A 115,343-nucleotide genomic window follows, 5' to 3' on the forward strand; every position below is an offset into this window, starting at 1 on the left:
AGTAAAAACCGAGCAACAAAGAGGTAATAGTCCCTAGAAAGAACCCAACGGGCAGCGCATGTTTGGTATTTATGCTACGTTATCGCCTATTTATGGGGAGTAACCACACTTCATAGGCTCTGCCTCGCCTAAAAACCAAACATACTGCTGCAAATTCAGCCACCAAAGTGCAACACGCCCTAATATTTTAGGTATTTTGTACTTTAGCCCCGCAAGTATACCCAAACCAAGTTAAAATGCGAGTTTGACACAGTTTAAAAAACGATAAAGCACCCCATATATGTAAGTAAGCAAAAAATTTAATATCTTGTTTTCAGTGCTGATCCTATCGCTAAAACACGGTATGCTAAAACGAACCAGATAACCCTTTCAGTACACAGTACCCATCAACAGGTGCTAATTTTCAGGAGCTATTATGACAGAGCATAAAAAACCACTGGTATTAATGATTTTAGACGGTTGGGGATACCGCGAAGATGAGCAAAGTAACGCTATTCTCGCAGCTAACACACCGGTATTAGACGAATTATGGGCAACCCGCCCACACACATTAATATCAGCTTCGGGTTTAGATGTTGGTCTTCCTGACGGGCAAATGGGTAATTCAGAGGTTGGCCACGTTAACTTAGGCGCCGGGCGAATCGTTTATCAAGATTTCACTCGCATTACCAAAGCAATTAACGATGGTGAGTTTGACTCAACCCCCGCATTAGTTGAAAACATAGATAAAGCAGTAAACGCAGGTAAAGCGGTTCATATTATGGGCTTATTGAGCCCAGGTGGCGTACATAGCCATGAAGATCACATTGTTGCCAGTATCAAACTTGCAGCAAAACGTGGCGCTAAAGAAGTTTACTTCCACGGCTTTTTAGATGGTCGTGATACACCACCGCGCAGCGCTAAAGCATCAATCGAACGTATTGAAGCATTGTTTAGCGAACTTAAATGCGGTCGTTTAGCCTCACTTGTTGGTCGTTACTACGCAATGGACAGAGACAACCGCTGGAACCGAGTAGAAAAAGCTTATAACGTAATTGCATTAGCTGAAGGTGACTTTAATTTTGATAACGGTGTAGACGCACTTAATGCTGCATACGAGCGCGACGAAAACGATGAGTTTGTAGCTGCTACAACAATTACTCCAGCGGGTTTAGAGCCAGCCGCAATTAACGATGGCGACACTCTAATTTTTGCTAACTTTAGAGCCGACAGAGCCCGTGAAATAACTCGCGCATTTGTAGAGCCTGAGTTTGACGGTTTCACCAAGAAAAAATCTCCAAAGCTTAGCGCATTTGTAATGATGACAGAATACGCAGCCGATATAGATGCCCCTGTTGCGTTTGGCTCGTCAGCACTTGTAAATGTGTTAGGTGAATGGCTAGAAAAAAATGACAAAACGCAGCTACGTATTTCTGAAACAGAAAAATATGCACACGTTACGTTTTTCTTTAGTGGCGGGCGCGAAAGCGAATTCAAAGGTGAAACACGCGAGTTAATTCCTTCACCACAGGTAGCAACTTACGATCTACAACCTGAAATGAATTCAGAAATGCTTACAGATAAACTCGTAGAAGCAATTAAAAGTGGAAAATACGACGCTATTATTTGTAACTACCCTAATGGCGACATGGTAGGTCACTCTGGCGTGTTTGAAGCTGCTGTTAAAGCCTGCGAAGCTGTAGATACGTGTATTGGTCGTGTTGTTGATGCATTAGAGGAGTTTGGTGGTGAAGCATTAATTACTGCCGATCATGGTAATGCTGAGCAAATGGCTAACCTTAAAACAGGTCAAGCCCATACAGCTCATACTAGCGAGCCAGTTCCATTTATTTACGTAGGTCGCGACGCTGAGCCTATGCAAGGTAAAGCACTAAGCGATGTAGCACCAACAATGCTTCATTTAATGGGTATGGAGCAGCCTAACGAAATGACTGGCACACCTATCATGATGTTGAAATAACATATGAATAGATGTATTAGCCGATTAATACAGTGCGGATTAATACTTACTTCATTAGTAACTGCTTATGCAGTTGCTAATGAAGATCGCACTAAAAAAGACCTATCAGAAGTACAAAATGCACTTCAGCAAAGCCAAGCTGAATATAACGCACAAAGAAAAAAAATAGCTTCATTACAAAAAAAACTGAAAAGCCATGAACTTGATATAGCTAAAAACGCAAAAGCACTCAACATGGCTGAACAATCTGTAAAAGAGACCAAAACACAACAAAAGCAATTACAAAATAAAGCTGATGAACTCGACGAACAACATGCAGAATTTCAAAAGGTATTAGCCGCACAACTAAAAAGTGCTTATATGGCCGGTGGCGATGACTACTCTAAAATGCTGCTAAACCAAGAAGACACTGCTAAATTTGAGCGTACACTTAGTTATTATAATTATTTAAATAAAGCCCGTATTGAACAAATTGAAGAGCTAAAGCAGCTTCAACAGCAAATAGCACAAAACCAACAAGAGCTTGTTAAAACACAACAAAGATTAGAGCTTTTATATGAAGAACAAAAAAGACGTCAAACCGCATTAGTAAATGCTCAAAATGAGCGTCAAACCAATCTAAAAAGCTTACAAGCACAGCTCAATGGTACAAAAAACTCAATTAACTATTTAAAAGAGAACCAGCAAACGCTGATCACTACAATTGAAGAGTTAGAGCAAGAAAAAAATCAAAAAATAGAGCTTATCGGGCTTAACAAAAGCAAAGGTAAATTACCTTGGCCAAGTAAGGGTAAATTAGAGCACACATTTGGTCAGCGAAAACATGGCGGTATTGATTGGAAAGGCGTACTAATTGGCGCAAAAGAAGGCACAAACGTAAATAGCATTCAAAACGGTCAAGTTGTGTTTGCCGATTGGTTAAAAGGTTTTGGCTGGGTGATTGTGGTTGACCATGGAGAAGGCTTTATGAGCCTATACGGCCATGCTCAAACGCTATTACGAGATGTTGGCGACATGGTTCGCGAAGGCGAAACACTTGCATTAGTGGGCCAAAGCGGCGGACAAGCAAGTTCTGGTCTATACTTTGAAATACGCCACAAAGGACGCGCAGTAAATCCTGTAAAATGGTGCAGACGCATTTAATTGAATAAACCGCTGCACCGCATTAGGAGCAGCTGATGACAACCAAAAAAAACGCATCAAATACAGTCATTAAAAAAAACACAGGCTTTTTTATAAGCCTGTGTTTGGTCATATTACTTACCTTATTAGCTTTTAATACACACGTATATGCAAGCTCTGTAAAAGAGCTTAAAAGCCAACAAATAGATGAAATCCTCTTTAATATTCATGCCTACTACGTAGAAGATTTAGCACTGCAAAATAGCGACCATATCAACTATAACAACAAACAATTTGAGCGTTTGTATTCAAAGCTCGACCCCTACTCTAAATATTTAGACGAGCATGAGCTTACGTCGTTATTTGATAATACAAATGGGCGTTACACAGGTATTGGGATTGAAGTTAAAAACGTTGATGAAAAAATGACTATCATTGACGTAGTAAATAACTCGCCGGCTAAAATAGCGGGAGTTTTACCTGGCGATAAAATAATAAGCGTAAATAATAACAGCGCGAATAATCGTACAATCGACGAAGTGGCAACACTCATACGCGAAAGTAAATTTGCAAATATAGATCTAACTGTAAAGCGCGATAACACTAAAGAGTTAATCACTTTTCATGTTGTTCGCCGTCAAATAAACCTTGAAAGCGCAACCAGCGAGCTTTTAGACTCTGGTACTGGCTATTTAGCTATTAATAACTTTTCTAATCATACTTTACATGAAGTGGCCTTGCAGGTTGCAGCTTTACAAAGCCATTTTGGCTACCCGCTTAAAGGTTTAGTAATTGATTTACGCGATAATCCAGGCGGTACATTACAAAGCGCGGTAGCAGTATCTGACCTATTTTTACAAAGCGGGACTATTGTTACTACCAAAGGGCGCTATTATGACGCTAACCAAGCCTTTTACGCTAAACGCGGTGATATTTTAAAAGGTGCGCCTATTGTTGTACTTATAAATGAAAACTCAGCCTCTGCCGCCGAAATACTAGCTGCTGCACTAAAAGACAATAAAAGAGCAACAATTGTAGGCAGCCAGTCATTTGGCAAAGGTTCTGTCCAATCGTTAATCCCCCTAGGTGATGGCAACACAGCACTTAAACTCACTACAGCTAAATACTATACTCCCCTTGGCCAATCTATTGATGGCATAGGAATAACTCCTGATGTGGCGATTAATCAAACAAGTCTTTCACAAACTAATAAAGCCGTTATAATAAAAAATGAGCAAACTAACAGTAACGCGCAATTACTCACGGGTAACTTAGCCGATCTACAATTAGTTAAAGCAAAACAACTACTCAGCATGCAATAAAACAGCTTTATTTAAAGCAACCTACTGAGATTTAAAAAAGATAATAAAAACTATAAACGTGAAAATAATAAAATGGCTAATACTGTTTATTTGCTTAGCCTGCACAAGTGTTAGCGCCAAGCAAATAGCAATAGTGATAGATGACATAGGTTATCATCAACGGGACTTAGAATTCCTTTCCTTACCTGGGCAATTGACGTATTCAATTTTGCCTCACACACCTTATTCTCAAATTTTTGCAACGCTTGCGAGTCAGTCAAATAAAGAGCTGCTGTTACACGTTCCTATGCAGGCACTTAACGGCAAAGAGCTTGGCCCAGGCGCATTAACTTTAAATATGAATAAAGAACAATTACAACAAACTTTAGGAACTGCTCTAGCCAGCTTACCCCAAGTCAAAGGCGTTAATAATCACATGGGCTCAGCGCTCACACAAAAAAGCCAAGCCATGAAGTGGACTATGGAAGTACTTAAAAAGCGCCACTTATACTTTTTAGATAGTCGCACCACTGATTTAAGCCAAGCACAAAATGCTGCAAACTTTTTAGGTGTAGAGAATATTGGCCGCCACGTATTTTTAGACAACATAACTACGCCCGAGCAATTGCAATTTAGGCTCGATGAATTAAAACACAAAGCTGAAAAACATAACTTTGCAATTGCAATTGCCCACCCCTACCCAGAAACAATTAAGTTTTTACGCCAGGCATTACCGCAGTTAACAGAGCAAGGGTTTGAACTTGTGCCCGTCTCGCAGCTGGTTGAACGTAAATATATTCAGTTGGCGCAGGCTGAAGCGTTTGGTGCTAGATAAAGTGATGTGCATTCTATATATTCAGATAAAATAATGAGTTGGAGGGAGCATATGGAATACTATAAATTAATAAAAAGAACTGATAGTTGGAAAGCTCTAACTCCAAAGAAAAATCCTGATGCCTTTAGTGAACTCGATGAATCAATTGATGAGTATCACATGAGGCTTAAAGAACGGTTTTCTATTCCTTTTGATGTTCTCAAGCAATGGCTTTATTGTCTTTTTTACGACCGAAATACAGTAACTAACTATGGCTGGTTAAATTATGACAAAATCGAATTCACCTTAATTGACTTATCACTCAATGAGTTAAAAAATATTCGCATAATTAATAACTTTAAGTCATATGTAGAAGAAAGGACTAAAGCAGAGGGATACTGTCAACTAACCTGCACTGAAAAAGATAAAAAACATTGGCAGCAGTTCAACACCTGGCGAATTCCTCCAATTATCTTAGATGTAAACTCATTAAATATGAGTCATAAACCTGAACATGCTGACATTAAAGGCGAGTTGCAGCTTGTAGAGGGACATACTCGCTTGGGTTATTTGTATGCTATATCTAATTCTAAGCTTTATTTAAAAGATTACCACAAGGTTTACTTAATGCGAAAAAGGAACATGTAGATATTACTCAGCATAATAGTTTTTATTGCGTTTCACTTCTTCATGACAGCCCATTTTAAAACAAAAAAGCCCCACATTTTCATGCAGGGCTTCTAAATTTTACAGCTTGAGCAGTATTAGCTCATAGCGCTTTGCAGCTTTTTCATTGCTGTTTTTTCTAGCTGGCGAACACGCTCAGCCGATACGCTGTATTTTTCAGCAAGCTCTTGTAATGTTGCTTTGTCGTCAGATAACCAACGAGCACTTACAATGTCTTGCGAACGCTCATCTAGCGTTTTAAGTGCGCTAAATAAACGAGTATGAGACTGCTCTTGCCACTGCTGCTGCTCTACGTCATCAGCTAAATCGGCAGAACCATCTGTTAAATATTGTACTGGAGAGTAAGTACTTGTAGGCGCGTCATCATTATCGTCGCCTGTTAGGTCAAAGCCCATGTCTTGGCCGCTCATGCGCGATTCCATTTCACGTACTTCTTTCTCACTCACACCTAGCTCACTAGCAACAGTGCTAACCTCAGCTTGATTGAACCAACCTAAACGCTTTTTGTTTTTACGAAGATTAAAAAACAATTTACGTTGTGCCTTTGTGGTTGCAACTTTAACTATGCGCCAGTTTTTTAAAACAAACTCATGGATTTCGGCTTTAATCCAATGCACTGCGAACGACACTAAACGTACACCTACTGTAGGGTCAAAACGTTTAACTGCTTTCATCAGGCCTATATTACCTTCTTGAATAAGGTCAGCTTGTGGTAAGCCGTATCCCGAGTAGCTTTTAGCAATATGTGCTACAAAGCGTAAGTGCGACATAATGAGTTGCTTAGCAGCACCAAGATCGCCTTCTTCCTGAAGCTTTTTAGCAAGCTCTTGCTCTTGCTCAACTTTAAGCATAGGAATAGTGCTTACCGCTTGAAGGTAACCGTCCATGCTTGCGCTTTGTTGTCCGACTGTAAGTGCCATTGCGTATAAATCTTTACTCATTTTTCACCTCGGTGATAAACATTTGAAACCATCTTAGCACTCTTTCTCTAAGAGTGCTAACCCCAATTTAAAACTTTTTTAAAGTATAAATCAAGTAGTTTTTTGGTATGTATTTAGTCTACTACAAGCGACTGAATAAGTGATGAATTAAGGGTTTGCAAGCAATTAGCTCTGTCGCAACACGCTATTTACAACTCATTACTTTAAAGGAGGATAGTACACAAATATGACAGTTTTAATAAACTAAGGATGTATCCAACTTGATACTCTACGCGTATCAAGTTGAATTGGTTCACTTATACTTTATCGGGTTCTATTTCTTTAATATAGCGATTTACAGATAGGTACGAGCCAATAAAGCCCAAGCTAGTAGCAAGTAATACTAAAAAGCCGAGCTCGCTAAGCGATAACCCAATAAGCGAAAAACTTGTTTGATACACGCCTGCAACACTGCTTACTGCGCTCGAAAGCCACCACATCATTAACCCAACACATATAAAAGCAAATAAACCACCTATTACGCCGTACCATATACCTGTCCATAAAAATGGCGCATGTATAAATGTATTCGTTGCTCCTACAAGTTTCATGACTTGGATTTCTTCTTTTTTGTCCATAATAGACAAGCGAATAGTATTACCAATTATAAGTGTCACAGAGGTAAGTAATAATAGTGCGATAGTTATTACACTTTCTTTAAGTAAATCAAGTAGTGCATTTAAGCGCTCTAACCATGCTATATCAAGCTTCCCAAAGTCAACTTCACGTTCACTCTCAAGCTTTGTCAAAAGTACCTTAGCGGCATTTGGCTGCCTGTTACGTTTTGTTGGCGTAACCAGTACTACGTCTGGTAGTGGGTTCTTGTCTAGGTATTCTAAAGCCTGACCAAATCCAGATACGTCTTTAAACTCAGTAAGTGCTTTTTGCTTTGAAATAAACTCAACGCTTTCAACCTCTGGATATAACGCTAAGCGCTTTACTAAAGTTTGCGTTTCTTGGGCACTCATACTTTCTTTTACAAATAATGAGATTTCACTGGCTTCTTCAAAGCCGCTACTGACTTGCTGTACGTTTTTAACAACTAAGTAAAGTGTAGCTGGCAAAGTTAGGCTCAATCCAAGTACTGCAATGGTCATCATTGAAGCAAGTGGTGTACGCCACATTTCACCTAAACTATGTACGCCTTGGCGAAATATATTAAGTATAAAAAAATACCCACCCGCTAATATCGATTTTTGTTGCTTATCGTTACTATTTTGACGACCTTTAAAAAGTAAACTCATAATGCTCCCTCAGCAAGCGGATCTTCAAGCATACGACCATCTTTTAAAGTTAGGCTTCGGTACTTCATACGCGCCACTAAACCAAGATCATGTGTGGCAATAAGCACTGTTGTACCGTGCTTATTAAAGTCTTCAAACAACTTTAATATTTCCATTGAAAGTTCAGGGTCGAGGTTACCAGTAGGTTCATCAGCTAATAATATTGGCGGGGAGTTTACAATGGCTCTGGCAATACCTACTCGCTGCTGTTCACCACCAGAGAGCATAGAAGGATGACATTTTATTTTATCTATCAAGCCCACTTTATCAAGCGCGCCATGCACTCGTTTTGCTATTTGCTTATGGTGAGTGCCCTCAATAATTAAAGGCAATGCTACATTATCAAAAACGGTATAGCGCTCTAACAAACGGTGGTTTTGAAAAATAATACCAATATCACGACGAGCATAAGGAATTTGACGCGAGTTAACTTTATTTAAATCAACTCCATTAATAAACACGTTACCTGCAGATGGACGCTCCATTAAACTAATTAGCTTAAGTAACGTACTTTTACCGGCGCCACTGTGGCCCGTTAAAAAAGCGAGTTCGCCAGGCTTAATATGAAAATTAACCTTTTCAAGTGCACGATGCCCACCAGGGTAAGTTTTACTTACTTGCTGAAAATTTATCATCTTTTTATTATGCCAACGCCATTAGCTTATTAATAACGTTGGTAATCCTCGCAATTAAAAAGGGAGCAAGCTCCCTCTTTTGGTAAATTAAACGTCGTCCTCATCTTGGCTAAATAACGCATCAATAAAGTCATCGCTTTTAAAAGCGCGTAAATCATCAATACCTTCACCAACACCAATGTAACGAATTGGAATATTAAACTTATCGGCAACCGCAAAAATAACACCGCCTTTTGCAGTACCATCAAGTTTTGAAAGTGTAATACCAGTTAAACCAACACATTGATTAAATAAGTTTACTTGGCTAATAGCGTTTTGACCTGTACCAGCATCAATAGTAAGCATTACTTCGTGAGGTGCATCTGGGTCAATTTTTTTCATTACACGGGCTATTTTTTCAAGTTCTTGCATTAAATTATCTTTATTTTGCAAGCGCCCAGCTGTATCGGCAATTAATACATCAACATTACGTGCTTTCGCGGCTTGAAATGCATCAAATACTACCGACGCGCTATCTGCACCTGTGTGCTGTGCAATAACCGGAATACTGTTACGCTCACCCCAAACCTGTAATTGTTCTACAGCTGCGGCTCTAAACGTATCTCCCGCGGCAAGCATGACCGACTTACCTTCGTTTTGAAATTGCTTAGCTAACTTACCAATCGTGGTTGTTTTACCAACTCCGTTCACACCTACCATTAAAATAACAAACGGCTTTTTATCTTTATTAATAACCAAAGGCTGCTCAGCAGTTTTGAGCATCGCTGCCATTTCTTGCTTCATTAGCTCATATAGGGCATCACCATCTTTAAGCTGCTTTCGGTTTGCTGCATCAGTTAAGCTATCGATTAACTTCATGGTGGTATCAACACCTAGATCAGCGGTGAGCAGCTGTGTTTCAAGATCTTCAAATAACTCGTCATCAATTTTTTTACCACTAAAAATAGAAGCAAAGCCAGAACCTATATTTACACGAGTTTTTAATAAGCCTTTTTTAAGGCGAGAGAAAAACCCTTCTTTTTTTGGTTTTTCGGCTTGTTTTGCTTCATCTTTTGCAGGCTCAGCAGTAAGACGTTCTTGCTCTAAACGTTCATTTTCAGCCTCTTCAGCTGCAAGTCGTTCTTGCTCTAAACGTTCATTCTCAGCTTTTTCAGCAGCGATGCGCTCTTGCTCTAAACGCTCATTCTCGGCTTCTTCAGCTACAATGCGCTCTTGCTCTAAACGCTCATTCTCGGCTTCTTCAGCGGCAATGCGTTCTTGCTCTAAACGTTCACTCTCGGCTTTTTCAGCAGCAATGCGCTCTTGCTCTAAGCGTTCACTCTCAACTTTTTCAGCGGCAATGCGTTCTTGCTCTAAACGCATTTGAGCTTCTTGCTCAGCTAGGCGCTGCTCTCGTTCCTGTCGTTGTATCTCAGCATCAGCCTGCTCTTTTGCAAGCAATTGTGCATTTGCTTTATCTATTGCAAGCTTTTCTGCATTTGCAGCTTCTTGCTCTTGGAGACGAACTCGCTCTAATCGCTCCGACTCTGCTTTGTCAGCTGCAATGCGCTCCTGTTCTAAGCGCATTTGTGTTTCTTGCTCAGCTAGCCGTTTAGCTTGTTCTTGCTTTTGCGCTGCTGCATCTGCATCTTGCTTTGCTAATAATTCAGCATTAGCTTGCTCTATAGATCGTTTTTCGGCTTGTTCTGCTTCATATAGGCGTTCTTGCTCAAGCTTTTGTGCTTGCTCTTGAGCTAAACGTTCAGCTTCAGCCTGCTCACTAGCTATACGCTTTTGCTCTAAACGCTCAGTTTCTGCTTCTGCTTGTAAACGCTCAGCCTCAGCCTGCTCTGCAGCTATACGTTCTTGCTCAGCTTTTTCGGCTTGCTCTTGCGCTAATGCTTGTTGTTTATCAGCTTCTGCTTTTTGCTCTGCTTCTTTTTTATCTGACTTGCCAAAACCGAGCCACGACATGAATTTACTTTTTTTTGCCATACTTGCTAATAACCACTTATAAAAATCTGATAAACTAAAATTTGAAATAGCTTGGCGATGCCTAGCAATCGATGCTAGTAAAACAACCATTCAAAACGTAAGTGTTCAATAGTAACACTTTTAATACGGTTGAAAAATGAAGCTACACGTAATCTGCAGCAATATTATCTGAGCTAGATACCATATACCATTTTTTAGTGAGCTAAATGAGAAATAAAACGACACAAAATAAAGCTATTAGCAAATCCAGCGATGGTTTTATTAGAGTTATAAGCGGCCAATTTAGAGGCCGTAAATTGCCAGTAAAAAACGTAGAAGGTTTACGCCCGACCACCGATAGAATTAAAGAAACGGTGTTTAACTGGTTAATGCAAGATACCCGCGACGCGCATGTACTTGATTGTTTTGCGGGTTCTGGCGGGCTCGGTTTTGAAGCACTCTCTCGTTTTGCAAAAAGCACCACCTTTATTGAGCTAGATAAATTTGCGGCCAAACAATTAGAACAAAATATCAGCACCTTAAAGCTTGAAAATGCACAGGTAAAACACACTAATTCTTTGAGTTATTTAGAACAAAAAAATAAAAGTGAGGCATTTAATTTAGTATTTGTTGACCCGCCGTTTCGCAAAGGTTTAGCACAAACAACATGCGATTTATTAGAAAAAAACCAATGGCTAAGCAGCGAAGCACTCATTTATGTGGAAGTAGAAACCGAGTTAAGTACGTTTCAACAACCCGATAACTGGCTGTTAATAAAAGAAAAAAAGGCGGGGCAAGTGTTCTGCAGGCTATATCAACGTCAATCAAATTAATACTATTTAAGATGATGCGTTTCTGTTAATATTATCCTTTACATGTGGTGTTGCTTCGGATTACAATACCGCACCATTTTTGAACCACTTGATCAATGTTTGATCAACTTGAGCAACGCTCATAATTTAGGTAGGTGAATTTTTAATGCCAGTAATTAAAGTAAGAGAGAACGAACCGTTTGACGTAGCACTTCGTCGCTTCAAGCGTTCATGTGAAAAAGCAGGTATCCTTTCAGAAGTCCGTCGTCGCGAGCACTATGAAAAGCCAACAGCTGAGCGTAAGCGTAAAAAAGCTGCTGCAGTTAAACGTCACATGAAAAAACTTTCTCGTGATAACGCACGTCGCGTTAAATTATACTAATATATTAGGTCTTGTATAAATGAGCCTTTTAATAACGCTAAAAGATGCGCAAAAAGATGCGATGCGAGCTAAAGACAAACAACGTCTTAACCCTATTCGTATGGTACTTGCTGCAATCAAGCAACGTGAAATTGACGAGCAAATTACACTAGACGACGCGGGTATTACCTCAGTTATAGTGAAGCTTGTTAAACAACGTCGTGACTCTTACACTCAGTACAAAGATGCTGGGCGTGATGATTTAGCTGATATTGAAGCCAATGAAATAGTAGCTCTTGAAACTTTTTTACCTCAACAATTGAGTGAAGAAGAAATAATTGCTCTCATTGATGCGGCTATTGCTGATACTAACGCAGCAGGTATGCAAGACATGGGTAAAGTAATGGGTATAATCAAAAGCAAAGCTGAAGGTCGCGCCGATATGGGCAAAATCTCTGGTTTAATTAAGCAACGATTAACTGCCTAATATACGCCCACATACATTAAAGTATGATTGAAGCAAACCGAGCCTAGCGCTCGGTTTCTTTGTTTTTAGCTTTAATTAACCTAACAACAAGCTAATTAAATACGCTTACATGCTTCAATTTAACTATTGAAATTTATGTGTACTGCCCTATTTATTTACAGTATGTTTTGGTAAGTTAAATAGGCTTTATTTGGCACTAAACGTACATTTCGTTTTCGTTATTCTTCTTATTATCTCAGGACCTTATTTTACTAATGGCTGGAAAGATCCCACGTAATTTTATAGACGATTTACTTGCCAGAACCGACATTGTCGAACTCATCGACTCTAAAGTTGGCCTTAAAAAAGCCGGTAAAGATTATCAAGCCTGCTGTCCATTTCATAACGAAAAATCGCCCTCATTTACCGTATCGCAAGACAAACAGTTTTATCATTGTTTTGGCTGTGGTGCGAATGGCAATGCAATATCGTTTGTTATGGAATACGACAAACTAGAGTTTGTTGATGCCATTGAAGAACTTGCCAGCTTATTAAACTTAGATGTACCACGAGAACAAGGCAGCAACTCAGCTCCAGAGCGCACAGCAGCCCAAAAACGCTCAGACTACGATTTAATGCTGCACACTGCGCGCTTTTATCAACACCAATTAAAACACCATAGTAACTCAGCAGCTGTAATTGAGTATGTTAAAGGACGTGGTTTAAGCGGCGAAACTGTTAAAAAGTTTATGATTGGTTACGCCCCAAGTGAGTGGGATGGACTATGCTTACAGCTTGGCCGTAACAAAGAACAAAAAGAACAATTAGTAGAGCTAAAACTTGCCTCTGAAAAAACACCAGGTAGACAGTTTGACTTTTTCCGCGACCGCTTAATGTTCCCTATACGCGATAAACGTGGGCGCGTTATTGCCTTTGGCGGACGTGTAATGCAAGCCGACCAAGGCCCAAAATACCTAAACTCGCCAGAGACCCGAATTTTTCATAAAGGCTTTGAGCTATATGGGCTATATGAAGCAAAGCAAGCTCATAAAAAACTTGACCATGTAATGATTGTAGAAGGTTATATGGATGTAGTCGCGCTTGCCGAGCAAGGGATTGAATATGCTGTTGCCGCACTAGGCACCGCAACTACAAGCGAGCACATGCACACTTTGTTTAGAACCACAGACAAGGTAATTTGTTGTTACGATGGCGACAGAGCAGGCCGTGATGCTGCATGGCGAGCTCTTGAAAATGCACTCCCCTATTTAAACGACGGTAAAGCATTACAGTTTGCATTTTTACCTGACGGTGAAGACCCTGACTCGCTAGTACAAAAAGAGGGGAAAGAGCAATTTGAACAACGCCTTAGTCAAGCTGATGACTTTACCAAGGTACTGTTTAATAAACTTAGCCAAGAAGTTGATTTAACGCTCGACTCAGGTAAAGCTAAATTACTAAGTGCTGCGCTGCCTCTTATTGAAAAAATTCCGAGTGAATTTTATCAAGAAAATATTTTGGAACAATTAGGGCGCTTGATTGGTCGAACTCGAGAGCAACTTAATAGCCGCTTAAAAACACCAAAGCAGCAACACTCTATTGAACGAAAATTTAAAATAACGCCTATGCGCCAAGCAATCGGTATATTAATTCAGCACCCTGATTTAGCCAAAAGCGTGCCGTACTTACCCGAGCTTGCGCAAATGAATATTGCTGGCATTGGGTTGTTATTACGATTGCAAGAGCAAGCTTTACAAAAAGAAGAAGTAACTACAGCTCAGTTATTAGAGTTCTTTAGAGATACAGATGATTACGAGCCATTAATTAAGCTTGCAACATGGCAACATCAAATAAATGAAGAGCGTTTAGAGACTGTTTTTAAAAATACTTTTAAATTTATTGAAGATCAGTGTTTAAATTATCGACTCGAGACCCTATTAATAAAGGACAAGACACAAGGTCTTAATAGCGACGAAAGACTTGAATGTCATTTGCTAATGACAGCGTTAAAAGCCACTAACAGCTAGTCAGATTTGATTTAAACTGTTATACTGTGCTATTCACTGCGTCACATTATTCTAGTTGGCTTTAATGCAAACTACATGATGGCGCCTGTTGTATCAACTTATCAGAGTGGAAGAAACAATCTCTATGGATCCAACTCCTCAGTCACAATTAAAACTTCTGATTCAAAAAGGTAAAGAGCAAGGCTACTTAACTTTTGCAGAAGTAAATGATCACCTTCCACAAGACATTATAGACTCAGATCAAGTAGAAGATATCATTAGCATGATTAATGACATGGGTATCAAGGTTAGCGAAAACGCGCCTGATGCCGATGAATTAATGATGCAAGAAACAACGACAGACGAAGACGCAGCAGAAGCTGCCGCTGCAGCACTTGCAACTGTAGAAAAAGAAATCGGCCGCACAACGGATCCGGTTCGCATGTACATGCGTGAAATGGGTACTGTTGAACTTCTAACACGTGAAGGCGAAATCGTAATCGCTAAGCGTATTGAAGAAGGTATCAACCAGGTACAGATTTCTGTTGCAGAGTACCCTGAAGCAATTACTTACCTACTAGAACAGTGGGATAAGTTTGAAGCTGAAGAAATGCGCTTAAGCGATATTATCGTTGGATTTATTGATCCTAACGAAGATGATGCGCCAATATCAGCGACTAACATCGGTTCAGAGTTAAGTGAAAAACAACTTGATGACGACGATGAAGACGATGACAAAGACAGCGACGATGATGAAGACGAAGAAGAAGTAGATACTGGCCCAGATCCTGAAGAGGCACGTGTACACTTTGAAAATTTACGTGATTTATATAATAAAGCACGTGATACGTTTGACTCTAAAGGTCGTTCGCACCCTGAGTCTCAAGCCGCTATTTTTGAAATTGGCGAGTTGTTCAGAACATTCAAATTAGTACCTAAACAGTTCGATCGCATGGTTAATAACATGCGTGAAATGATGGACAGAGTTCGTATTCAAGAACGTCTTATCATGAAACAAGCGGTACAAATTGCTAAGTTACCTAAGAAGACCTTCATTAAGCATTTTGCTAATAATGAAACTGATGCTTCTTGGATTGACGTAGAGATCAGTGCTAACGAAAAGCATTCGGCTAAACTTGAAGAAGTTAAGCCAGAGATCATTCGTAGCATCAATAAACTATCTGTTATTGAACAAACAACAGGTTTAAGCATAGAGCGTATTAAAGACATTAACCGTCGAATGAGCATTGGTGAAGCGAAAGCCCGCCGTGCAAAAAAAGAAATGGTTGAAGCTAACTTACGTCTTGTAATCTCAATTGCTAAAAAATACACAAACCGTGGCTTACAGTTCTTGGATTTAATCCAAGAAGGTAACATTGGCTTAATGAAAGCGGTAGATAAGTTTGAATATCGCCGTGGTTATAAGTTCTCTACTTATGCTACGTGGTGGATACGCCAAGCAATTACTCGCTCAATTGCTGACCAAGCAAGAACAATCCGTATTCCGGTACATATGATAGAAACGATTAATAAACTTAACCGTATTTCTCGTCAAATGTTACAAGAAATGGGTCGTGAGCCAAATCCAGAAGAATTAGCAGAACGCATGATGATGCCTGAGGATAAAATCCGTAAGGTACTTAAAATTGCAAAAGAGCCAATTTCAATGGAAACACCAATCGGTGATGATGAAGATTCGCACTTAGGTGACTTTATCGAAGATACCACTATTGATTCGCCAATCGACTCGGCAACAATGGAATCTCTTCGTGGCGCAACTAACGATGTACTAGCAGGGCTTACAGCTCGTGAAGCTAAAGTACTACGTATGCGTTTTGGTATTGATATGAATACCGACCACACCTTAGAAGAAGTAGGTAAGCAATTTGACGTAACACGTGAGCGTATTCGTCAAATAGAAGCGAAAGCGCTGCGTAAATTACGCCACCCCTCTCGCTCAGATTTACTGAAAAGCTTTTTAGACGCTAAATAATTTAGCGCTTCATATAAACTAAAAAGGCCGCTGTAGCGGCCTTTTTTCTATTTCAAGGAAACAATCATGGCTTGGATCCAAATCCGTATCAATGCCAATGCTGCAACCGCAGATGCAGTAAGTGACTTACTAATGGAAGCAGGCAGTGCGTCTGTTACTTTTATAGACGCTAAAGACACCCCTATTTATGAGCCTAAAATTGGCACTGTTGTGTTTTGGGCTGATACTACCGTAATTGGTTTATTTGAAGCTAATCACGATATGAACGCTGTAATTGCCTTATTAAAGCGCCACGATGAAATTAAAGACTCGCTAGTATATAAAATCGAGCAGCTCGAAGATAAAGACTGGGAGCGTGAATGGATGGATAACTTCCACCCTATCCAGTTTGGTGAAAAGCTATGGATTTGTCCTAGCTGGCGCGACATTCCTGACCCTGGTGCTGTTAATGTATTACTTGATCCAGGCCTTGCGTTTGGTACAGGTACGCACGCAACAACAGCTTTATGCCTTAAATGGCTAGAAAGCCAAGACCTAACTGGTAAAACCGTAGTGGATTTTGGTTGTGGCTCAGGTATTTTAGGTATCGCTGCTATTAAACTTGGTGCAGAGCGCATGATTGGGATTGATATTGACCCTCAAGCACTTGAAGCAAGCTTAGATAATGCTAATCGTAACGGCGTTGCCGATAAGCTAGAAGTATACTTACCAGAAAACCAGCCAGAGTTTACGGCCGATATTGTAGTGGCTAATATTTTAGCGCAACCACTGAGAGAGCTACACAGTGTGATTTTAGGTTTGCTAAAGCCAGGTGGCAAAATTGCAATGTCGGGCATATTAGAAGAACAGACGCAATCAGTTGCTGATATTTATGCACCATTTGTTGAGCTAGATGATATTGCCATTGAAGGTGATTGGACACGAGTTAGCGGTACTAAAAAAGCCTAACAACTGACACGAGCAAATTTAGAGTATTAACTCAAAACTCGCATGTAAAGCCTGTATTTAACAGGCTTTACTATTTTTTTACATATTATTTTTTTTCTAATTATTGTGTAAAAAATAAAACCTGTATAAATTTCAAACAAATTAACCTACTTGTCATGCGGTTATCAAATGTCAATACGAAAAGGGCAAAAAAAAGTCACTTTTGTTCAATTTATAGCCTTTGATTTTTCCTAAAAAAACCGTAAACTTAGCGCCCCTTGAAAAGAGGCCTATTGAATACAGTGCGTATCGGTTCATACCAACTTGAGAATAATGTAATAGTCGCGCCAATGGCAGGTATTACAGACAGACCATTTAGACAACTTTGTCGCCGCTTAGGTGCGGGGCTAGCTGTGTCTGAAATGCTATCGTCAAACCCTAAGGTTTGGAAAACTGAAAAGTCGATGAACCGTATGGATCACAGCGGTGAATCGGGTATACGCGCGGTGCAAATTGCAGGAGCAGATCCTGAGCTTATGGCGCAGGCCGCACAATTCAATGTTGCAAACGGTGCACAGATCATAGATATCAATATGGGGTGCCCAGCAAAAAAAGTGAACAAGAAACTCGCAGGCTCTGCCTTATTACAGTTTCCTGAACTTGTGGAAGAGATAGTTGATGCAGTCGTTAATGCTGTTGATATCCCGGTCACACTTAAAATCCGAACTGGATGGGATCAGGACAACCGTAATGGTGTAGAGATTGCGAGAATAGCTGAGCGTTATGGCATAGCGTCACTTGCCGTACATGGGCGTACACGCGCATGTATGTATAAAGGTGAAGCAGAATATGACACGATTAGGGATATAAAACGCTCAGTGTCGATACCTGTTGTTGCAAATGGTGATATTACATCACCAGAAAAAGCAAAGCAGGTTTTGGACTATACGGGTGCAGATGCCATTATGATTGGCCGAGCCGCCCAAGGTCGCCCTTGGATATTTAGGGAGATAGACCACTATTTGCGAACTGGAGAACACTTACAGCCGCCTGCTATTTCAGAGGTACGCAGTATTTTAATGGAGCATTTAGAAAACCTCCATGCGTTTTACGGTGAGCCAATGGGAGCGCGAATTGCTCGCAAACATGTATCTTGGTATTTGCAAACCCATGACAGTGATGGTCAGTTTAGGCGAGTATTTAATGCGCTCGACAACCCACAGGCACAGGTTGACGCATTAAAGCAATACTTTAAAACACTAGCAGCTAACTAAGAAAGAAAGAGATTAAATAATGTTCGAACAAAACGTGACTTCTCCATTTATCACAAACCCTCATGTTCAGTCACACGAGAAACCGCAGCCATTGCGTGATGCAGTAAAAAAAGCTGTTCACCACTATTTAAAGCAGCTTAACGGTCAAGATGTGCAAGACGTTTACGACCTTGTTCTTTCAGAGCTAGAAGCGCCATTACTTGAAGAAGTAATGACATATACACGTGGCAACCAAACTCGTGCGGCAATTTTACTAGGTATCAACCGTGGTACTTTACGTAAAAAGCTTAAAAAATACGGCATGAACTAATATGCTGGCTGTGAGTTATCGCAGCTAATTATTAAAAAAGCACCTTAGGGTGCTTTTTTTATGCGTACAATTTAGTAGAGATGTTGCAAAATGCTCACGCTTATTGGCGCTTTATAAGTCGTTTTTTGAGTAGTAATCAGTTAAAATGCCCGCTTCTAAGCTAGCTCATTAACTGAGGAAATCAAACTACAATGGATACTCATCGTCCCATTCGTCGCGCACTTTTAAGTGTGTCTGATAAAACCGGTATTGTTGAATTTGCCCGCGCACTAGAAGCGCAAGGTGTAGATATTTTATCAACTGGCGGTACATGTAAACTCCTTGCTGATAACGGCATAAAAGTGACTGAAGTTTCAGATCACACAGGTCATCCTGAAATCATGGATGGTCGTGTTAAAACCCTTCACCCTAAAATTCACGGCGGCATTTTAGCTCGTCGCGGACAAGATGAAAGCGTAATGGCAGATAACAACATTTCTGCTATCGACATAGTTGTAGTTAACTTATACCCCTTTGCGAATACTGTCGCTCAAGAAAACTGCAGCCTTGAAGATGCCATTGAGAACATTGATATTGGCGGCCCTACAATGGTTCGCGCAGCCGCTAAAAACCACAAAGATGTAACGATTGTGGTAAACGCGAGCGACTACGAACGTGTTATTAGCGAAATGCAAAACAACAATGGCTCAACAACGTATAAAACACGTTTTAATTTAGCCATTGCCGCATATGAGCACACTGCTCAATACGATGGCATGATTGCTAATTACTTTGGCAAAATGGTTCCTGATTACACTGAAGAAGCCGCTACCGATACTAAATTCCCACGTACTATTAATATGCAGTTCACTAAAAAGCAAGATATGCGTTACGGTGAAAACTCACACCAAGATGCTGCTTTTTACGTTGAAAACGATGTAAGCGAAGCGTCAGTTGCAACAGCTACTCAGCTACAAGGTAAAGCGCTTTCGTTTAATAACATTGCAGATACCGATGCAGCACTTGAGTGTGTTAAAGAATTTGATGTACCTGCGTGTGTGATTGTTAAACACGCAAACCCGTGTGGCGTTTCAATTGGCGACGATATTCTTAGCGCTTATGAACGTGCATTTAAAACAGACCCAACATCAGCGTTTGGTGGCATTATTGCCTTTAACCGCGAGCTTGATGCAGCAACAGCACAAGCCATTGTTGACCGTCAATTTGTTGAAGTGATTATTGCCCCTAGCATCTCAAGCGAAGCAGCAAAAATTGTTGAAGCTAAAAAGAACGTACGTTTATTAGAGTGCGGACAATGGAGTGGCAAAGCAACTGGCCACGATATTAAACGCGTAAACGGCGGTGTTTTAGTACAAGATCGTGATCTAGGTATGGTTACCCAGGGCGACTTAAAAGTAGTGTCTAAGCGCCAGCCTTCTGAGCAAGAACTTAAAGACTTACTGTTTTGTTGGAAAGTTGCTAAGTTTGTTAAATCAAACGCAATTGTATATGCCCGCGACGGCATGACTATTGGCGTAGGCGCAGGCCAAATGAGCCGTGTTTACTCAGCTAAAATAGCGGGTATTAAAGCCGCCGATGAAAACCTAGAAGTACCGGGTTCAGTTATGGCGTCGGATGCGTTTTTCCCATTCCGTGATGGTATTGATGCAGCAGCAGAAGCTGGTATTACCGCTGTAATTCAACCTGGTGGCTCAATGCGCGATGAAGAAGTTATCGCCGCAGCTGACGAAGCAGGCATGGCTATGGTGTTTACTGGCATGCGCCATTTCCGCCACTAATCACACAAAGGGTTAAACACAGCGTTTAACCCTTTTTGTTTGCAATCAATTCACGTATTCTGGTTAATCTAACACCTAATTTTTATGTTAAGGAACAAACGATGAAATTTGCACTAAAGTCACTACTTGTTGCCTCGCTTACGCTTACATCAACTATGGCGCTTAGCCATAACCATGAGTCGAGTCTGAGCCATGCAGTTCAATCAAGCGAACGTAGCGCTAAAAATAGCGCCCGTGATGAATATCGTCACCCTGAGCAAACATTGGCATTTTTTGGTTTTAAACCAACAATGACCGTTGTTGAAATTGCGCCAGGTGGTGGTTGGTACAGTGAAATTTTAGCTCCTGCCCTTAAAGAGCAAGGCTTATATTACGCTGCGCACTTTCCTAGTGATTCATCTGTAGGTTACTACCAGCGCTCTCTAGCTAACTTTAAGAAAAAAGTAGCCGAAGACGAGCGTTTCAGTAAAGTAGAAATTTCTGAATTTGCCCCTTTAACACACACTGATATAGCCCCAGCGGGTACAGCCGATATGGTATTAACCTTTCGCAATGTACATAACTGGTACATGGGTAAAGACACTGAAGGCGCATTAAGTGCATTTAAGTCTTTTTACACAGCGCTAAAACCAGGTGGCACATTAGGTGTTGTTGAGCATCGCTTAGATGAAAGCCGTGCTGATGAGGATCAAAAATCAACCGGCTACATGAAGCAAAGCTACGTAGTCGACTTGGCTAAAAAAGCTGGGTTTGAACTGGTTGCAACAAGTGAGATTAACGCGAACCCAAAAGATACAGCTGATCACCCTAAGGGGGTGTGGACGCTACCACCTAGCTTACGTCTTGGCGAAAAAGACGCTGACAAATACAAAGCTATTGGTGAAAGCGACCGTATGACGCTGAAATTTAAAAAACCGCTTTAAATAGGAATAGTACGCCATGAATGTATTAGTCATTGGCAGCGGCGGCCGCGAACACGCACTTGCGTTTAAGGCCGCTCAAAACAGTAAAGTTAACACCGTGTTTGTAGCCCCAGGTAATGCAGGTACTGCACTTGAGCCAAAACTAGAAAACGTAGCAATTAACGTTGAAGACCTAGATGGCTTATTAAACTTTGCACAGCAAAACAATGTGGAACTCACCATTGTTGGTCCTGAAATACCGCTAGTATTAGGTGTTGTAGATAAATTTCGTGAAAATAACATGGCTATATTTGGCCCAACAGCGGGCGCAGCTCAGCTTGAGGGCTCTAAGTCGTTTACTAAAGACTTTTTAGCACGTCATGATATACCAACCGCCGATTACCAAACGTTTGAACAAATTGACCCTGCCCTTGCTTATTTAAAAGAAAAGGGCGCGCCAATTGTAATTAAAGCTGACGGTTTAGCCGCAGGTAAAGGCGTTATCGTCGCAATGACAGAGCGCGAAGCTGAAGATGCTATTCGCGATATGCTTGCCGGTAATGCCTTTGGTGATGCTGGCAGCCGCGTAGTAATTGAAGAGTTTTTAGATGGCGAAGAAGCATCTTTTATCGTTATGGTTGATGGCAAAAACGTTTTACCGTTTGCAACTAGCCAAGATCATAAACGTGCTTACAATGGCGATGCTGGTCCAAATACAGGTGGCATGGGTGCTTACTCTCCTGCGCCAGTTGTTACCGATGAAATCCACCAGCGCATTATGGACGAAGTGATCACCCCAACGGTAGAAGGCATGGCAAGCGAAGGCCACCCGTACACTGGCTTTTTATACGCAGGTTTAATGATTGACGAAACGGGTACGCCTAAAGTTATTGAATACAACTGTCGTTTTGGCGACCCTGAAACACAACCTATGATGTTACGCCTTCAATCTGATTTAGTAGAACTAATTGAAGCAGCTAACCGCGTAGAGCTTGATAAAACCAATATCGAGTTTGATCCACGTGCGGCAGTAGGTGTTGTACTTGCAGCAAAAGGCTACCCAGGTGATTACCCTAAAGGTGATACTATTTCGGGCCTTAAAGTTAACTACCCTACTGATGAAAAAGTATTTCATGCGGGTACTAAGCAAGATGGCGAAAACGTTGTTACCGCAGGCGGACGCGTATTATGTGCAACAGCACTTGGTAATACCGTAACTGAGGCTCAGCAGCGTGCATACGAGCTGGTAAAAAAAATTAGCTGGGAAGGTATGGAGTATCGTACTGATATTGCCTACCGAGCGATTGCTCGCGAGCAGTAACCTCGTACCAATTTATTGGTATAACCAGTTAATTTAACTACAAAAGCGCAGTTTATCTGCGCTTTTTTAGTGCTACACTATTTAAAAGGGTTTTTAAAAGTACGCAGCGTTGGAATTAAAAACATTACGTTATCATGCAGTTGCTGTCGCTATTCTGATTTTAATTTTTTATATTATCAGTACATTGGCGTCAAACCTTGTGGTGCCTACACGTTACACCATAGATAAAACTGCGCCTGTATACTTAGATTACGCTTATTACCTAGACGACACTAAATCGCTTACTTTTGACGATATTATTTCCCAGCCCGAATTACTCACCCATCAACCTCTAACTGATATACCGTGGAGCTTTACTCAACAAAACTATTGGCTGTTTGTTGATTTAGAGAATAAAAGCTTACACAAGCAAAATATAGTGGCCCATTTTGATAACCCAATGGTTGACCACCTGAGTATTTATCGCCTCACTAAAAATAATAAATTAATAGATACCTATAAATTAGGTGACAAAGAAGAAGCACTCACTTTATTTCAGTACAGCGTACCGCATATACGCTTTTCACTTGCTAGCAAATCATCTGAGCGCTTAGTGCTTAAAATAGATACCTTGGGAATAAGTAAAACCCCCGTAAGCCTCTACCGCGATAAAGAATTTATCGACCTAATGCGTTCGCAAACAGGAATTTGGGGAATATTTGCAGGCGTTTTGCTTATGGCTGCACTTTATAATTTAGTACTTTATTTTGGAATTAAAGACCGTGTTTACCTTATTTATATAGGTTACATACTCAGCGCACTTACCCTGATGGGTACGGTACTTGGATTTGGCTTTTATTTATGGCCAATGCAGTGGCAGTTGTATTTTCATGAGCAGGTCGTATTTAGTAACTACGCCATAGCATTTTTTACTCTTGCTTTTTGTACTATGTTTTTGCGTTACCATAAAGATAATTGCTGGCGATACAAAATGAGCGTTTGGCTACTTACGCTTATGTTTGTAATGGCTATAGCCAGCTTATTTATACCTGAATATATAGCCGCGCCAATGTTTTTTTGTGTCATGGCGCTTTTGTATATCGTTTGCGTTATTTTAATTTATAACAAATTACGCAGTGGTTTTAGATGGGCAAAATTTTACGTGTTCTCGTGGGTGCCACTGATATTTGGCGCAGCTATACAGCCAATGGAACTTACAGGCTTTTTACCGTATAGCTTTACTACACGCCACGCCCTGCTAATGGCCATATTATGTGAAGTTATTTTAATGGCTATGGCCCTTGCAGATAGAGTGCGCTTTCAGCGAGAACGCTCGCTTTATCATGCAACTCACACACAGCAAACCAAATTGCTCAACAGCGCTAAATTAAAACAAGCGTTTATGGCTTTACAAACTCAAGAGCGCTCAACTACTTTGTGCTTAATTAAAATTCGCCACTTTAACTCATTAAATACAATTATTACCCCCTCTCAAGGTTATGCGCTTATAAAGCACGTAGCTAAAGAGCTCGAGCTTGAATTAAGTCACGAGCGTGAGTTTGCTAACTTAGATGTAGATTTAAACACTAGCCCTCGAATTGCCGACTTAAGCAGTGGTGTATTTGCTTTTATATCTACAAAAACTCAGCCTCAAAACATGCTTGAAGAGCTTTTAAAAAATATAATTAGTAGCCTGCCAAAACAATACGAAATTAAAGGGTTAAACCTTCAGCTAAATTACAGTATAGGTATCAGCAACTCAGGACAAAGTAACGATTTTGAGTACTGGCTTAAGCGTGGTTATTTAGCACTTGAACAAGCTAAAAGTAGCCTTGATAACGTCAGCTCTGCCTCTAATGGTAATAAATTAATGATGGATGTCGCTTTAGCAGCTAAATTACAAAAAGCGATAAAAACAAATAGCATAGCTCTTTATTATCAACCTCAAATTAACTTATTAGACAATCAAGTCAGTGGCGCAGAGGCATTATTACGCTGGCCCGATCCTGAGTTTTGCCATTTGTCTATTGAGGAGCTGATCATACTTGCAGAGCACACCGGCATAATTAACGAGCTGACTCTATGGGTTGTTGAGCAAGCCTGTAAAGACATCATCGCATTTACGCAAAACGGGCACCCTAATCACACCATTAGCGTAAACCTCAGCGCTAAAAATTTAACGATTAATAACCTAGCCGAAAAAGTAGAAAACCTACTTATAAAATATCAGGTACCCGCTCACCTATTAAAATTTGAGTTAACCGAATCAGCATTTGTAGATAGCCAAGAAACACTAATACAGCTTGTTGATGAGTTAAGTGCACTGGGAATTAAAGTTGTATTAGATGACTTTGGTACAGGCTACGCATCTCTTAATTACTTAGTTAACTATCACTTTAGTGAGCTTAAAATAGACAAGTCTTTTGTGTTTGATTTACCTAATAACGCCACCCATCAAGTTATTGTGCAAACAGCCATTGATATGTCACATAACCTAGGCTTATCAATCACTATTGAAGGAGTAGAAACCCAAGAAATCCACCAGCTCCTTAAAACAATGAACGCAGATAGAGCTCAAGGCTATTTATACGCAAAAGCACTCCCATACACCGACTATTTACACTTCTTAAAAAGCCAATATAGCTTAAAAATGTTAGACTCCTCCTTTTAACATCTTTAGGGGCCAAGTAAAGATGCAAGGCACACTGCGTAAATTAAAATCGAGCTTAACAGAACCCGTTCAATATCACCTTCCGGTTGGCGATGAGCTAGTTGATTTAAATGCCTTTATAGGTAAAGAACTAACGCTTACTTTTAGTGGTACTATTTTGTGCTCTAACTGCGGTAAAAAAACCAAAAAGAGTTATTCACAAGGTCATTGCTTTGTATGTATGCGTAAGCTTGCTAGCTGCGACATGTGTATTATGAAGCCAGAAACCTGTCACTACGACCAAGGTACATGCCGAGAGCCACAGTGGGGCGAAGCAAACTGCATGATCCCACATTATGTTTACTTAGCTAACACCTCGGGATTAAAAGTAGGTATTACGCGCCATACACAAATACCTACACGTTGGGTTGACCAAGGTGCTACTCAGGCTTTACCTATTTTTAAAGTACAAACACGTTTGCAGTCGGGCTTGGTGGAGGTTGCATTAGCAGAGTTTATTGCCGACAAAACTAATTGGCGCAATATGCTAAAAGGTCAAAACGAAGCAATAGACTTAAAAGCTGCCGCCGCTGAGCTTATTCCACAAATTAGCGATAAACTAAACGAATTAAGTGAGTTATTTGGCGCAACAGCTATAGAGCAACTTGACGAAGACGTGGTTGACTTAAACTTTCCGGTTACAGAGTACCCAACTAAAATCAGCTCGTTTAACTTTGATAAAAACCCTGTTGTAAGTGGTGTTTTACAAGGCATTAAAGGCCAATATTTAATTTTTGATAACGGCGTTATTAATATTCGTAAATTTACCTCGTACGAAGTAACCGTAGGCTAACACGCTATGCTAAACAGCTACCCACAAATATTGGTTATTTATAACGAGCTTGAAATAGCCCATAACCAGCAAGAGCAGCAAGAGTGCTTGCACAGTGTTACGCAAAGTGAGCTAAACGACGTACGCGTACTTAATAAACAAGGCGACTTTGTTGATTTACAAGGTACTGCTTGCCCTGCCCCATCTGGGGAGCAACTAGCACAGCTGGTAACTACCTATTTATTAAATGAAGGGCAATGTTGCTTAGGAAAAATCAAAACGCTAAGCACAGCCCAGGCGTTTGATTTACTAGGGTTATAAATTTTCTCTTTATTTAAAGCTCAGTGAGTACTTTAATATGCGCTACAGCACTTCTTCCTAAAGCTGATAGCGCATAACCGCCTTCAAGGTATGATATAACGCCCCTGCAGCCACTGTCTTTAACAGCGTTACACAACTGCTGTGTTAGCCAAATATAGTCATCTTCTACAAACTTTAAACTTGCCATATCATCTTCTAAGTGTGCATCAAACCCTGCACTTATAAATAACAGCTCAGGTTTAAATACTTTCAATTTGGGTAACCACTGAGTATTAAATACCTCTTTTAAGTCGTCGCCATTACTGGCTATTGGTAAAGGCGAATTAACAATATGATTATTATTTTTTACCGCTGTATTTGGGTAAAACGGGTATTGAAATAACGAGCAAAGCAATACGTTTTCATCGTCAATAAAAATGTCTTGTGTGCCATTGCCATGGTGCACATCAAAATCGGCAATCGCAATACGTTTAATCCCTTTGCTTTGGGCGTACTTAACAGCAATGGCTAAGTTATTAAATACACAAAACCCAGATGATGAGTTTTTGTTTGCGTGATGACCAGGCGGGCGAACAGAACAAAAAGCAGCATCTAGCTTATCTGCAAGTATTTCATCTACAGCTAACAGCCCAGCGCCTACCGCGCGCTCAATTGCTTTTAATGAATCAGGGCATAGCCATGTGTCGCCATCGAGGTTATTTAATCCCTCTTGAGGAATTAAGCGCTCCACAAGGTTAACTAACGACTCATCATGCGCTAATAAATAATCTTCACGCTTTGCTTTAGGTGCTTGTAAATGAGTAAGCCCTACATCTACACCACTGGCGAGTAACCGGTCGGTAATAGCATCTAAGCGTTCTGGACACTCGGGATGGTCGTCAATCATTTTATGTTTACGGCAATGAGGGTGTGAAATAACTGCAGTACGCATAAAATGCTCCTAAGCAAACTAGTATGAGCGTTTAATATAACAAAGCCACCTAATGGTGGCTTTGCGACTTTGGTGTATAGCGAGGTTAAATTACTATTTAGCTTTTAAATTTAGGTTTCTAAAGTCAAAGCTAAAGTCGGTAACCGCTGTTGATACCGCGCGCATTTTGGCGCTATTTACACGATTTTGAGAGCTCATTTCAAAACGAATAAAAGCATCGGCTTCTAGTAGCTTTTCATCCCACTTAACAATAAATGTATTGCCCGTATAGTGCTCAAGTGTGCCTTTTAAGCGTTTGGTGTGTGTAAAATCAATCCGTAATTTGCCATCGAGCTGCTCAACAATTACATCACCGTACCAATCATCATGTAAGGTGCCGGTGTAATTAATATTAGGTAACTGTGGCTGATAATCTGCAGGTGCTTGTGGTTTTGCATTAGCGTATGCCGTTTGCTTGCCTTCAAAATGTTTTTTAGCTAAATCTTCTACCCAGTCTTTATCTTCAAGTTCTAGAGCATCTTCAAGCACTTCATGAGTAACCGCCGAAAGCGCACTAAATGCTTGCTGATTAGATAAAATAACAATACCAAGCTTCTTTTCTGGTAGTAACGTGACTTGCGATACCATACCTAAAATACCACCACCGTGACCTAGTTTTTTAAAGCCGTGGTAATCTTCAATGCTCCAACCTAGCCCATATCCTCTAAATTGCTGATGATACTCTTCAAATGCACTTTTAGACGCCATAGAGGTAATATGGGGATGCCACATTTGCGCTTGTTGCTTCTCGCTAAATAACTGCTCGCCGTTTGGCATTTTACCACCCGCTAATTGCGTGCGTAGCCATTGGCTCATGTCATTTACGCTAGATGCAATAGCACCTGCACCTCTAAAGTCTTCTAAGTAGTTAACAAAAAATGGGTTAAGCTTGCCATCCATAGGAATGTGCCCTGTTGCCCAGTTTTTATTACTTTTTGGAATACGTGAAAAACCCGCGCGAGAGTTATCCATATGCAGCGGCTTTAATATATTTTTTTCTATGTAATCGTTCCAGCTTATACCCGACACGCGCGCAACAACCTCGCCTGCGGTGACAAACATTAAGTTGTTATAAGCATATTGGCTACGAAAGCTGCTTGCCGGTTTTAAATACTTTAACCCAGCTAAAATATCTTCTATAGATTTATCGGTGCTTGGCCAAATCATTAAATCGCCTTGCCCAAGGCCTAACCCACTGCGGTGACTTAATAAATCACGAATACGCATTTCACGGGTTACGTATGAATCATATAATCTAAATTCAGGTAAGTGATCGATAACTCTGTCATCCCAACTCAATTTACCTTCATCAACTAATTTAGCAAGCGCTGCGCTGGTAAATGCCTTTGTGTTTGAAGCAATACCAAATAGCGTGTCTTTGTTTACTTGTGCGTTAGTATTTAAGTTACTAACACCAAAACCTTTAGCAAATACTACTTGATCATCTTGCACTACCGCCACAGCCATACCGGGTACGTCAAAGCGTGCCATTGAGGTTTTTATTACCTCTTCTAAATTATTGGTATTTATTTGTGCCCAACTGCTAAAGGTGGCACTTGCTAGCAAGGCAAAGCTGGCTAATTTAGTTAATGTCATGGTTATCCTTATTATTTTTGATGAACTGCAAATTCAATATCGGCACGCTCTTTATTAGTATCGCTTTTATGCGGCCGGTTAAGTATTGCATCACTGTATTCTTTTGGTACGCCCGCCTCAAGTGCTCCGCGATGAACGTGCTGAATATACCAGTCGTATGGCAGTACATCGTTATCGTGCGTATTGGCTATATAACAATGCGCCTCTATTTGCTCGCCATCTAAAAGTGTTGGCTTAATTGCAACGCAATCGTATCCTGGGCCTTCAATAGTATCTAAAACTGCTTTTTCTGCTTCATTAACTTCATAAACAACGCCATACACTAACGCGTTTTTATCATCGTTTTTTTGAATACTGCATTTACCCGACCCATCTTTAAATAACATATTAAAGGTAAGCTCGTAGCCTTTTAATACCGCTGTACCAACACGTTTAGCTTGCGGTAAACGTGCAAGTAAGCGATTAGATGACATGTTTGATCCAAACGAAAAATTATAAATAGGCATGTTTACTCCTGCTCTTATTAATTTAAATTACAACGCGAATAGCTAACGCTATTAAAATAACGCCAATACCGCGGTCAAACCAATAACCACTTTTTTGAAAAAAGCCGCGAACACCCGGCTTTGAAAGCACTAAAGAAAGCATTGAAAACCACACCCAGGTGGCCAATGCCATATAAACGCCATACGCTATTTGCACGCTGGTAGGTGTAGTTACACTAATTACTAAGGTAAATAACGACATAAAAAAGAGAGTTGCTTTAGGGTTTAGCGCATTAGTTAAAAAACCACGCCTAAAGGCAAGCCACACGCTTGCTTCAAGCACGGTTTTGTTTTCTATATCATCGCTTTTATCAACCGGCGGTTTTGCAGCTTTTAACGCTTGCACACCTAAGTATGCCAAATAAGCACCGGCGAGGTATTTAAGCGCCATAAATAAATTAGGTGATTGCGTTAAAATAAGTGCAACGCCTAATACGCAATAGCCAACGTGCAGCAAAATGGCGGCCCCAACGCCTGCACTGGTCCATAAAGCATTACGCCTGCCTTGCTGCACACTTTGTTTAAGCACCACAGCAAAGTCTGGGCCTGGGCTTGCTACTGCAAAAAAGTGTGCAATAGCAATAAGCAAAAATTCATCTAAGTAGTTCACAAGTATCCAATTTAATTTGGTGCGTAGGCGAGTAATAATGGGTTAGCAGAGTTATCTACTAAGGCTTTAATTTCTTTTTGAGCCTTTTTAAATTGGCTTCGTAAATGCGGCTTTAAATGTTTTTTAGACTCTTTATCGTTTTTAAAATAGCTAATTAACGCGTGCATAAATACGGTATGGGTTTCGCTTAATTTAGCCTCGCGGTTAGCATAAGGGTTATAGCACGAGCCACACCCACCTTTAAATTGATACACTGTATTGCTCATCATTACGCCAAAACCTAAAAAGCATGCCAGTGCATCAGCTGCTTGTGGCAGGTAGTCTTTACCACCTGGCGGTAGCACCGCAACATGGTGTATGAGTATGGTCGCTAACGTACCTGCAAAGCTTGCTACTAAATCTTGTGGCTGATTTATTTGATTAGGATTAAACGAGACATTAATCGCATGGCTTGGCGGTACTATAAGCTGGCTTGTATCACCTCGTAGTTGTTCACTAAATTCAAAATGAGGAAATACTTGTGGCTGCAATTGCTGTGGTGCTACTAGCTGTATTGGCCATGTGCTCATACCAGCGTAATCGCGCACACGGGTAAATACATTTGTAGCCATCTCTTCAATACTCGACACCGAGTCAGGGAAGTATTTAGCCGTTGGCAATATTATTTGAGTGTGCTTTGTAAAAAAACTGGCATCAAAGTTTTCTACCGCCCAAATAAAAGTATCAATTAACCACTGCTGCTCTGCCTGCTCAAGCAGTGGCTTTGTTTTAAATAACGCTAACATAATGTGCTCTTATTCTTGTTCAAGCGCCCAATCCCACGCTTGGGTATTGTAAAGCGGGACTGTTGATAGTGCATGATGATGACTACCACTGGATTCTTTTGTTGAGTACGATAAGTACAGCAACGTACGGTTTTGTGCATCGTAAATACGGCGTACTTTTAGTGATTTAAATAAAATGCTTTTAGATGATTTAAATACCACCTCACCCGACTTACTGCGATCTATAGCTTGTAATTGATCACCCGTAATCGGTCCTGTTTGACGACACGCTATAGACATATCAGAGGGGTCGGAAAAATCTAAATCTGCCTCAATATGGCTAATATGACATGTAACACCTTTTACTAGCGGGTCTTGCTGCGAATTTACCACCACATCTTTAGTAGTAAATAGGCCTAAGCTCACCGATGCAACATCATCAGAGCAAGCACTTAATGTAACAACTGCACTTAGTAGCACAGCTAAACGTTTAAAATTTTGCGGTAATTTCATATTAATCCTTAATTTTGCTTTATAAGCTAAGCAAAGGTTCACGTGTCTGTTTTTATACTACCATCAAAAATAATTACTTTAGAGTAAAGATTTTCAATACCTCAGGGGTTAGCGCACTACGCTGTATTTGCTACAATTGCGCCCACACCCATGCAGTAACTTACAATAGGAAATGCTTAATGCCGCATATTATTATTGAACACTCAGAAGACCTTCCTGTTCTCCCTCAAGTGCTTGTAGAAAAAGTACATAATGCGACTTTTCAAAGTGGCTTATTCGATTTAGAAACGATAAAAACCCGTGCCATTGCCTATCAGCAATATCAGCTAGGTGCAGGTAAAGAAGGGTTTATTCATATTGCGGCGCATATAATGTCAGGGCGCTCTATTGAGCAAAAGCAAATGCTTAGTGAAAGCCTGCTAGAGTGTTTAAAAACCTACTGTCGCGATTCAGACAGCCTAAGCGTTAATATTTACGATATTCAACACGAGATCTACCGTAAAAATTAAACGTTATAAAAAAACGCGTTGTAACTTAGTTGCACCGCGTTTTTTAGTTTAAAGTTATCACTTTTTAAAGCGTAAATTTACCAAGCAACTCTTTTAATATATTCGACTCTTTGTTCAAGCCATTACATAATTGCTCTGAATTTTTCATATTTTGCTTTGTTTGTTCTGCCGAGTCAGAAATCATCACCACATTTTGACTTATTTCAGACGTAGCTAGCGTTTGTTCACGCGTTGCTGTAGCCACTGAGCTGTTTAGCTCACTTAAAGTCACAATTTCCTGCGAAATACCAGTTAATGTCCTGCCTGTAACTTTTAATCGCTCTGCGTTTTCAAGGGTATTTTTACTACCAAGCTCAATGGCTGATACCGTGCTAGAAGCTTTAGTATTTAATGAATCAATCATTTCGTTTATTTGCTCTGTAGACTCAGCGGTTCGCATAGCAAGCGTTCTTACCTCATCGGCAACTACAGCAAAACCTCGACCATGCTCCCCTGCACGCGCAGCTTCTATGGCAGCATTAAGCGCTAATAAATTGGTTTGCTCAGATATAGCCTTAATTACATCAAGCACTTGCGTAATAGATTTTATTTCACTAGAGAGCTCAGTGACAGAAGCAACCGAAGTGGCCATGGCAGTTTCTAATTGCTCCATATGTTTTATAGTGCCATTAACAAACTCAACCCCTTTGTGAGTGGTTTCCTCAGTGGTAGTTGCTATATTCGATGCGTTACTGGCGCTGTTTGAAATATCTTGTACGGTTACTTCCATTTCATTAACTGCCGCAGCAACCGTTTGTGTGCTTGATGATTGCACTTCAGCTAAATTAGCAGCTCCTTGTACTTGTACTAGCACACTTTCAGAAATACTTTTTACATGATTCGCAGAGTCAGACACTTGCTTAAACATACTATGTAGCTGCTCTAAAAATAAATTAAAGTTTGCTGCCAATTCCGATATTTCATTGTTATCGTTTGTAGGTAATCTCGCTGTTAAATCACCATCTTTTTTAGTTAACGAATTAACCGCTGCAGTTATGTTTTCAATAGGTTTAAAAATTTGCGCAACTAACACCCTAGCCAGTACAAAGCCGATAATGGCAATAATAACGCCAAATAATAAATTACTATTAATGGCACTATTAATAGGCCCATAGAGTTGATTCTCTGGTATTTCGGCCACTAAATGCCAACCTAATGATTCTATAGGTGTGCTTGAAACAACATAATCTTCATCGCCAATTTGTTTATTTACAATGGCACCGTTTTTAATCTCATTAATATTAATTTTTTGACCCATTAGATCTCTATCACTGTGAAGCATTACCTCGCCATCATCAGAGACCAAATAAACTACACCGGCTTCACCAATGCGGTATTCATTAATTAAATTAATCATAGAGTCCAGCGAGCGGCCAACACCTGTAATTGCTGTACGTTCGCCGCCTATTTCTAATGCGTAATTAATAAATACCACCATAGTATTTGTGGTTTTATCAATATCCAGCGCTATCTCAAAGGGTTTATTTGAAGATAAAAATTGATCAAACCAAAGGTCTTCGCTTCTGTCTATTTTTCTCGTAATGCCAGTATCTGTGTAATAGTTATTGGTGTTTTTTGAAATAATATAAGCCATAACGGCTTTGTTATCTTTTTTAATACTTGCTAAATAGTTAATGTAATCGGCTTGTGTTTGCTCAGACTCGCCATTACTTAGCCACTGTTTAACAAACAAATTTTGTGCTATTTCTTTAGCAACAATAATGGGGGTGGACAGCTCAAGCTCAATTTTGTTTTTAACTTCACTAAGCGCCGTAGGTAAATCTACCTTGGCGAGTTTTTCATCGGTATGGTTTTGAATACTATTTGAAAATAAAAATGTAGAAACAGCTAAAGGAACAACAATAGCTAAAATAAGACTTATATAAACTTTTTGCTTAAGTAACATACCATACCTATAAAATGAACAAAGGATTGAACTCACACTCGCTTACAGTAAATATAGGATCAGCTGCGCAATAAGCCCAATAATTAGAAAAAATAGAATGTTAAAAGAGGAATGTGTATTTTAAATTAATAAAATACGAGGAGCGAATTAAACATTAAAATACGCGTATTAAAATTTATAGCGATTCTGGCCACTCTTTAGCATCAATAATACCCTTAGCTATTAGCTGATCTCTTAATTCATTAATTGTGTGTTTTAACTCATCCCGAATTAACCTAACAGCAGGGGTAATAAGCTGCCTACTAGGGAGTACTAGCCACATTTCGGTAAGCGGCACTTTGTAGTCACTCATTAGCCTTTGAAGCCTTCCGCTTAATAAATCTTGAGCGACATCAATTGCTGATTTTTTTGCAATACCGGTTCCATCAATACACCAACGCCTTACAATATCGCCATCGTTAACTGCGCGGTCGCTATTCATTTTAATTTTGAATTTTTGATCATCCCTATAAAGCTCCCAACCATCGTGAACTACTTCATATAACTTATATAAAAGAGCATTATGATTAAGTAAGTCATCTGGCGTTAACGGCTCACCGTGCTTGGCAATATAACTTGGCGATGCGCACAACACGTGAGGAATATCACAAATTTTAAAACCATATAAATTGAGCTCTTTTACTGCATCTTTCGTAATTGCCCTTAGAGCAACATCAACTCCATCACGGTAAAAGTCGGCACGGCTATCACTAGCTTGTAATCGCAAAGTTACTTCGCTGTATTTATCCATAATATTATTAAGTAAAACACGCATTAAGTTACGCCCCATTTCTGAGGAAACCGCCATGCGCACTTCACCGCTAATAGACTGCTGCTCTTCATGAATAAGCACTTGCCCTTGCTGCAGTAATTCGAGTGCTTGCTGGCATAACGGCAAATAACGTTCACCCTCAGGCGTAAGCCGTATCTGCCTTGTGGTACGCACAAAAATCTGAGCATTAAGTGCTTTTTCAATACGTTTTATAGATACGCTTGCAGCCGATGAACTCATATCTAATTGGTTTGCAGCTGCCGTAATAGATTGCAGTTCAGCCACTTTAAGCAATACTTGTAAATCAGCAATTTTCATCAAAACCTCTTATTGCACTATGCTGCGGGGTAAATGTTAACTATAACCCTATTATCCACGTTTTTGCGAAAGTGTATTATACATTTGCCCGTTTATTGGATGAATTTCATGCTCTAGAATACACTCATACCAACTTAATGGAGCACTTTAATGAAACTATTACTAAAAGCATCAACACTTGCACTTGTAGCCACACTTAGCTCATCGCCAGCTTTTGCACAGCAAAGTACATCAAAAGTAATTGCTGCTGACAATATTGACTGGGGCTACCTAAACCCACTTCGTGGCGATAAAAGCCCAGGCGCAGCCGATCTTTGGGGTAACCGTACAACAGATACAGCAACAGGTATGCTAGTTCGCTTTAAGAAAGGATTTGAATCTCCACCGCATATTCATAACATCACCTATCGTGGTATTGTTATTGAAGGTCAAATGCATAATGACGACCCAGCCGCTGAAAAAATGTGGATGCCAGCAGGTTCTTTTTGGACACAGCCAGCAGGTGAAAACCACACCACTGCTGCCAATGGTAAAACTAACTTAATATACCTCGAAATAGATTCAGGTCCTTATTTAGTAAAGCCAACAAAAGAGCAATTTGATAATGGCGAACGTCCATTAAACCTACATAAAGACAACATTGTATGGTTAAGCGATAGTGATTTAAACGACATAAACGTAGACGGTGTTAAATCTACTTTTGTATGGGGAAGCACAGCCGATATGAATGGCTCAATGATAAAATTACCTGCAGGCTTTAAAGGTGAAATAAGCACTGATGCTAGTGAGTTTCGCGCTGTGGTTATTACCGGTGCAGTTAATTACAACTCAAACGAGCAAAATAAAGCCCAAAACCTAAGCGCAGGCAGCTATGTAGAATCAAATGGTCGCTTTACTCACTCACTTGAAAATAACAGCGATAAACCTGCAACTATCTACATTCGTACTAACAGTAAGTACCAAGTTAATTAAATACTTGACGCCTCTAGCTTTATCTTTTCGTAAGAAAACTCAAAATAGAAAAGTAACGAATATAAAAAAGCGCACTGATTAGTGCGCTCAAATACAATTAATGTATTACTACTTAAAAGCTGTATCGAGCAGTTAAGCTAACCAAATCTAGCTCATCAATTGTCGTGTAATTAGCACCAATAGAAAAGTTCTTATTCATGTAATAACGCGCACCCAAAGTGATCGATGTTTCACTCTCATCTTCAATATCGATGTAGCCTAAACGGCCATCTAGTTCAATGCTATCACTCAGCATTGATCGAACGCCTATAGATAGGCCATAGCCATTTTCATCTTCTGAAGCACTATTTCCACGATACGATGCCTCAGCTTCTACGTTTTCGTATGTTAATAAACCATAAAAGTCAGTGCTCGCGCTAATAGCAGTTCGGTAACCTACTCCAGCACTAAGCCAGTTTAAGTCTACGTCTAAACCATCATCTGAATTACCAACAGTCTGATATTGGCCAGATAGGAAAAAATTCTCGCCTAGTAGCGTGCTACCATCAAGAGTCCAACCATCGGCATCATCGCCATCAATATCACCATTAAGGTAACCAGCAGAAACATAGTTAAAGTTTGGAGATTCTGCCAATACAGCGGGACTCGCAACAGCAGCAGTAAACAGTAAGATTGCAATTTTATTCGTTTTCATAATACTTCCTTATAAATTTATTTGAACAACCCTAAATTGTCCCCAGGAAAGTACACAACTATATTGTTGATTGCAAATAATAAATAATTTTAAAGTAGCGTTCTGACGGTTTCTATTAATTACAAGATTGAGAATAAAAAGCCAAATGGCCGAAACAAATAATTTAAGCGAGAAACTACATAGACAAGTGTGCTGTTAAACTAAAATAAGATGAGGTAATTTGTACTAAGATATATAAAAAACAGAACGCTTTGAAAAGTGGTGGCCCCTCCCAGACTCGAACTGGGGACCTAACGATTATGAGTCGTGTGCTCTAACCAACTGAGCTAAGGGGCCAACTTTATATAACTGCAAGGCAGTTAATTTTTGAAGCGTTTAGCCACAGAGCGACTAAAGCGGGTTGCAGTATAAAAACTTTTTAAGGGCTTGTCACTAGCAAAAACCTTTATTTTAACAATCAGTAAGCTAACTGCTTAAATAGTAATCTTTTAAGTGGGCAATAATATAAAAATAGGGGGATTTAAAGAAAGGAAGGTATGTAAGCCGTTTATAGGGTCGGCTTACATTACATAAAGTGTGGCATTACTTTTTGGCAATTATATAAATTGCGTGTATTAAACCCGGGAAGTAACCCAGTAGTGTTAGTAAAATATTTAGCCAAAAGTGCATACCTAAACCAACTTGTAAAAACACACCCAGTGGTGGTAATAAAATCGACAAAATAATACGAATAATATCCATGGTGTAACTCCTTTAAAATGACAAAGCAAAAAGCCCAGCAGTGCTAGGCTTTTAGTATAGTGTATTATTCAGCAACGATAGTTAATTCATCAACTACGTCACGAACATCTTCAGCGTTTTTAGCAATTTTGATTGCTAACTGCTTTTCAGCTTCAGATTCAACGGAACCTTTTAGCTTCACTACGCCGTTGTCGGTATCAACATCAATATCTGTACCGTCAACTTCTGAGTCAAATAAGAAGCGAGTTGTAATTACCGTGGTGATTTTAGCGTCAGTTAAGTCGTTGTCATCAGTGTCCATATCGGTATCTGTAGTTTTAGCATCCATATCTTTAACAACGGTTAAGTTGTTATCTACATCCATTACGCCATCTAGGCTAAGTACAAGTTCTTCAGCTAACTCTTTATCTAGGTCGCTGTTTACTTTACCTGTAAGTACTACCTTGCCATTTTTTACATCAGTGTTAATGTCAAAGTTGTTTAGATTAGTGTTCATAAGAAGCACTGTTTCTGCCTTACCATCAATCCAAGCATCTTTACTTTCGTTTTCCCAGCTGCTCGCCTGTGCACCCATTGCTGTAGTACCAAGAACTAACGCTGCAATCATAGATTTGTTGAATGTTTTCATAATCTTTCTCCTTTTGATTAAAGACGAATTAGTTAATGCGAGCTTTAGGCCAACTTTATTTTTAATTAAAAATCATCAACTTAAACCATAACCAACATTTGTGGCACACAAGCTTTGAGTAAAGTTTTACAGACTTATCGGTAAAACTTTCTTAAGTAGTGAAAATAGCTAGATAATTGCACTTTTGGTTAATCTATCGTTAATATAACAAACACCAAAGTACTATAATAAAATTAAACCACTGATAATTAAGGGTATTAATATTGGTACGTTGATTGCTCTTTAGTTTGTACTCGCTTAATAAAAGGATTGCTCCTAATGTCTGTAAAAATTGAAGACCGCCCAATAGAACACGTTCGTGAACAAGTGATTGACCAGCTGATTTATAATTACAGTCACGGAGTTATTTCTGTAGAGGCATTTGAACGACGTTTAGATGAAGCTATGGATGCAAACTCAAACGAAGTATTAATGAACTTAGTGGAAGATTTAACACTTAACACTGATCAGCAATATAAAGCAGAAAAACAGTCGCAATTTTCTCCAAACTATAGTGCACAACAAAATAGCGATGACGATTTTACACTGCGCAGTATATTAGGCTCAAATGAGCGAAGCGGTCAGTGGGTTGTGCCAAAAAATATTTACTTAAGCAACTATATGGGCTCAGTGGTACTTGATTTTACTGACGCTATATTTACACATCAAAATGTAACCATTCACGTTAATTGCATATTTGGTAGTGATGAAATATACGTACCAGATCATGTAAATGTAGTATCTAAGATGTTTTGTACATTAAGCAGCTTTGAAAACAAATCGGTATCGCTTAATAAACGCCAAGGCCCGACTATTTATATTGAGGGTAAAGCCATATTAGGCTCGGTAGAAGTAAAAGTTAAGCGCACAATTAAAGAGAAGTTTATGAGTTTTGCTAATGAGCTAAAAACTCAACTTGGTGCTGGTAGTAGTAATCGATCATAAAAGTTTATCTAAGCACCGCGCCTTACGGTGCTTAGAGGATGACTATAAATCGTTATTTCGCTCACTTGGTATATCACTTAAATATTCTACAAACTCTATTTCAAAGCCTGCGGGGTCAATAAAATACACATTTTTTCTAAATGGATTAGTGCTACCTTTTTTACTTACTTTAAAACCAGCTTTATTTAAACGCGTTATCACTGCATTTAAATTATTCGTAACATATGCAAAATGAGCAAAGCCAACTTGATGCCCCGATAAGTACCTATTTTCTCCCTCACCATGGTCGCTTATAGCAATGTAGTGGGTATCATCACCAAAATGGACCCAGCGCCTTGGTTTACCGTACCAATCGCCTTGCCCTTCACTTCTAATTGACCAATATGGAAATGCCGCTTGATAAAACGCTAGCATTGAATCGATATCACTTGCGACTAAGTTTACATGTTCTAAATACATAACTTTCCTTATTTGTTTAGGTTAAGGCCACGATAAAACCTCAAGTTAACTTTAGGTAAAGTATTATTTAAAATTAATTTATTTAAATGCAGATAATTATGTTTGAAAAAGGTATGCACTTTCAGGACTGTACAAAAAACACCCGCATTTATTTGGGGTTTATTGTTTACTTTATGTCAAAAGTCGCTAAAATACGCCGGCTGAAATATACAAACGTTCTTTTACAACCCAAAGGTAACACCATGCATCCAATGTTAAACATTGCGGTTCGCGCTGCGCGTAACGCAGGCAAAATTTTACTTCGCGCTGGCGAAGATTTATCAAAAGTTGAAGTGCAACAAAAAGGCGCTAACGACTTAGTAACTAACATTGATAAAGAAGCCGAAGCCGTAATTCGCGACACAATTTTACAGTCTTACCCTACTCACTCAATAGTTGGTGAAGAACTAGGTGAGCACAAAGGCAAGGATGCAGATTACCAATGGATTGTAGATCCTATCGATGGAACAACTAATTTCATCAAAGGTATCCCTCATTACGCAATCTCTATTGCACTTAAAGTTAAAGGTCGTTTAGACCAAGCCGTTATTTATGATCCAATTCGTGGTGAGCTTTTCACGGCTTCTAAAGGTCAAGGCGCACAACTTAACAGCAAACGTCTTCGTGTAAGCAAAACAACTGTACTTGCGGGTACTGTACTTGCTACTGGTTTCCCTTTCAAAAACAAACATCATATGGATGCATACACTGAAGCATTTAAAGCATTGTTTGTGCATACAGCTGATATTCGCCGTGCAGGTTGTTCTGCTTTAGATATGGCATACGTTGCTGCGGGTCGTGTTGATGGCTTTTTTGAAATTGGTTTAAAACCTTGGCACTCTGCTGCAGGCGAGCTTATGGTTAAAGAAGCTGGCGGCATGGTAGTAGATTTTGCTGGTGGTAATAACTATAACCACAGTGGCAATATCATTTGTGGCGCACCAAAATTGACTCAAGCTATTATTCGTGAAATTCGTCCAGTGTTATCTGAGTCGTTACTTCGCTAATCAACAGCTTATACCAATTACATTGGTATAACTAAAAAAGGAGCTTCGGCTCCTTTTTTTGCAGCTAGAAATAAGGATTATCGAGCTTAATTTCGACCGTTTTCCCTTTTGTATAAGGCAGCTTGTTTAAATCATCTGCAAAATATTCGTTAAATAAGGCATCAAACTCACCGTTTTCTTGCATCAGCTTTAAACCTTTCTCAATCGCTATAACTAACTCAGGCTTACTTTTTGTCACAAAATAATAAATACCCGTTGGGTAGCTTATGTATAGGTTGGGCACGACAACAAGGTTACTTTGCTTGTTTTCAATAAGTTCGGAATTAACCTCAATAAATGAGCGAGGAAAATAATCTATTCGCCCACGGCTTGTTAAAGTAAACATGGCTTGGTAGTTGGTGAGAGGCCTTACATGTAGCCCGTTGTACGACATTATTCTTGTATCTGGCCAGTTGTGACCTTGCACTGCTGAAAACTCTCCTAGCTGCTCAAGAGTTTTTACGTTTTTAAAACGTGCTACATTTTGTTTATTAGTGAGTAAAGCCCGCTTTCCTATGTAGCCTTTAAATAACGGTATTTTAATAGCTAGAGCAAGCGCTTCTCGTTCTGGGCTGCTCATACTCCAATACATGTCAAGGTCACTACTTTGCAGGTTTATGAGCTTACGCTTTTGCTGGTCTGATATTGGAGTCATCCTAATAACCCCGGGGTAATTTGCGTTTTCGAGTGCTCGAGCTAATAACTCACTTAAATACTCTTCTCGGGCATTTTGAGTATCTTGTTTTTGGGCAACACTTATTATCTGATCTTGCGCGATGAGCGCAAAACTCGTAAACAAACTTAATACGCAGACTAAAAACTTTATTGGCAACATAACAATTACCTATTTTTTTTAAATTACCTGCTTATTACTTGCCAGACGCACTACTGCCGGTGCAGGCCCTTTTCGTTTACAAATAAACAAATAACTATGACGATAACGTTTGGCTTCTTTTTTAGCATCAGTTGCAAGTGCTGCAACTTGGTGGCTGTTTTTACATTGCTGTAAATCAGGCTCAACTAAGCCAATCGATAACGTTAGTAAAGGCACAAATTGCTTTTCTCCTTCACGATTTGTAGCCCAATACCCTTTGCTCTTTATGTGCTCAGGTGTAAAAAATATACGAGATTGGTGTTCAAATTGTTCAATAATGGTATTGCATATATCAACCGCGTTGTGCTGATCAAACACCACCATAAAGTCATCGCCACCTATATGCCCTACAAAGTTAGCACTATTTTTACACGCTTGCACTGTTACATCAGCTAATAGTTTAATTACACTGTCGCCGCTAGCGTAACCGTATAAGTCATTAAATTGCTTAAAATGATTTAAGTCTATATACGCGAGTGAAAACGGATTACTACCTTTTAATCGCTGCTCTATAGCTTCATTAATTGCTACATTACCAGGGAGCATAGTCAGTGGATTCGCATGTTGTGCATGGCGTATTTTTTCTTCGGTTATGTGTTTTAAAATATCGCGAAGCGGCGCTAATCCTAAATATACGTTTTCTCTGGTGATTACTATATGGCGGCGAATATCAAAGTCTTGCTCAGTTATTTGCTTACTTACGGTATCGAGTAATTGGTTTTCATCAACGACTAAGGGCTGCTTATCCATAAGTGCAGTAACGGAGCGTTTATCATAAAGAGCATGTCCGTAGGGCGCTGCAAAAACCTCTGTTAATTGATCTCTGTGAAGTAACCCTACGGGCTTGTTCTCATTACTTAACACCGCAATGCTTATGAGTGACTTATCTTGCTCAAAGCGTTTATGCGCATCTTTACAGCGAGTGTCGCTGCTTATTGCAGGTTGTGTAATCGATAGGCGGCCTATGGCCATCGATTGATCAAATAATGTATTTGATTGCGTAAATGAAAGAGCTTGTAGTTGCTCTGAGCTAAAGTCTTCACTTGGCTTTATGCTTGGCTTTTCAAGTAAAAAACCTTGTACATTACTAATGCCTAAGTTTTCTACGAACGTGAGCTCTTCTGGGCGCTCTATCCCTTCGGCAATAACCTGAGTGTTAGTGGCTCTGGCCAAAATTGTAATAGATTTCAAAAACTCTTTTTTCACTTCGCTTTCATCACAATGATCAATAAAATAGCGGTCGATTTTTACAAAATCGGGGCATAGTTCAGACCATTGTTTTAAGCCCGAATACCCAGCGCCTAAATCATCTATTGCTATAGTAAAGCCAAGTTCTCGGTAATGGGCTATCGTTTTTAATAGCAAAAAACCATCATCTACTTTTTCTTGCTCAGTAACCTCTATAACTACACGATTAGCAGCTAAGCCAAATTGCTCTATTAGGTGCAATGTTTCCCCTTTAGGGTGGCAAGGATCAAGCAGTGTTTTAGGGCTTACATTTAAAAATAATTTACCTTGTAGGTTAAGCCTTACAAAATTTTCAATCGCTTTAGAGCGACATAGTAATTCAAGTTCCGAAATTAAACCCTGCTCATGAGCTACTTTAAATAATGTATTAGGCATTTCTAGCGGGCTATCTTTAGGTCCTCGACTAAGTGCTTCGTAACCTACAATAACTTGATTGCTAATATCAAAAATAGGCTGAAACAGCGTCGTTATTTCACCGCTTTTTAAAATGTACTCTAATACTTTGCGCTGAATCGTCACGTACCTGCCTTACAACTATTTTGATTGGAGCAATAAAGTACCAAGTGTGTATGACACTTTTATTGCGCCTAAAAAATGCACTCATAAAAAAACCGCTCATAAGAGCGGTTTTTATTAAGTACAAACCTAGTTACGGCATAGCGTCTTGGTCAGCACCTTCTTTTTCTATCACTTCAGGTATTAAATCTTCTTTGCTTACGCCCATTGCTATAGCAACCGAACTTGCAACATAAACAGAAGAGTAAGTACCAATAAACACACCAAATAGTAATGCAGTTGCAAAACCATGAATGGTTTGCCCGCCCCATGCAAACAAGGCAATCAATACTAAAATTGTAGTGATTGATGTTACAAGTGTACGGTTAAGTGTTTGTGTTAAAGACAAGTCAATAATTTCGATAGTGTCGTCAATGCGTACCTTACGGAAGTTTTCACGGATACGGTCAGATACAACAATAGTATCGTTGAGCGAGTAACCTATTACCGCAAGTATTGCCGCTAATATTGTTAAATCAAACTCTAACCCTAATACAGAAAACAAACCAACCGTAATAATTACGTCGTGTAATAACGCGCCTACAGCACCTACTGCAAAGCGCCACTCAAAACGAAATGCAACATAGATTAAGATACAAATAAGCGCAGTTAACATGGCAAGGCCACCCTGCTCTTTTAAGTCTTCACCTACGCTTGGACCAACAAACTCAATACGGCGCATTACTACGCTGTCGTCTGCTTGTTTTAATGCTGCAATTACTTGGTTACCAATTACTTCTGCTTTAACATCGCTTCCACGAGGCGCTAGGCGTACTAAAATTTCTTGGCTCGAACCAAATAACTGTACGGAAGCATCAGCAAAGCCATTTTCGGCTAGTACATTACGTACCTTTTTAAGATCTGCAGGCTGTGAAAAGCCCACCTCTACTGCGGTACCGCCAGTAAAGTCTAAGCCAAAGTTTAAGCCTTTAACAAAAATTGACGCAAGCGACGCTATTATCAATAACGTCGAAAAGCCCATAGCCACTTTACGAAGAGACATGAAACGAAGGGTTCTGCTACCCAAACTTAAAATTTGCATGTCTGCTCCTTAAATTGAAAGTTTATCAACACGTTTACCACCAATGATAAAGTTGATTACCGCACGGGTACCAACAATAGCTGTAAACATTGAAGTTAAAATACCAATTGCTAATGTAACCGCAAAACCTGCAATTGGGCCTGTGCCCACTGCAAATAATATAATGGCAGCAATTAATGTGGTGATATTGGCATCAAATATAGTGCTAAATGCGCTATCGTAACCAAAATGAACCGCTTGTTGAGGGCTACGGCCATCAGCCAGCTCTTCGCGAATACGTTCAAAAATCAGTACGTTAGCATCTACCGCCATACCTACGGTTAATACAATACCGGCAATACCTGGCAAGGTTAATGTAGCGCCAGGGATAAGCGACATTACACCCACAATTAGTACTAAGTTAGCCGCGAGCGCCAAGTTAGCTACTAAGCCAAAGCCTTTGTAGTAAATAAGCATAAAGGCAAGCACAAATGCAAAACCAAGTGCAACAGCCGTCATACCTGCTTCAATGTTTTCTTGTCCTAGGCTTGGCCCTACTGTGCGCTCTTCTACTATTTGAATTGGAGCAACAAGTGCACCCGCTCTAAGTAATAAGCTTAAGTTATGCGCTTCAGCTGGGTTATCAATACCTGTAATGCGGAATGAGCGATCAAGGCGAGCCTGAATAGTCGCAACGTTAATAACTTCTTCTACCTTAATTGGCGGAAGCGCCTTACCGTTTTCATCCTTTTTACCCGATGGCTTGTATTCAATAAATACTGTGGCCATACGTTTACCAATAGCACGTTTGGTAAAGGCATTCATTTTTGCCCCACCTTTGCTATCTAAGGTAATACTTACTTGTGGACGTTGGTATTCGTCACTACCCGATTGCGCGCCAGTAATATGGCTACCTTCAAGAATAATACGTTTTTTAAGTACTACAGGGTAACCGTCGCGGCTCATGATCATTTCAGTACCCGCTGGGATACGACCTTGAGCAGCTGCGCTTGGATCGGCGTTTTCGTCTACTTCACGAAACTCAAGTGTTGCTGTAGCGCCTAAAATTTCTTTAGCGCGAGCGGTATCTTGAACACCTGGTAATTGCACAATAATACGCTCAGCACCTTGGCGCTGTACGTTTGGCTCTGCAACACCAATTTGGTTGATACGGTTACGAATAATCGTTTCATTTTGCTTAATTGCGTAGTCACGAATTTCTTTAAGCTTTTGTTCACTCATGGTGGCAAAAAATGCTTTATCGTTGCTGCTATCATCAATGTAAACATTTAATGGATAACGAGATTCTAATAAACGCTCTGCAGCGTCTTTATCATCTTCGGTACGCATTTCTACACGCATACGCTCAGAGCCAGCTACACGGCGAACACTACGGTAACGTAGTTTTTCTTCGCGTAAATCGCTTCTAAAGTCTTGTTCCATTTGCTCAAGCTGGTTATCAACCGCAGTTGCCATGTCGATTTCCATGGTGAAATGTACGCCACCACTTAAATCAAGACCTAGCTTCATTGGGTTACCACCGAGTGATTTTAACCAAGTAGGTTGAGCCGGAGCCATATTAATAGCAGAAACGTAATCGTCACTTAATGAATCACGCAGTAAGTCTTGCGCTTTAAGTTGCTCTTCAACATTTTTGAAACGAACAAGTATTTGTCCATCTTCAAGCTTAGTCGATTTAACAGTTACGTTATGTTTTTTGAGGGTTGCGTTTACTTTGTCTACAACAGCGAGGTCTACATCGGCACCTTTAGCACCCGAAACTTGAATGGCCGGATCGCGACCATACAAGTTTGGAGAAGCATATAAAACGCCAATAGCTACCACAGCTAAAACAAGTAAATACTTCCAAACTGGAAACTTGTTTAACACGGGGTCGTCCTTATTATTTTTATAGCGACTTCATTGTGCCTTTTGGCAATACTGCAGATACTGCAGATTTTTGAACTGTTACTTCAGCTTGCTCGTTTAATGAGATAACGATGAAATCTTTATCTTCAGTAATCTTCACAATTTTACCTACTAAACCACCTTGGGTAAGTACTTCATCACCTTTAGCCATCGCGCTCATTAAGCTTTTGTGTTCTTTAACGCGCTTAGCTTGTGGGCGGTAGATTAAAAAGTAAAAAACTAAACCAAAAATTGCTAACATTATTAGCATTTCCCAGCCACCACCGGCTGCAGGTTGACCAGCTGCTGCGTGTGCATTTGAAATAAATAAACTCATGATACTTCCTCTTTAATTTTAAAGTTTAATTTGTTGTCTCTACAAGCTCTGGCACTTCTTGGCCTCGGCGAGCATAAAAATCTTGTACAAATTCTTCTAATTTACCTTCGCTAATTGCATTACGTAAACCTTCCATAACACGTTGATAGTAACGTAAGTTATGAATAGTGTTTAGTCGCGCACCTAAAATTTCGTTACATTTATCAAGGTGATGCAAGTATGCACGCGAGTAATTAGTACAGGTATGGCAATCACACTCAGGATCAAGTGGGCCTGTATCTGTTTTGTGCACTGCGTTACGGATTTTAACAATACCAGTGGTAATAAATAAGTGACCATTACGCGCATTACGCGTAGGCATTACACAGTCAAACATATCAATACCACGGCGAACCGACTCAACTAAGTCCTCTGGTTTGCCTACACCCATAAGGTAGCGTGGTTTGTCTTCAGGCATTTTGTACGCGCAATGATCAAGAATATTCATCATTTCGTTTTTAGGTTCACCTACGGATAAACCACCTAACGCGTAACCATCAAAACCAATTTCTTCTAAACCTGCTTGTGATTGTGCACGTAATTCTGGGTACATACCACCTTGAATAATACCAAATAACGCAGATGGATTATCACCATGACCTTCTTTTGAGCGCTTAGCCCAGCGAAGAGATAGCTCCATTGAGTCTTTTGCTTCTTTTTCAGTAGCAGGGTATGGCGTACATTCGTCAAAAATCATTACGATATCTGAGCCTAAGTCGCGCTGTACTTCCATCGATTTTTCTGGCGACATCATAATTTCATCACCATTTACAGGCGACTGAAATAAAACACCTTCTTCGGTAATTTTACGCATTGCGCCAAGGCTGAATACTTGGAAGCCGCCAGAGTCGGTTAGAATAGGGAAATCCCAGTTCATAAAATCATGTAAATCACCGTGTTGTTTGATGATTTCAGTACCTGGGCGAAGCATTAAATGAAAGGTATTACCTAAACAAATTTGCGCGCCAGTGGCTTTAACTTCATCCGGAGTCATACCTTTTACAGTACCGTATGTACCAACAGGCATAAATGCGGGTGTTTCTATTACACCACGGTCAAAAATCAAGCGGCCGCGGCGCGCTTTTCCGTCAGTACGGTCTAATTCAAATTTCATATCATCCTCAATGTCGGAAAAACAGTCCAACAAGCTATAATTTAACCGCTCGATTCTACCCTTTTTGCCTCGCTAATACTATTAGCTGCGGTAAATTCAGTTATGCCAATTGCCACAAACAAAAACCCCAGCAACTAAGCTGGGGTTTTTGATAGATTCGACTGAGTATTAAACAATAACTTGTTACTTGCGTGTTAAAAACATCGCATCACCATAACTAAAAAAGCGGTACTGCTGTTCTATTGCCGTATTGTAAGCACCCATAATATTGTCTTGGCCGCTAAATGCACTCACTAGCATTATTAGCGTTGACTCAGGCAAGTGAAAATTCGTAACCATGGCATCAACAACATTAAACTGATAACCCGGAAAAATGAAAATATCAGTATCACCAAAGTAACTATCTAATTTGCCACCATGAATTTTAGCCGCCGATTCTAATGAACGCACAGAGGTTGTACCAACTGCAATTACACGCCCGCCATTTGCCTTAGTTTGCGCAACAGCTTGTACTACGTCGTCAGGTACTTCTATGTACTCAGAGTGCATAACATGCTCATCCACACTATCTACACGTACTGGCTGAAATGTACCAGCACCTACGTGTAACGTAACAAAGGCCATATTTACGCCTTTATTTTTAAGCGCAGCCATAAGCTTATCGTCAAAGTGCAAACCCGCTGTGGGTGCAGCTACTGCGCCTGGCTTTTCGCCATATACGGTTTGGTAGCGTTCTCTATCGGCTTCGGTATCTGGGCGGTCAATGTATGGCGGTAATGGCATGTGACCAATGTCGTTTAATATATCCAGCACATTTTGATTGCGGTCAAATTCAAGCTCAAACAAGGTATCGTGACGTGCGATCATTGTTGCTTTTGCTTTGCCTTCTAAAATAACTTCGTTACCAGGCTTTAGTGATTTACTGGCACGCACATGGGCAAGTACTCGGTGCTCATCAACAACACGCTCTACAAGTACTTCTACTTTACCGCCTGACGCTTTTTGGCCAAACATACGCGCAGGAATAACTCGGGTATTATTAAATACCAGTAAGTCACCTTCGTTTACTAAATCAAGCACGTCACTAAATACTTTATGCTCAACCTCGCCTGTTGGGCCATCTAGAGTAAGTAAGCGGCTGCTAGTTCTATCCGCTTTTGGAAAACGTGCAATTAATTCATCGGGTAATTCAAAGCTAAAGTCAGCCACGCGCATAATTTAGTAATCCACATCATTTAAAATCGCGCCAAGTTTATATGTATCGGATGTTAAGCTCAAGAAATCAGCCAAACTTATAGTACCTTAGTCGCATTTTAGTGGTTAAATTTCCTTGTTCTTATGATTAAATATCATTATTCTTGTTTGGTTAAATTATTGTTATTTATATTTGAGGGTTCAAAACGTGGCAGACCAGCTAAAATTGCTTATATTAAACGCAAGTAGTGCTGAACGCCATGCGATTAGAGCCACCCTTGAAAGCTTACATGTATTTACTTTTATAGATGCACAAGACAGCCAACAAGCTTTAAGACTATTAAAACAACAACCTGTCGATATTATAATTACAGGTCTTAATGTTGGTAAAATTGATGGTTGGCGCTTTTCAAGAATGATCCGCTCAGGATTATTAAAAACCCCAAAAAATACTCCTATTTTACTTATTCCACCTATTTATTGTGAACGCATAGCAGAAACCACAGCAAGAAGTTACGGCATAGATGCGGTATTACCGTTTGAACATAAAGATATGCTACCGCAAGTACTTGCTAATGTGCTCTCTACTCATTTAGAAAAAAGTAGCAGGCTAAACTTATTACTTCTAGAGCCAATTCAAGAAACCGCAGACACTATTAGCGAGCAACTAAAGCTAAACTTTGCCATTACACATGTTACAACGGCCAAAGCCGCTCTTAATGCATACAATCAGCAGCAGTTTTCAATTGTGCTGCTTGATGCAACCTCTTCTAGCGCTCAAAGCTCAAGCTTATTAGTTGAAGAAATACTTCAACATAATTCTAAACAAGCCATTGTGACCATTATAGAAAGTGATGATGCCGATTACGCAGAACAGCTTTTACTCTCAGGCGTTACCGACTTTATTAGAGCACCATATGACCCTTCATTTTTAAATAAAGTGTGTGATCATGCTGCTCGCCGAGAAGACTTTATGGTCAGCTATGCAGAGTTTGCTCATAAAGTAGAGCAGTTAAGTGTTAGTGAAGTGCGTTATAAAGAGCTGTTTTCGGCGCATCAGCGTATTTTGTTACATCTAAACACCGTAGTGCTAGAGCTTGATCAGCAAGGGTTGATCCGCTTTATTAATCCCGCATGGGAAGCATTAAGTGGCTTTGGTGTAAAATCAACACTGCAACAGTCACTGAGTGATTACTGTTGTTTGGATGATCAGCAAAAGCTTACCCATACGATTAACGATATTTTAAATGGTGGCCAGCAGCAACAACAAATAGAAGTGAAGCTAAGCCATAAAAATGGCAACCTGATTTGGGTTGAGTGTCGACTTCAGTTAATTAAAAATAGCCGAAATAACGCAACGATAACGGCCACTATCGATAATATACATGAGCGAAAACAAGCAGAACTTCAGCTTCGTCATTTAGCACACCACGACCCACTAACAGGCTTACATAATCGCTATTACTTTGACCAGCAACTCAACAAAATATGCCAAGATAAGTACACTTACGAAGGTATAGAACATGCTGTTATATATATTGACCTTGACCACTTTAAAATAATTAATGACAGCAAAGGGCACCATCAGGGCGATATTGTACTAAAAGAAGTGGCGCAGCTATTTAAAGCGAATATTGGCGATGATCACCTAGTATGTCGAATTGGCGGGGACGAGTTTGCAGTGATCCTCACCGATATAAACTTACTTGACGCTCACCTTATTGCTGAAGGTGTGTGTAGCGCCATAGAAAAGCATTCATTTAAATCAGAAGATCAAATATACACAATTAGCTGCTCTATTGGTTTGACTCAAATAACGCCACAAAATTGCGACCCTAATGAATGCTTAAAACAAGCTGATATTGCGCTATATATTGCTAAAAACTTAGGGCGAAATTTAGTACATTGCTACTCAAAAGAGGATGCACAAAACAACACTTTGCAATCTGGGCTCGAGTGGGGGCACGAAATTAGACAAGCCCTAAAACAAGACCAAATAGAACTACACTACCAACCTATTTGGGACTTTAAAGAAAACAAAGTAGCCTACTTCGAAGCACTACTTCGTTTAAAACATAATGGTGAGCTGATTTACCCTAATCAATTTATCCCCTCATTAGAAATGCTAAACGATACATTTATGATGGACCAATGTGTTGTACGTAATGCTATTGCTTGCGTTGCAAAACACCCTGAGCTTAATCAAGTTGCAATTAACCTATCGGCACAATCATTTTTAGATGAGCGCTTATTACCTTTAATCGAATCAAACCTAGAGAAATACCAAGTACCACCAACGCGCATAATTTTTGAGATCACCGAGTCAGCGAGTATCAATAATTTAAAAGCAACGCGTAAAATGATAGAAAAGCTCAATAAACTTGGCTGTCACTTCTCTATTGATGACTTTGGTACAGGCTTTAGCACCTTTAACTATTTAAAACAGTTACCAGCTCAGCACGTAAAAATTGACGGCTCGTTTGTAAGCGACATGCTTAACGACCCTATAGATTTGGCACTCGTTAAGGCTATAAACGATATAAGCCGCTCCTTAGACAAACGCTCTGTTGCTGAATATGTTGAAAATAAAGAGATATTTTTTGCCCTAAAAGAGATAGGCGTAGATTATGGCCAGGGTTACTTTATTGCCCGCCCAATACCTGTTGAAAAAATTAAAGATGAGCTTGAAAAAATCTCAAAAAATAAAACGTTTTACCAACAATAAGCTAGCTACTAATAAACAAAATTGAACAATTTTAAGCATTTTATTACTATCAATTTTACCTTTCTTGCCTATACTTTCAGTATCACATAAATGATGTCGCGTTATTTTGTGTATTTCACTTTAAAAACATGACATTACCTTTTTGATGACGTAGTACTGTCGTTTATAGTGGCTTTTAAAGCGATTTAGCTTTTAAGGAGAAAGGTATGACACAGCTAGTTATATTATTACTGATTATACACTTTGCAATTGCGTATCAATGTTATCGATACGCACATATCAAAGGCTACCCCGTTAAAGTATTTACAACATTAGGCTGCGTGCCCTACTTTAACTTAGTGGTTTGGATTTATTTATTATTTTTACCAGAGCTTGAGCCCTTCGACAGCCATGTGCAAAATCAAAAGCAGCCATTATAGGCTGCTTTTTGCATTATTTTAGCTCTAAATAATCTAAGCTACATTGGCGCTTTAAAAACACCTCTAGCTGTTGGCTAAATAGCCTAAAGTCGCGAATTCGACCCGTGGTTTTGCGCCATAGAATACCAATATCTCGATAGGCATCGCTTGGCGATGGCGTTGCAACCATATCTTTATTCTCAAGTATTCCAGCATTAATTGCCATTTGAGGTAAAAATGTCACGCCGAGTTGATGCTCAACCATACTGAGTAATGTATGTAAGCTTGCAGCTTCAAAAGGGTTAATACAGCTTGCACGATTTAAATGGCATGCACTTAGCGCATGCCCCGTCATACAATGCTCTCGCTCTAATAAAAACACACTTGCATCAGGCAATAAATTAAAATCCTCAACGCCTTTTGCTTGCGTGTAATCTTTGTGGTGCACTAAGCTAAAATGGTCTTTCGCCAAAATTTGAGTATGGAATTTTTCAGTTTGATACGGCAATGCAAGTAATGCTAAATCAATATGTCCATGCTCTAGCTTATCAAGTAACTTGTCACTGGTATCTTCAACGAGTACTAGCTCTAAATCACAAAAGGTTTGCTTGCAAAAATGATACAAAGGCGCAGCTATAAAACTTGCGATAGTAGGTATAACCCCCACGGTTAACTTACCACTAAGTGGTGTTAAAAAGCTTTTTGTCAGCTCTTTTAAGCTAATCGTATCATTTATTATTTTACGAGAGCGCTCAACAACCTCTTCACCAATACTGGTAAACATTAAGCTTCGGTTTTCGCGCTCAATAAGCTGGCAACCCAAAGTTTCTTCAAGGTTTTGAATTGCACTACTTAATGTAGATTGGCCAATAAAACAGGCGCTGGCAGCTCTGCCAAAGTGTTGATGTTGATGAACAGCTAATAAATATTGCAGCTGCTTAATACTTGGAAGATTAGTCATTTTTTCTTTCCACAAATAAAAAGACCCCAACACCTAGGGCGTTGAGATCTTTTCAAGCTAAAAGTCTTTGAGTACTTTTTTATTAAACCCCAAACGCGGTTCTTAGTACGTAGAAAATAACAATAGCAAGGGCAGCGCCAACTGGCAACGTAATTACCCAAGAAACTACAATGTTTCTGATAACGCCCATGTTAAGTGCACCAATACCACGTGCCATACCTACACCTAACACCGCACCAACTAAGGTTTGTGTAGTAGAGATTGGCATACCAGTACCCGATGCAATAACAACGGTAGAGGCAGCAGCTAATTCAGCAGCAAAACCACGGCTCGGTGTTAAATGTGTAATACCTTCACCAATCGTTTTAATTACTTTTTTACCTAAAATAGCAAGACCCGCAACAATACCAAAACCACCAAGAGGTAGAATCCACCATGCAATAGCGGCTTTCTTAGCTATTTCACCGTTGTTTTCAACAATATTTACAACTGCAGCTAGTGGACCAATTGCATTCGCTACATCGTTAGAGCCATGTGCAAATGCCATACAACAAGCAGTTAGTACCATTAATACCGCAAATACTTTTTCTACGTTGTTAAACTGCATTTGCTTGTCAGCTTTAGGATCGATATTTAATCGAGAAATAGCGATTTTACCAATAATAGCCACAATTACTGCTACAGCAATTGCAAGAGCATAGCCCTCTACAGAGCCAATATTAATACCTACGTGCTTTAAACCTTTTTTAATGGTTACAAGCGCCATAATAAAGCCCGCTAAGCCCATATAAAGTGGTACATAGCGTTTAGCATTTTTAAGTGGCGCATCGGTATCAAAAATTAGTTTTTGTGCGCTCATAAATATTAAGTATGCAATAAAGCCCGATATAGCTGGCGTTATAATCCAACTACCAACAATACCACCTACTTTGTCCCACTGAATTGCCTCAGTGCCTACTGCCACTAGTGCAAAACCAATAATAGCACCAATGATTGAGTGAGTAGTTGAAACAGGCCAACCCAAAAATGAAGCAATTAATAGCCAAGTACCCGCTGCAAATAACGCAGAGATCATACCTAAAACCATTAAATCAGGGAGTGCAGCAAATGGAGCAGCATCAATAATTCCTTTACGAATCGTTGATGTAACCTCACCACCGGCTAAATAAGCGCCTGCAAATTCAAAAACCATTGCAATAAAAATTGCTTGTTTGATTGTAAGTGCTTTCGAACCTACTGAAGTACCCATCGCATTAGCAACGTCGTTCGCGCCAATACCATAAGCCATAAAAAAGCCGACTGCTGCGGCAATTAAAATTAATACCGTGCCGTAAGATGCAATGATATCCATTGTGTAACCTTAATCTTTCATGTTTGAACTGATTTTAAATTAACGAGCTAACATCAGCTCAAGACGTGATCCTACGCGCTCTGCAATATCTGCAAGCTCGCCAACCCATTCAATAATTTTGTATAAAAACATTACATCAATTGGGTTTAGCTCACCTTCTACATCACGTAGTTGGCGGCGTACTTTTATTTGCATATCATCCGTGTCTTGTTCTATTGCATCCAATTCTACGAGCATTTTTTCTACTAAGGTCACTTCACGACCCTTAAAGCCCGTTTCTAGCAATTCTTCTAACTCATTAATTGCTTTAGAGGCTTGTTTAGTAGCATCTACACAGCGAGTTAAATAAGCTAAAAAGTCTGCTTGCATTACTGTAGGAATGGTCATTTCACGACCAATCACTCGTCCTGCAATATCTTTTGCTTTATTGGCAATTTTATCTTGTTGAGTTACTAATTCGAGCAGATCTGTACGTTCTACCGGCATAAATAAACCGCGCGGTAACTGTAAACGTATATCTCTTTTCATATCATCAGCTTCACGCTCTAAATTACGAATAGTTAAACGAAGCTCTTCTGCTTGTTCCCACTCTTCTTTAAATACGTGATTAAAGAAAGGTATCAAAGCTTTACTTGCTTGATGAACTTTCTTGATGTGTTCTTCCATTGGTTTGATAGGAGATTTTGCAAATACTCCTAAAAACGCGTTTGTAGGCATAACTGACCCTTTAATCAAATTGATATGCTTTGCAGCATGAATTTTACAGTATTAACCACGATTGTGAACGCTTTTTATTATTTCACCATGGCTAACAATGCATAAAGCGGCACTAAGCCGCTTTAGTAAAAAAGAATGATAGATAAAATCTTATAACGATTTTTCTATATCTTCTTGAGATGTATGACGAATATCTTTGCCGTTAACAAAATAAATTATGTATTCAGCAATGTTTTGACATCTGTCACCAATACGCTCTAACGAGCGCACAGACCACACTAAATCCATAATTTTAGGAATTGAGCGTGGATCTTCCATCATATAAGTCATTATTTGACGTGTTATCGCTTCGTATTCACGGTCAACTTTTGCATCTTCTTTGTGTACTTCAAATGCGCGTTGTACATCCATACGCGCAAATGCATCAAGTACGTCGTGTAGCATTTTTAAAACTTGGCGACCCATGTTTTCAATATTTACTAATAAGTCTTGTTGATCTTTAGTAAATGAATCAAGTGCAACTTTAGCAATTCGCTCAGCTTCATCGCCAATACGCTCTAAATCTGCAATCGTTTTTGCAATAGCTATAACTAAGCGCAAATCGCTCGCAGCAGGTTGGCGACGCGCAATAATACGCGTACATTCTTCATCAATGCTTACTTCCATCGCATTAACTTTGTAATCGTTTTGGCGCACCTTTTGTGCAAGCTCAGCATCGTTACGGCTTACAGCGTCAAGTGCACTGTTAAGTTGTTGCTCAACTAAGCCACCCATGTTTAAAACATGGTTACGTACATTTTCTAGCTCTTGGTTAAAGCGACCAGAAATATGTTTATTAATATTATGTTCCATAATTACCTTCTCTTAAATTCATCAACAACACTAAAACAGTCACTAGCCGTAACGGCCTGTAATGTAGTCTTCTGTTTTCTTTTTACTAGGCGTTGTAAATAAGGTATTTGTGTCTGAGTATTCAATCAGCTCACCCATGTACATAAAAGCGGTTTGATCAGATACACGCGCTGCTTGTTGCATGTTATGTGTCACAATAACAACGGTAAACTTGTTCTTTAAGTCGTTAATTAGCTCTTCAATAACCAAAGTAGAAATTGGATCAAGTGCCGATGTCGGTTCATCTAACAGCAGTACTTCTGGCTCAATAGCAATAGAGCGAGCAATAACTAAACGTTGCTGCTGACCACCTGATAGGCCAAATGCGCTATCGTGTAATCTGTCTTTTACTTCATCCCAAAGCGCAGCACCACGAAGAGATTGTTCTACTACTTCGTCTAATTTACGTTTTTCTTTGATGCCTTGTAAGCGTAGGCCATAAACCACATTTTCATAAATAGATTTAGGAAAAGGATTAGGACGTTGAAACACCATACCCACGTTACGACGAAGCGCTGCAACATCTACACTTTTATCGTAAATGTTTTGGCCATGCAGTAATATTTCACCTTCAATACGACAAATATCAACTAAATCGTTCATACGGTTAATACAACGAAGTAATGTTGATTTACCACAGCCCGATGGCCCGATAAACGCGGTTACCTGCCCTTTTGGGATATTCATATTAACGTTACTTAATGCTTGTTTATCACCATAGTAAAGATCAAGATTTTTAATCTCTAACGCTTTTTGATCGTCAGTTAAGTTTTCTAGGTCTAATTTTTGACCTATATTAGCTTGGTTTACTTGTGGAGCGACTGTAATCATGTTTGTTACCTATAAAATCTTTACTAATTAGTGTTCAAGCGATCTAAATTTTTCACGTAAGTGATTACGTATACCAATCGCAGTTATGTTGAGGGTAATAATCACCGACACTAATAAAAAGGCCGTTGCATATACCAGCGGACGCGCCGCTTCAACATTAGGGCTTTGAAAGCCTACATCGTAAATATGAAAGCCTAAGTGCATGAACTTTCTATCTAAGTGAAAATATGGGAAGTTTCCATCAAGTGGTAATGTAGGGGCCATTTTTACAACGCCTACCAACATAAGTGGTGCAACTTCACCGGCCGCTCGAGCAACTGCAAGTATTAAACCTGTCATTATTGCTGGGCTTGCCATAGGAATAATTATACGCCATAAGGTTTCAACTTTAGTTGCACCAAGCGCTAACGAACCATCACGTACCGTACTTGGGATTCGCGATAAACCTTCTTCCGTTGATACAATAACAACCGGTAGAGTAAGAATAGCTAATGTAAGCGCAGACCACATAACACCTGGCGTACCAAATACTGGTGTAGGTGATGCCTCAGGGTAGAACAACTGATCTAAGCTGCCACCTAACATATATACAAAAAAGCCCAGTCCAAATACACCGTAAACAATAGAAGGTACACCCGCAAGGTTAATTACCGCTATACGAATCATCTTAGTCACTGCGTTTTTAGCGGCGTACTCGTGTAAGTATATTGCTGCTACCACACCAAAAGGCGTTACGATTACAGCCATTAACATAACCATAAATACAGTACCAAATATAGCAGGGAATACACCGCCTTCGGTATTTGCTTCACGTGGGTCGTCTGATACAAACTTACCTAGTTGCACAAAGTAATGACCAAGCTTTGCAAAAAAGCCCATATCGTTTGGAAACCAAACATCAAGTACTTGATACATCGGAATAGTAACCACTTCACCGCGCATATCTTTTACAGTTACATGGTCTCGTTTGGCTTGCTTACGTAGTGCAAATAAATCTTTTTCAAGCACTGCATATTCTGCACGTAAATCCGCTCGTGCTTGAACAAGCTCAGCTACACGTTCATCTGTTAATGCGTCATCAAGCAAGTAACCTTTTTCTTTTAAACGAAGACGCTCAAGCTCATAGTTTATATGACCAATGTCACCATTTTGTAAATCAAGCGCTTCATCGTTTAAATCTACAGCGCGCTCTACAAGTTCATGTAGGGCTTCAATTTTATCGCCTGCAACTGGTTTACCATCTTTAATTACACTTTCAACGTAACCATAAAAGTTACCATTTTTACTACGCTCAAATACAGCAAGCGTTGCCGGCGTTGTTTTATTTGTAATGTCGGTTTCTAATATCCAACGAAAATCTAAATCTACGTATTCACGGTTACCCGTTTTGATAAGTAGACGCTCTACTTCGTCTTTTTTGAACCCACTTACATCAATACCTGTAGCCGCTAAGCGTGCTTTTGGTACTAATTCACGGTCGTAAATTTCGCCTATTACGGTTTGTTTTGAAATAGATCCTTCAAGCTCAAACTGTACAACTTCAGAAGGCCAGAAAAAACTTAACCCTTTCCAGGCTATCATTGCTAATAAACCTAAAACCGAAATCAAGCTGATGCTCACTGCACCACCTGTCATCCAAATCCAAGGAGAACCAGACTTAAACCACTGCTTTACCATGTCGTGTCTCTCCACTTACATTGAGCTGTATTTTTCACGCAGTTGCTGACGAACAAACTCAGCCACTGTGTTGAAAATAAAGGTGAATATGAATAGTACAAAGGCCGCTAAGAACAATATTCTATAGTGCGAGCTGCCAACTTCTGACTCTGGCATTTCTACTGCAATGTTTGCTGCAAGCGTACGCATACCTTGGAAAATACTCCAATCCATAATAGGTGTGTTACCAGTAGCCATTAATACAATCATGGTTTCACCCACTGCACGGCCAAGTCCCATCATTACAGCAGAGAAAATACCAGGGCTTGCTGTAAGAAGTACCACACGTACAAGTGTTTGCCACTGCGTTGCACCTAGCGCAAGCGAGCCATTTGATAAGTGCTTAGGTACACTAAATACGGCATCTTCAGCAATCGAAAATATAGTAGGAATAACGGCAAAGCCCATCGCAATACCAACAACTAATGAATTACGTTGGTCAAACGTCATACCAAGCTCATTTGTTAAGTATTGACGTACATTGCCATCAAACATCCAAAGCTCTACCGTTTCGCTCATCGCGAACGAGAACCAACCAATTAATAAAACAACCGGAATCAGTAGTATTGAATGTGAACCTTCAGGGATTTTATGACGAATACTCGACGGAAGTTTAGTCCAACCCAATGCGGTAGCTAAAATACCAAGCGGCAACAATACCAGCAGCCCGACGATAGCCGGTAAGTGCTCTTCAATTAATGGAGCTAACCAAAGCCCCGCTAAAAAGCCTAAAATAACTGTAGGAAGAGCTTCCATTATTTCAACTGTAGGCTTAACTACTTTACGCAGCTCGCTCGACATAAAGTAAGCCGTATAAATAGCGGCAGAAAGCGCAATAGGTACTGCAAACAACATAGCGTAAAGCGCTGCTTTTAACGTACCAAACGAAATTGGTACTAATGAAAATTTAGATTCAAAGTCATCACTTGCCGAAGTTGACTGCCAAATATAGCCCGGCTCAGGATAACCTTCGTACCACACTTCTTGCCATAAAGCAGACCAAGTCACTTCTGGGTGCTCATTATGAATTTCAAGTACAGTTAATTTGTTATCAGCAAGTATAAGCGCTGCGTTTGAACGCGGTGCAATTGCAAAGTTTTCTATAGCGCCTTCACTTACTTTCCCTTGCCACAGTTTTGCTTCGCTGGTTGTGTAATAAACACCTAGCTCACCATTACTGCTCGTAGTAAAGAAAGTACGACGGTAAAACTCAGTAAATACATTGAGCTTGCTTTGCTTAGTTGTTTCAAACGAACGTATTTTTTGATATTCACGTCCCGCATCTGTATTTACTTCAAACCACTGCGACACTTCACCGTTATCATTTGCAAGCATTAACGAGTTTGCACCCGCAAGAAGCTGTGCTGATACTATATTTGCGTTTTCTTCATTCGCTGAAAGTAACTGTATCTGCTCTACGTCATCTGGGTATCGCGTATCATAAACATAAATTTGATTAGCTGAACGAACAAAAGTCCGTGTTGTATCCGGCGAAATTAATAGCTCATCAACACGGCCTTCAATGTTTAGCTCGGTACGCTCTACAACCCATTCAACTTCACCGGTAAACATGTTTTCTTCAGCAACAAAGCTGCTAAACAATACGCGCTTGTCTTCGGTAAGTGCTACAACGGCTGTTTTGTCTTCGTAATGGCTAAATGCAAAGCGCTTAATAGCGCCACCTTGCTCGTCAACTTCAAGTGCCATTTCTCCAAGCGGAAAATCTAAACGAGGTGTTAGTTTGCGCTCGTTATTTGGAAAGGTAACCAAAAATTTAGGTGCAACAACCATTACGCTGCCGTTTTCTAAACCATACGCATAATGCCCCTGAAAAGGAGCGCTGGTTGCAAAACTAGTAGCATCGCTTGGTAATTGCGCATCAAGTGTTTTGAGCTTTTTACCAAAACTGCCTGAGTCAACACTGTAAAAATCAACTTGCCCTTGCTTACTTAGTAAGTAGGCAACTTCAGTTTGCTCTTCAACACCTAAACCTGCAATTTGCTGCGAGTTAGTTACATTGAAGCTGTCGCGCTTTTCTACTTTTGCTGATTCAAAAATTGGCTGAACTACATAAAGAAGGTAGAAAAATATCAATAGCAGCGCTATTAATACCATTACCCCACCTGCGGTTATGCCAAATTTGGCAAACCGATCTTTAAATAGACGGCTTCGATCCGTATTAAAAGTCGGTTTATTCGGATTTGAAGTCATCAAAACACCCTTTAATCTTAACGTTGGCGAAATTATATTTCATCAAGATGACAGTAATGTTACAGCGGTAACATTTAAGCTCTCAAATTAGGGCATTAAGATATAAACTAACCAAATGGTCAGTTTATTTAAAATTAGTTCCTTAAGAGTGAACTAAATTGTGAAATAATTGGACAAAGCATTTATCGGGGTCAATACTTAAAACGTACCTAATAAATAGCAATAGCAATGGGTTGAGCATTTTTAATGTGTTTAAAGTAGTAGGCAGGTTTATACTTTGTGCCCATTGTTAATAGCAAAAAATATATTTTGACAACAGAGTTTTTCACACACACTTAATGCCTTTGCATTTACTTTTTTGGGGCTTAAATAAGAGAATTATTTATGAAGCAGTTGGTTATAACGATTTTAGGGCAAGATCGCCCTGGTTTAGTAGAGAGTATCTCATCAGTCGTATTAGAAAATCATGGTAACTGGCTTAGTAGTAATTTAAGTCATTTACTAGGGCACTTTGCAGGCATTATACAACTTGAAGTTGCTGAGGAGCACTTTCAATCATTACAAAATGCACTTAATTCACTACCAAAATTAGATGTAAAGATAGAAACAGGTAATACCGAAGTAGAACCAAGTGCACTTGAGCAGCTTAACTTAGTTATTACGGGCAACGACCGCCCAGGCATTGTGCAAGAGCTCGCAAGTGTAATTCGTCATAAAGGCGCTAACATTACACATTTAAATTCAAGGCAACAGAGTGCCCCTAATTGGGGAGTGCCGATATTTAGTGCCGTTGCCACTGTAACCTTGCCTAGTGGAATGGATAAAGACGAAGTAATTTACGCACTTGAAGCTATTACTAGCGATTTAATTGTTGACGTAGAAGAACCATAATCCCCTCTATGCGTGTCACAAATGTGACACGCATGTCATGTTAATGTCATTAATCTGCACTATATTTTATTCTGCACCTAATTATGGAATAAAGTATGAACGCCCATACCGAACAAACTCAAGCCCTTGAGTATTTTGCTAAAGAGCTAAGTTGGCTTTCGTTTAACGAACGCGTATTGCAAGAAGCAAAGGACAAAAACAATCCAATAATTGAACGCATGCGTTTTTTAGGCATTTTTTCTAATAACCTTGATGAGTTTTTTAGGGTGCGTGTTGCCGATGTGAAGCGTCGTATTTTATTAAATAAACTTCCCGATGCTAATTTTGAAGAAGACGAAGTACTTCTAAGCCAAATACAAAAAAAAGTATTGCAGCTTGGTAAAAAATTTAATCAAATTCATCAACAAATTTTGAACGACCTAACCACTCATAATATTCATGTAGATCGCCCCGAAAAGCTGACTGAGTTTCACTCAAATTGGCTAAAAAACTATTTTCACGACAACGTATTACAGCATATATCCCCGATTCTACTCGACGAAAATAAAGATTATTCTGATTACATAAACGATACAATGACTTACCTTTTTGTAGAAATGAGCGATGAAAAAAGTCACTTTGCTATGCTTGAAGTACCTACAGATCGGGTTCCTCGCTTTATAATTTTACCGCCAGAAAAAACTCGCCGTCGTAAAACAATAGTGATGCTAGATGACGTAATCTCATATTTTTTAAATGATGTATTTAGTAACTTTTTTAACTTTGAAACTATTCAAGGGCACGCAATAAAATTAACCCGCGATGCCGAATATAATCTTGATGATGAATTAGAAGAGGGCTTGCTTGATAAAATGTCTAAGGGCCTAAAGCAGCGTATTTATGCAGAGCCAGTGCGCCTTGTATACGACGAAGCGATGCCTGAAAGCATGTTAAAAGTAATGAAAAAACGTCTAAATGTGACTCACCACGATGCACTTATTCCAGCTGGGCGCTATCGTAACTTTAGAGACTTTATAGCCTTTCCAAATGTTGGCCGCCAATACCTTGAAAACAAACCGCTACCGGCACTACAAAGCACTGCTTTTAACAAACACACAAGTGTATTTGACGCCATAACCGAGCAAGATGTATTACTTTACTACCCATATCATACATTTAATCATTTACTAGAGTTTGTGCGTCAAGCAGCGTTTGACCCTGTAGTGACGCAAATTAAAGTAAATATTTACCGCGTTGCAAGTAAATCACGGCTTATATCTTCACTTATCAATGCAGCAAAAAATGGCAAAAAAGTAACCGTAATGGTTGAGCTTAAAGCCCGTTTTGATGAGCAAAATAATATTGAGTGGGCAAAAGTGCTAAGCAGTGCGGGCATAAAAGTGATTTTTGGTATTCCTGCGCTTAAAGTGCACAGTAAGCTGTGTATTATTCATCGCAAAGAAAAAAATAAAATAGTGAAATACGCGCACATAGGCACTGGGAATTTTCACGAAAAAACAGCAAAAATTTACACCGACTTTAGTCTTTTCACTAAGCATACCGGGATTTGTGAGGAATGCGATAGTGTATTTAAATTTATAGAAAGCAGCTATAAGCCATTCAATTTTGAATATCTCATGCTCTCTCCCGTTAATGCGCGCGATATGCTGCTGGATTTAATCGATAAAGAAATCCAGCATGTAGAAAACGGCAACCCCGGTAAAATCACTGTAAAAATAAATAACTTAGTTGATAAACAGCTTGTTGATAAGCTTTATTACGCCGGCCGCAGAGGCGTTAAAATACGCATCATTGTTCGTGGTATGTGCTCGTTAATATCAGGCATTGCTAAGTTTAGTGACAATATAAGAGTAATAAGTATTGTAGATCGCTTTTTAGAGCACCCTAGAGTCATGGTATTTGGTAATAACGGTGACGACAAAGTATATATTTCGTCTGCCGATTGGATGACACGTAACCTAGATCATCGCGTTGAAGTGGGCGTACCAATTTTAGATGCTCGATTAAAATGGCTCATTATTGATATTTTAGAGCTACAATTTAAAGACCGCACTAAAGCACGGCTAATCGACAGCGAGCAAAAAAATGCGTATGTAAGACGCGGAAACAGAAAAAAAATACGCTCGCAAATTGCAATTTACGACTATCTAAAAAAATGGGAACACAATTATAATAATGAATGATCACCCCTCAATAGCAGCCGTCGATTTAGGCTCAAATAGCTTTCATTTAGTGGTTGCTCGCGAAGTTGATGGCACATTACAAATTCTGCATAAAGAAAAGCAGCGTGTATATTTAGCAGATGGCCTAGATGATAAATTTAGGCTCAGCCAGCAAGCAATTGATCGAGCCTTAATTGTGCTTAAGCAGTTTGCAAAAACGCTACAAGACTTCCCTGCCTGCAACGTAAAAGTAGCAGCAACTTATACTTTTCGCAGAGCTAAAAATATTCATGCCTTTTTAACGCAGGCCAATAAAGTATTTCCTTTTCATATTGATGTAATTGCAGGGCAAGAAGAGGCACGGCTCATTTATCAAGGGGTTGCTCATTATGTACATAACGAAGATAACCGTCTTGTTATTGATATAGGCGGCGGTAGTACAGAACTTATAGTTGGTAAGCATTTTAAACATAAACTACTTACAAGCCGTAATATGGGATGCGTTAGTTACACAAATCAATTTTTTAGTGACGGCATCATAAACGCTAAGCGCTTTAATAAAGCTGAAATAAAAGCAGAACAAGAAATAGAAGCTATTTTTGCCAATTATGTATCACAGGGCTGGAAAAGCGTTATTGGTACCTCAGGAACTATTAAATCGATATTGGCTATGGTGAGCGCTCAAAACCCTCATCAACCTTGTATAACTTACGACGATTTATTTACCCTGAAACAACAATTTATAAAAGCAAAAAAAATTGATAATTTAGAAATTGAGGGACTAACACCAGAACGTCAGCAAAGTATGTGTGGCGGACTTGCTATTTTAATTGCTATTTTTAGAGAGTTTACAATCACCGAGCTAACTTACAGTGATTTTTCACTGCGAGAGGGATTGCTTCATGAAATGCAGCAAAAGTTAGCTGACAAAGATATACGCAGTAATACCATAAATAATGTTAGCGACAGATACACAGTAGATAAAGCTCACGCGACACGGGTTTCAGATACCGCTATTTGGCTCTATGATCGCTTAAAATCCCCTTGGCAGCTTAACAATAAAGACGATGTTGCTTTACTCATTTGGGCAGCAAAACTACACGAAATTGGCTTATCTATTAACTCATCAGGTATTAATAAGCACAGTGCTTATATTGTTGCTAATAGCCAGTTACCGGGCTTTACACAGCAAGAGCAGCTAATACTCAGCTCACTTATTCGTTTTTATCGTAAAAAAATTAAACTTGATGAGCTTTCTGAATTTATAACTATTTCTCAGCAGCAAGTTCTTAAGCTTATTACTATTTTACGTTTAGCGATTTTATTTAATCAAAAACGACAAGTTAGCCAAAAACCAAATATGGAAATTAGCGCAAATAGTACCGGGTTATTTATAAAGTTTTGCGATAACTACCTTCAGGAGCATACCCTACTGCAAGCCGATTTAGAGCTAGAACAACGCTATTTAAAAAAGGTCGGAATAGCGCTTAACTGCTCATAAGCCAACAAAAGTAGGGTGAGTCACCCTGCTTTTGTTGCTACATATCCATATGGCGATTTGTGCTTTGCATCATTTGCTTTAAGCCTTGCTCTTCCAGCTCTAATATTTGCTCAAGCTTTTCTTGACCGTTATCAGTTTCGGCGCGCTCTAATAAATATTTATATAGCTCTATCACCTTTTGATGCTGGCTCGATAAGTAGTTTTGAATTACTTTTTCATCAAACTGCTGATCTTTACTAATATCTTCAAACGTGATCAGATCAGGGTTTTCTGCAAAGTATTCATAACTATAAGTATCTAGAGTATTAATTTCGGTAATAGCTTTAAAGCCCACTAAATCCTCAGCAAGCTTTTTTTCATAACTTAGGTAATAGTCCACCAGCATCGCGTTATGTTCATCAAGTATATCTTTTACGCTATAAAAATTTGCCGCCATTTGTGTGTGAAATAAAACGGTCCAATCGTACACTTCTTTAATTGTTTTAACTTGCATGTGCGTTCCTTACTAAGTTGACTGTACTACTTTGTTGCGTAAAACATGCCAACTAAAAAAGCAATTAAAAACAAAAGCTTAAACTTAAGAAAAATAATAATGAATCATTTAATAGAACAACTTACAAATTATAGGTAATTTTTATAGAGCAATGCTTTAGTAACCTGAGCCTAGCTACAAGGCGCAGATCAGGTTAAAAAATAATACATTGCTCTATTACTTCGTTATTTAAGCCCTTGCTTGCGCCATAATAAGTAAACGGCAGGAATAACAACCAAGGTAAGGGCAATTGCGCTTATCATGCCGCCAACCATAGGCGCTGCAATTCGGCTCATTACTTCGCTGCCAGTACCTGTGCCATACAGTACTGGGAGTAAACCTATAATTATAGTTGCAACCGTCATCATTACTGGGCGCACCCGCAGCCCTGCGCCTTCAATAATTGCTTGTTGTAACTGTATTAAACTAAGCGGCTTACCTATTTGCTCAGCTTCTAAGGATTTTTCTTGATAGGCCTGATTTAAATACACCAACATAATTACGCCAATTTCAACGGCAACACCGGCTAAGGCAATAAAACCCACACCTACTGCTACCGAAAAGTTAAATCCCTCTAAATACATTAACCATATGCCGCCAATCATCGCTAGTGGCAACGTAGCCATAATAATAGTCACTTCAGCAAAGCTTCTAAAATTAAGGTAAAGCAATACAATAATAATCGCTAAAGTAAGCGGTAATACGTAAGTAAGTTTGTCTTTAGCTCGCTGCATGTATTCGTACTGCCCAGCCCATGCAATAGAATAACCAGCAGGCAATATTAAGTGCTTATTTAATACTTGCTGAGCATTTTGTACGTAAGTGCCAATATCAACACCGTCAATATCAATAAGCGCCCAACCATTTACACGTGCATTTTCGCTTTTTATACCAGGCGGACCATCTTCAATAAATACATCTGCTACATCAGCAAGTGCTATACGCTGCCCAGAAGGAGTTACAATAGGTAACAACATTAGTTCTTCTGGCGAGTCTCTGTATGCTTGCGGATAACGCAAATTAACAGGGTAGCGCTCTTGCCCCTCTACGGTTTGAGTTACGTTTGTACCGCCAATAGCCGTTGCAACGACTTGCTGTACATCGCTAATATTTAAACTATAACGAGCGGCTTTTTCTCGGTTTATGTCTACTTTAATGTAACGTCCACCAGCTACTCGCTCAGAGTAAACCGATGCAGTGCCTGGCACATCTTTTAATAGCACTTCTATTTGTTGACCAATTTTTTGAATTTCACTCAACTTTGGCCCAGCCACTTTAATGCCTACCGGGGTTTTAATACCTGTTGCAAGCATATCAATACGCGTTTTAATTGGCATAACCCACGCATTTGTTAGCCCGGGAAATTTAACCAAACCATCGAGTTCTTTTTTAAGTTTTTCAAGAGTCATCCCCTCGCGCCACTCATTTTTTGGCTTTAATTGAATAAACGTTTCAATCATCGTAAGCGGCGCTGGGTCGGTCGCTGTTTCGGCGCGGCCCACCTTCCCAAATACCGATTTAACCTCTGGCACAGTGGCAATTAACTTATCGGTTTGCTGTAAAATTTCACGGGCTTTACCTATCGATAAACCAGGGTAAGTAGTGGGCATATACATTAAATCGCCCTCATCAAGCGGGGGGATAAATTCACTTCCCATTTTATCTAGCGGATAAAAGCCTATAACAGCCACCACGCAGGCAAGTAGCAAAGTTACTTTAGGAAACTTAAGTACTTTATTTAGCAGCGGCTTATACGCCATAACTAATAAACGATTTACTGGATTCTTTTTCTCCTCCAGCACCTTTCCACGTATAAAGTAACCCATTAACACCGGCACTAAGGTAATTGCAAGCCCCGCAGAGGCGGCCATTGCATAGGTTTTAGTGTAAGCCAACGGTGCAAACATACGCCCTTCTTGCGCTTCTAAAATAAATACCGGCATAAAGCTGACGGTAATAATTAATAAACTAAAAAATAATGCAGGGCCCACTTCACTCGCCGATTTAGCCACAACTTCCCAGCGGTTTTCGTTGGTAAGGGGCGTTTTTTCCATATGCTTGTGCATATTTTCAATCATGACGATAGCACCGTCAGTCATTGCGCCTATCGCTATTGCAATTCCCCCTAACGACATAATGTTGGCGTTAATACCTTGCCAATACATAATAATAAACGCAGTTAAAATACCTAGTGGCAAGGTAATAATGGCCACCAAAGATGAGCGCACATGAAACAAAAACACCACACATACCAACGCAACTACAATCAGCTCTTCAATTAATTTACTGGTTAGGTTATCAATCGCGTTATTTATTAAGTTGGAGCGATCGTACACAGGGATTATTTCAACGCCCTCTGGTAATCCCTTTTTGAGTGATTCTAACTTTGCTTTTACTAATTCAATTGTTTTTTGTGCATTTTCTCCATAACGCATAATAACTATGCCGCCAGTTACTTCGCCTTCTCCATTTAGCTCGGCTATACCGCGGCGCATTTGCGGCCCCAACCGTATGTCGGCTACATCTCGCAATTGCAGCGCAGTACCATTAGCGTTTACACCAAGGGGAATAGCTTCTAAATCGGCTACACTTTTTATATAGCCGGTGCTTGTTACCATGTATTCAGCTTCTGCCATTTCTACCACAGAGGCGCCCATTTCTTGATTGCCTTGCTTTATAGCCGTTTGAATTAAGCTAAGCGGAATACCATATGCGCGTAACTTATCAGGCTCTACATTTACTTGATATTGCTTAACCATGCCACCTACGGCTGCAACTTCTGACACCCCCTGCACGGTTTGTAATTCAAACTTTAAAAACCAATCTTGCAAGCTTCTTAATTGGCTAATGTCATGCTTATTTGTTTTATCAACCAGTGCATATAAGTAAATCCAACCAACACCCGTTGCATCGGGGCCAAGCTCTGCATTAGCCGTTTCTGGCAGGCGTTTGGCTACTTGGCTTAAGTATTCTTGCACGCGGCTTCGCGCCCAATACAAGTCGGTTTTTTCGTCAAAAATAACGTAAACGTACGAGTCACCAAAAAACGAAAATCCTCTTACTGTTTGCGCCCCTGGCACAGAAAGCATCGCTGAAGTTAGCGGGAATGTAACTTGGTCTTGCACAACTTGAGGGGCTTGCCCGGGATACGAGGTTTTAATAATCACCTGCACATCAGATAAATCAGGCAGCGCATCTACAGGAGTATTTTTTACTGCATATAACCCTCCCCCCATGAGTATTAATGTAAGCAACAACACAAAAAAGCGATTGCTAACAGACCAGCGAATAATGGCAGTTATCATAATGGCTCCTAGTGAGAACTATATTGCATAGTAGAGTGGCTATTTGGCTTTGCGATTTTTATCTCTGTAATCACAAATTCATCGTTAATAATGCTAAACGTAAAATTAATATACTGAGCATGTTTAAGCAGGCTAATATCTACCTCTGCCGATAATATAAAATCCATTGTGGCAGGCTCTCGATTCCATTTGGGTATGGCCTCACGACTAATATTAATTACACGGCTTTGTAAGTTTATTGCGTTAATAGTACCGTTAACTGTGGCTGTTTGTGGCTGCATAGTTGCCTTCATATCCATATCCATACCCGAGTGTGAACTAGAGTCTAAATTAGGCATTTGCATTCGCTTAAAGTCAGAGCTTTTACTCGACTCAGAATCAATTAAAAACTGCGCCGAGGTAACAACCGTATCGCCCTCTAAAACGCCCGATAAAATAACGGCTTCGGTACTATTAATGTGCCCAACATCTACTTGCACCGATTTAAATCTCCCCTCTCCCTTTGCGATAACAACTCGGTTTTGATGCTGAGTACGAATAACCGCTTCTTTTGGTACAGTGAGACGAGCTTTACTCGCGCTTGAATGAATGCTTACTTGTGCAAACATATTAGGTTTTAAACGGTGATCTTTATTATTAAATCTGAGTCTTACACGCAAAGTCCGGTTTTTAGCATCAAGCGCGGGGTAAATGTAATCTACTTTGCCTTGCCACTTTTCTCCCTTTAAATAATCAAGGGTCATAGTAACCGGTAAGCCAACACTCACTTGCTCGGCTTGACGCTCAAATACCTCCGCCTCTACCCACACTTCATCTAACTGAGCAATACTCATCATTGATGTACCTGGTTTTACAAAAAAACCTTCTCGTACATTTAGCTCATCAACCACGCCACTTTCACGGGCGTAAAATGTAATGTTTTGCATTACTTTTTTATTATTTTGAAGACGCTGTATAAACCCATCAGACACATTTAACGATTCTAAACGTGCTTTTGCTGCCCTTATTAGCACCGTATTATTACGGTTTACTGCTAGTAAAAACTCTTCTTGAGCGTTCACTAATTGAGGGGAATATAAGGTATACAAAGGCTCACCCGCTTTAACTTGTGCGCCTTGTGCTTTTACAAATAAAGTTTCTAACCACCCTTCTACTCGTGGATGAATATGAATTAACTGATCTTGGTTGTACTGTACATATCCCACTGTATTAATATCGCTTTGTAGGGTTTTTAGCTGCACCTTACTGGTTCTTACGCCCAAGTTATTAACTACCTCTGGTGAAATAGTTACCGTACCAGGACTACTATTAGCATCATCTTTATAAACAGGTACTAAATCCATCCCCATAGGCGAAAGCCCCGGCTCATCGCGTTTATAATTACTATCCATTGGCGCAACCCAATAAAGTGGCTCTTTTGAGGCATATTGCTGCTCATCAGCTGCAGAGCTATCTATTAAAAACTGCTGCATTATCGCCAAAACACCCGCCCCTACAGCGCCCGCTATAAGTAGTTTTAAATTAGTATTCATTGGTATCTCCTACTTGCTCGGCCATTACTTGGGTATCTAAACTACTTGCATAGTAATTAAGGCGGGCAGTAATAATTTGCTGATCTACGGTAATATTTAATGCATCTATTTTGGCGTTTAGTTCACTAATACGCGCACGCATTACCTCAGAAAAATCACCATCATCGCGGGTATAAGCATTTAGCGTAGCTTGGGCTTGCTCTGCGACTTGTGGCAACAACGTGTTTTTATAAAGCAGCTCACGTTTTTTTAGCCGTGCTAATTGGCTGTACTCTTTAAAGTACATCCCCTTTAGTTTTTGAAGAGCAACCAGCTTTTGTGTTTTAGTTGCCTCTGCGGTTGCAATAGCGGCTTTAACTTGCTGATCTTGTCTGTTATCGGTAAATAATGGCAAATCGATACTCAACCCGACTGAGAGTAAGTCAGCTCGCGATTCTCCCACAGGCGTATCATCTCGATAACCATAACCCACATTAACGCCCACTTGAGGCCTGTAACTTTGCTTAGCAAGGGTAACTTCTATTTGTTTAGCCATTACTGTTTTTTCTATAGCAACAATTGCAGGGTGAGCCATTAAAAGCGGTATTAACTGGTTAAATTCTAACTGTGAAAAATCAATTAAGGGGGTCGTTTTAATAAAGTCACTATTAAGCGGCTGCATTAACATTTGCATAGGTAGCCACTGCGCAAGGCGACTTTTAGCACCTTCAAATTGCTGCTCAAGCGAAATTAGCTTATCTTCAAGGCGGGTAAGCTCTAGTTGTGCACGAATAATATCTTGCTGGCGGGTTTTACCTAACGTACTTGCGTAACTTGCCTCTGTTATTTCTATTAGCTGAGTAAACAAGCCTTTGTCTTGCTTAATTAGGTCAATACTTCGTTGTGCACGATAAGCATTTAACCATGCCTCCGTAATAATTGCTTTAACTTGAGCAAGCCTATCGGCGCGTTGCCAAGGATACTGCTGCGCTAATTGAGTTAACGCTTTTGTTTGTAAGGCTAGGCTATCACCACGACTAAATTTTTGGCTTAAATCTACTTTTAGCTGCGTCATCCCTTCTTGATCAAACGCATAACCATTCGTTGGTAAATTTAATAACCCAACCGTTAAAACGGGATCTGGAAGGCTGCCCGCAGCAATACTTTTTGACACAGTAGCCGCTTGCATTTCGCTGCTGACTTTAAGCCATGGCTCATTGGTAAGTGCATAATTTAGCGCCTGCGCTAAGCTAAGCTTTTGGGCTGGTATGGGTGAATTTTGTGTTTGAAAATCAAAGGTACTTTGCGCTTTAGCTACCGTACTTAAAAGCACAGTACTACATAATATTATTTTAAAGTTTATAACGAGGTTCATTACCTACTCCGGCCTAAATAAAGAAAACAAAAGTCTTATTTCAAGGCAGAAAAGGTGATTAGCGGTTTTTGAAGCTCAAATATCTAAATTTTAAATACACCTATCCTGCAGTTAAGCAAACATAGGAGGTCGGTAAAGTGAGCGGGGTATCGTAATTTGTGTAGAAGGTACGCTTATACTCACCTTCTCAGAGCCAAGTAAGGTAACACTAAATAGGCTTTCAACATTAAGCATTGAGTTAGCAGCGCAGCCGCTCATAGGGCATTTGCATTCATTTTTAGGGGTGCTTTCGTTATCACAACAATCCATCTGCATCATGTTATGAGGCATGTTCTCATGCATTTGGGCATCACTTTGCGGCATATCCATTTTAACGTGCGCGAATATTTTAGCGCCCTCATGCGGCATTTCACACACCATAGCTACAGACGCAACAGCTTGACCCACAAAAGTGAGTAACAAGGTGATGATAAGTAAGCTTGAATAAAAACGCTGCAATGTTGTGCCTTTAAAATAAATGTCGGTTGCAATTATATGGCAACTCAGTTGCTGCCACAAATTTTAAGTCGTTATTTTGAAACTGTAATCGGTGTTTTTATTAAGTTACTCGCTAAAATTGCAAAAATACAATATGCACAAAAATACCAAAAACCTTCGCCAAATTGAGCATTCATAATAAGTAACTCACCACTTTGCCCGTGTGCGTTTCCAGCAAGGTAGGTTACTATTAATGCAATAACAAATACATCAACCATACTCCATTTACTCAGTGCACATGTAACCAAACCGAGTTTATGCTTAACACCTCCCACAGGTAGGCAACAATAAAGCAGCTGCATAAGTAGCTTTAAGCTAGGAATAACAATAGAAAATAACGCCACCAAAGCAGCTACAAATAAGTTGTTGTTATTGGCCAGCTCTTTAACCGTACCTAAAATACTTTGTGTTTTGCTGTAAGCGCTTATTTCGCCTTCTAACTTATCAAGCCCTAACATGTTCGAGAACATCATTAACATACTTCGGGTACGCCCATCACCTTCTTCGGCAAGCATTTCAATACCCGCTTGCGCTAGTTTTGATTTATCAATATTACCTTCAATGCTTAACACTGGTTTTGTAATACCAGGAAAAAGTAAACCTAGTGCAATTACTACACTTATAACCGATAACCAATTACGCATATTTATTCTGCTATCGCCTCTATAATGTCGTCACTGTATAAAACAGCATCTAGTAAAAAGTTAAACATATGGCCAATATGTAGCTCAGGATTTATTTTAGCCAATTTAATCATTGCTTCATCTGTGTTATCTAATTCAAATTCTTTTATAAGCGACAAACAACTCCCTAAGATTCCGCTCTCTAAAAGTAATGCATCTGATATAGCTTCATCTAAAGTAAACTCATTAACTATCTCTTTTAAATCAGCATCTAAAATAGCATCAAGCACAGAGAACAAACCAACAAGATAACCCTGCTCGGTTAAGTCCTTATTATTTTGCTCCAATATAAGCGACATAAGCTGCGCACGCGTTAAAGCTAACTTAGTCAATTCAGTTGGCTTTTCAACGCCTAGTTCACTAATTGCTAAAACACGTACAAATTGCCTTATAGTGTCTTCGCCTAAATAAATAACGGCTTGTGAAATAGAGGTGATTTTTAAGTTTGCTTTACCCGAACGCGCATTTGCTAACTTTAATACCCTAGCGGTAATGGCTACATCTTTTGCTACTCGCTGATGAACTTCTTTAAAGCAAAGCGTTTTTTTAGCGGTAAAGCGCAGTAAGTCAAAAACGGTTAATTTTGAAGGCTCTACGCCCTTGTAGGTAATCATTTCTGGGCGAGAAAAAAAGAACCCCTGAAATAAATCACATCCAGCTTCTTTTAGCACATTAAATTGCTCATGCGTTTCTATTCTTTCTACAATTATTTTTGCATGAGGATTAGCACGTTTGATTTTTTTAATGCGCATATTGGTTTTAATAACCGGTTCATCTATTTCTATTTTTATGTAATCAACATGCGCCAATAAAGGCTCCCACTTAGCGTCTCCATCGTAATCATCTAAAGCAAAAATATACCCTTCTTTTTTTAATTCTTGCACACGTTTAGCCACCGCAGGAATATTGCCTGTGCGCTCAACAATTTCGATTACGCTATTCTCTGGTAATAAGAGCTTAGGAAAATTATCTAAAATAGTTTCTGACGATAAGTTTATAAACGCCAAATGATGCGCTGTTAACCTATCAAGCCCTAGTAGCATTAACGCATTGAAAAACAGCCGACTAGTAGCATGCGTATCAGAGGTACCCGCAGGAAACGCATTATTAGCGGAGTCGCGATAAAGGAGCTCATAGGAGAACACATTTTGATCAACATCAAAAATAGGCTGCCTTGCAACAAACTGCGTTATTTTTTGTGCTTTGTCAGAGATATTTTGTAATTTCACTTCGCTCTAAACCTATAAAACGGTGGCTAAACAGCCAATAATTAAGTGTACTTTAAAGTAAGTAACACAAGATAAATATAGCAATCATTGCAAAACAACTGAAACTACATAACACTTAGATAAAATTTAACTATGAAGGGTAAAAGTTTGCCAAACTTAATTCGATTATTAGCATTATGCCCTTTGCTATTTGTATTTTTTAGCTACGCCAGCACTAATGCCATCCCCCTTAAATATAATATTAGCGCGTCAGGTAGTCACTATCCATATTATACGAATAATCCAAAAAAACCTGGCATACTCCCAGAAATAATCGAAAAAGTACTCGATAGTGCAAATATTGAGGCTTTTCATGTCGACTTACCCACAAAGCGTATTACCAAATACTTACAAAATGAAGTAATAGATTTTGATGTAATTTCATTAGAATGGCTCCCTAAGAGTGAGAGGAATGACCCTCGTTATGTTTTTTCAGAACCGCTTATTTATGCCACTGAAATGATTGTTACTTTGCCTCAAAACGTTCATAACTGGCAAAGCACTGATAGTTTAAAGGGTAAAAATATCGGAACGGTACTAGGTTACTATTACTATGATGACAACACCTTTGAACGTGTTGACTTCCCATCTGAGAAAGAACTTATGACAGCCCTATCAAGAAACCGTGTGGAGGCTGCACTCGTTGGCAAGCTAACAGCTCTTTATTGGGCCAAACAGCTAGATATGCGCATAGCCTTTGGGGCGCAGCACTCTCATGGCTTTTTAAGTATTCGATTATTAAGTAAACACAAAAACCTTTTACCTAAAATAAACCAAGCAATTAAAAATCTTCATAGCCAAGGTTACATAAAAAACATTGAAGATAAGTACTTACTTAATACCCCTTCGCTTAATTAAGTGCTCCTTTTTAAGTAGGAAAATCTGGTTGATGGCAAAACAAAACCTCGTTATTTAATTATTCTTTAGTTGCTTCGGCCTTGTTTTAACTTCTTTAACCATGCAGTCGACGATGAGAAAACTGTAACGCAACTAACATCGAGTTTGGCACCTCAAAATAACACCGTATTATTGCGAATTGGTATACCCACACAAAGTTAAGGGATTAATAGCGCAGAGCTCGTACTTTGGAGTATAATAGCAGCAATTGTTAACTCGACCAGAACCGAAAAGAGCCCCCATGAGTATTGAAAAAGCCTTAATTGAACGTAGTAGTAATCAATGTGAATTATGCGGTGCAACCGAAAACTTATCTGTTTACGAAGTACCGCCTGTTACTGAAACCCATTCAGACAAATGCATTTACACATGCCAAACATGTAAAGACCAAATCGAGAATAACAGCGAACTAACACCCACACATTGGCACTGTTTAAACGACAGCATGTGGAGCCAAACGCCTGCAGTACAAGTTGTGGCTTATAGAATGTTATCACGCTTAGCGCCTGATAATGGCTGGGCACAAGACGCACTAGATATGATTTATCTTGAAGAAGATACATTAGCGTGGGCTAAAAAAGCATTAGCTGAAGATGACGATGTTAAACACGTAGATAGTAACGGTGTTGTTTTACAAGCAGGCGACACTGTAACACTTATTAAAGACTTAGACGTAAAAGGCAGTAGCCTGACAGCTAAACGTGGTACAGCAGTGCGTAATATAGGCTTAACAAGTAACCCTGAACATATTGAAGGGCGAGTTGATGGCCAACGTATTGTTATTTTAACTAAATTCGTTAAAAAATAATCGTTTGATTTTAATTATTAAAGGCGCTAATGCGCCTTTTTTTGTGCCAAAATTAAATTAAGGCTTTATTAAGTCACTAGCCAATACAATAAGGAATAACATTAAGTAAGGATAACTAACATGGCAAAGCATCAAGCAGTATTTTTACGAAAAAAAACATTCACAGGTCTAAGTTTATTGGCACTTAGCGCTTTTGCACTTACAGGGTGTGATAAACAAACTAGCACCACTGAAATTAAAGACCAAGCTAAAAGTATGACCAGCTTAACAACTCAAGTTAGCTATAAAGATCGTAGTATGCTTCGCCCTGACTCACAGTTAATCGTCACCCTTTCTGATGTTTCTAAAATGGATGTTAAAGCCGACATAATCGCACAAGAAGTAATTGATATAACTCAAGCGCCACCTTTTACCGTTGAGCTGATATATGATGCGGGCAAAATTAGTGACCAACGCAGCTATAATCTAACGGCCAGAATTATTAATAAAGACCAAGTGCTTTATACAAGTGACACCCAATATAACCCATTTAAAAATACGCAATCGGGCGTGCCTCATGAAATTGAGGTGATTAAAGTAAAAACGCAAAAACCAAATGTAACTCTTACCAATACATATTGGAAGGCTGTAACATTAAATGCAAAAGCCGTTAGCGTTAATACTAAAGAACCTTTTATCCAGTTTGATAAAGACAACCGAGTTAATGGATTTTTAGGCTGTAATAATTTTAGTGGAAGCTACAGTACGCAGAAGCAATCTATATCATTTAACCAGCTAGCTAGTACTAAAAAAATGTGCTCAGAAAGCATGGGTCAAGAAACCGCTATGTCGGACGTACTCAGTAAGGCTAAACAATGGGAAATTACGGGAGAGTCTTTACAACTCAAAGACACTAACGCCAATACTCTAGCGACTTTTAATGCTGTATATTTTAATTAAGCACCGCTAATTAACTTGGCTTTGCTGTATATAAAAAAGCCCAGATAAACCTGGGCATTTTTTTATTAAACTTAACTTATTCGTCGACGAGCTGCTCGCATCTATAAAAGCCACTTGGTTTGCTTAAAAGCTCAACTAATTCTGGCATTACCGCATCCATAGTTTGTTTTAGCTTCCAAGGTGGATTAATAACTATCATGCCTGATGCCGTCATTCCGTGCACGTCAGTATCAGCTTCGGTTCCTAGCTCAAACAATTGAATGTTTCGCATACCTGAGTTAATTAAGCCTTGCTCCATATTATCAATGCGTTCTCTATCGACTACCGGATACCAGATCATGTATGTGCCTGTAGCAAAACGTTGATGCGCTTTAACTAGCGTACTTACAACTGTTTCGTAATCGTCTTTAATTTCGTATGGAGGGTCAATTAACACACATGCTCTGCGAGATGCTGGTGGCAGTAAGCCCACTAATCCTGCAAAGCCGTTTTCTCCTCGCACCCGAATAGAGCGTTTACCTTGCATGTTTTCTTCAAGTAATACTAAATCGCGTGGGTGCAGCTCAAAAAACCAGCCTTTATCTTGACGACGTAAGTAATGCTCAGCAATTTTTGGCGAACCTGGATAAAACGCTAACTCGTTTGTTTCGTTAAACGATTTTATTAATTCGATATAGTCGTTTAGTGCTTCATGCTTACTTGTATGCGCCCAAAGCTTTTCAATACCATCTTGATACTCTTGTGTTTTTTGCGCATCTGCAGCGGCAAGTTCAAAAAAGCCAGCCCCCGAATGAGTATCAATATAATCAAGCGGTTTATCTTTAATTGTTTGATAATTTAACACCTGAGCCAGTACTAAATGTTTAAGTACATCGGCCGGATTACCCGCGTGAAAAGAGTGTCTGTAACTAAGCATTATTTATTTTCGCCATACGCAATTTAATATCGCAAGTGAACCATAAGCACAGGGCTTTGGCAACTTGCACCAATATAAGAGAGTGTTTAAGTGAACCGTTTCTGAACAAAAAAGCACATATGCTGAATTATCCCTTAATGAAGAAGAAAAATCAGCTAAAACCACCGTAAATGCTGGCAAATCAACACACTTTGCTTTACATTTGCATGACATTAATTACAGTTATATGAGCGCCTTTATGAATAACACTACTCTTCAACAACTCGAACAACTGATCGATTCTTTAATCGAACGTAATAACCAATTACAAACTGACGTTGCTAGCTTAAAAGAGCAAAACACTAAACTAAGCGACGACAACGAATTACTACAGCTTGAAGCTCTAGAAAATGAAGAAAAACAAAAAGATGCCAGCACTACGTTATCTGGTCTTCTTGATAAGTTACAAAGCGCACAACAGGCTAGCTAATGTCTGAGCTGCAAAACCAGCGGGTCACTGTTGAGTTGCTAGGTAAAGAGCAGCAATTTGCTTGCCCCGAAGGGCAGGAAGATGCATTAATAGCAGCAGCTAAAAATTTAAATGATCTTGTTGAGCAAATGAAACAGCGCTCAACCGTAAGAAACGATCAAAAAGCCCTACTAATGGCAGCGTTAAACTTAAGCCACGAATTGCTAGAAGCAAAAACACAGGCTACAGTTGAGCAGCAGCATCAAGACCAACTGATTGATAAGCTCAGTCAGCAATTGGCAAGTGACCCCAAACACAAAAAATAAAAAGCGCACACTGCGCTTTTTGTTTATTATAAAGTAATTAAACATTAGCGTAGAGATAATAAATGAAGCTAAAAATTTCAAAGACCACCTCTTTATGTAAGCACTTACTATTAAGCTTTACTTTATTATCACTAGCTCAAAGCGCCTACGCAGCCGTCACTTGGAATACAATTAACCCTCATATTCAATTTTTAAAACAACAAGATGACCTTCGATTTTACGACTCGAATCAGGTTCTCATTGAAGGTGATAAATGCGCCCTTCTTGTTGATACCAGCGCCAACTTTGCTGCTGTTGAACAACTTGCCAAAGACTTAAAAAAGCGCCTAAAAACACCCTTGTGCTATTTAGTGGCCACTCATTACCACGACGACCACTTATTGGGCATGGCGGTTATGCAAAGCTTTTACCCCGACGCCAAACTTATCGTTCATCAACAAGTTAATACTAACTTTAGCCAATATCAAAAAGCGTACACAGACAAGTTAGACACCTATGAAAAAAGTATTGAGCTAAGTTATCAACGCTTAGCAAGCGTTGCTAAAGAGGAGCAAGACCAATGGCGTAGTAAGCTTGAGCTTGCTAAAAGTAGATTATTTCGTTGGCAAGAGTACCAACTTAATGAGCCGCAAATAACAATAAATGCCCCTAAAAAAATTAACCTTGGTGGCTTTGAAATTACGATTAATCCACACCAAGCTCACACCAATGGTGATTTAACAATTAGCGCTAATAACGCCACTGTACTTATTGGTGGTGATATCGTTGACTGGCTGCCATATCCTGGGCATGGGGAATTAAAAAAGTGGCAAATATTACTTGAGCAATACATTAACGATGAAAATCTAAGTGTTATTATTCCAGGGCATGGCGGCGTTTTAACAAAGGAGCAGCTTAAACAACCACTCTCTTTTTTAACGGCCATAACAGAGCATGTAAAAAATAACGACGGCAAAACTATAGAGCAACTAATGCAGTCTTTTCCTGAGTCAGTTATTAAGCCTTACAAACAAGAAGCGCTTAATATAAAATCAAGTAACTTTTTTTTACAAGCTGGGCTTAACCGCGCTAAAAGCAGTAAATAACTCAACACAACGGATTGTGTTAAAATGGTAAAAGGAATTTATAAAAGTGATTACTATGCGCAGTTTGGTTATATGTTTTTTGGGTGTTTTTTTATTTGGCTGTGAAACTACAGAGTCTGAAGTTCAAGAAGCACCACAAATATTTACTCATTTTGAGCCTAACTACGAACACCAAGAGCAACTTGCTAAAACGGCAAATGAGGCCGAGCCTCAAACGACATACACCACCCCACAGGCTGCCAAAAAAGTTATCGTAAAAAAGCGCCCGCCCAAAACAACTGATTTATGGGTGCATATAGCGAATAACCTGCATTTTACCATTTACCAAAATCGCGCTTTAAATAAGCGTATTGACTGGTATTTAAAACAGCCAAATTATTTACGTACAGTTAGTAAGCGCGCTGCCCCCTATTTGTATCATATTGTAAAAAAGATAGAGCAAAAACAACTTCCTATGGAGCTTGCTCTACTACCTTTTGTTGAAAGCGACTTTAGGCCTACCATTGCGTCTTCGCAGCAAGCCGTTGGTGTTTGGCAATTAGTAGGCGCAACTGCACATCATTTTGGGGTTAAGTCAGATCAATGGTACGACGGACGCCAAGACGTATTGGCATCAACCGACGCTGCACTTGATTACTTAAGCTATTTGCATAAACGTTTTGATGGCAACTGGTTGCATGCCCTAGCCGCATACAATAGTGGTGAAGGACGCGTTAAGCGAGCAATCGAACAAAATAAAAAACGCGGAAAAAGTACAGATTACTGGTCGCTTAAACTACCTAAAGAAACGGCCGATTACGTCCCAAAATTGCTTGCCTTAAGTTACTTAGTAAAACACCCGCAAAAAGGAATTAACCGCCCAAAACTTTCGAACAAACCAATTACTACGCAAATGAATGTAGGCCAACAGTTTGATTTTTTGGTTATTGCTAAGCTTTCTGGCGTGGGTTCAAAACAACTACACTCTTTAAACCAAGGTTATTTAAAAAACCAAAGCTCACCTAATGGGCCTCACACTTTACTTCTGCCAATAGGGCAAGAAGCATTATTAAAAAGTCAGTTTTTTAAATCTAACTTTGCTGGCGAATACATAGTTAAACAAAACGATACGCTGTATGGCATAGCTAAACGTTTTAGTATGTCTGTTAGTGCGCTTAAACAACTTAACGACAAACAAACCAACCTTATTGGTGTTGGTGAACAGCTTTTAGTTGGGCAACCTAAAACGTTACCTAAATCACTTATAGTAGATTACAAAATAAGCCCTTATCTTGAGCCACAAGAAGTTGTGATCCCAACAATTGAAATAGACTACGAAGTTAAACAAGGCGACACTCTTTGGAGTATTAGCCAACTCTACGATGTACCTCATAGTGACTTAGCTAAGTGGAACAAGTTATCAGCTTCAAGTGTATTAAAGCCAGGCAAACAGCTAGTGCTATTTATACCTCAAGCCGAACAGCCAAAATCAGCCCCGATTAAAAAAGACTTACTGCTCGATTTACAAAAAACACTAAATCAACCTTGGTAAGTTTCTAAAGTGCTATATTTCGCGTAAAATCACGCCTTACAACAGTAAAATTTAAAGAGACAAGCATGCAAATTAGTAAAAATTCAGCAGTTGAATTTCATTACACCCTAAGCGAAGCGGGCGAGCAAATTGAAAGCAGCGTAAACGATGCGCCACTGAGCTACATACATGGCAGCGAAGGCATGCTTCCTGGTTTAGAAAAATCACTTGAAGGCAAAGCAGCTGGCGATAAATTTAGCGTTACGTTAGAGCCAAGCGAGTCATACGGCGAACGTGTTGATGACTTAATTCAACGCATTCCTCTTAAGCATCTACAAGGTGATGTAAAAGTATGGAAGCCAGGTATGACGGCAATGGTGCAGTCTAACCAAGGGCGCCACCAAGTGACTATTGTTAAGGTTGGCCGTTTTAACGCAGATTGTGATTTAAACCACCCATTTGCTGGTAAAACGCTAACGTTTGACGTTGAAGTTGTGTCAGTACGTGAAGCGACAAGTGAAGAAGTGTCTCATGGGCATGTTCACGCTGAAGGTGGCTGTGGTCACTCTCACTAAGCATTTTAGTTGTAAATAAAGGAGCAGGTATGTCGAAGGTTACTATTGTTACAGGCGGAACAAAAGGTATTGGTTTAGCCGTAGTAAAACGCTTTATTGAACGTGGTTTTACTGTACATAACCTTGATATTGAGCCAAGTGAGTTTGGCGAATTTCATCAATGTGATGTAAGTAACGTAAGCGCAGTGCAAACCTGTATAAATACAATTTGCCAGCAAAACCCTACAATCGACATACTTGTGTCTAATGCCGGAAAACATGTAAGTGCAAATATAGAAAGCACCGATGAGGAAACTCTCGATGCACTTTTTGCACTTAATGTTAAAGGCGCATACGCGGCAGTACAAAGTGTACTGCCAAGTATGAAAGCACAAAACAGCGGTGCTATTATTTTAGTTGCCTCAGATCAAGCAATTATAGGTAAGCAAAATTCGTTTGCTTATAATCTTACAAAGCACGCCTTGGCGTCAATGGCTAAAACCACAGCACTTGATTACGCAAGCTTTAACATTCGTGCAAATGCAGTATGCCCGGGCACGATAGAAACCCCGCTATTTCATAATGCTATTGATGCCTACTGTAAAAAAAGCGGTGCTGATAAAAATAAAATAGTCGCAGAAGAGGCCAGCCTACAACCGCTAAACCGTTTAGGGCAAGCCGATGAAGTAGCTGCACTGATTAGCTTTTTGGCAAGTGATGATGCAAGCTTTATAACAGGTAGCCTGCAAAGCATTGATGGTGGTTATACAGCACAATGAGCATGCAAATTATTGACCCTCATGTGCATTTTTTTAATCTTGCCCAGGGGCAATATACTTGGCTACAAGGCGAAAACCCACCAGCGTGGCCTAACCTAGAAAAAATTAAAAAAACAATAAGTGCAGAGCAGCTTGTTAAAAGTACTGATTTTGAACTTGCGGGTATTGTGCACATTGAAGCTGGGTTTGATAATCAATCACCTATAAACGAGCTAAACTGGCTAAGCTCGCATTTAAAAAATCTGCCTTTTAAAGCCGTTAGTTATAACCAAATTGACTCACCTACAGAGCAGTTTAAAAGCGCCTTAAACGCTCAAGCTCACTCAAGCTTATGTGGTATCAGGGATATAACCGAAGGTACTGATGCAAAGCGTTTATTAAGCGTTAATAGCTTTAAAAACTTAGCTATGCTCTCAAACAACCAACTGCATTTTGAAGCGCAATTTAATATTGAAAATAGCGATATTACTAAACAAGTCGCTTACTACGCTAAGCAGCTACCGCAACTTCAAATTATAATTAATCACGCAGGGCTACCTAGCGATTTAGCTACATGGCAGCAAAGTGTTAAGTTACTTGCTCAACATAACAATATCGCCATAAAATTTTCTGGTTTTGAATTACTACATTTTACCAAACAGCAGCAAGTTACTTGTTTTAATTTTATTTTAAATCACTTTGGTGATCAGCGCGTTATATTTGCTAGTAACTTCCCTGTGTGTCAAATAAATACAAGCTATAACAACTTGTGGCACAGCTACAAAAGTATGTGTTTAAACAATAGCATATGGCATAACCTTAGCTATGCAAACGCTAAGCACTACTATCAAGTATAACTAAAAGTCGTTATATTAAGCTCTCTTTTGCTAATAATTCGGCCAACTTATGAAAGCATACTTTTTAGTAATCGTTATATTTTCGGCACTTTTTCTCAATGGCTGTATATCACAAAGCCCGGACCCTACACCTAAGCTGCAACACGCTTTACTAGTTGAGCCAAATAAAGCAGCTGTTAGCATAGCAATTAAAACACTTGTCCACATTAAAGAAGCCCAATTAGCTGACGATGTATTTACTACTAGCAGCACAGTAACCCTTAACAATGTAAAGGGTAATAATATTATCGACACACAAAGTCGCAATACAGCAGATCAGTTTGAGCTGATGATAAAAGGCACTCAGTGTTATATTCGCCATCTTGATAGTAAAGCCACTATTGAGCTTAAAGAGGCCAGGTGTAAAATTAACGAGTTATAATACCAATCCGCAATAATACTTAATCATTTTGCGGGGCTAAACGTATCGCTACCTTCGTTAAAAAATTCTCATTTACGACTGCATGGATGCAGAAGGTAGAGCAATGCAGGAGCAATTGCCGAGAACAACTAAATAGCGAATTTTTTGCCTAGCTATCAACACGTTTTTCAGGCCTCAAAATAGATCACTTAATTAAGCGAATTGGTATAATCCCTTAAAAGAAAAGCCGGTAAGTGAACCATCACTTACCGGCTTTTTTGTAACTTAAAAAGTTACTTTATTTCTACACGCTGTGAACGCATAACAATTTCATCATTTAATTCAATACCCAGCCCAGGCTCTTCTGATACTTCAAAGAAGCCATTTTTAGGTTGAGGATCTTGTAAGCACAATTCACGGTTCCACTTTTTAATCGCATAAGTATGGTGCTCATGAATCAAAAAGTTAGGTATCGCTGTTTCTAAATGAAGCGATGCAGCTGTTGCAACTGGCCCGCCACATACGTGAGCCTGAATTCGTACATCAAAAATATCAGCGTAGTCACACACTTTTTTAGTTTCAGTAAAGCCACCACATAAACCAATGTCTGGCTGTAGTACATCAATGCTTTGATCTTCTAAATACGGGCGCACACCCCAGCGGTTGTATAAACGCTCGCCACCAGCAATAGGCACAGCTACTTTGTCGGCTACTTTGGCATGTAAAGAATGGTTTAAGTAGTTAACCGGTTCTTCGTAATACATACAGTCAAACTCTTCTGCTATTTCGCCAATCTGAATCGCCGATGTAGCACCAGGTAAGCTGTGGCACTCAAAAATAATGTCAACTTCATCACCTACCGCTTCACGTATTGCTTGCATGCGCGCACGGTATAGTTTCATTTCTGTACGAGAAATAATATTTGTACGGTCGTAATACGTATTGCCATCTTTATCGTACTGAATTGGGTCAACTTTTACTGCATCGTAACCTTCAGCAACCGCTTTTAAAGCTGCTTCTGCGTATTCTTGTGGTTGTACTAACGCTTTAAACTCGCTATCCCAGTCAAACTGTAATTGCGATGCGTAAGTGCGTAGTTTGTCGTTAACTTTTCCGCCGAGAAGTTGATATACAGGTAAGCCTAGTGCTTTACCTTTAATATCCCAAAGCGCGGTATCAATAGCGCTCATTGCAGCGTATACAACAGGTCCGCCACCTAAGCCCCAAAAGCTTTCTCGTAGCATACGCGACCATAACTTTTCAGTTTGAAATGGGTCATGACCAATTAAAAATGCATCTGCCATTTCTTTAATCATGGCTGCGGCTGCACTGTGCCCTAAATCGTATGCAAGACCTGCTTCGCCTACGCCGCTAATACCTTCATCGGTATGAATACGCACAAACACAGGTGTCCACGATGGTCTGTCAGGGCAATGAATATCAAATACTTCTACGCGATTTACTTTCATTTAAATTCCTTAATTAGCAAAACTGGGATCAAGTCGGTAGGCTTTACGCAACATGGCAGGCCACGCAAGTTGACCGCCTGTAATACCGCTATGCACCACGTTAGCTTGGTTATAAATATTGTCGATTATTGGCTGTGGCACTTCAATAGCTTCTTGTGAGCTGGCTTGCAATGCTAATTGTATTTCACAAGCACGCTGTAAATCGTAAAAACGCATAAACGCATCACCTACAGTGGGCCCTACCGTTAAGCCGCCATGGTTTACTAACAGCATATGATTGGTTGTGCCTAAATCATCTTGTAGCACTTTGCGTTCATCGTCTTTTACCGCAAGCCCTTCGTAGCCATGGTACGAAAGTGATGGCAGTGAAAACATTGAATATTGGCTCAGCGGTAATAAGCCATTTTTTTGTGTCGCAACTGCAATTGTTTCTTTGGTATGTAAGTGAATAACACAATGTGCATCTTCACGTACCTCATGAATAGCACTGTGAATGGTAAATCCGGCAGGGTTAATCTTAAACGGAGTGTCATCAATAATATTACCGTTTAAATCTACCTTCACTAAATTAGATGCGGTTACTTCATCAAACGTTAAACCAAAGGCATTTACAAGGTAATGATCGGTACCGGGTAATCGAGCCGACAAGTGCGTGTATATTAAATCTCCCCAACGAAAGTGATCTACCAGTCTATAGCAAGCAGCTAAATCAACACGTAATTGCCACTCTTGTTCTGATACTTTATTTTTTAAATCGAGTTGGGGTAAATCAAACATAATAAGCCTTTTAAAATACGCACCAAAACAAGATGCGAATAGATGTTTAGAAGTCTAAAGCAGTATTAATTTTATAGCAAACACAAACAAAACAGCCACACTATTGTGTGGCTGTTTTAAAGCTTCGCTATTACTGCAAATTATTTTACTTTAGATAGGTAATCTGCAATTGCATCAAACTCTTCATCAGTTACTGTTGCAACCATTGCTTTCATTGCCATAGTCATACCATTGCTACGTGCACCTGATTTAATGTCTTTCATTTGCGCTACCAAGTAGTCTTTATTTTGACCATTTAGTTTAGGGTATGCTCCCATGATAGGTGCTTTACCATCTGCGCCATGGCATGTTTGGCAATTTTTAGCGGTATATAATGCAGCGCCATCAGCAGCTGCTGCATTAAACGAAAAACTTGCGGCTAAACTAATACCCGCGCCTACTAGTAGTGTTTTCATCTTGCTCATTGTATTTTCTCTTCTTTTTGACGGTTAGAAAAACTTCTTCATTGATTGTAGTAAACAATCAAATAAAAGGCATACGTACTAAGTCGCTCTTGACGATCAAACAAAACAGCGCGACTAATAAGTTTATGCTCACTCTTATATACCTTAGCAAATAAAAATGAGCGACAACTTAATTAACCTAAATATGCTTTATATATAAGCAAAATTTAGGAAGTATTTACCAAACAATATCATCTGGTACTTCAAAGTCTGCGTATGGATCGTCTTCATCTTTAGGCTTGTTTTCAGGCTCAACATGAAAAACAATATACTTTTCGTCTACTTCCGCCACTTTACGTGCCGGTTCGTCTTCAAGTACAAAAAACTGCCCTTCAAGCACACAAATAGCTAAACGGCCACCCGATAACGCTTTTTGAGTTTTTTCGTTTACGTCTAAACCTTTAACTTTATTTTGATAAGTAAAATTAAAAGTACGCTCGCCGCGAATAGTGTCTTGGTTATGATGCTCTAAAATTTGCTTAACGCGTGCCTCTTGCTCACGTTGTTTTAATTCACCTTGGCGAGACTGGTTAAGTTCTTCCGCCTTTTTTTGCTGCTCAAGCTTGGTTTGTTGAATATGCTTTTGCAGATCGCTAGGGTTACTTGTAGCCCCTTTTTTTTGCTTTTTTTGTTGCTTACGCTTTTCTGACTTAGCAACTTTAGCTTTGTGCGATGTTGTTAATCCTGCTTGCAGCAATTGGTCTTGTAATGAACCCATGGCTTTATTCCACTAAAAACTTATATTAAGGTCATTTTAATCACCAACGACTACAAATAATAGTGCTATCGGTATTAATCTATCAAACGGATGAATACAAACCATGATTTGACGCAAATGTTGCTCATTTAACATATGAAATATAAGCCATTTTTAATATACTTTGGTTAACTTATCTACCCATATTCTAAGTTTCACAATGCGTCTATTTCATTTACTAGCATGCTCTGTGTTTATATTTTTTGTGCTTTACGCCCCGCAGCCTCTACTTAGCTTGTTTGCTAATGAATTTAATGTTTTGCCTGCACTTGCAGGCAGTTTAATGACCGTAACCATGTTGCCTTTAGCTATTGCACCACTCGTGTATGGATTAGTGTTAGCTAAGCGTAACCCGCTTTTAATTCTTCGCATTGCCATGATTGTTTTAGGTTTTAGCTGCATACTCTTTATTTACGCGCCAAGCTTTGAGCTACTGTTACTTGTTCGATTTTTGCAAGGCTTAACGCTTCCAGCAGCACTCACCGCGATGACCAGCTATATAGGAATGAGCTATACCGCTGATAGCTTGCAAAAAAATATGACGCTATACATAGGCAGTAGCATAATAGGTGGTTATTTTGGTCGCGTATTAGCAGCTTTATTTAGTGACCTGTGGCAGTGGCAAAGTTTTTACTATGTAATTGCCTTTGCATTAATTTCTTTGGCTTTGAGCATTAACCACTCACGCTTTATTAAGCCGCCTATCAGCGAAGCGCTCTCACCTCTTGATTACATTAAACAACTTAAAGAAGGAGCGGTATTAAAAGTATATGGCGCAGTATTTTGCATGTTTTTTTGTTTTGCAGCGCTTTTAAACTATTTACCTTTTATTTTGCAGCATACCTTTAAAATAACAAACACGCGGGATATTGGCTTAGTGTACAGTGGCTACTTAATTGGCGCACTGGCATCTATTGCAGCCCCTTGGCTACTTAAAAAAACCCCTACGCCTTGGCATTTACTGGCGGCAATTTTCATTTTTTATAACATGAGTATTTTATTATTAATGAGCCACCAGCTAATTGTTTTTTTAATTGCGTTTACCTTATTTTGTGGCGCTATGTTTGTTATTCACTCTACGGCGGCTCCACTCGTTAATAAAATAAGCAAAGCACCGCCAAGTGTAACAAATGGTGGTTATGTATCGTTTTACTACAGTGGAGGTGCGCTTGGGTCGTTATTACCAGGAGTGGTGTATCAGCATCATGGGCAAACAGCGTTTATGTTTACCTTACTATGTGTTTGTCTATGTGGATTTATGCTCATTATATGGGCCTACCTAGATGGTAAAAAAACCACCCGTGGCTGATGCTGGGTATAATTAAAAAAGCTTTCTAAGTCAGTTTTTTTTAATAACCATGTTTGTGTGTTTTCAAACGGGTGACAATGAAATAAATCACCAAACCAAATATCTTGATCTATCCACAAGTTAACATTGTTTTGTTTATCATTAAAAAGAGCCAGCATAGAAACACACCCAGGCTCAACCTTTAAGTGACGAGCTAAGCGCTCATTTGATGCAAACCCTAATCGCGATAAACCTTGTTGTTTAGCTAACGTTTTTAAATCAAGTTGCTTATCGTGCGCTGTAATAACTAAAAAATGACGCTTCCCTTCGTTGTCGCGTAAAAATAGATTTTTTAGCCGAGTACCGGGGCGCTCTACCATAAAGGTATCTGCATCAAGACTTGTGTGCAATGGCGGGTGCTCTATTACATCGTAATTTATATTTAGCTGAGTCAGTGCTTCAGCTAGCTTTGCTTTATCAGCTAACATTTTACAAACAACGCCCTCTAAGCTGTACACTTAAATCGCGCCAAAGCACTTCATTTACTTCGTGCTTGTTTGGGCAGTAATTACGCGACTTTAGCTCTTCATTTAATAGCTCAACAGCTTGATCTTCTAACTGTAACTTTAATACACTCGACTCTTCAAAATGCTCTTGCTCAATATAACGCTTTACATCCGAGCGACTTGGCCTGTTTTTACCGCCTCGCCCGCCACCATCATCTAAATTAATATTACTACGATGCTTTGCTTTAACCGACACAACATATGCAAACAACTTATTGCCTTGCTCATCTTGCTTTTCGTGAAACTGTTTATTATTTATTTCAAAAGGCGGCTCGTCATTTGTGGCACAACCAGCGAGTAAAACCATAAGCGCTAGAACAGATTTTTTCATTGTTTTTATCGTTTTAGTGTTGAATTAAGCTGAGTCTATCAAAAATTAACGTAAACAGTGAAAATTTACGAAAAAATACTTGACCAATTTTATAAAAAAACTTAAAGTTCGTCCCGCTTGGAACTCAGCAGCCAAGTAATTACGAAATACGTAATTTAGGAATGTGGGGCTATAGCTCAGCTGGGAGAGCGCCTGCCTTGCACGCAGGAGGTCAGCAGTTCGATCCTGCTTAGCTCCACCACTTTCCTACCCCCTCTTTTATATCCTTTGTTATTTTCAATAATTTTTCAAATATCAGCCTGTTTTACCACTTTAACCCTATACTCTTTTTTTATTAATTATAATTTTTATATTGTGCCGTCAACTTGTGTCTTTGCATGTTGTTAGCTATACATAATGTCAAACATATTAATACTTTAGGCTTAACATGGATCGGCATAAACGCTCCTCTTTAAAAAAGTTAGCAACGATAGGGTTAACAGCAGGTGCTATTACACATGTGCCTTATGTATTCGCCCGCAAAAAAGTAACTTTAAGAGTGTTAGGTACCCACGTAACTCTGCAAGAGGCCATTCGTAAGCAAGCCATGAGCGATTTAGGTATTAATATAGAGTTCTCCCCTGCAGGTAGCGCAACGGTGCTACAAAAAGCGTCAATGAATCCAGGCTCTTTTGATTTATACGAGCAATGGTCAAACAGTATAAACGTACTTTGGAATGCGGGCTCTATACAGCCAATAGCGAAAAATCGCCTATCTCACTTTAACGAAATAAACTCGCTAACGAAAACAGGTAAACTCACTGAAAATGCAAATATAGGCGCTGGAGATGCTCCTTATAAATTACTTAACGTGCAAGAAAACGGCACTTTAAGTGCACAAGAAAGCGATTCCATTAGCTTTTTACCCTATGTACATAATGTTGACTCCTTTGGCTATAACACTGAATTTATAAAGCCCGGTATTGCTTACGAAACCGAGAGCTGGAGCTGGTTACTAGATGAAGCCAATAGAGGAAAAGTTGCGATAGTAAATGCCCCCACCATAGGTTTATTCGACCTTGCTTTAGCTGCACAAAGTAAGGGGTTAATTAAATTTAAAAATATTGGCGCAATGACACGCTCTGAACTTGACCGGTTATTCAGTATTCTTTTAGATTATAAACGCCAAGGTCACTTTAGTGGCTATTGGAACTCAGTACCTGAGTCTATTGAATTTATGAAAAGTAACCGAGCTCACATAGAAAGCATGTTCTCGCCTGCTGTTTCTGCTTTAAATAGCCAAAATGTAAATGTACGATTTGCCGCTCCTAAAGAAGGCTATAGAGGTTGGCATGGTGTTATGTGTTTATCGTCACAAACACAAGGTAGCGTAAAAGACGCAGCTTACGATTATATGAACTGGTGGCTTTCTGGCTGGCCAGGCGCATTCATTGCTCGACAAGGTTATTATATTAGTAACCCTGAACGCTCTAAGAGTCTTTTATCCCAAGCTGAATGGGATTTTTGGTATGACGGCAAAAAAACTCCAATTGATCTTTTAAATACCAGCGGAGATATAGCAATTAAAGCTGGAGAACATAGAAATGGAGGCAGCTATATAAAGCGATTTAGTAATGTTGCAGTATGGAATTCAGTAATGCCTACCTACGACTACAGCTTGCAAAAATGGTATGAGTTGATTAGCCGGTAATGATAACTCGCTCAATAAAATCAAAAATAACATTAGCGCTGTGTGTGCTAATTAGTTTACTGATCATTCAAAGCTACTTATTTAATTATTCGCAAAATACATTACTTTTTTTACAAAAAGCGCAGCACGATGCGCTTGTTCAAAGTAGTAATGTAACTCAACTTGAAAACGAGGTAATTTCTCTACAAAGCCAAGCAATTGCTTTTATTGATAAAGCGAACAAAAGCACAATTGAAAAGTTTAACCTGTATTTTGACGACGCTAATAAAAGCTTAGAAAAACTAAAAAAAAGCACGTCACAACGATCCCTAGATTATCAAAATATATTAACGCGCCTTGATGAATACTTACATAATTATAAGGAAACATTTAATCAAACCGTACTTAATAGAAACAAAAGAGAACGTCTATATTCTGAGCAATTTCGCCATCCAATAGAGTCATTAATCATTGAGATTGAACACTTACAAATAAATGCGACTGATCAAACTGTCTACACAGATACACTACTCACAGTTAGTAACCTAGAGCACGCGGTGGTGAGCTACTTATACAAGCCTAATTTTGATGAAGCACAAAATGTGAAACAAAATTTAAACCACCTGCAGACTAAGTTGACTAAAATCAGCGATGAAAACAACTCATTTTTAAGTAAAGCTGCAGATTTAAAAAAGGCTTACAACCAGCTTGTTTTACTCACCCGTAGCTATACATTTTCAACCAATGTAGTACTAACTGGTATAGAAAACGAGCTGCTTTACTTAACCACTCAAGTAAAAAATATCGAACATGAAGAGCTCTCTGAAACAGAAAAAAAATTAAGCTCACAATTAGAAAGTAATACAGACCAAGCAAACGTATTCGCAGCATTAATTACTATAATTATTATTATAACTAGCTACTTTATTTTTAATGCCGTTATTAAACCTATCACTCAGTTAACTACATTATTGAATGATATGAGTAACGAAAAAAAAATAACCTTTAATAATAGCAACCAAAACCAAAGCGAAATAGCTTCCGTAATCAAAGCTGCTAATACTCTTTATGAAAAAAACACGCAAACCAAAGAGTTACTCATAGAAACCCAAGCACTAAATATACAAATGGAGTCGATGAATAAAGATTTAACCGTTGCCATTTCACAAGCTAAAAGTGCGAATAAAATGAAAGGTGATTTTGTAGCAAATATGAGTCATGAGCTACGCACACCCATGAACGGTATCTTAGGTATGCTGCAACTATTACGAGATGGTGAACTTGCAACGAAGCAGCAGCATTATGCTGATAAAGCCTATTCTAGTGCTCATAACTTACTACATATATTAAATAATATTTTAGATTTTTCTAAACTTGAGTCTGAAAAAATAAAAGTAGAAAAAATACCTTTTACTCTTGATTCAATTATCAAAAATACGGCAAATCTATTTAAAGACAGTGCAAACCAAAAGGGATTAAATTTAGAATTTAACCTTCATGCAGATCCTAACCTAGAACTAATAGGCGACCCTTTTCATCTAAACCAAATAATTAATAATTGTATTGGCAATGCAATTAAGTTTACTAAGTATGGAAAAATTCAATTAGTTATAGAAACGATTGCACAACAAAAAAACATTATAAATTTGCGTTTTTGCATTAAAGATACTGGTATAGGAATGGATGCAGAGCAACAAAAGCAGATATTTAATTCCTTTTATCAAGGCGACGCCTCTACCACTCGAGAATATGGCGGAACTGGGCTTGGCCTTACAATAAGCCAAGCATTTACAAAAATATTAGGCGGCGAAATACAGACCAGAAGTGAAAAAGGTAAAGGGAGTGAGTTTTACTTTACCCTACCATTTGAAATTGCGGCGCAGCATAAATTAAAAAAACGAGCGCTGTTAATCACACAACATAAAGCACAAACGAGCCAGCTAATCTCTTTACTTACGAGTATTGATATAATACCAGAGACAACTCAAGAACCACTTAGGGCACTAGCTAAAGTATCCCAGCCCAGTTCTCCTTTTGATATCGCGATTTTAACGCTTAACGAAGAAGAAGCTAAAAACAGTATTATTTTACAAAAGCTAATTGAAAGTGCCCAAAATGGCGCTCAAAAATTAAAAATAATTGCCATTATCACTGATACGGATACACCTAATTTAAGTAGCATGCCAAATGATGTTCATATCATAACTAAAAGCTATAGCCACTCTGAGCTGTTAAAATTGCTTGCTCCGAAAAGCATCCCCACTGAGCAAGCAATTCATGAAAACCTTATTCAATTTACAGGTAATAAAGCGCTTATAGTTGATGATAACCCTCTCAATATTGAGGTAACAACTAGAATGCTAGAGAAATTAGATATAGAAGTGATTAGTGCACTCAACGGGCAACAAGCAATTGAAGAAGTGGCAAAACACGTCTTTGATATTATTTTTATGGATATACAAATGCCTGTCATGGATGGCATAACAGCAACAAAAACCCTTAGGAAAAATCAGGAGCTGTTTCCTATTGTGGCATTAACAGCTGCAGTACTTCCGGAAGATAAAAAAGCAGCAATAAATGCAGGGATGAATTATTTTTTAACTAAACCTCTTATTTTTGATTCGCTATATGAGTGTATAAAAAAGCATTTAACCACCGATAAAAATAGAATGTTATTAAACATACCCATAGCTTTAGACAATCTTGAACAAAATAGACGACTCGTTAATAAGCTCTTGGAGCAATTTTCAAGTGATTACGAAAACTTTAGCCTCAAATTCAAAAAGCTCCTAGATACTAACAGTAGTGCCGAACTTGCTAGAAACACACACGCACTAAAAGGGTTAGCAGGCACTTTAGGGCTTGAAAAATTAGAGCTAATTAGTAAAGACGTTGAGGCGCAAATAAATAATAAAGAACCCATTTTATTTATACAGTTAAATGAACAACTCACACTTACATTTCGTGCAATTAAACAATATTTACTTACTCAACAGTTTAACGAAAGTGAGCACGTAACCGATGTTAATAATATTGATGAATCTATAGATACCATTTATGAATTAGCAATAAGTGCCAAGCCAATTCCGAATGATTTACTAAAGAACTTGAATACTTCAGCTTTTAAAGCACCACATCCATTATTGCAGCTTAAAGCAGCTGTAAATCAATTTAACTATCAACTTGTTATCGAACTTATAACTCAATACCGGAATGATAATTAAATTAGCCAATTTAAAAAAACTAAGCTAAGTTATATGAGTCAACATCTCCAAAAGGATTAAATGTGCATTTGATGTACCCGGCTGAAAAAAATAGCGATTATCTAAATAAAAAACATAAACCACTAGTTCTAATTGTGGATGATGAGCCTAATAATTTGCATGTTTTAGTTGAAGGATTACTTACCGATTATGATGTAAGGATTTCAACTAGCGGCGAACAAGCCCTCGTTTTTATAGAGTCAACAAGGCCTGATTTAATACTGCTTGATATTATGATGCCAGGTATGGACGGCTATGAGGTGTGTAAAACATTAAAGTCGCGACAAAATACTAAAGGTATTCCAATAATTTTTGTTACTGCAATGACTAATGAAGATTCAGAAGAACATGGGTTTACATTAGGGGCTATTGACTACATTCACAAACCATACAAGCTTGCGCTTGTAAGAGCACGAATCCGCACACATATTACCTCCCAAGGTATGCTTGATAGACTAATTGAAAAAAACTTTGATCTGCACGACAAGCTCTTAGAGATAGAAGCACTAGCTCAAGAGCTAAGTGAAAGAGAAGAAGAGTTAAAGCAACTATCGTCTAAACAAAAACTCTTTTATCAAGCACTAACGAGCACAGCAGATGGCGTTGTTATAACAGACTCTAAAGGTGAAATAATTGCTGTTAACCCATCGTTTTGCCGAATTACAGGGTTTAGTGAACCAGAAGCGCTTGGCACTCAACTTCATAAATTAAAACAAAATAATCAACCAGGTATTAGTTTTAATAACGTATGGCAGCATGCAAACAAGGCCGGATATTGGAGTGGAGAGCTTGTTACAAGGCGCAAAAACGGTGAACTATACCCCGAGCTTTTAACGTTAAGCATGGTTAAAGGCGAACAAGACACTAATATACATTTTATTGGTGTATTTAGTGATATTTCGAGCCTTAAAGTTACCCAAGAAAGAATTAACTATTTAACATGGCACGATGAACTTACGGCCTTGCCTAACAGAAATGGTTTTTTAAAGCAGCTAGAACAACAATTACAAAGCTGCTCTCAAGAAAACAATTATGCCTATATTTACATTATTGATATTGACAGTTTTCACTCTATAAATGATGGACTAGGTTTATTAGCCGGAGATAAAGTATTAAAAGAGCTGGCCAACCGCATCCATGCAAAGCTTGATAAAAAAGATGTTATAGCTCGCCTAGGTAGTGATGAATTTGCAGCATTAAGTAGTGTTGATAAAGGGATAGGAAGACTTAGAACACAAGAAATAGCAGAGCGAAAAGCCCAAGAGCTGTTAAGGGTTATTAATGCCCCTTTTATAATTGATGAGCAAGAAATTAGCATTACTATTAGTATAGGAACTTATATATTCCCGCGTGAAGATCAGTGGGAAAATGCAATCGAAACAATAAGAAACTGTGAAGCAGCCTGTTATAAAGCAAAAGAAAAAGGTGGTAACAGAGTTACTTTTTTTGATAATTCATTTGGAGAACAAGCAAGGCGACGCTTTGAAATAGAGCAGGATTTACGCAAAGCTATTTCTCAAAATGAGCTAACTCTTTATGTGCAATCTCAGTTTAATAGCAAACAACAAATAAAAGGCGCCGAAATCCTGTTAAGGTGGATACATCCGCAAAAAGGCTTTATTAGCCCTGCTGAATTTATTCCGATAGCTGAAGAATCTGACATCATTTATGAGCTAGACTGTTGGGTACTCTCCAATGGACTTAAACTTATTGAGAGCTTAGATGAGCGTCACCGTGACTTAAGCCTTTCTATAAATATAAGTGGCAGACACTTCCACGAGCCACGCTTTTTATCTCAAATAAAAACCGAAATTGAGAAACATAATATACAGCCAAATCAGCTAACAATAGAAATTATTGAAGGCACATTACTTAATCATATGGAATCAGCTGTTGAGGCAGTACATTTGCTTAAAAATTTAGGTGTGCGCGTATCAATTGATGATTTTGGTACTGGGTATTCAAGCTTAACCTACTTAAAGCAGTTACCGATCCAGGAGCTAAAAATTGATCGCTCGTTCGTTTTTGATGCACCGACAGATAATAACGATAAATTAATAATTGATATGATAGTAAGCTTAGGCCGTGTATTTGAATTAGAAGTGGTCGCTGAGGGGGTAGAAAACCAATCTCATTTTGATTTATTAAAAGAGTACCCTGAAGTAATTTTACAAGGCTATTATTTACATAAGCCAGAGCCTGCAAGTGACTGGTTAGAAAAACTAGAGTAAAACTAAAAAGCCGAGCAGTTAAACTGCTCGGCTTTTTTTGACTAGTCCGCAGCTATTATTCGCGAACTTGCCCTACACCATTAACTAAGTATTTTTCAGTTGTTAGTGATTCTAAGCCCATAGGACCATATGCATGCAGCTTGGTCGTAGCAATACCAATTTCAGCGCCTAGGCCAAGTTGAGAGCCATCTGAGAAGCGTGATGATGCATTTACCATAACTACTGATGCATCAACACTACGTTGAAACAGCTCTGCTGTTGTGTCGTTTTTAGTACATATCACTTCGGTATGGTTAGAACCAAACTGAGCGATATGATCAACCGCAGCGCTGAAAGTTGGCACTACGCGAATAGCAATTTCAAGGTCTAAGTATTCTTCACCAAATTCGTTATCTGCTAGCACGGTTGCATCATCAAAATATTTTGCTGCAGTGCTGTCGGCATTAATTTTTACACCTTCTTGGCGTAATACTACAGCACATAAGTTTAAAAATTCATCAGCAACATCTTGATGAACAACTAAACCCTCAAGTGCATTACATACACCTGTACGCTGTGTTTTACCATTAAGTAGTAAGTTAAGCGCAATCTCTAGATCAGCATCTTTATCTACGTATAAATGACACACACCTTTGAAGTGCTGAATAACAGGGATTGTGCTGTTTTCGGTTACAAAATTAATTAAGCCTTCACCACCGCGAGGAATGATTAAATCAATGCTTTCGCGTTGCTGCATTAATTCCATCAATAAAGCACGGTCAGGATCAGGAATAACAGAAATAAGCGAAGTAGGTAAATTGTGTTTTTCAAGCACACTGTGCATTACGCTTGCGATAGCTTGTGAGCTTTTAAGTGCTTCTTTACCACCACGTAAAATAACGCCATTGCCTGATTTAAAGCAAAGAGCACCCGCATCCGCGGTTACATTTGGGCGTGCTTCGTAAATCATACACACAACGCCTAGAGGCACTCGCATTTTACGAATTTTAATGCCATTTGGACGCTCAGTAATATCACGTAGCTGACCAACAGGATCATCTAAACTTACAATTACCTCAATACCTTCAGCCATGGCTTCGATACGTTCGTCATTTAAAGTTAAGCGATCGATCATAGACGCTGCCAAGTTGTTATCGCGAGCAGCACTTAAATCACTTTCGTTTTCTTTAATAATAAACGCTTTTTGTGCGCGTAACGCTTGAGCCATTTCTGTTAACACTTGGTTTTTGGTCTCGGTGTCGAGTAAAGCAAGTGTTGTCGCAGCTTTTGCTGCTTGGCGTGATATATCCGTAATTAAACTCATGACTTCTCCAATAATGCGATATCTTTTTCAGAAATTACAGGACCAATTGAGTCCTGCATTTTTTCACTAAATTCACTCTGCTCGTTATCTGCAATAAAGTTTAACAAGCAGCTACTATAATTTGCGGTCGCTTTGGCTAAACGCGTACCATCTTCACTTCGTACTAAAATGGTGTCGCCAACGGCAAACTCACCATGTACTTCCATAATTTCATCACCGCGAATACAGCCGCTTTCACCTTCTAGAGACTCATCAAATGAGCCATCTACTACTACTTCACCTTGCTCATTTGCAGTATGCGTCATCCAATGTACAGAATCTTGCATTGGTTTTTCATATGGTGAGAATACTGTACCAGGGTTATCACCGGCCAATAAGCGAGTAAATGTCTCTTCTTTAAAACCGTTAATAATATAAGTAGCAATTCCGTGTGATGTTGCTTTTTCAGCGGCTTCAATTTTTGTTTTCATGCCACCAGTTCCTACAGAGCTTGTAGCACATCCTGCCATAGCATAAATAGACTCATCAATTGATTTAATTTCAGGTAATAAAATAGCATCATCATGCAAATTAGGGTTTTTATCATACAACCCGTCAACGTCTGAAAATATCAATAATGCATCTGCATCTGCAGCCGCTGCCACCATTGCTGATAAGTTATCATTATCACCCACTTTTAAATCATCAGTTGTTACCGCATCATTTTCATTAATGATTGGCAGTACACCGTGTTCAAGCAAAGTAAATACGGTTTCGCGGATACTTTGATAGCGTTCGCGATCGCGCAAATCACCATGTGTTAATAATAACTGCGCTGAAGGAAAATCAAAAAAGCGGTCCCACATAGCAATCATTTCTGTTTGACCTGCTGCTGCCATTGCCTTTTTCATAACAACTGTACGAGGCTTATCTGAAGGAAACAAGTGCGACCCAGCAGCAACTGAGCCCGATGAAACTAAAATAACTTCAATGCCACGGGCACGACAACGAACAATAAACTGTGCGATGGTTAATATGTAGCGCGAACGACAGCCATCTTGATCTGGTGCTATTAATGCACTACCTACTTTAAGTACGATACGTCGCCAATTTAACTTTTGCATAAATGTTCAACTTTCCATTTTATTTGTGCTCAGCTTGCGCGAGCTAAAACTTAGTAGCCACGTTTATAAACATAGCTGCGAATTTATTTAATCATTTAAAACACTTTTTTACGCACACACAAAAACCATATCTAAAGCCATGGCTTTAAATTTAAGGTCATATAAAAAATAGCAACAACTCAGGTTTTGAGTAGCACTAATTAAAAAATTTAAAAGTGTTGTTTATGCATCGCTGTAAAAAACTGTGTGTGGCTTTTTTATTAACAACATACATAGAGCCTCTAAAGTCTGATACACCAACAGATAGGGTGAAGACCAAAGGACCGAGATTTAACCGCCACGATGGGGGTAAAATATTGAAAGTAATAGTTCAACTCAAACCTTTATTTATTTAAAAAGTTAAATAAACTTGTTTAGTAAAACCATACCAATAGTTCAGTAAATGATATTTTTTAGTGCTCTAATGTCTATTTAGTCACTAACACCTGATTATAAAGATTAAAAATGACGTTAGTATTAACAGCGCCGCTTTTTCTTAAATAAACATAATTAGATAACTAATTATTAGAACACGAAGTATAATACGCTACTTTATGCTTTAAAATCAAGGTTAAAATTCGTGCTAAATAAATGTGAGGCGTTTAAAAGCTATGATTTTTTATTAAAATTCAATAAATTAAACTAATAAATCTCTCGCAAAAACCTTAATGCCTACTAATATTTCCTAAGCAGCTAAAATTAAATTAGTAAAACTAAACTTTCACGTGTATACCCCTGTATTAATAATTAACAAAAGTTATACTTTTAAATATCGTCATCAATAAGGAATTTTTATTCTATGTCAGCAATTTATATAGCCGGTATCGCACTTTGCTCTGTGCTTGCCCAGTGGGTAGCATGGGCTTTTAAAGTGCCCGCTATTCTGTTTTTATTGCTTACTGGTCTTTTACTCGGACCATTTAGTGGTGTTTTAGACCCTGATGCGCTTTTAGGCGACTTGCTGTTTCCTGTTGTGTCACTAAGTGTGGCAGTTATTTTATTTGAGGGGTCACTTACCTTACATTTCAGGGAACTTAAGGGCATTAGCAAGGTGGTGCGCAACTTATGCTCCATAGGAATGCTCACAACCTGTATTATTATTAGCCTAAGTGCTTATTGGTTATTAGAACTTAATTGGCGAGTTGCCGCGGTGCTTGGCGCAGTGCTCGTTGTAACAGGCCCTACAGTAATAGCCCCTTTATTAAACTCCATGCGCCCTACTCAAGACATAGACCGTATTTTACGCTGGGAAGGGATTGTTATTGACCCTATCGGTGCATTATTTGCGGTACTGGTTTTTGAAGCCGTAATGCTTGTAGGCCAGGGCGAAGTGCTTAGTCACACCATTATTGCTCTAGTTAAAACGCTCGGTGTTGGTTTAAGTATAGGCGTAGTAGCAGGCTGGGTTACAACACAGCTTATGCGCCGTGAATGGCTGCCATTTGAACTTCATAAGTTTGGCATTTTAGCGCTCGTACTAATTAGTTTTTCTGTTTCAAATTACTTAAGTCATGAGTCTGGCTTATTAGCCGTTACCGTATTTGGAATTTGGTTAGCAAATCAAGACGATTTAGAAATAGACTCTGTATTAGAGTTTAAAGAAGACTTGTCGATGATTTTAATATCAACACTGTTTATTTTACTTGCTGCACGATTACAACTCTCTGATTTAATGATGCTCGATAGCGACGTATTTATATTTTTAGCTGTTGTTTTATTTATTGCTCGCCCAATGTGTATTGCAATATCAACTTTTGGTACCGACTTACCAATGAAGTCTCGCCTAGTACTTTCTTGGATAGCACCTAGGGGTATTGTTGCAGCCGCAGTAGGCTCTGTATTTGCGCTAAGTATGATGGAAGCTGGTGTTGCAGATGCTGAAAAAATGGTGCCACTGATATTTACTGTAATTATTATCACCGTTGTATTACAAAGCTTAACAGCAATACCTGTGGCTAAGTTGTTAGGTGTGCGCCAACCGTCACCTAATACTATTTTAATTATTGGGGCTAACCATGTCTCGCGTGCTATTGGTCGGGGCTTAAAAGAGCAAAATATACCTGTTCACTTGTCAGATCCAGCATGGGAAAACTGTAAAATGGCGCGTATGGACGGATTGCCTTGTTATTATGGTAACCCACAGTCTGAGCATGCAGAACGTTATTTACCATTAACCACTATTCGCAGTGTATTAGCGTTGTCGCCAAACCGACATCATAATGCGCTGGGTGTGCAGTATTTCTCTCATTTATTAAATGAGAAAAATGTATTTTCTTTGCGCTCATCAACTTCTCACGCAAAGGCGAACAAAGACAGTGCCACATTTTTATCAAGACAAATACTATTTGGTGATGATGGCTCTTACGCACGCTTAAGTAGCATTATAGCTAAAGGCGGTAAAGTAAGCGCAACGCGCATTTCAGAAGAATTTGATTGGGAAAAATACCAAGAAATGAACCCTGAAGCTATACCGCTATTCATATTGAAAGGCGACAAGGACAGCGATGAAGATACACCTGTTAAACTAAGACCATTTACAATAAATATGGAAAAGCCACCTCAAGAGGGCGAACGTATTGTTGCATTACAGCCTCCTAAAATGTCGGTTTTAAAAGATCCACAAAATAAGGCTAAAGAAGAAAGTTAAACTTTTTCACTCACTGTAAAAATACAAAAACCCTAACTTATTAAGTTAGGGTTTTGTTTTTTAAGAGCCCATTAAATTGGAAGACGAGCTCGAGCAACTACGCTATCTGGCATTTTTTGCGCTAACTTGCTCAGTGCTCGCTCAATTTTTTTATGTGTCGCTTTATCAGCCACCATTGAATTAAACAGCCACCTATAGGCATCCTCAAAGTCACGCGGGCTACCATAACCATTGTTAAACAACTTCACTAAACGTAGCTGCGCCTTTAAATTTCCTTGCGATGATGCCTCTCGTAAATACGTAATGGCCATCGCTTTATCTTGCTGAACTAATCGGCCAGTGTCGTAGTAGCGCCCTAATTGCTCTAAGGCTGCCGCTAAGCCTTGCTCAGCCGCTTTTCGCATGTAATACACGCCTAACTCTACATTTCGTTCAACACATACGTTATAAGCTAGCATATCGCCATATAAGAATTGATAAGAGGGCAATGCCATTTTATTGGCTCGCGCTTCAATATCTTGTACTAACTGGCAATCATCTGCCTTTACTCGCTGCAAATGTGTATTTTTATTTATAAGCGCAATAAGTTCTGATTCAGTATATAAAGGGACCGCCGCAGGAGATTCATCTGCTAACGCATTGGTATTTATAAATAAAGATAGCGATAGTAACGGTACAGCCAATACTGAGCTTTTTAAAAATAGGCGCATGTTCACCACGTACAAAAATAGACTTACCAAATAATATACAAAGATCGTTCCAAGGTGAATTTTAGATACAAAAAAAGCTGCATAAAGCAGCTTTTTTTTCATCTTTGGTAATTATGCAAACGGGTTGCGAAGTACCATAGTTTCTACACGGTCAGGGCCTGTAGAAATAATATCAACAGGAACACCTGTGATTTCTTCAATACGCTTGATGTAGTCAATCGCAGCTTTTGGTAAGCCTTCAAGGCTAGTTACACCAACTGTGTTTTCAGACCAACCTGGCATTTCTTCGTATACCGGTGTTACTTTCTCGTAACCTTCAGCTGCTAATGGCGTTACGTTTGTAACTGTGCCATCTTCAAGCTGGTAGCCAGTACAGATTTTAAGTGTTTCTAAGCCATCTAAAACGTCAAGCTTAGTTAAACAAAAACCTGAAATACTGTTAATTTGAACTGCACGGCGCATTGCCACTGCATCTAACCAACCAGTACGACGAAGACGACCTGTAGTAGCACCAAACTCATGGCCTTTGTCACCTAAGTGCTTGCCCACTGGATCTTGCTTATCAAGACCATCGTAAAGCTCTGTAGGGAAAGGACCAGAACCAACACGAGTTGTGTACGCTTTAATAATACCTAAAACGTAGTCAAGGTTTAATGGACCAAAACCTGCACCTGTAGCAACGCCACCAGCAGTTGTATTTGAAGACGTTACATAAGGGTAAGTACCGTGATCAATATCAAGTAATGTACCTTGTGCACCTTCAAATAAAATGTGCTCGCCTGCTAAACGTGTTTGATCTAAAAGCTCAGTTACATCAACAACCATTGCTTTTAAGATATCTGCAACAGCCATTGCATCATCAAACGTTTTTTGAAAATCTACAGCGTCTACTTTGTAGTAGTTAACTAATGTGAAGTTATGGTACTCAAGAACTTCTTTTAGTTTAGCTGCAAATAACTCAGGATTAAATAAATCGCCTACGCGTAAACCACGACGTGCCACTTTATCTTCATACGCTGGACCAATACCACGGCCTGTAGTGCCAATTGGCTTATCGCCACGTGCAGTTTCACGGGCTACATCTAATGCAACATGGAAAGGCAGGATTAATGGACATGCTTCGCTTATTAAAAGACGGTCGCGTACTGGTACGCCACGTTCTTCAAGCATGCCAATCTCTCTCATTAGCGCTTCTGGTGATAAAACAACACCATTACCAATCACACATTTAACATTGTCACGTAATACACCCGATGGAATAAGGTGTAGAACTGTCTTTTCACCGTCGATAACTAAAGTATGACCCGCATTGTGGCCACCTTGATAACGAACTACTAAAGATGCTTTGTCTGTAAGGAGATCAACAACCTTACCCTTACCTTCGTCACCCCATTGGGTGCCTAATACAACAACGTTTTTACCCATCGTAAATTCACTTAGAGAAAATTAGGACGAGATTTTATCAGAAAACTAAAGTAAAGATCACCCCTGTTCAGCTTATTTTTTCTGCGGGTAATATTTTGAAGTGAAACTATTGCTAATAACCACATAAATAACAGTGGTTTAAACTACTAAAATCCATTAAACAAAAAGCCCCGCAATTGCGAGGCTTTATAACTTTTTAAATAATCAGGGCTAAGCTTATTGCGCTTTAGCACCTTTCATATATTTAAAGAAGTCACTATCTGGTGAAAGTACCATAACATCTTGCTTATCTTTAAAGGTCTTTTTATAAGCCTCTAAAGAACGAACAAAGCCAAAGAACTCAGGATCTTTGTTGTACGCTTTTGCATATATTGCAGCAGCGTCAGCATCACCTTGACCACGAACAGAACGCGCATTACGCTCTGCATCAGCAAGCATTACCGTTACACGACGATCAACACCAGCGCGAATAGTCTCGGCTTTTTCTTGACCCTCAGAACGATGCTCTTTTGCAACTGCAGTACGCTCAGCGCGCATACGTTGATAAATAGAGCTACTAACTTCTTGCGGTAAGTTAATTTGCTTAACACGTACATCAAGTACTTCAATACCAAGCTCACGCGCACTTTCGGAAGCTTGCACTAATGCTTCTTCCATTAACTCGCTACGCTCACCCGATACAATTTCGCGAATTGTACGAGTACCAAAGTTTGTACGAAGACCATTGTTTACTTTTTGCTTAAGTAACGTTTCAGCATATTGCTTGTCGCCACGAGCACGTAAGTAAAAAGCGCTAAAGTCGTTAACACGCCATTTAACAAACGAATCAACAATTAAGTCTTTTTTCTCGCTTGTAACAAAACGATCTGGCGTACCATCTAGCGTTTGAATACGTGCATCAATACGGCGTACTTGGCTAAAAAACGGCATTTTAAATTGTAGGCCTGGGCCATATACAATCGCTTTATCTTCACTGTCTTTTTGCACTTTGCTAAACAACATTACAATCGCTTTTTGTCCTTCAGGTACCACAAATACCGATGAAAAAGACATAACAATGGCAGCTAATAGTATAACTAAACTAAAGTTTTTCATTATGATTATCTCCCATCATTAAAGCGGTCGTTGTTAAAGCGGTCGTTACCACTGTTAACAGAGCTATTGCGTGACGTATTTACTTTGTTGCGTAAATCTTGAATATCACTTGAGCTTGGAAGCGCAACGCGTGTTGCAGTACCCTGCTTGTCCATGATTTTATCAAGAGGTAAATACATCATGTTGTTGCCGCCTTTAACATCAACTAGCACTTTAGAGCTGCTACCTAGCACTTCTTCCATCGCGTCAATGTATAAACGCTCACGAGTAACGTCTTTAGCTGCTTGATATTCAGGTAATAGCTTTTCAAAGCGAGCCACTTCACCTTGCGCTTCTAACGTAATTCGTTCTTGGTAACCTTCAGCTTCTTGCGTCATACGTGTTACTTGACCACGAGCACGCGGCTCAATTTCACGGGCATACGCTTCGGCTTCACGGATGAAACGCTCTTCATCTTCTTGTGCTGCAATGGCATCATCAAAAGCATCTTTAACTTCGGTTGGCGGACGAGAATCTTTAAAGTTAACGTCTGTCACTATTAAACCTAAGTTATATGGTTCGATAATTTTATTAAGCTCATCCCACGTATTTTGACGAACAACTTCACGGCCATTCGTTAATACTTGATCCATTTTTGCATGGCCCACAACATAACGTAATGCACTATCAAGTGCTTCTTCTAAGCTACTATCAGCATTAGTCACGCTAAATTCGTAAAGGTACGGGTCAATAACACGGTATTGCACCTGAAACTCAACGCTTACCACGTTTTCGTCTTCAGTTAGCATAAAGCCCGAGGCCGATAATGAGCGCACAGCTTCAATATCAACAGGAATAACTGTTTCAATAAACGTCATTTTCCAACGCAAACCTGGATCTGCAATTCGGTCGTATTTACCAAATTGAAGTACCACACCGCGCTCAGCTTCTTTTACCGTATAAATACCACTTAACGCCCATACAATAACGGCGATAATAAGGATAAATGAAATACCGGCTCCGCCAAGTCCACCGCCGCTACCATTGCCGGATTTTTTTCCGCCAAATAAGCCGCCTAACTTGTTACTAAACTTACGGAACACCTCGTCTAAATCAGGTGGGCCTTGATCACGTCCGCCTTTATTATTCCACGGATCTTTGTCATTGCCATTATTACCCGGTTCATTCCAGGCCATAGCTATACTCCATTGTTATCTAAATAAATTAGGAAATTGTGTTAAATCTAACAAATCTACCGCATTTCTCATACTAAAACCGACGTTTATACGTCAATTTTTAATTACGGTTGATAAAACCAGCAATTTCAGGACCAAATTCTTTGATTAAACGATTCCACTCAACCATTGGCATTCTGACATCTAAAAGCCAATTACCCTGCTCATCAAAACGCTCTTCATGCACCGCATTTAGCGTAAATAATGAAGCTCTTAAGCGTCCGTACATAGGGGCTAGCAATAACGTTTCACTAAACATTTGCTTAGCTAATAAGTCGCTAATCGCTTCACTTAGTAACTCACATCCTTCACCAGTTTGTGCAGACAACCATACTCTTATAGGCTGCCCTTCGTCATCCCGATCAATTCTCGGACTAACATCATCAAGTGCGTCAATTTTATTGTAAATAAGTAATTGAGGAACTTCATCGGCTTCAATTTCTTTAAGCACCGACTGAACTTGTTCAATATTTTCTTTACGACGAGGGTCTGCCACATCAATAACATGTAACTGTAAGTCGGCCTCTCGCGTTTCGGTAAGTGTTGCTTTAAAGGCAGCGACTAAATCATGTGGTAAATGGCGTATAAATCCCACTGTATCAGCTAAAATTACTGAGCCTACATCGCCTATATCAAGCTTACGTAGTGTTGGGTCCAGTGTTGCAAACAATTGATCGGCTGCATACACGTCAGAATCGGTTATTCGATTAAATAGCGTTGATTTACCCGCATTAGTGTAACCAACCAACGACACGGTAGGAATTTCATTGCGCGTACGCGCACGTCTACCCTGCTCACGTTGTACAGCTACTTTTGCCAATCGAGCGCGAATGTTTTTAATTCTCGCACGTAATAAGCGTCTATCTGTTTCTAACTGAGTTTCACCTGGTCCGCGTAAACCTATACCACCTTTTTGTCTTTCAAGGTGAGTCCAACCACGAATAAGTCGGGTTGACATATGGCGTAATTGAGCAAGCTCAACTTGAAGCTTACCTTCGTGAGTACGGGCTCTTTGGGCAAAAATATCAAGAATAAGTGTCGTTCTATCAAGTACACGGCATTGGCAAACGCGCTCTAAATTGCGTTCCTGAGACGGACTTAATTGATGATTAAATATGACGACATCTGCATTGTGGATTTTGACAATTTCAGCTATTTCTTCTGCTTTACCGGTACCGACGAATAGTTTCGGATGTGGTGCTTGACGGCTGCCTTGCACAACCGCCAAACTACTAACACCAGCAGAAGATACCAACATTTCCAATTCATGAAGATCTTCACGATCGCCATCTTTAGGTAAGTCGATATGTACTAAAATTGCCTGTTCGCCGGATTCATAGCGGTCAAACAAGCATTACGCTCCTAATTAAAAGTTTCCAGCTTCTGGCTCTTCAGTGCTCTCATCCCCTTGAACACCTTGGAAGTTGACTGCGCGAGCAGGTACAACTGTTGAAATTGCATGCTTATACACCATTTGGTTTACGGTGTTTTCAAGTAAAATAACAAATTGGTCAAATGACTGAATTTTACCTTGTAATTTTATGCCATTTACCAAAAAGATTGATACTGGAATGCGCTCACGACGTAGTGCATTCAAAAATGGGTCTTGTAACGATTGGCCTTTTGCCATGTTATTGTTCCTTCGTTCTAGGTGTTATTATAATTAAGTGGCTGAACTTATTTGATTAAACTAAATAATCTTCAACTACTACTAGCTTAGCGAACTTACTACACGATGCAAGTTTTCTTCATCACCTGTTGTTAACCAAGTAACATCAGGCCAACTGCGTAGCCACGTTAACTGACGCTTTGCCAATTGACGCGTTGCTGCGATGCCGCGAAAAACCATTTCATCATGGTTTGTTTCACCCGCAAGGTAATCCCACATTTGTCTATAACCTACACAACGAATAGAAGGCATATTGGGGTGTAAATCCTTACGTAGATATAGGGTCGAAACTTCATTTTCAAACCCCTGATCAATCATTATTTTAAACCTTTCTTCAATTCTGCTATGTAATTCGCTGCGCTGCTGTGGCGCAATAGCAAATTGATGAAAAGTATAAGGTAAAGCTGGCTGCTTTTGCTTTTGCAACTCAGTCATTGTTTTACCTGTTATACGGTAAACCTCTAGAGCCCGATTAATTCTTTGTGAATCATTCTCACTTATTTTTTCGGCTGCTTGCGGGTCAACTTTAACTAATTCTTTATATAAATGAGGCCAGCCATGTTCATTAGCTTGCGCTTCAAGTTCTGCTCGAATTGTTGCATCAGCTTCTGGTAATGGCGATAAACCATCAATTAGCGCCTTAAAGTACATCATTGTACCGCCTACAAGTACAGGCACTTTACCTTGTTGATGAAATTCATCAATTTTTTGTACTGCATCTCGTCTAAAATCGGCCACCGAGTAGGTTTCACTCGGATCAAGCAAATCAATTAAATGATGCGGAGCTCGAGCGAGTTCTTCAGCGTCCGGTTTTGCGGTGCCAATATCCATACCTTTATACACTAACGCTGAATCGACGCTGATAATTTCAGTATTTAAATGCTCACACAACGAAATTGCCAATGCTGTTTTTCCAGCAGCGGTTGGGCCCATTAAAAATATGACCGGTAAATTACTCAACACGAACACCTTAGTCTAATTGCGTTAAATAGCTATTTAGCTCTATTTTAACTGCTTTTTCTTGTAAACGTTCAATTGTTTGCGGATTATTTTGTAAGCGAATTTGTTGTTCTAAAAATACATTGCTTGAATAAAAGCGAGCAGGTACGCACTTTAATTGCCATGCAAGCCAGCTTTCAATATTTTCAAACTCTGACTTACATGCACTCAGTAAGTGCTCAATTGCATTTGATACATCAAGCAAATACAAACAAGCAGGCAATTTTTTTACCATAACAAATTGTTTTTCTATAACAAGTTCAAAGCCAAGTAAGGTAAACCACGATTGTTGCGCTGCTATTATCACGCAATCTTCTTTTGATAAATTAACCCTTACAGGTAATAAAAGAGCTTTACCTTCAAGGCTACCAAGCTCTTTTATTTGATTATGCCAATCATCAGGTAGTGCATATTTAAAGTGCGAGCAATAAAGTTGCTGCTGTAAACTAAACACGCATACACCTTCGGTTACACTCAGTATTGCAACTTCGTTTAGCTTTGCCGCTTGTTCACTATTTAAAGCATGGCTTGAGGAACTTGTCACATTATCAAAATGTGCAGCATGTTGCTCACTTACACCTTGGTAAAACGCATTTACGTCGTGATGATTAGCAGTCTCATTGCTACGATAAGCATTACCACTCCCACCGCTTGAAGAACGTGAAGCAGAAACGCCACCAAAGCCGGATTTAGATGGCTGTAATTGCGATTTTGGGTAATCAAAAGCACCTATAGATTGCGCTGTATCATTACCCGTATACAAAGGCTCAGCACCAGCTGTCATAGCTTGCTGCGAATTGTCTAGTGCTTCACTAACAAACTCACCTTGTAGAGGCACTACAACTTGTTTAATTGCTTGTAAAATAAAGTCGTGTATTAAGCGCCCCTGATGAAAACGCACTTCGTGCTTTGCAGGATGTACATTTACATCAACCTGGCGAGGGTCTATATCAATATAAATAACAAACCCAGGTAGCTCTTGTGCACCGCTCACTTCTTCAAATGCTTGGCGTATAGCATGCAATATAAGCTTATCGCGCATCATTCGATTATTTACATATGTGTACTGCGTTGTATTAGCAGAGCCAACAGGTAATACCCAGCCATGTAATTGCAAGCCGCCCTCACCCGATTGAATATGCAAACCTTGTTCTGCAAATGCTTTGCCAGCTACTTGCGCAACACGAGTAATAGCCTGAGCAGGGTCTGTTTTAGCACGATATTGTCTCACTACTTTTTGGTTATGAGTTAGCGTTATAGATACATCAAAGCGACTCAGCGCAATACGTTTTATAAGCTCATCAATGTGGCTAAATTCGGTTTTTTCAGTGCGCAAAAATTTACGCCGAGCAGGGGTATTAAAAAATAAATCTTTAACCTCAATTGTTGTTCCATCGGGGTGGGCAACAGGCTTAACTTGCACCGCCATATCGCGGCCTTCTGCAAACGCTTGCCACGCTGCTTCTTGCTCTTTAGGTTTGGAGCTAAGCGTTAATCGCGATACAGAGCTAATTGATGCAAGCGCTTCGCCTCTAAATCCCAATGAGCATATGTTTTCTAAATCATCGAGTGACTTTAATTTACTGGTTGCGTGGCGAGAAAGCGCAAGTGTTAATTCATCTTTACCTATACCCGAGCCGTTATCACGAATACGAATAAGCTTGTGGCCGCCGCGCTCAATATCTATTTGAATACGCGTTGCACCAGCATCTAAGCTGTTTTCTACTAATTCTTTTACTACCGACGCAGGGCGCTCTACCACTTCGCCAGCGGCAATCTGGTTGGCTAAACGCGCGGGTAATATTTCAATACTCATGAACGTCCTAACAAAATTTTTCTAAAGGTTTAACTTTGAGGTATATCAAGCTCTTGACCAATAAACAGCGTATTTGAGCTAAGTTTATTAGCTTGCTTTAATTTACTTACAGTTACGCCATACCGACTTGCAAGCATACTTAAAGATTCACCTGGGCGTACTTTGTGCTTAGTAGGGTATTGCGATTTAAGCTTTGCAAATAACGAATCATCAGGCGGGTTTTTTAAATAATAATTTTTAATAGACGTAAATATCGCCTTTGCTAAACGCTCTTGATGATTAGCGCTTTTAAGCATACGTTCTTCTCTTGGGTTAGATATAAACCCGGTCTCAACTAAAATAGAAGGAATGTCAGGCGACTTTAAAACAGCGAGACTGGCATGTTGAGGGTCTTTTTTATGTAGTTTAGCTACCTTTTTAAGCTCTTTAACTACTTCATCGGCAACGCTTAAACCTGTCTTCATTGAGTGATCCATCGACATATCAAGCAATGCTTGCGCTAAGTACTTTTCGTTGGCAGCATCTTTAATTACATCTGCAGCCCCCCCTAAAAGTTCAGAGTGCTTTTCTTTATCTTCTATCCATTTACCTATTTCAGAATTAGCTCTACGTAACGATAAAACCCATACAGAAGCGCCATTAGGCCCGGGGCTTGTAAATGCATCAGCATGAATAGAAACAAAAAAGTCAGCCTTTTTTTCGCGCGCCCGATTAGTACGTGTATTTAGTTTTACAAAGTAGTCACCACTTCGTACCATGCGCGAAATCATTCCCCGCTCGCCATCTATCATGCGCTCTAAACGTTTGGCAATTTGCAAAGTAACCGTTTTTTCATATGTACCCGAAGGGCCAATAGATCCTGGGTCTTCACCGCCATGGCCTGCATCAATAGCAATAACGATATCGCGTTCTTGGCTTAGCTGACGATTTTTAGCCGCTGTTTGCGCAGGTGACGCAACGACTTGCTTTTGAGCCTTATTATATAAATCGACAACTAACCTATTTTTATAAGGGCCAGCGGGGGCTAGTGCAAAAATAACCGGTTTAACCGCAGAGCTTAGCTCGAACACTAACCGAACGCTTTTTTTGTTTTTAGGTTTGGAATAGCGCAGCTTACTAACAATTTGATGCTTTGGCGGAACGCCTGGCAGTATTTTTAGCTCCTTTGTATTTTCTAAGTCAACGACTAAACGGCTCGGATTTTTAAGCATAAAGTAGCTAAAATCTGGCTTTTCATCTAGATCAAATACAACGCGAGTGCTATCTGGCGATGGCCACACTCGCGCACTATTAATAGTATTTTGCGCCCACAGCGGCAAACTCACAGCAAATACCATGAGAGTAAGAAATAATTTAGTTATACCTCGAGTCATTTTAATAACCACTGCCTTAACTATTTTTATTATAAGAGCTAGCTTTTGTATGTTAGCTATTTAGTTTTTCGACAATTGCTACACCGCGCTCACTTGCACTATTAATAACAATTTTTCGCTCATCGCCTACATAGCTTAGAGTAATATCTAAATCAGGCACAGGAATAAATTCTCCACCTTTTTCAGGCCATTCAACTACACATATTGCATCAGCTGAAAAGTAATCTCGTATTCCCATATATTCAAGTTCTTCAGGGTCACCTAAACGATATAAATCAAAGTGATAAACATTGGCTCGCTCAAGTTCGTATGGTTCTACTAGTGTATATGTTGGGCTTTTAACCTTACCTGTATGGCCAAAACCTTGCACCACACCTCGCGTAAATGTTGTTTTACCAGCACCTAAATCACCATGTAAATATATAACCGCACCTTGCTCTATAATAGCAGCAACCTGATTACCCATTGCTACTGTGGCTATTTCATCATTTAAGTGAGATTGGAAACTACGCGTCATTACTACCTCAAAAATTTACTTAAAAGCGCATGTTTGCTAATCATACCAGAATATTTATTTAAGGCGATAAATTGCAGTTTTAGACATAAAAAAACCGGCCTAAGCCGGTTTTTTTAAAACAGAGGAATTATAATCCTAATTTCTTCTCAAGGTAATGGATATTAGTTCCACCATTTTGGAAGTTCTCATCTGCAAGAATACGTTTATGCAAAGGAGTATTAGTTTTAATTCCGTCAATCACTAGCTCGTTAAGTGCGTTACGTGCACGTGCTATAGCAACATCACGGTTTTCGCCGTAAGTGATTAACTTACCAACCATTGAATCGTAATGTGGTGGTACTGTGTAGTCAGCGTAAATATGGCTGTCCCAACGAATACCTAAACCACCCGCTGGGTGAAAACGTGTAATTTTACCCGGTGAAGGAATAAACGTTTCAGGATCCTCAGCATTAATACGACACTCAACAGCATGTCCGCGAATAACCACGTCATCTTGAGTGAAAGATAATGGCTGACCCGCAGCAATTTTTAACTGCTCTTTAACCAAGTCGATACCAGTAACCATCTCAGTTACAGGGTGTTCTACTTGAATACGAGTATTCATTTCGATGAAGTAAAACTCGCCGTTTTCGTATAAAAACTCAAACGTACCTGCACCACGGTATCCAATTTCGATACATGCTCGAGTACAGCGTTCACCAATAAATTTACGCGTTTCAGCAGTAATGCCTGGCGCAGGAGCTTCTTCAACTACTTTTTGATGACGACGTTGCATAGAGCAATCGCGCTCACCTAAATGCACAGCATTACCTTGACCATCTGCAAGTACTTGAACTTCGATATGACGTGGATTTTCAAGGAATTTTTCCATGTAAACCATACCATTACCAAAGAACTGCTTAGCTTCTTGTTGAGTCAATGAAATTGAATCAATCAGTTCAGCTTCGCTGCGTACTACACGCATACCACGGCCACCACCGCCACCAGCGGCTTTAATAATTACCGGGTAACCGATACGCTTAGCAATTTGCATGTTGCGTTCTTTATCATCCGATACAGGGCCATCAGAGCCCGGTACACACGGAACACCCGCTTTTCGCATTGCAGCAATAGCAGAAACTTTATCGCCCATTAAGCGAATCGTATCGCCTTTAGGACCAATAAATACAAAGCCACTTTGCTCAACTTGGTCGGCAAAATCAGCATTTTCAGCAAGGAAACCATAACCTGGGTGAATCGCTACTGCGTCTGTTATTTCTGCCGCAGCAATAATGCGCGGAATATCTAAATAACTTTCAGTTGCTGATGGTTTACCAATACAGATGGTTTCATCTGCAAGCAATACATGCTTAAGATCGCGATCTGCCGTTGAATGCACAGCAACCGTTTTGATCCCAAGCTCTTTGCAGGCGCGCAATATACGAAGTGCAATTTCACCTCGGTTTGCAATGACTACTTTATCTAACATTAGAGTTGGCCTTTTAGGTTGCGCTATTATTCAATGATGAATAGAGGTTGATCAAATTCTATTGGCTCGCCATTTTCAGCTAGGATAGCTTTAACAGTACCTGCTTTATCTGCTTCAATTTGGTTCATCATTTTCATAGCTTCAATAATACAAAGCGTGTCACCCACTTTAACCTGTGAGCCCACTTCTACATATGCTGGCGCTTCTGGAGATGCAGCAGAGTAAAAAGAACCAACCATAGGTGATTTAACTTGATGACCCGTAGGAGCTGCTGGAGCTGCATCAGCCTCAACTGCTACAGGAGCCGCTGCGGCAACAGGTGCTGCTGGCGCTGGTGCGTATTGCTGTGGAGCAAATTGTGCGTAACCTGGGCCTGCGCTCATGTTATTACGATTGATACGTACTGATTCTTCACCTTCAGTGATTTCTAGCTCAGCAATACCTGATTCTTCTACTAATTCGATAAGTTTTTTTATCTTGCGAATATCCATTATACGACCCGCCTGTTACTTTGTGTGTTAATTTAAATTAAATCGAGTTTTGCAACCGGCTCACTGCACAATTTAATGCTGCGTGGTAACCCATTGCGCCTAATCCACATATCACGCCTTGCGCCACATCAGAAAAATAAGAATGATGACGAAATGCTTCACGTGCGTGCACATTACTTAAGTGCACTTCAAAAAACGGAATATCAACACTTAGCAATGCATCACGTAATGCGACGCTTGTATGCGTAAATGCAGCTGGGTTAATTATTATGTAATCAACCGCTTGCCAAGCACTGTGTATTCGTTCAATGAGCGCTTGCTCACTATTACTTTGAAAATGCGTTAACTCAACATCTAGACTATAAGCGGCACTTGATAGTTCGCTCATAATTTCACTTAGCGTTTGAAAACCGTATTTATCCGGTTCACGTTTGCCCAGCATGTTTAAATTTGGA

At 39.4% G+C, this 115,343-nt stretch carries 103 protein-coding genes and 2 tRNA genes (1 of these 105 running past the window's edge); 45 read left to right on the plus strand and 60 right to left on the minus strand.

Annotated elements, in window-relative coordinates:
- Positions 1–415: 415 nt before the first annotated feature.
- Genes gpmM through CWC11_RS00455 form a run of 5 tightly spaced genes read left to right on the plus strand, consistent with a single transcriptional unit; the run spans position 416 to position 5,845 of the window.
- Positions 416–1,960, plus strand: a complete 1,545-nt coding sequence (gene gpmM, locus CWC11_RS00435) for a 2,3-bisphosphoglycerate-independent phosphoglycerate mutase (protein WP_138681147.1) — start codon at positions 416–418, stop codon at positions 1,958–1,960.
- 3 nt (positions 1,961–1,963) lie between these two features.
- On the plus strand, positions 1,964–3,103 hold the full coding sequence (locus CWC11_RS00440) for a murein hydrolase activator EnvC family protein (RefSeq protein WP_138681148.1): 1,140 nt from the start codon (positions 1,964–1,966) through the stop codon (positions 3,101–3,103).
- 35 nt (positions 3,104–3,138) lie between these two features.
- Positions 3,139–4,404, plus strand: coding sequence for a S41 family peptidase (locus CWC11_RS00445; protein WP_138681149.1), 1,266 nt, complete (start codon positions 3,139–3,141; stop codon positions 4,402–4,404).
- Between the two features lie 58 nt (positions 4,405–4,462).
- Entirely contained in the window at positions 4,463–5,218 is a 756-nt protein-coding gene (locus tag CWC11_RS00450; RefSeq protein WP_138681150.1) for a divergent polysaccharide deacetylase family protein, read from the plus strand.
- A 51-nt stretch (positions 5,219–5,269) separates the two neighbouring features.
- Positions 5,270–5,845: a hypothetical protein gene (locus CWC11_RS00455; protein ID WP_138681151.1), complete on the plus strand. Its 576-nt coding sequence runs from the start codon at positions 5,270–5,272 to the stop codon at positions 5,843–5,845.
- A gap of 116 nt (positions 5,846–5,961) precedes the next feature.
- Here CWC11_RS00455 and rpoH read toward each other — a convergent pair whose 3' ends face one another.
- From rpoH to ftsY, 4 genes are all read right to left on the minus strand, one after another.
- Positions 5,962–6,825 carry an RNA polymerase sigma factor RpoH gene (rpoH, locus tag CWC11_RS00460; RefSeq protein WP_058549384.1) on the minus strand — a complete coding sequence of 288 codons (864 nt, stop codon included), beginning with the start codon at positions 6,823–6,825 and terminating at the stop codon, positions 5,962–5,964.
- A gap of 296 nt (positions 6,826–7,121) precedes the next feature.
- A complete protein-coding gene (gene ftsX, locus CWC11_RS00465) occupies positions 7,122–8,108 on the minus strand; it encodes a permease-like cell division protein FtsX (protein WP_104643378.1) in 987 nt (328 codons plus the stop codon).
- Entirely contained in the window at positions 8,105–8,782 is a 678-nt protein-coding gene (gene ftsE / locus CWC11_RS00470) for a cell division ATP-binding protein FtsE (protein WP_058549382.1), read from the minus strand. Before ftsE ends, ftsX begins: the two co-directional genes overlap by 4 nt.
- Before the next feature lie 87 nt (positions 8,783–8,869).
- Positions 8,870–10,756 carry a signal recognition particle-docking protein FtsY gene (gene ftsY, locus CWC11_RS00475; RefSeq protein WP_138681220.1) on the minus strand — a complete coding sequence of 629 codons (1,887 nt, stop codon included), beginning with the start codon at positions 10,754–10,756 and terminating at the stop codon, positions 8,870–8,872.
- Between the two features lie 206 nt (positions 10,757–10,962).
- On the opposite strand from ftsY, the gene rsmD reads away from it, so the two are divergent.
- From rsmD to CWC11_RS00545, 14 genes are all read left to right on the plus strand, one after another.
- Entirely contained in the window at positions 10,963–11,568 is a 606-nt protein-coding gene (rsmD, locus tag CWC11_RS00480; RefSeq protein ID WP_138681152.1) for a 16S rRNA (guanine(966)-N(2))-methyltransferase RsmD, read from the plus strand.
- Positions 11,569–11,713: 145 nt separating this feature from the next.
- Positions 11,714–11,929: a 30S ribosomal protein S21 gene (rpsU, locus tag CWC11_RS00485; protein WP_002957797.1), complete on the plus strand. Its 216-nt coding sequence runs from the start codon at positions 11,714–11,716 to the stop codon at positions 11,927–11,929.
- Positions 11,930–11,948: 19 nt separating this feature from the next.
- Positions 11,949–12,395, plus strand: coding sequence for a GatB/YqeY domain-containing protein (locus tag CWC11_RS00490; RefSeq protein WP_007376027.1), 447 nt, complete (start codon positions 11,949–11,951; stop codon positions 12,393–12,395).
- Positions 12,396–12,649: 254 nt separating this feature from the next.
- Positions 12,650–14,401, plus strand: a complete 1,752-nt coding sequence (gene dnaG / locus CWC11_RS00495; RefSeq protein ID WP_058549380.1) for a DNA primase — start codon at positions 12,650–12,652, stop codon at positions 14,399–14,401.
- Positions 14,402–14,525: 124 nt separating this feature from the next.
- The gene (rpoD, locus tag CWC11_RS00500; RefSeq protein WP_058549379.1) at positions 14,526–16,373 is read left to right on the plus strand and encodes an RNA polymerase sigma factor RpoD; all 1,848 of its coding nucleotides are present in this window, start codon (positions 14,526–14,528) and stop codon (positions 16,371–16,373) included.
- A 66-nt stretch (positions 16,374–16,439) separates the two neighbouring features.
- Complete coding sequence (gene prmA, locus CWC11_RS00505) at positions 16,440–17,321, plus strand: 50S ribosomal protein L11 methyltransferase (protein ID WP_138681153.1); 882 nt, start codon at positions 16,440–16,442, stop codon at positions 17,319–17,321.
- Positions 17,322–17,602: 281 nt separating this feature from the next.
- Entirely contained in the window at positions 17,603–18,574 is a 972-nt protein-coding gene (gene dusB, locus CWC11_RS00510) for a tRNA dihydrouridine synthase DusB (RefSeq protein ID WP_171038382.1), read from the plus strand.
- 19 nt (positions 18,575–18,593) lie between these two features.
- The gene (gene fis, locus CWC11_RS00515) at positions 18,594–18,884 is read left to right on the plus strand and encodes a DNA-binding transcriptional regulator Fis (RefSeq protein ID WP_002957804.1); all 291 of its coding nucleotides are present in this window, start codon (positions 18,594–18,596) and stop codon (positions 18,882–18,884) included.
- Positions 18,885–19,075: 191 nt separating this feature from the next.
- Positions 19,076–20,662 (plus strand): bifunctional phosphoribosylaminoimidazolecarboxamide formyltransferase/IMP cyclohydrolase, encoded by a 1,587-nt coding sequence (gene purH, locus CWC11_RS00520; RefSeq protein WP_138681154.1) that lies wholly within the window; start codon positions 19,076–19,078, stop codon positions 20,660–20,662.
- A gap of 101 nt (positions 20,663–20,763) precedes the next feature.
- Positions 20,764–21,585, plus strand: coding sequence for a class I SAM-dependent methyltransferase (locus tag CWC11_RS00525; protein ID WP_138681155.1), 822 nt, complete (start codon positions 20,764–20,766; stop codon positions 21,583–21,585).
- 16 nt (positions 21,586–21,601) lie between these two features.
- Entirely contained in the window at positions 21,602–22,885 is a 1,284-nt protein-coding gene (purD, locus tag CWC11_RS00530) for a phosphoribosylamine--glycine ligase (protein WP_138681156.1), read from the plus strand.
- Positions 22,886–22,994: 109 nt separating this feature from the next.
- Positions 22,995–25,535 carry an EAL domain-containing protein gene (locus tag CWC11_RS00535; protein WP_138681157.1) on the plus strand — a complete coding sequence of 847 codons (2,541 nt, stop codon included), beginning with the start codon at positions 22,995–22,997 and terminating at the stop codon, positions 25,533–25,535.
- Between the two features lie 22 nt (positions 25,536–25,557).
- Entirely contained in the window at positions 25,558–26,367 is an 810-nt protein-coding gene (locus tag CWC11_RS00540) for a DUF2797 domain-containing protein (protein ID WP_138681158.1), read from the plus strand.
- A 6-nt stretch (positions 26,368–26,373) separates the two neighbouring features.
- Positions 26,374–26,667, plus strand: coding sequence for a DUF4144 family protein (locus CWC11_RS00545; protein ID WP_138681159.1), 294 nt, complete (start codon positions 26,374–26,376; stop codon positions 26,665–26,667).
- 13 nt (positions 26,668–26,680) lie between these two features.
- Here CWC11_RS00545 and CWC11_RS00550 read toward each other — a convergent pair whose 3' ends face one another.
- The 6 genes from CWC11_RS00550 to CWC11_RS00575 form a co-directional block, all read right to left on the minus strand.
- Positions 26,681–27,598 carry a histone deacetylase family protein gene (locus CWC11_RS00550; RefSeq protein WP_138681160.1) on the minus strand — a complete coding sequence of 306 codons (918 nt, stop codon included), beginning with the start codon at positions 27,596–27,598 and terminating at the stop codon, positions 26,681–26,683.
- 93 nt (positions 27,599–27,691) lie between these two features.
- The gene (locus tag CWC11_RS00555; protein ID WP_138681161.1) at positions 27,692–29,233 is read right to left on the minus strand and encodes a serine hydrolase; all 1,542 of its coding nucleotides are present in this window, start codon (positions 29,231–29,233) and stop codon (positions 27,692–27,694) included.
- Between the two features lie 11 nt (positions 29,234–29,244).
- Complete coding sequence (locus CWC11_RS00560) at positions 29,245–29,739, minus strand: gamma-glutamylcyclotransferase family protein (protein ID WP_138681162.1); 495 nt, start codon at positions 29,737–29,739, stop codon at positions 29,245–29,247.
- A gap of 22 nt (positions 29,740–29,761) precedes the next feature.
- Positions 29,762–30,388 (minus strand): LysE family translocator, encoded by a 627-nt coding sequence (locus CWC11_RS00565; RefSeq protein WP_138681163.1) that lies wholly within the window; start codon positions 30,386–30,388, stop codon positions 29,762–29,764.
- A gap of 11 nt (positions 30,389–30,399) precedes the next feature.
- Entirely contained in the window at positions 30,400–31,173 is a 774-nt protein-coding gene (locus CWC11_RS00570) for a hypothetical protein (protein ID WP_138681164.1), read from the minus strand.
- Positions 31,174–31,182: 9 nt separating this feature from the next.
- Positions 31,183–31,665 carry a CreA family protein gene (locus CWC11_RS00575; protein ID WP_058549365.1) on the minus strand — a complete coding sequence of 161 codons (483 nt, stop codon included), beginning with the start codon at positions 31,663–31,665 and terminating at the stop codon, positions 31,183–31,185.
- A gap of 179 nt (positions 31,666–31,844) precedes the next feature.
- On the opposite strand from CWC11_RS00575, the gene CWC11_RS00580 reads away from it, so the two are divergent.
- The gene (locus CWC11_RS00580; RefSeq protein ID WP_058549364.1) at positions 31,845–32,174 is read left to right on the plus strand and encodes a 5-carboxymethyl-2-hydroxymuconate Delta-isomerase; all 330 of its coding nucleotides are present in this window, start codon (positions 31,845–31,847) and stop codon (positions 32,172–32,174) included.
- A 64-nt stretch (positions 32,175–32,238) separates the two neighbouring features.
- Here CWC11_RS00580 and CWC11_RS00585 read toward each other — a convergent pair whose 3' ends face one another.
- On the minus strand, positions 32,239–34,119 hold the full coding sequence (locus tag CWC11_RS00585; protein ID WP_138681165.1) for a methyl-accepting chemotaxis protein: 1,881 nt from the start codon (positions 34,117–34,119) through the stop codon (positions 32,239–32,241).
- Between the two features lie 175 nt (positions 34,120–34,294).
- Positions 34,295–35,248, minus strand: coding sequence for a LysR family transcriptional regulator (locus CWC11_RS00590; protein WP_138681166.1), 954 nt, complete (start codon positions 35,246–35,248; stop codon positions 34,295–34,297).
- Positions 35,249–35,398: 150 nt separating this feature from the next.
- Here CWC11_RS00590 and CWC11_RS00595 point away from each other — a divergent pair, with 150 nt between their 5' ends.
- A complete protein-coding gene (locus CWC11_RS00595; RefSeq protein WP_138681167.1) occupies positions 35,399–36,220 on the plus strand; it encodes a DUF4437 domain-containing protein in 822 nt (273 codons plus the stop codon).
- A gap of 112 nt (positions 36,221–36,332) precedes the next feature.
- Here CWC11_RS00595 and CWC11_RS00600 read toward each other — a convergent pair whose 3' ends face one another.
- The 4 genes from CWC11_RS00600 to CWC11_RS00615 all read right to left on the minus strand — a co-directional run bounded on the left by CWC11_RS00600 (position 36,333) and on the right by CWC11_RS00615 (position 38,283).
- Positions 36,333–36,914 carry an outer membrane beta-barrel protein gene (locus CWC11_RS00600; protein WP_104643393.1) on the minus strand — a complete coding sequence of 194 codons (582 nt, stop codon included), beginning with the start codon at positions 36,912–36,914 and terminating at the stop codon, positions 36,333–36,335.
- A gap of 259 nt (positions 36,915–37,173) precedes the next feature.
- Positions 37,174–37,250: transfer RNA gene (locus CWC11_RS00605), tRNA-Ile, on the minus strand.
- A 246-nt stretch (positions 37,251–37,496) separates the two neighbouring features.
- A complete protein-coding gene (locus tag CWC11_RS00610; protein ID WP_004587604.1) occupies positions 37,497–37,655 on the minus strand; it encodes a YqaE/Pmp3 family membrane protein in 159 nt (52 codons plus the stop codon).
- 64 nt (positions 37,656–37,719) lie between these two features.
- Positions 37,720–38,283 carry a BON domain-containing protein gene (locus tag CWC11_RS00615; protein ID WP_058549359.1) on the minus strand — a complete coding sequence of 188 codons (564 nt, stop codon included), beginning with the start codon at positions 38,281–38,283 and terminating at the stop codon, positions 37,720–37,722.
- Positions 38,284–38,601: 318 nt separating this feature from the next.
- Between CWC11_RS00615 and CWC11_RS00620 the strand changes: the two genes are divergently transcribed.
- Positions 38,602–39,267, plus strand: a complete 666-nt coding sequence (locus CWC11_RS00620; RefSeq protein ID WP_138681168.1) for a LiaF domain-containing protein — start codon at positions 38,602–38,604, stop codon at positions 39,265–39,267.
- Positions 39,268–39,309: 42 nt separating this feature from the next.
- On the opposite strand, the gene CWC11_RS00625 is transcribed toward CWC11_RS00620, so the two are convergent.
- Complete coding sequence (locus CWC11_RS00625; protein ID WP_138681169.1) at positions 39,310–39,726, minus strand: VOC family protein; 417 nt, start codon at positions 39,724–39,726, stop codon at positions 39,310–39,312.
- Positions 39,727–39,968: 242 nt separating this feature from the next.
- Here CWC11_RS00625 and suhB point away from each other — a divergent pair, with 242 nt between their 5' ends.
- Positions 39,969–40,772 (plus strand): inositol-1-monophosphatase, encoded by an 804-nt coding sequence (suhB, locus tag CWC11_RS00630; RefSeq protein WP_058549356.1) that lies wholly within the window; start codon positions 39,969–39,971, stop codon positions 40,770–40,772.
- 64 nt (positions 40,773–40,836) lie between these two features.
- Here suhB and CWC11_RS00635 read toward each other — a convergent pair whose 3' ends face one another.
- From CWC11_RS00635 to queA, 7 genes are all read right to left on the minus strand, one after another.
- Positions 40,837–41,646, minus strand: a complete 810-nt coding sequence (locus tag CWC11_RS00635) for a substrate-binding periplasmic protein (RefSeq protein ID WP_138681170.1) — start codon at positions 41,644–41,646, stop codon at positions 40,837–40,839.
- A gap of 18 nt (positions 41,647–41,664) precedes the next feature.
- Entirely contained in the window at positions 41,665–43,452 is a 1,788-nt protein-coding gene (locus tag CWC11_RS00640; RefSeq protein ID WP_138681171.1) for a GGDEF domain-containing protein, read from the minus strand.
- A 130-nt stretch (positions 43,453–43,582) separates the two neighbouring features.
- On the minus strand, positions 43,583–44,530 hold the full coding sequence (secF, locus tag CWC11_RS00645; protein WP_058549353.1) for a protein translocase subunit SecF: 948 nt from the start codon (positions 44,528–44,530) through the stop codon (positions 43,583–43,585).
- Between the two features lie 9 nt (positions 44,531–44,539).
- A complete protein-coding gene (secD, locus tag CWC11_RS00650) occupies positions 44,540–46,399 on the minus strand; it encodes a protein translocase subunit SecD (protein WP_138681172.1) in 1,860 nt (619 codons plus the stop codon).
- A gap of 19 nt (positions 46,400–46,418) precedes the next feature.
- Positions 46,419–46,754 carry a preprotein translocase subunit YajC gene (gene yajC, locus CWC11_RS00655; RefSeq protein WP_058549351.1) on the minus strand — a complete coding sequence of 112 codons (336 nt, stop codon included), beginning with the start codon at positions 46,752–46,754 and terminating at the stop codon, positions 46,419–46,421.
- A 25-nt stretch (positions 46,755–46,779) separates the two neighbouring features.
- Positions 46,780–47,907, minus strand: coding sequence for a tRNA guanosine(34) transglycosylase Tgt (gene tgt, locus CWC11_RS00660; protein ID WP_058549350.1), 1,128 nt, complete (start codon positions 47,905–47,907; stop codon positions 46,780–46,782).
- A gap of 183 nt (positions 47,908–48,090) precedes the next feature.
- Entirely contained in the window at positions 48,091–49,122 is a 1,032-nt protein-coding gene (queA, locus tag CWC11_RS00665) for a tRNA preQ1(34) S-adenosylmethionine ribosyltransferase-isomerase QueA (protein ID WP_138681173.1), read from the minus strand.
- A gap of 187 nt (positions 49,123–49,309) precedes the next feature.
- Between queA and CWC11_RS00670 the strand changes: the two genes are divergently transcribed.
- Positions 49,310–51,826 (plus strand): two-component system response regulator, encoded by a 2,517-nt coding sequence (locus CWC11_RS00670; RefSeq protein WP_138681174.1) that lies wholly within the window; start codon positions 49,310–49,312, stop codon positions 51,824–51,826.
- Positions 51,827–52,032: 206 nt separating this feature from the next.
- A complete protein-coding gene (locus CWC11_RS00675) occupies positions 52,033–52,245 on the plus strand; it encodes a hypothetical protein (protein WP_138681175.1) in 213 nt (70 codons plus the stop codon).
- A gap of 13 nt (positions 52,246–52,258) precedes the next feature.
- Here CWC11_RS00675 and CWC11_RS00680 read toward each other — a convergent pair whose 3' ends face one another.
- From CWC11_RS00680 to CWC11_RS00710, 7 genes are all read right to left on the minus strand, one after another.
- Positions 52,259–53,185 (minus strand): hydrogen peroxide-inducible genes activator, encoded by a 927-nt coding sequence (locus CWC11_RS00680; protein ID WP_138681176.1) that lies wholly within the window; start codon positions 53,183–53,185, stop codon positions 52,259–52,261.
- 82 nt (positions 53,186–53,267) lie between these two features.
- Positions 53,268–54,536 carry an inorganic phosphate transporter gene (locus tag CWC11_RS00685; protein ID WP_138681177.1) on the minus strand — a complete coding sequence of 423 codons (1,269 nt, stop codon included), beginning with the start codon at positions 54,534–54,536 and terminating at the stop codon, positions 53,268–53,270.
- A 39-nt stretch (positions 54,537–54,575) separates the two neighbouring features.
- The gene (locus tag CWC11_RS00690; protein WP_138681178.1) at positions 54,576–55,253 is read right to left on the minus strand and encodes a TIGR00153 family protein; all 678 of its coding nucleotides are present in this window, start codon (positions 55,251–55,253) and stop codon (positions 54,576–54,578) included.
- A 150-nt stretch (positions 55,254–55,403) separates the two neighbouring features.
- The gene (gene phoU, locus CWC11_RS00695; protein WP_058549343.1) at positions 55,404–56,105 is read right to left on the minus strand and encodes a phosphate signaling complex protein PhoU; all 702 of its coding nucleotides are present in this window, start codon (positions 56,103–56,105) and stop codon (positions 55,404–55,406) included.
- 42 nt (positions 56,106–56,147) lie between these two features.
- Positions 56,148–56,975 (minus strand): phosphate ABC transporter ATP-binding protein PstB, encoded by an 828-nt coding sequence (gene pstB, locus CWC11_RS00700; RefSeq protein WP_058549342.1) that lies wholly within the window; start codon positions 56,973–56,975, stop codon positions 56,148–56,150.
- Positions 56,976–57,002: 27 nt separating this feature from the next.
- A complete protein-coding gene (gene pstA, locus CWC11_RS00705; protein WP_138681179.1) occupies positions 57,003–58,652 on the minus strand; it encodes a phosphate ABC transporter permease PstA in 1,650 nt (549 codons plus the stop codon).
- Between the two features lie 15 nt (positions 58,653–58,667).
- Positions 58,668–60,902, minus strand: a complete 2,235-nt coding sequence (locus tag CWC11_RS00710; RefSeq protein ID WP_138681180.1) for an ABC transporter permease subunit — start codon at positions 60,900–60,902, stop codon at positions 58,668–58,670.
- Between the two features lie 384 nt (positions 60,903–61,286).
- On the opposite strand from CWC11_RS00710, the gene CWC11_RS00715 reads away from it, so the two are divergent.
- From CWC11_RS00715 to CWC11_RS00725, 3 genes are all read left to right on the plus strand, one after another.
- A complete protein-coding gene (locus CWC11_RS00715) occupies positions 61,287–61,793 on the plus strand; it encodes a glycine cleavage system transcriptional repressor (protein WP_138681181.1) in 507 nt (168 codons plus the stop codon).
- Between the two features lie 95 nt (positions 61,794–61,888).
- Positions 61,889–63,976: a polyphosphate kinase 1 gene (ppk1, locus tag CWC11_RS00720; RefSeq protein WP_138681182.1), complete on the plus strand. Its 2,088-nt coding sequence runs from the start codon at positions 61,889–61,891 to the stop codon at positions 63,974–63,976.
- Complete coding sequence (locus CWC11_RS00725; RefSeq protein WP_138681183.1) at positions 63,969–65,456, plus strand: Ppx/GppA phosphatase family protein; 1,488 nt, start codon at positions 63,969–63,971, stop codon at positions 65,454–65,456. The genes ppk1 and CWC11_RS00725 overlap by 8 nt, the downstream gene beginning before the upstream one ends.
- 37 nt (positions 65,457–65,493) lie before the next feature.
- Here the strand turns inward: CWC11_RS00725 and CWC11_RS00730 are convergent, their stop codons facing one another.
- The 7 genes from CWC11_RS00730 to CWC11_RS00760 form a co-directional block, all read right to left on the minus strand.
- Entirely contained in the window at positions 65,494–65,949 is a 456-nt protein-coding gene (locus CWC11_RS00730; protein WP_138681184.1) for a hypothetical protein, read from the minus strand.
- Between the two features lie 224 nt (positions 65,950–66,173).
- Positions 66,174–69,293 carry an efflux RND transporter permease subunit gene (locus CWC11_RS00735; protein WP_138681185.1) on the minus strand — a complete coding sequence of 1,040 codons (3,120 nt, stop codon included), beginning with the start codon at positions 69,291–69,293 and terminating at the stop codon, positions 66,174–66,176.
- Between the two features lie 8 nt (positions 69,294–69,301).
- Positions 69,302–70,825 carry an efflux RND transporter periplasmic adaptor subunit gene (locus CWC11_RS00740; RefSeq protein WP_138681186.1) on the minus strand — a complete coding sequence of 508 codons (1,524 nt, stop codon included), beginning with the start codon at positions 70,823–70,825 and terminating at the stop codon, positions 69,302–69,304.
- Entirely contained in the window at positions 70,815–72,179 is a 1,365-nt protein-coding gene (locus CWC11_RS00745; protein ID WP_138681187.1) for a TolC family protein, read from the minus strand. The genes CWC11_RS00740 and CWC11_RS00745 overlap by 11 nt, the downstream gene beginning before the upstream one ends.
- Before the next feature lie 111 nt (positions 72,180–72,290).
- A complete protein-coding gene (locus CWC11_RS00750) occupies positions 72,291–72,737 on the minus strand; it encodes a hypothetical protein (protein WP_502704789.1) in 447 nt (148 codons plus the stop codon).
- An 11-nt stretch (positions 72,738–72,748) separates the two neighbouring features.
- Entirely contained in the window at positions 72,749–73,360 is a 612-nt protein-coding gene (locus CWC11_RS00755; protein ID WP_138681188.1) for a paraquat-inducible protein A, read from the minus strand.
- Between the two features lie 2 nt (positions 73,361–73,362).
- Entirely contained in the window at positions 73,363–74,628 is a 1,266-nt protein-coding gene (locus CWC11_RS00760) for an EAL and HDOD domain-containing protein (protein WP_138681189.1), read from the minus strand.
- Between the two features lie 147 nt (positions 74,629–74,775).
- On the opposite strand from CWC11_RS00760, the gene CWC11_RS00765 reads away from it, so the two are divergent.
- The 3 genes from CWC11_RS00765 (at position 74,776) to CWC11_RS00775 (ending at position 77,311) form a co-directional block, all read left to right on the plus strand.
- The gene (locus CWC11_RS00765) at positions 74,776–75,525 is read left to right on the plus strand and encodes a substrate-binding periplasmic protein (protein WP_138681190.1); all 750 of its coding nucleotides are present in this window, start codon (positions 74,776–74,778) and stop codon (positions 75,523–75,525) included.
- 280 nt (positions 75,526–75,805) lie between these two features.
- On the plus strand, positions 75,806–76,372 hold the full coding sequence (locus CWC11_RS00770; protein ID WP_138681191.1) for a PhnA domain-containing protein: 567 nt from the start codon (positions 75,806–75,808) through the stop codon (positions 76,370–76,372).
- Between the two features lie 120 nt (positions 76,373–76,492).
- A complete protein-coding gene (locus CWC11_RS00775) occupies positions 76,493–77,311 on the plus strand; it encodes an META domain-containing protein (RefSeq protein WP_138681192.1) in 819 nt (272 codons plus the stop codon).
- 76 nt (positions 77,312–77,387) lie between these two features.
- On the opposite strand, the gene CWC11_RS00780 is transcribed toward CWC11_RS00775, so the two are convergent.
- On the minus strand, positions 77,388–78,227 hold the full coding sequence (locus CWC11_RS00780) for a 23S rRNA (adenine(2030)-N(6))-methyltransferase RlmJ (protein ID WP_138681193.1): 840 nt from the start codon (positions 78,225–78,227) through the stop codon (positions 77,388–77,390).
- 238 nt (positions 78,228–78,465) lie between these two features.
- On the opposite strand from CWC11_RS00780, the gene CWC11_RS00785 reads away from it, so the two are divergent.
- From CWC11_RS00785 to CWC11_RS00820, 8 genes are all read left to right on the plus strand, one after another.
- Complete coding sequence (locus CWC11_RS00785) at positions 78,466–78,696, plus strand: cell division protein ZapB (RefSeq protein WP_138681194.1); 231 nt, start codon at positions 78,466–78,468, stop codon at positions 78,694–78,696.
- Positions 78,696–79,001: a cell division protein ZapA gene (locus tag CWC11_RS00790; RefSeq protein ID WP_138681195.1), complete on the plus strand. Its 306-nt coding sequence runs from the start codon at positions 78,696–78,698 to the stop codon at positions 78,999–79,001. Before CWC11_RS00785 ends, CWC11_RS00790 begins: the two co-directional genes overlap by 1 nt.
- A gap of 62 nt (positions 79,002–79,063) precedes the next feature.
- Positions 79,064–80,086: an MBL fold metallo-hydrolase gene (locus tag CWC11_RS00795; protein WP_138681196.1), complete on the plus strand. Its 1,023-nt coding sequence runs from the start codon at positions 79,064–79,066 to the stop codon at positions 80,084–80,086.
- 55 nt (positions 80,087–80,141) lie between these two features.
- Positions 80,142–81,617 carry a LysM peptidoglycan-binding domain-containing protein gene (locus tag CWC11_RS00800; RefSeq protein WP_138681197.1) on the plus strand — a complete coding sequence of 492 codons (1,476 nt, stop codon included), beginning with the start codon at positions 80,142–80,144 and terminating at the stop codon, positions 81,615–81,617.
- Between the two features lie 65 nt (positions 81,618–81,682).
- Positions 81,683–82,171, plus strand: coding sequence for an FKBP-type peptidyl-prolyl cis-trans isomerase (locus CWC11_RS00805; RefSeq protein WP_138681198.1), 489 nt, complete (start codon positions 81,683–81,685; stop codon positions 82,169–82,171).
- Positions 82,172–82,200: 29 nt separating this feature from the next.
- Complete coding sequence (locus CWC11_RS00810; RefSeq protein WP_138681199.1) at positions 82,201–82,929, plus strand: SDR family NAD(P)-dependent oxidoreductase; 729 nt, start codon at positions 82,201–82,203, stop codon at positions 82,927–82,929.
- On the plus strand, positions 82,926–83,765 hold the full coding sequence (locus tag CWC11_RS00815; protein WP_138681200.1) for an amidohydrolase family protein: 840 nt from the start codon (positions 82,926–82,928) through the stop codon (positions 83,763–83,765). Before CWC11_RS00810 ends, CWC11_RS00815 begins: the two co-directional genes overlap by 4 nt.
- Positions 83,766–83,814: 49 nt before the next feature.
- Positions 83,815–84,186 (plus strand): hypothetical protein, encoded by a 372-nt coding sequence (locus CWC11_RS00820; protein ID WP_138681201.1) that lies wholly within the window; start codon positions 83,815–83,817, stop codon positions 84,184–84,186.
- 272 nt (positions 84,187–84,458) lie between these two features.
- Here CWC11_RS00820 and CWC11_RS00825 read toward each other — a convergent pair whose 3' ends face one another.
- The 4 genes from CWC11_RS00825 to CWC11_RS00840 form a co-directional block, all read right to left on the minus strand.
- Positions 84,459–85,634 (minus strand): mandelate racemase/muconate lactonizing enzyme family protein, encoded by a 1,176-nt coding sequence (locus CWC11_RS00825; RefSeq protein WP_058549318.1) that lies wholly within the window; start codon positions 85,632–85,634, stop codon positions 84,459–84,461.
- Positions 85,635–85,643: 9 nt separating this feature from the next.
- The gene (locus tag CWC11_RS00830; protein WP_138681202.1) at positions 85,644–86,411 is read right to left on the minus strand and encodes a class II aldolase/adducin family protein; all 768 of its coding nucleotides are present in this window, start codon (positions 86,409–86,411) and stop codon (positions 85,644–85,646) included.
- A 140-nt stretch (positions 86,412–86,551) separates the two neighbouring features.
- Positions 86,552–86,875, minus strand: coding sequence for a c-type cytochrome (locus CWC11_RS00835; protein WP_058549316.1), 324 nt, complete (start codon positions 86,873–86,875; stop codon positions 86,552–86,554).
- 217 nt (positions 86,876–87,092) lie between these two features.
- Complete coding sequence (locus CWC11_RS00840) at positions 87,093–87,632, minus strand: DUF2058 domain-containing protein (protein WP_058549315.1); 540 nt, start codon at positions 87,630–87,632, stop codon at positions 87,093–87,095.
- Positions 87,633–87,831: 199 nt separating this feature from the next.
- On the opposite strand from CWC11_RS00840, the gene CWC11_RS00845 reads away from it, so the two are divergent.
- Positions 87,832–88,980 carry an MFS transporter gene (locus tag CWC11_RS00845; RefSeq protein ID WP_138681203.1) on the plus strand — a complete coding sequence of 383 codons (1,149 nt, stop codon included), beginning with the start codon at positions 87,832–87,834 and terminating at the stop codon, positions 88,978–88,980.
- Here CWC11_RS00845 and CWC11_RS00850 read toward each other — a convergent pair.
- Together CWC11_RS00850 and CWC11_RS00855 are read right to left on the minus strand one after the other, a co-directional pair.
- On the minus strand, positions 88,947–89,447 hold the full coding sequence (locus CWC11_RS00850) for a prolyl-tRNA synthetase associated domain-containing protein (protein ID WP_138681204.1): 501 nt from the start codon (positions 89,445–89,447) through the stop codon (positions 88,947–88,949). The two genes, CWC11_RS00845 and CWC11_RS00850, sit on opposite strands and share 34 nt — an antisense overlap.
- A gap of 1 nt (position 89,448) precedes the next feature.
- A complete protein-coding gene (locus CWC11_RS00855; RefSeq protein ID WP_058549312.1) occupies positions 89,449–89,856 on the minus strand; it encodes a putative periplasmic lipoprotein in 408 nt (135 codons plus the stop codon).
- A 165-nt stretch (positions 89,857–90,021) separates the two neighbouring features.
- Here CWC11_RS00855 and CWC11_RS00860 point away from each other — a divergent pair.
- The 4 genes from CWC11_RS00860 (at position 90,022) to CWC11_RS00875 (ending at position 97,019) form a co-directional block, all read left to right on the plus strand.
- A tRNA-Ala gene (locus CWC11_RS00860) sits at positions 90,022–90,097 on the plus strand.
- Between the two features lie 186 nt (positions 90,098–90,283).
- The gene (locus CWC11_RS00865) at positions 90,284–91,546 is read left to right on the plus strand and encodes an ABC transporter substrate-binding protein (protein ID WP_138681205.1); all 1,263 of its coding nucleotides are present in this window, start codon (positions 90,284–90,286) and stop codon (positions 91,544–91,546) included.
- Between the two features lie 44 nt (positions 91,547–91,590).
- Positions 91,591–94,749: a hybrid sensor histidine kinase/response regulator gene (locus tag CWC11_RS00870; RefSeq protein WP_249330628.1), complete on the plus strand. Its 3,159-nt coding sequence runs from the start codon at positions 91,591–91,593 to the stop codon at positions 94,747–94,749.
- 71 nt (positions 94,750–94,820) lie between these two features.
- Positions 94,821–97,019, plus strand: coding sequence for a two-component system response regulator (locus CWC11_RS00875; protein ID WP_138681222.1), 2,199 nt, complete (start codon positions 94,821–94,823; stop codon positions 97,017–97,019).
- 55 nt (positions 97,020–97,074) lie between these two features.
- Here the strand turns inward: CWC11_RS00875 and CWC11_RS00880 are convergent, their stop codons facing one another.
- Positions 97,075–98,322 (minus strand): glutamate-5-semialdehyde dehydrogenase, encoded by a 1,248-nt coding sequence (locus tag CWC11_RS00880; RefSeq protein WP_058549308.1) that lies wholly within the window; start codon positions 98,320–98,322, stop codon positions 97,075–97,077.
- Positions 98,319–99,425, minus strand: coding sequence for a glutamate 5-kinase (proB, locus tag CWC11_RS00885; RefSeq protein WP_058549307.1), 1,107 nt, complete (start codon positions 99,423–99,425; stop codon positions 98,319–98,321). Before proB ends, CWC11_RS00880 begins: the two co-directional genes overlap by 4 nt.
- Before the next feature lie 838 nt (positions 99,426–100,263).
- Here proB and CWC11_RS00890 point away from each other — a divergent pair.
- Positions 100,264–102,111 (plus strand): cation:proton antiporter, encoded by a 1,848-nt coding sequence (locus CWC11_RS00890; protein ID WP_058549306.1) that lies wholly within the window; start codon positions 100,264–100,266, stop codon positions 102,109–102,111.
- 71 nt (positions 102,112–102,182) lie between these two features.
- Here the strand turns inward: CWC11_RS00890 and CWC11_RS00895 are convergent, their stop codons facing one another.
- The 13 genes from CWC11_RS00895 to aroQ all read right to left on the minus strand — a co-directional run.
- Positions 102,183–102,821, minus strand: a complete 639-nt coding sequence (locus tag CWC11_RS00895; protein ID WP_138681207.1) for a tetratricopeptide repeat protein — start codon at positions 102,819–102,821, stop codon at positions 102,183–102,185.
- Between the two features lie 111 nt (positions 102,822–102,932).
- A complete protein-coding gene (locus tag CWC11_RS00900; RefSeq protein WP_058549304.1) occupies positions 102,933–104,246 on the minus strand; it encodes an adenylosuccinate synthase in 1,314 nt (437 codons plus the stop codon).
- A 216-nt stretch (positions 104,247–104,462) separates the two neighbouring features.
- Positions 104,463–105,341 (minus strand): protease modulator HflC, encoded by an 879-nt coding sequence (gene hflC, locus CWC11_RS00905; protein WP_138681208.1) that lies wholly within the window; start codon positions 105,339–105,341, stop codon positions 104,463–104,465.
- A gap of 5 nt (positions 105,342–105,346) precedes the next feature.
- The gene (hflK, locus tag CWC11_RS00910) at positions 105,347–106,516 is read right to left on the minus strand and encodes an FtsH protease activity modulator HflK (RefSeq protein WP_138681209.1); all 1,170 of its coding nucleotides are present in this window, start codon (positions 106,514–106,516) and stop codon (positions 105,347–105,349) included.
- A 100-nt stretch (positions 106,517–106,616) separates the two neighbouring features.
- Positions 106,617–107,906: a ribosome rescue GTPase HflX gene (gene hflX, locus CWC11_RS00915; protein ID WP_058549301.1), complete on the minus strand. Its 1,290-nt coding sequence runs from the start codon at positions 107,904–107,906 to the stop codon at positions 106,617–106,619.
- Positions 107,907–107,921: 15 nt separating this feature from the next.
- Entirely contained in the window at positions 107,922–108,185 is a 264-nt protein-coding gene (gene hfq, locus CWC11_RS00920) for an RNA chaperone Hfq (RefSeq protein WP_007375939.1), read from the minus strand.
- 81 nt (positions 108,186–108,266) lie between these two features.
- Positions 108,267–109,184: a tRNA (adenosine(37)-N6)-dimethylallyltransferase MiaA gene (miaA, locus tag CWC11_RS00925; RefSeq protein WP_138681210.1), complete on the minus strand. Its 918-nt coding sequence runs from the start codon at positions 109,182–109,184 to the stop codon at positions 108,267–108,269.
- A 10-nt stretch (positions 109,185–109,194) separates the two neighbouring features.
- Positions 109,195–111,039 carry a DNA mismatch repair endonuclease MutL gene (gene mutL / locus CWC11_RS00930; protein WP_138681211.1) on the minus strand — a complete coding sequence of 615 codons (1,845 nt, stop codon included), beginning with the start codon at positions 111,037–111,039 and terminating at the stop codon, positions 109,195–109,197.
- A gap of 29 nt (positions 111,040–111,068) precedes the next feature.
- On the minus strand, positions 111,069–112,412 hold the full coding sequence (locus CWC11_RS00935) for an N-acetylmuramoyl-L-alanine amidase (RefSeq protein ID WP_138681212.1): 1,344 nt from the start codon (positions 112,410–112,412) through the stop codon (positions 111,069–111,071).
- A 52-nt stretch (positions 112,413–112,464) separates the two neighbouring features.
- Positions 112,465–112,929 (minus strand): tRNA (adenosine(37)-N6)-threonylcarbamoyltransferase complex ATPase subunit type 1 TsaE, encoded by a 465-nt coding sequence (tsaE, locus tag CWC11_RS00940; protein WP_138681213.1) that lies wholly within the window; start codon positions 112,927–112,929, stop codon positions 112,465–112,467.
- A gap of 127 nt (positions 112,930–113,056) precedes the next feature.
- The gene (accC, locus tag CWC11_RS00945) at positions 113,057–114,397 is read right to left on the minus strand and encodes an acetyl-CoA carboxylase biotin carboxylase subunit (RefSeq protein ID WP_058549296.1); all 1,341 of its coding nucleotides are present in this window, start codon (positions 114,395–114,397) and stop codon (positions 113,057–113,059) included.
- 26 nt (positions 114,398–114,423) lie between these two features.
- Positions 114,424–114,888, minus strand: coding sequence for an acetyl-CoA carboxylase biotin carboxyl carrier protein (accB, locus tag CWC11_RS00950; RefSeq protein WP_104643429.1), 465 nt, complete (start codon positions 114,886–114,888; stop codon positions 114,424–114,426).
- A 37-nt stretch (positions 114,889–114,925) separates the two neighbouring features.
- Positions 114,926–115,343, minus strand: partial view of a type II 3-dehydroquinate dehydratase gene (gene aroQ, locus CWC11_RS00955; RefSeq protein ID WP_138681214.1) — the 3' portion only. 35 nt of this gene lie beyond the right edge of the window; only the last 418 of its 453 coding nucleotides appear in the window; its start codon lies off the right edge, out of view — the gene reads right to left on this strand; the stop codon is at positions 114,926–114,928.

It is taken from the genome of Pseudoalteromonas sp. S3178 (genome assembly GCF_005886985.1).
Taxonomy (GTDB): domain Bacteria; phylum Pseudomonadota; class Gammaproteobacteria; order Enterobacterales; family Alteromonadaceae; genus Pseudoalteromonas; species Pseudoalteromonas carrageenovora.

Coding starts and splice junctions, on each gene's coding strand:
- gpmM (WP_138681147.1), top strand. CDS start 416: ATGACAGAGCATAAAAAACCACTGGTATTAATGATTTTAGACGGTTGG.
- CWC11_RS00440 (WP_138681148.1), top strand. CDS start 1,964: ATGAATAGATGTATTAGCCGATTAATACAGTGCGGATTAATACTTACT.
- CWC11_RS00445 (WP_138681149.1), top strand. CDS start 3,139: ATGACAACCAAAAAAAACGCATCAAATACAGTCATTAAAAAAAACACA.
- CWC11_RS00455 (WP_138681151.1), top strand. CDS start 5,270: ATGGAATACTATAAATTAATAAAAAGAACTGATAGTTGGAAAGCTCTA.
- rpoH (WP_058549384.1), bottom strand. CDS start 6,825: ATGAGTAAAGATTTATACGCAATGGCACTTACAGTCGGACAACAAAGC.
- ftsX (WP_104643378.1), bottom strand. CDS start 8,108: ATGAGTTTACTTTTTAAAGGTCGTCAAAATAGTAACGATAAGCAACAA.
- ftsE (WP_058549382.1), bottom strand. CDS start 8,782: ATGATAAATTTTCAGCAAGTAAGTAAAACTTACCCTGGTGGGCATCGT.
- ftsY (WP_138681220.1), bottom strand. CDS start 10,756: ATGGCAAAAAAAAGTAAATTCATGTCGTGGCTCGGTTTTGGCAAGTCA.
- rsmD (WP_138681152.1), top strand. CDS start 10,963: ATGAGAAATAAAACGACACAAAATAAAGCTATTAGCAAATCCAGCGAT.
- rpsU (WP_002957797.1), top strand. CDS start 11,714: ATGCCAGTAATTAAAGTAAGAGAGAACGAACCGTTTGACGTAGCACTT.
- CWC11_RS00490 (WP_007376027.1), top strand. CDS start 11,949: ATGAGCCTTTTAATAACGCTAAAAGATGCGCAAAAAGATGCGATGCGA.
- dnaG (WP_058549380.1), top strand. CDS start 12,650: ATGGCTGGAAAGATCCCACGTAATTTTATAGACGATTTACTTGCCAGA.
- rpoD (WP_058549379.1), top strand. CDS start 14,526: ATGGATCCAACTCCTCAGTCACAATTAAAACTTCTGATTCAAAAAGGT.
- prmA (WP_138681153.1), top strand. CDS start 16,440: ATGGCTTGGATCCAAATCCGTATCAATGCCAATGCTGCAACCGCAGAT.
- fis (WP_002957804.1), top strand. CDS start 18,594: ATGTTCGAACAAAACGTGACTTCTCCATTTATCACAAACCCTCATGTT.
- purH (WP_138681154.1), top strand. CDS start 19,076: ATGGATACTCATCGTCCCATTCGTCGCGCACTTTTAAGTGTGTCTGAT.
- CWC11_RS00525 (WP_138681155.1), top strand. CDS start 20,764: ATGAAATTTGCACTAAAGTCACTACTTGTTGCCTCGCTTACGCTTACA.
- purD (WP_138681156.1), top strand. CDS start 21,602: ATGAATGTATTAGTCATTGGCAGCGGCGGCCGCGAACACGCACTTGCG.
- CWC11_RS00540 (WP_138681158.1), top strand. CDS start 25,558: ATGCAAGGCACACTGCGTAAATTAAAATCGAGCTTAACAGAACCCGTT.
- CWC11_RS00545 (WP_138681159.1), top strand. CDS start 26,374: ATGCTAAACAGCTACCCACAAATATTGGTTATTTATAACGAGCTTGAA.
- CWC11_RS00550 (WP_138681160.1), bottom strand. CDS start 27,598: ATGCGTACTGCAGTTATTTCACACCCTCATTGCCGTAAACATAAAATG.
- CWC11_RS00555 (WP_138681161.1), bottom strand. CDS start 29,233: ATGACATTAACTAAATTAGCCAGCTTTGCCTTGCTAGCAAGTGCCACC.
- CWC11_RS00560 (WP_138681162.1), bottom strand. CDS start 29,739: ATGCCTATTTATAATTTTTCGTTTGGATCAAACATGTCATCTAATCGC.
- CWC11_RS00570 (WP_138681164.1), bottom strand. CDS start 31,173: ATGTTAGCGTTATTTAAAACAAAGCCACTGCTTGAGCAGGCAGAGCAG.
- CWC11_RS00575 (WP_058549365.1), bottom strand. CDS start 31,665: ATGAAATTACCGCAAAATTTTAAACGTTTAGCTGTGCTACTAAGTGCA.
- CWC11_RS00580 (WP_058549364.1), top strand. CDS start 31,845: ATGCCGCATATTATTATTGAACACTCAGAAGACCTTCCTGTTCTCCCT.
- CWC11_RS00585 (WP_138681165.1), bottom strand. CDS start 34,119: ATGTTACTTAAGCAAAAAGTTTATATAAGTCTTATTTTAGCTATTGTT.
- CWC11_RS00590 (WP_138681166.1), bottom strand. CDS start 35,248: ATGAAAATTGCTGATTTACAAGTATTGCTTAAAGTGGCTGAACTGCAA.
- CWC11_RS00595 (WP_138681167.1), top strand. CDS start 35,399: ATGAAACTATTACTAAAAGCATCAACACTTGCACTTGTAGCCACACTT.
- CWC11_RS00600 (WP_104643393.1), bottom strand. CDS start 36,914: ATGAAAACGAATAAAATTGCAATCTTACTGTTTACTGCTGCTGTTGCG.
- CWC11_RS00610 (WP_004587604.1), bottom strand. CDS start 37,655: ATGGATATTATTCGTATTATTTTGTCGATTTTATTACCACCACTGGGT.
- CWC11_RS00615 (WP_058549359.1), bottom strand. CDS start 38,283: ATGAAAACATTCAACAAATCTATGATTGCAGCGTTAGTTCTTGGTACT.
- CWC11_RS00620 (WP_138681168.1), top strand. CDS start 38,602: ATGTCTGTAAAAATTGAAGACCGCCCAATAGAACACGTTCGTGAACAA.
- CWC11_RS00625 (WP_138681169.1), bottom strand. CDS start 39,726: ATGTATTTAGAACATGTAAACTTAGTCGCAAGTGATATCGATTCAATG.
- suhB (WP_058549356.1), top strand. CDS start 39,969: ATGCATCCAATGTTAAACATTGCGGTTCGCGCTGCGCGTAACGCAGGC.
- CWC11_RS00635 (WP_138681170.1), bottom strand. CDS start 41,646: ATGTTGCCAATAAAGTTTTTAGTCTGCGTATTAAGTTTGTTTACGAGT.
- secF (WP_058549353.1), bottom strand. CDS start 44,530: ATGCAAATTTTAAGTTTGGGTAGCAGAACCCTTCGTTTCATGTCTCTT.
- yajC (WP_058549351.1), bottom strand. CDS start 46,754: ATGAGTTTATTTATTTCAAATGCACACGCAGCAGCTGGTCAACCTGCA.
- tgt (WP_058549350.1), bottom strand. CDS start 47,907: ATGAAATTTGAATTAGACCGTACTGACGGAAAAGCGCGCCGCGGCCGC.
- queA (WP_138681173.1), bottom strand. CDS start 49,122: ATGCGCGTGGCTGACTTTAGCTTTGAATTACCCGATGAATTAATTGCA.
- CWC11_RS00675 (WP_138681175.1), top strand. CDS start 52,033: ATGACACAGCTAGTTATATTATTACTGATTATACACTTTGCAATTGCG.
- CWC11_RS00680 (WP_138681176.1), bottom strand. CDS start 53,185: ATGACTAATCTTCCAAGTATTAAGCAGCTGCAATATTTATTAGCTGTT.
- CWC11_RS00685 (WP_138681177.1), bottom strand. CDS start 54,536: ATGGATATCATTGCATCTTACGGCACGGTATTAATTTTAATTGCCGCA.
- CWC11_RS00690 (WP_138681178.1), bottom strand. CDS start 55,253: ATGCCTACAAACGCGTTTTTAGGAGTATTTGCAAAATCTCCTATCAAA.
- phoU (WP_058549343.1), bottom strand. CDS start 56,105: ATGGAACATAATATTAATAAACATATTTCTGGTCGCTTTAACCAAGAG.
- pstB (WP_058549342.1), bottom strand. CDS start 56,975: ATGATTACAGTCGCTCCACAAGTAAACCAAGCTAATATAGGTCAAAAA.
- pstA (WP_138681179.1), bottom strand. CDS start 58,652: ATGGTAAAGCAGTGGTTTAAGTCTGGTTCTCCTTGGATTTGGATGACA.
- CWC11_RS00710 (WP_138681180.1), bottom strand. CDS start 60,902: ATGACTTCAAATCCGAATAAACCGACTTTTAATACGGATCGAAGCCGT.
- CWC11_RS00715 (WP_138681181.1), top strand. CDS start 61,287: ATGAAGCAGTTGGTTATAACGATTTTAGGGCAAGATCGCCCTGGTTTA.
- ppk1 (WP_138681182.1), top strand. CDS start 61,889: ATGAACGCCCATACCGAACAAACTCAAGCCCTTGAGTATTTTGCTAAA.
- CWC11_RS00725 (WP_138681183.1), top strand. CDS start 63,969: ATGAATGATCACCCCTCAATAGCAGCCGTCGATTTAGGCTCAAATAGC.
- CWC11_RS00730 (WP_138681184.1), bottom strand. CDS start 65,949: ATGCAAGTTAAAACAATTAAAGAAGTGTACGATTGGACCGTTTTATTT.
- CWC11_RS00735 (WP_138681185.1), bottom strand. CDS start 69,293: ATGATAACTGCCATTATTCGCTGGTCTGTTAGCAATCGCTTTTTTGTG.
- CWC11_RS00740 (WP_138681186.1), bottom strand. CDS start 70,825: ATGAATACTAATTTAAAACTACTTATAGCGGGCGCTGTAGGGGCGGGT.
- CWC11_RS00745 (WP_138681187.1), bottom strand. CDS start 72,179: ATGAACCTCGTTATAAACTTTAAAATAATATTATGTAGTACTGTGCTT.
- CWC11_RS00755 (WP_138681188.1), bottom strand. CDS start 73,360: ATGCGTAATTGGTTATCGGTTATAAGTGTAGTAATTGCACTAGGTTTA.
- CWC11_RS00770 (WP_138681191.1), top strand. CDS start 75,806: ATGAGTATTGAAAAAGCCTTAATTGAACGTAGTAGTAATCAATGTGAA.
- CWC11_RS00775 (WP_138681192.1), top strand. CDS start 76,493: ATGGCAAAGCATCAAGCAGTATTTTTACGAAAAAAAACATTCACAGGT.
- CWC11_RS00780 (WP_138681193.1), bottom strand. CDS start 78,227: ATGCTTAGTTACAGACACTCTTTTCACGCGGGTAATCCGGCCGATGTA.
- CWC11_RS00785 (WP_138681194.1), top strand. CDS start 78,466: ATGAATAACACTACTCTTCAACAACTCGAACAACTGATCGATTCTTTA.
- CWC11_RS00790 (WP_138681195.1), top strand. CDS start 78,696: ATGTCTGAGCTGCAAAACCAGCGGGTCACTGTTGAGTTGCTAGGTAAA.
- CWC11_RS00795 (WP_138681196.1), top strand. CDS start 79,064: ATGAAGCTAAAAATTTCAAAGACCACCTCTTTATGTAAGCACTTACTA.
- CWC11_RS00800 (WP_138681197.1), top strand. CDS start 80,142: ATGCGCAGTTTGGTTATATGTTTTTTGGGTGTTTTTTTATTTGGCTGT.
- CWC11_RS00805 (WP_138681198.1), top strand. CDS start 81,683: ATGCAAATTAGTAAAAATTCAGCAGTTGAATTTCATTACACCCTAAGC.
- CWC11_RS00810 (WP_138681199.1), top strand. CDS start 82,201: ATGTCGAAGGTTACTATTGTTACAGGCGGAACAAAAGGTATTGGTTTA.
- CWC11_RS00815 (WP_138681200.1), top strand. CDS start 82,926: ATGAGCATGCAAATTATTGACCCTCATGTGCATTTTTTTAATCTTGCC.
- CWC11_RS00820 (WP_138681201.1), top strand. CDS start 83,815: ATGAAAGCATACTTTTTAGTAATCGTTATATTTTCGGCACTTTTTCTC.
- CWC11_RS00825 (WP_058549318.1), bottom strand. CDS start 85,634: ATGAAAGTAAATCGCGTAGAAGTATTTGATATTCATTGCCCTGACAGA.
- CWC11_RS00830 (WP_138681202.1), bottom strand. CDS start 86,411: ATGTTTGATTTACCCCAACTCGATTTAAAAAATAAAGTATCAGAACAA.
- CWC11_RS00835 (WP_058549316.1), bottom strand. CDS start 86,875: ATGAGCAAGATGAAAACACTACTAGTAGGCGCGGGTATTAGTTTAGCC.
- CWC11_RS00840 (WP_058549315.1), bottom strand. CDS start 87,632: ATGGGTTCATTACAAGACCAATTGCTGCAAGCAGGATTAACAACATCG.
- CWC11_RS00845 (WP_138681203.1), top strand. CDS start 87,832: ATGCGTCTATTTCATTTACTAGCATGCTCTGTGTTTATATTTTTTGTG.
- CWC11_RS00850 (WP_138681204.1), bottom strand. CDS start 89,447: ATGTTAGCTGATAAAGCAAAGCTAGCTGAAGCACTGACTCAGCTAAAT.
- CWC11_RS00855 (WP_058549312.1), bottom strand. CDS start 89,856: ATGAAAAAATCTGTTCTAGCGCTTATGGTTTTACTCGCTGGTTGTGCC.
- CWC11_RS00865 (WP_138681205.1), top strand. CDS start 90,284: ATGGATCGGCATAAACGCTCCTCTTTAAAAAAGTTAGCAACGATAGGG.
- CWC11_RS00875 (WP_138681222.1), top strand. CDS start 94,821: ATGTACCCGGCTGAAAAAAATAGCGATTATCTAAATAAAAAACATAAA.
- CWC11_RS00880 (WP_058549308.1), bottom strand. CDS start 98,322: ATGAGTTTAATTACGGATATATCACGCCAAGCAGCAAAAGCTGCGACA.
- proB (WP_058549307.1), bottom strand. CDS start 99,425: ATGCAAAAGTTAAATTGGCGACGTATCGTACTTAAAGTAGGTAGTGCA.
- CWC11_RS00890 (WP_058549306.1), top strand. CDS start 100,264: ATGTCAGCAATTTATATAGCCGGTATCGCACTTTGCTCTGTGCTTGCC.
- CWC11_RS00895 (WP_138681207.1), bottom strand. CDS start 102,821: ATGCGCCTATTTTTAAAAAGCTCAGTATTGGCTGTACCGTTACTATCG.
- CWC11_RS00900 (WP_058549304.1), bottom strand. CDS start 104,246: ATGGGTAAAAACGTTGTTGTATTAGGCACCCAATGGGGTGACGAAGGT.
- hflC (WP_138681208.1), bottom strand. CDS start 105,341: ATGAAAAACTTTAGTTTAGTTATACTATTAGCTGCCATTGTTATGTCT.
- hflK (WP_138681209.1), bottom strand. CDS start 106,516: ATGGCCTGGAATGAACCGGGTAATAATGGCAATGACAAAGATCCGTGG.
- hfq (WP_007375939.1), bottom strand. CDS start 108,185: ATGGCAAAAGGCCAATCGTTACAAGACCCATTTTTGAATGCACTACGT.
- mutL (WP_138681211.1), bottom strand. CDS start 111,039: ATGAGTATTGAAATATTACCCGCGCGTTTAGCCAACCAGATTGCCGCT.
- CWC11_RS00935 (WP_138681212.1), bottom strand. CDS start 112,412: ATGACTCGAGGTATAACTAAATTATTTCTTACTCTCATGGTATTTGCT.
- tsaE (WP_138681213.1), bottom strand. CDS start 112,929: ATGACGCGTAGTTTCCAATCTCACTTAAATGATGAAATAGCCACAGTA.
- accC (WP_058549296.1), bottom strand. CDS start 114,397: ATGTTAGATAAAGTAGTCATTGCAAACCGAGGTGAAATTGCACTTCGT.
- accB (WP_104643429.1), bottom strand. CDS start 114,888: ATGGATATTCGCAAGATAAAAAAACTTATCGAATTAGTAGAAGAATCA.